99 protein-coding genes, 1 tRNA gene and 2 pseudogenes (2 of these 102 cut by a window edge) are annotated in these 112,963 nt (G+C 71.5%); 54 read left to right on the top strand and 48 right to left on the bottom strand.

Translation table 11 applies throughout. The features are described 5' to 3' along the window. Positions 1-387: the 5' portion of a MarR family winged helix-turn-helix transcriptional regulator gene (locus M4V62_RS33570; RefSeq protein ID WP_249590946.1), read on the bottom strand. 156 nt of this gene lie to the left of the window's left edge; 387 of the gene's 543 nt are visible here — the first part of the coding sequence; it begins with the start codon at positions 385-387; its stop codon lies off the left edge, out of view. Positions 388-554: 167 nt separating this feature from the next. Between M4V62_RS33570 and M4V62_RS33565 the strand changes: the two genes are divergently transcribed. The 4 genes from M4V62_RS33565 to M4V62_RS33550 all read left to right on the top strand — a co-directional run bounded on the left by M4V62_RS33565 (position 555) and on the right by M4V62_RS33550 (position 4,959). After that, positions 555-1,226 carry a FadR/GntR family transcriptional regulator gene (locus tag M4V62_RS33565; RefSeq protein ID WP_249590945.1) on the top strand — a complete coding sequence of 224 codons (672 nt, stop codon included), beginning with the start codon at positions 555-557 and terminating at the stop codon, positions 1,224-1,226. A gap of 140 nt (positions 1,227-1,366) precedes the next feature. Continuing rightward, the gene (locus tag M4V62_RS33560) at positions 1,367-2,440 is read left to right on the top strand and encodes a PAC2 family protein (protein WP_249590944.1); all 1,074 of its coding nucleotides are present in this window, start codon (positions 1,367-1,369) and stop codon (positions 2,438-2,440) included. Between the two features lie 289 nt (positions 2,441-2,729). Continuing rightward, positions 2,730-4,490 (top strand): S8 family peptidase, encoded by a 1,761-nt coding sequence (locus tag M4V62_RS33555; RefSeq protein ID WP_249590943.1) that lies wholly within the window; start codon positions 2,730-2,732, stop codon positions 4,488-4,490. Positions 4,491-4,524: 34 nt separating this feature from the next. Beyond that, a complete protein-coding gene (locus tag M4V62_RS33550; protein ID WP_249590942.1) occupies positions 4,525-4,959 on the top strand; it encodes a hypothetical protein in 435 nt (144 codons plus the stop codon). A gap of 78 nt (positions 4,960-5,037) precedes the next feature. On the opposite strand, the gene M4V62_RS33545 is transcribed toward M4V62_RS33550, so the two are convergent. The 5 genes from M4V62_RS33545 to M4V62_RS33525 all read right to left on the bottom strand — a co-directional run bounded on the left by M4V62_RS33545 (position 5,038) and on the right by M4V62_RS33525 (position 11,784). Then, the gene (locus M4V62_RS33545; protein ID WP_249590941.1) at positions 5,038-8,100 is read right to left on the bottom strand and encodes an NPCBM/NEW2 domain-containing protein; all 3,063 of its coding nucleotides are present in this window, start codon (positions 8,098-8,100) and stop codon (positions 5,038-5,040) included. Positions 8,101-8,202: 102 nt separating this feature from the next. Beyond that, positions 8,203-9,432 (bottom strand): cysteine--1-D-myo-inosityl 2-amino-2-deoxy-alpha-D-glucopyranoside ligase, encoded by a 1,230-nt coding sequence (mshC, locus tag M4V62_RS33540; RefSeq protein WP_249590940.1) that lies wholly within the window; start codon positions 9,430-9,432, stop codon positions 8,203-8,205. Positions 9,433-9,595: 163 nt separating this feature from the next. After that, the gene (locus tag M4V62_RS33535; RefSeq protein WP_249590939.1) at positions 9,596-10,462 is read right to left on the bottom strand and encodes an SCO1664 family protein; all 867 of its coding nucleotides are present in this window, start codon (positions 10,460-10,462) and stop codon (positions 9,596-9,598) included. Further along, complete coding sequence (locus M4V62_RS33530) at positions 10,426-11,016, bottom strand: DUF3090 domain-containing protein (protein WP_249590938.1); 591 nt, start codon at positions 11,014-11,016, stop codon at positions 10,426-10,428. The genes M4V62_RS33535 and M4V62_RS33530 overlap by 37 nt, the downstream gene beginning before the upstream one ends. A gap of 81 nt (positions 11,017-11,097) precedes the next feature. Further along, a complete protein-coding gene (locus M4V62_RS33525; protein WP_249590937.1) occupies positions 11,098-11,784 on the bottom strand; it encodes a histidine phosphatase family protein in 687 nt (228 codons plus the stop codon). Between the two features lie 62 nt (positions 11,785-11,846). Between M4V62_RS33525 and corA the strand changes: the two genes are divergently transcribed. Continuing rightward, positions 11,847-12,845 (top strand): magnesium/cobalt transporter CorA, encoded by a 999-nt coding sequence (corA, locus tag M4V62_RS33520; protein WP_249593119.1) that lies wholly within the window; start codon positions 11,847-11,849, stop codon positions 12,843-12,845. 24 nt (positions 12,846-12,869) lie between these two features. Here the strand turns inward: corA and M4V62_RS33515 are convergent, their stop codons facing one another. Together M4V62_RS33515 and M4V62_RS33510 are read right to left on the bottom strand one after the other, a co-directional pair. Then, complete coding sequence (locus M4V62_RS33515) at positions 12,870-13,658, bottom strand: ferritin-like domain-containing protein (protein WP_249590936.1); 789 nt, start codon at positions 13,656-13,658, stop codon at positions 12,870-12,872. A gap of 223 nt (positions 13,659-13,881) precedes the next feature. Further along, on the bottom strand, positions 13,882-14,931 hold the full coding sequence (locus M4V62_RS33510) for an LLM class F420-dependent oxidoreductase (RefSeq protein ID WP_249590935.1): 1,050 nt from the start codon (positions 14,929-14,931) through the stop codon (positions 13,882-13,884). A gap of 164 nt (positions 14,932-15,095) precedes the next feature. Here M4V62_RS33510 and M4V62_RS33505 point away from each other — a divergent pair, with 164 nt between their 5' ends. Together M4V62_RS33505 and M4V62_RS33500 are read left to right on the top strand one after the other, a co-directional pair. Further along, positions 15,096-16,076, top strand: coding sequence for an aldo/keto reductase (locus M4V62_RS33505; protein WP_249590934.1), 981 nt, complete (start codon positions 15,096-15,098; stop codon positions 16,074-16,076). Then, positions 16,073-18,298 carry a helix-hairpin-helix domain-containing protein gene (locus tag M4V62_RS33500; RefSeq protein WP_249590933.1) on the top strand — a complete coding sequence of 742 codons (2,226 nt, stop codon included), beginning with the start codon at positions 16,073-16,075 and terminating at the stop codon, positions 18,296-18,298. The genes M4V62_RS33505 and M4V62_RS33500 overlap by 4 nt, the downstream gene beginning before the upstream one ends. 71 nt (positions 18,299-18,369) lie before the next feature. On the opposite strand, the gene M4V62_RS33495 is transcribed toward M4V62_RS33500, so the two are convergent. Beyond that, positions 18,370-19,143, bottom strand: coding sequence for a hypothetical protein (locus M4V62_RS33495; protein ID WP_249590932.1), 774 nt, complete (start codon positions 19,141-19,143; stop codon positions 18,370-18,372). A 47-nt stretch (positions 19,144-19,190) separates the two neighbouring features. Here M4V62_RS33495 and M4V62_RS33490 point away from each other — a divergent pair, with 47 nt between their 5' ends. Continuing rightward, positions 19,191-19,379, top strand: coding sequence for a DUF5703 family protein (locus M4V62_RS33490; RefSeq protein ID WP_190082655.1), 189 nt, complete (start codon positions 19,191-19,193; stop codon positions 19,377-19,379). 90 nt (positions 19,380-19,469) lie between these two features. Here M4V62_RS33490 and M4V62_RS33485 read toward each other — a convergent pair whose 3' ends face one another. From M4V62_RS33485 to M4V62_RS33475, 3 genes are all read right to left on the bottom strand, one after another. Further along, on the bottom strand, positions 19,470-20,234 hold the full coding sequence (locus M4V62_RS33485) for a chaplin (protein WP_249590931.1): 765 nt from the start codon (positions 20,232-20,234) through the stop codon (positions 19,470-19,472). Between the two features lie 140 nt (positions 20,235-20,374). Continuing rightward, positions 20,375-20,608, bottom strand: coding sequence for a chaplin ChpH (gene chpH / locus M4V62_RS33480; RefSeq protein ID WP_249590930.1), 234 nt, complete (start codon positions 20,606-20,608; stop codon positions 20,375-20,377). A gap of 183 nt (positions 20,609-20,791) precedes the next feature. Then, positions 20,792-22,144, bottom strand: a complete 1,353-nt coding sequence (locus M4V62_RS33475) for a M20/M25/M40 family metallo-hydrolase (protein WP_249590929.1) — start codon at positions 22,142-22,144, stop codon at positions 20,792-20,794. 181 nt (positions 22,145-22,325) lie between these two features. Between M4V62_RS33475 and M4V62_RS33470 the strand changes: the two genes are divergently transcribed. Further along, positions 22,326-22,410 (top strand) — tRNA-Leu (locus M4V62_RS33470). Between the two features lie 69 nt (positions 22,411-22,479). Here the strand turns inward: M4V62_RS33470 and M4V62_RS33465 are convergent. Genes M4V62_RS33465 through M4V62_RS33455 form a run of 3 tightly spaced genes read right to left on the bottom strand, consistent with a single transcriptional unit; the run spans position 22,480 to position 26,900 of the window. Further along, positions 22,480-22,659: a hypothetical protein gene (locus tag M4V62_RS33465; protein ID WP_425574958.1), complete on the bottom strand. Its 180-nt coding sequence runs from the start codon at positions 22,657-22,659 to the stop codon at positions 22,480-22,482. Then, on the bottom strand, positions 22,640-24,037 hold the full coding sequence (locus M4V62_RS33460; RefSeq protein WP_249590928.1) for a hypothetical protein: 1,398 nt from the start codon (positions 24,035-24,037) through the stop codon (positions 22,640-22,642). Before M4V62_RS33460 ends, M4V62_RS33465 begins: the two co-directional genes overlap by 20 nt. Then, positions 24,024-26,900 carry a peroxidase family protein gene (locus tag M4V62_RS33455; protein ID WP_249590927.1) on the bottom strand — a complete coding sequence of 959 codons (2,877 nt, stop codon included), beginning with the start codon at positions 26,898-26,900 and terminating at the stop codon, positions 24,024-24,026. The genes M4V62_RS33460 and M4V62_RS33455 overlap by 14 nt, the downstream gene beginning before the upstream one ends. Positions 26,901-27,310: 410 nt before the next feature. On the opposite strand from M4V62_RS33455, the gene M4V62_RS33450 reads away from it, so the two are divergent. Both M4V62_RS33450 and M4V62_RS33445 read left to right on the top strand, forming a co-directional pair. After that, positions 27,311-28,588, top strand: a complete 1,278-nt coding sequence (locus M4V62_RS33450; protein ID WP_249590926.1) for a lipase family protein — start codon at positions 27,311-27,313, stop codon at positions 28,586-28,588. Between the two features lie 42 nt (positions 28,589-28,630). Then, positions 28,631-29,152, top strand: coding sequence for a putative immunity protein (locus M4V62_RS33445; protein ID WP_249590925.1), 522 nt, complete (start codon positions 28,631-28,633; stop codon positions 29,150-29,152). A gap of 27 nt (positions 29,153-29,179) precedes the next feature. Here M4V62_RS33445 and M4V62_RS33440 read toward each other — a convergent pair whose 3' ends face one another. Together M4V62_RS33440 and M4V62_RS33435 are read right to left on the bottom strand one after the other, a co-directional pair. Then, positions 29,180-29,584: a YchJ family protein gene (locus tag M4V62_RS33440; protein ID WP_249590924.1), complete on the bottom strand. Its 405-nt coding sequence runs from the start codon at positions 29,582-29,584 to the stop codon at positions 29,180-29,182. Positions 29,585-29,643: 59 nt separating this feature from the next. Continuing rightward, positions 29,644-30,345, bottom strand: a complete 702-nt coding sequence (locus M4V62_RS33435) for a FadR/GntR family transcriptional regulator (protein WP_249590923.1) — start codon at positions 30,343-30,345, stop codon at positions 29,644-29,646. Positions 30,346-30,534: 189 nt separating this feature from the next. Here M4V62_RS33435 and M4V62_RS33430 point away from each other — a divergent pair, with 189 nt between their 5' ends. Both M4V62_RS33430 and M4V62_RS33425 read left to right on the top strand, forming a co-directional pair. Then, complete coding sequence (locus M4V62_RS33430; RefSeq protein ID WP_249590922.1) at positions 30,535-31,044, top strand: gluconokinase; 510 nt, start codon at positions 30,535-30,537, stop codon at positions 31,042-31,044. A gap of 67 nt (positions 31,045-31,111) precedes the next feature. Then, positions 31,112-32,509 (top strand): GntT/GntP/DsdX family permease, encoded by a 1,398-nt coding sequence (locus M4V62_RS33425; RefSeq protein ID WP_249590921.1) that lies wholly within the window; start codon positions 31,112-31,114, stop codon positions 32,507-32,509. A gap of 118 nt (positions 32,510-32,627) precedes the next feature. On the opposite strand, the gene M4V62_RS33420 is transcribed toward M4V62_RS33425, so the two are convergent. The 5 genes from M4V62_RS33420 to M4V62_RS33400 form a co-directional block, all read right to left on the bottom strand. Next, positions 32,628-33,236: a cytochrome b/b6 domain-containing protein gene (locus tag M4V62_RS33420; RefSeq protein WP_249590920.1), complete on the bottom strand. Its 609-nt coding sequence runs from the start codon at positions 33,234-33,236 to the stop codon at positions 32,628-32,630. After that, on the bottom strand, positions 33,208-33,873 hold the full coding sequence (locus M4V62_RS33415) for a molybdopterin-dependent oxidoreductase (protein WP_249593118.1): 666 nt from the start codon (positions 33,871-33,873) through the stop codon (positions 33,208-33,210). Before M4V62_RS33415 ends, M4V62_RS33420 begins: the two co-directional genes overlap by 29 nt. Positions 33,874-34,031: 158 nt before the next feature. Further along, a complete protein-coding gene (locus M4V62_RS33410; protein WP_249590919.1) occupies positions 34,032-35,612 on the bottom strand; it encodes an APC family permease in 1,581 nt (526 codons plus the stop codon). A gap of 41 nt (positions 35,613-35,653) precedes the next feature. Further along, the gene (locus M4V62_RS33405) at positions 35,654-36,613 is read right to left on the bottom strand and encodes a hypothetical protein (protein ID WP_249590918.1); all 960 of its coding nucleotides are present in this window, start codon (positions 36,611-36,613) and stop codon (positions 35,654-35,656) included. Positions 36,614-36,824: 211 nt separating this feature from the next. Next, positions 36,825-38,480 (bottom strand): FAD-binding dehydrogenase, encoded by a 1,656-nt coding sequence (locus M4V62_RS33400; protein ID WP_249590917.1) that lies wholly within the window; start codon positions 38,478-38,480, stop codon positions 36,825-36,827. Between the two features lie 190 nt (positions 38,481-38,670). Here M4V62_RS33400 and M4V62_RS33395 point away from each other — a divergent pair, with 190 nt between their 5' ends. From M4V62_RS33395 to M4V62_RS33370, 6 genes are all read left to right on the top strand, one after another. Then, positions 38,671-39,561, top strand: a complete 891-nt coding sequence (locus tag M4V62_RS33395) for a DMT family transporter (RefSeq protein WP_249590916.1) — start codon at positions 38,671-38,673, stop codon at positions 39,559-39,561. Between the two features lie 254 nt (positions 39,562-39,815). Continuing rightward, positions 39,816-40,451: a TetR/AcrR family transcriptional regulator gene (locus M4V62_RS33390; RefSeq protein ID WP_249590915.1), complete on the top strand. Its 636-nt coding sequence runs from the start codon at positions 39,816-39,818 to the stop codon at positions 40,449-40,451. Then, positions 40,448-41,227 (top strand): glucose 1-dehydrogenase, encoded by a 780-nt coding sequence (locus M4V62_RS33385; protein WP_249590914.1) that lies wholly within the window; start codon positions 40,448-40,450, stop codon positions 41,225-41,227. The genes M4V62_RS33390 and M4V62_RS33385 overlap by 4 nt, the downstream gene beginning before the upstream one ends. A 35-nt stretch (positions 41,228-41,262) precedes the next feature. Beyond that, positions 41,263-41,799 carry an NUDIX hydrolase gene (locus M4V62_RS33380; RefSeq protein ID WP_249590913.1) on the top strand — a complete coding sequence of 179 codons (537 nt, stop codon included), beginning with the start codon at positions 41,263-41,265 and terminating at the stop codon, positions 41,797-41,799. A gap of 20 nt (positions 41,800-41,819) precedes the next feature. Next, a complete protein-coding gene (locus M4V62_RS33375; protein ID WP_190082673.1) occupies positions 41,820-42,212 on the top strand; it encodes a YidH family protein in 393 nt (130 codons plus the stop codon). A gap of 5 nt (positions 42,213-42,217) precedes the next feature. After that, positions 42,218-42,541, top strand: a complete 324-nt coding sequence (locus M4V62_RS33370) for a DUF202 domain-containing protein (protein WP_425574963.1) — start codon at positions 42,218-42,220, stop codon at positions 42,539-42,541. 28 nt (positions 42,542-42,569) lie between these two features. Here M4V62_RS33370 and M4V62_RS33365 read toward each other — a convergent pair whose 3' ends face one another. Next, entirely contained in the window at positions 42,570-43,526 is a 957-nt protein-coding gene (locus tag M4V62_RS33365; protein WP_249590911.1) for an NADP-dependent oxidoreductase, read from the bottom strand. Between the two features lie 118 nt (positions 43,527-43,644). On the opposite strand from M4V62_RS33365, the gene M4V62_RS33360 reads away from it, so the two are divergent. From M4V62_RS33360 to M4V62_RS33350, 3 genes are all read left to right on the top strand, one after another. After that, positions 43,645-43,941 (top strand): hypothetical protein, encoded by a 297-nt coding sequence (locus tag M4V62_RS33360; protein ID WP_249590910.1) that lies wholly within the window; start codon positions 43,645-43,647, stop codon positions 43,939-43,941. A gap of 228 nt (positions 43,942-44,169) precedes the next feature. Next, positions 44,170-45,201, top strand: coding sequence for a phosphotransferase family protein (locus tag M4V62_RS33355; RefSeq protein ID WP_249590909.1), 1,032 nt, complete (start codon positions 44,170-44,172; stop codon positions 45,199-45,201). 7 nt (positions 45,202-45,208) lie between these two features. Beyond that, positions 45,209-46,423 carry an acyl-CoA dehydrogenase family protein gene (locus M4V62_RS33350; protein ID WP_249590908.1) on the top strand — a complete coding sequence of 405 codons (1,215 nt, stop codon included), beginning with the start codon at positions 45,209-45,211 and terminating at the stop codon, positions 46,421-46,423. Between the two features lie 82 nt (positions 46,424-46,505). Here the strand turns inward: M4V62_RS33350 and M4V62_RS33345 are convergent, their stop codons facing one another. Genes M4V62_RS33345 through M4V62_RS33335 form a run of 3 tightly spaced genes read right to left on the bottom strand, consistent with a single transcriptional unit; the run spans position 46,506 to position 49,587 of the window. Continuing rightward, on the bottom strand, positions 46,506-47,099 hold the full coding sequence (locus M4V62_RS33345; protein ID WP_249590907.1) for a TetR/AcrR family transcriptional regulator: 594 nt from the start codon (positions 47,097-47,099) through the stop codon (positions 46,506-46,508). 26 nt (positions 47,100-47,125) lie between these two features. Then, a complete protein-coding gene (locus M4V62_RS33340; protein WP_249590906.1) occupies positions 47,126-48,823 on the bottom strand; it encodes a class I adenylate-forming enzyme family protein in 1,698 nt (565 codons plus the stop codon). Continuing rightward, complete coding sequence (locus M4V62_RS33335) at positions 48,820-49,587, bottom strand: SDR family NAD(P)-dependent oxidoreductase (RefSeq protein ID WP_249593117.1); 768 nt, start codon at positions 49,585-49,587, stop codon at positions 48,820-48,822. Before M4V62_RS33335 ends, M4V62_RS33340 begins: the two co-directional genes overlap by 4 nt. Before the next feature lie 155 nt (positions 49,588-49,742). Between M4V62_RS33335 and M4V62_RS33330 the strand changes: the two genes are divergently transcribed. From M4V62_RS33330 to M4V62_RS33315, 4 genes are all read left to right on the top strand, one after another. Then, positions 49,743-51,011, top strand: a complete 1,269-nt coding sequence (locus M4V62_RS33330; protein WP_249590905.1) for an exo-beta-N-acetylmuramidase NamZ family protein — start codon at positions 49,743-49,745, stop codon at positions 51,009-51,011. Between the two features lie 115 nt (positions 51,012-51,126). Then, positions 51,127-52,464, top strand: a complete 1,338-nt coding sequence (locus M4V62_RS33325) for an erythromycin esterase family protein (protein WP_249590904.1) — start codon at positions 51,127-51,129, stop codon at positions 52,462-52,464. 59 nt (positions 52,465-52,523) lie between these two features. After that, the gene (locus M4V62_RS33320) at positions 52,524-53,852 is read left to right on the top strand and encodes an MFS transporter (protein ID WP_425574959.1); all 1,329 of its coding nucleotides are present in this window, start codon (positions 52,524-52,526) and stop codon (positions 53,850-53,852) included. Positions 53,853-53,959: 107 nt separating this feature from the next. Next, on the top strand, positions 53,960-55,231 hold the full coding sequence (locus M4V62_RS33315; protein WP_249590903.1) for a serine-threonine protein kinase: 1,272 nt from the start codon (positions 53,960-53,962) through the stop codon (positions 55,229-55,231). 28 nt (positions 55,232-55,259) lie between these two features. Here M4V62_RS33315 and M4V62_RS33310 read toward each other — a convergent pair whose 3' ends face one another. Next, the gene (locus M4V62_RS33310; RefSeq protein WP_249590902.1) at positions 55,260-58,076 is read right to left on the bottom strand and encodes a penicillin acylase family protein; all 2,817 of its coding nucleotides are present in this window, start codon (positions 58,074-58,076) and stop codon (positions 55,260-55,262) included. A gap of 249 nt (positions 58,077-58,325) precedes the next feature. Between M4V62_RS33310 and M4V62_RS33305 the strand changes: the two genes are divergently transcribed. Beyond that, the gene (locus M4V62_RS33305; protein WP_249590901.1) at positions 58,326-58,934 is read left to right on the top strand and encodes a hypothetical protein; all 609 of its coding nucleotides are present in this window, start codon (positions 58,326-58,328) and stop codon (positions 58,932-58,934) included. Between the two features lie 34 nt (positions 58,935-58,968). Here the strand turns inward: M4V62_RS33305 and M4V62_RS33300 are convergent, their stop codons facing one another. Next, complete coding sequence (locus tag M4V62_RS33300; protein ID WP_249590900.1) at positions 58,969-59,487, bottom strand: hypothetical protein; 519 nt, start codon at positions 59,485-59,487, stop codon at positions 58,969-58,971. Positions 59,488-59,527: 40 nt separating this feature from the next. Here M4V62_RS33300 and M4V62_RS33295 point away from each other — a divergent pair, with 40 nt between their 5' ends. Both M4V62_RS33295 and M4V62_RS33290 read left to right on the top strand, forming a co-directional pair. Beyond that, the gene (locus tag M4V62_RS33295; protein ID WP_249590899.1) at positions 59,528-60,250 is read left to right on the top strand and encodes a 3-keto-5-aminohexanoate cleavage protein; all 723 of its coding nucleotides are present in this window, start codon (positions 59,528-59,530) and stop codon (positions 60,248-60,250) included. Positions 60,251-60,352: 102 nt separating this feature from the next. Further along, positions 60,353-61,447, top strand: a complete 1,095-nt coding sequence (locus M4V62_RS33290) for an RNA ligase (ATP) (RefSeq protein ID WP_249590898.1) — start codon at positions 60,353-60,355, stop codon at positions 61,445-61,447. Positions 61,448-62,706: 1,259 nt separating this feature from the next. On the opposite strand, the gene M4V62_RS33285 is transcribed toward M4V62_RS33290, so the two are convergent. After that, entirely contained in the window at positions 62,707-63,339 is a 633-nt protein-coding gene (locus M4V62_RS33285; RefSeq protein ID WP_249590897.1) for a helix-turn-helix domain-containing protein, read from the bottom strand. Positions 63,340-63,433: 94 nt separating this feature from the next. Here M4V62_RS33285 and M4V62_RS33280 point away from each other — a divergent pair, with 94 nt between their 5' ends. Next, positions 63,434-64,603: an aryl-sulfate sulfotransferase gene (locus M4V62_RS33280; protein WP_249590896.1), complete on the top strand. Its 1,170-nt coding sequence runs from the start codon at positions 63,434-63,436 to the stop codon at positions 64,601-64,603. Positions 64,604-64,620: 17 nt separating this feature from the next. Next, positions 64,621-66,012, top strand: coding sequence for a uracil-xanthine permease family protein (locus tag M4V62_RS33275; protein ID WP_425575309.1), 1,392 nt, complete (start codon positions 64,621-64,623; stop codon positions 66,010-66,012). Here M4V62_RS33275 and soxR read toward each other — a convergent pair. After that, positions 65,969-66,436 carry a redox-sensitive transcriptional activator SoxR gene (gene soxR, locus M4V62_RS33270; protein ID WP_249590895.1) on the bottom strand — a complete coding sequence of 156 codons (468 nt, stop codon included), beginning with the start codon at positions 66,434-66,436 and terminating at the stop codon, positions 65,969-65,971. The genes M4V62_RS33275 and soxR overlap by 44 nt on opposite strands. 117 nt (positions 66,437-66,553) lie before the next feature. Here soxR and M4V62_RS33265 point away from each other — a divergent pair, with 117 nt between their 5' ends. Continuing rightward, entirely contained in the window at positions 66,554-67,018 is a 465-nt protein-coding gene (locus M4V62_RS33265; RefSeq protein WP_249590894.1) for a MaoC family dehydratase, read from the top strand. A gap of 30 nt (positions 67,019-67,048) precedes the next feature. Here M4V62_RS33265 and M4V62_RS33260 read toward each other — a convergent pair whose 3' ends face one another. From M4V62_RS33260 to M4V62_RS33250, 3 genes are all read right to left on the bottom strand, one after another. Then, on the bottom strand, positions 67,049-67,681 hold the full coding sequence (locus M4V62_RS33260; protein WP_249590893.1) for a TetR/AcrR family transcriptional regulator: 633 nt from the start codon (positions 67,679-67,681) through the stop codon (positions 67,049-67,051). A gap of 69 nt (positions 67,682-67,750) precedes the next feature. Next, a complete protein-coding gene (locus M4V62_RS33255; protein WP_249590892.1) occupies positions 67,751-68,041 on the bottom strand; it encodes a YiaA/YiaB family inner membrane protein in 291 nt (96 codons plus the stop codon). Between the two features lie 86 nt (positions 68,042-68,127). Beyond that, positions 68,128-69,279: an acyl-CoA dehydrogenase family protein gene (locus M4V62_RS33250; protein ID WP_249590891.1), complete on the bottom strand. Its 1,152-nt coding sequence runs from the start codon at positions 69,277-69,279 to the stop codon at positions 68,128-68,130. Positions 69,280-69,375: 96 nt separating this feature from the next. Between M4V62_RS33250 and M4V62_RS33245 the strand changes: the two genes are divergently transcribed. The 3 genes from M4V62_RS33245 (at position 69,376) to M4V62_RS33235 (ending at position 71,902) form a co-directional block, all read left to right on the top strand. Continuing rightward, on the top strand, positions 69,376-70,026 hold the full coding sequence (locus tag M4V62_RS33245) for a TetR/AcrR family transcriptional regulator (RefSeq protein WP_249590890.1): 651 nt from the start codon (positions 69,376-69,378) through the stop codon (positions 70,024-70,026). Between the two features lie 65 nt (positions 70,027-70,091). Then, the gene (locus M4V62_RS33240; protein ID WP_249590889.1) at positions 70,092-70,799 is read left to right on the top strand and encodes an ArsR/SmtB family transcription factor; all 708 of its coding nucleotides are present in this window, start codon (positions 70,092-70,094) and stop codon (positions 70,797-70,799) included. Positions 70,800-70,855: 56 nt separating this feature from the next. Beyond that, positions 70,856-71,902: an urea transporter gene (locus M4V62_RS33235; RefSeq protein ID WP_249590888.1), complete on the top strand. Its 1,047-nt coding sequence runs from the start codon at positions 70,856-70,858 to the stop codon at positions 71,900-71,902. Here M4V62_RS33235 and M4V62_RS33230 read toward each other — a convergent pair. The 3 genes from M4V62_RS33230 to M4V62_RS33220 all read right to left on the bottom strand — a co-directional run bounded on the left by M4V62_RS33230 (position 71,868) and on the right by M4V62_RS33220 (position 76,043). Then, positions 71,868-73,238, bottom strand: a complete 1,371-nt coding sequence (locus M4V62_RS33230) for an MFS transporter (protein WP_249590887.1) — start codon at positions 73,236-73,238, stop codon at positions 71,868-71,870. The two genes, M4V62_RS33235 and M4V62_RS33230, sit on opposite strands and share 35 nt — an antisense overlap. Positions 73,239-73,497: 259 nt before the next feature. After that, a complete protein-coding gene (locus tag M4V62_RS33225; protein ID WP_249590886.1) occupies positions 73,498-74,580 on the bottom strand; it encodes a Zn-dependent alcohol dehydrogenase in 1,083 nt (360 codons plus the stop codon). Between the two features lie 74 nt (positions 74,581-74,654). Continuing rightward, the gene (locus M4V62_RS33220; protein WP_249590885.1) at positions 74,655-76,043 is read right to left on the bottom strand and encodes an aldehyde dehydrogenase family protein; all 1,389 of its coding nucleotides are present in this window, start codon (positions 76,041-76,043) and stop codon (positions 74,655-74,657) included. Positions 76,044-76,394: 351 nt separating this feature from the next. On the opposite strand from M4V62_RS33220, the gene M4V62_RS33215 reads away from it, so the two are divergent. Continuing rightward, positions 76,395-77,609 (top strand): S8 family peptidase, encoded by a 1,215-nt coding sequence (locus tag M4V62_RS33215; RefSeq protein WP_249590884.1) that lies wholly within the window; start codon positions 76,395-76,397, stop codon positions 77,607-77,609. On the opposite strand, the gene M4V62_RS33210 is transcribed toward M4V62_RS33215, so the two are convergent. The 4 genes from M4V62_RS33210 to M4V62_RS33195 all read right to left on the bottom strand — a co-directional run bounded on the left by M4V62_RS33210 (position 77,593) and on the right by M4V62_RS33195 (position 83,498). Then, complete coding sequence (locus M4V62_RS33210; RefSeq protein ID WP_249590883.1) at positions 77,593-78,873, bottom strand: MFS transporter; 1,281 nt, start codon at positions 78,871-78,873, stop codon at positions 77,593-77,595. The two genes, M4V62_RS33215 and M4V62_RS33210, sit on opposite strands and share 17 nt — an antisense overlap. Continuing rightward, positions 78,873-80,309: a CitMHS family transporter gene (locus M4V62_RS33205; protein WP_249590882.1), complete on the bottom strand. Its 1,437-nt coding sequence runs from the start codon at positions 80,307-80,309 to the stop codon at positions 78,873-78,875. Before M4V62_RS33205 ends, M4V62_RS33210 begins: the two co-directional genes overlap by 1 nt. A 121-nt stretch (positions 80,310-80,430) precedes the next feature. Next, a complete protein-coding gene (locus M4V62_RS33200; RefSeq protein ID WP_249590881.1) occupies positions 80,431-82,719 on the bottom strand; it encodes a molybdopterin-dependent oxidoreductase in 2,289 nt (762 codons plus the stop codon). A gap of 146 nt (positions 82,720-82,865) precedes the next feature. Next, the gene (locus tag M4V62_RS33195; protein ID WP_249590880.1) at positions 82,866-83,498 is read right to left on the bottom strand and encodes a TetR/AcrR family transcriptional regulator; all 633 of its coding nucleotides are present in this window, start codon (positions 83,496-83,498) and stop codon (positions 82,866-82,868) included. 102 nt (positions 83,499-83,600) lie between these two features. Here M4V62_RS33195 and hmgA point away from each other — a divergent pair, with 102 nt between their 5' ends. Genes hmgA through M4V62_RS33180 form a run of 3 tightly spaced genes read left to right on the top strand, consistent with a single transcriptional unit; the run spans position 83,601 to position 86,935 of the window. After that, positions 83,601-84,947 (top strand): homogentisate 1,2-dioxygenase, encoded by a 1,347-nt coding sequence (gene hmgA / locus M4V62_RS33190; protein WP_249590879.1) that lies wholly within the window; start codon positions 83,601-83,603, stop codon positions 84,945-84,947. Between the two features lie 23 nt (positions 84,948-84,970). Next, entirely contained in the window at positions 84,971-85,720 is a 750-nt protein-coding gene (locus M4V62_RS33185) for a GntR family transcriptional regulator (RefSeq protein ID WP_249590878.1), read from the top strand. Between the two features lie 15 nt (positions 85,721-85,735). Beyond that, positions 85,736-86,935, top strand: coding sequence for a type ISP restriction/modification enzyme (locus tag M4V62_RS33180; protein ID WP_249590877.1), 1,200 nt, complete (start codon positions 85,736-85,738; stop codon positions 86,933-86,935). Positions 86,936-87,029: 94 nt separating this feature from the next. Here the strand turns inward: M4V62_RS33180 and M4V62_RS33175 are convergent, their stop codons facing one another. Then, the gene (locus M4V62_RS33175; RefSeq protein WP_249590876.1) at positions 87,030-88,418 is read right to left on the bottom strand and encodes an MFS transporter; all 1,389 of its coding nucleotides are present in this window, start codon (positions 88,416-88,418) and stop codon (positions 87,030-87,032) included. A gap of 229 nt (positions 88,419-88,647) precedes the next feature. Between M4V62_RS33175 and M4V62_RS33170 the strand changes: the two are divergent. The 4 genes and pseudogenes from M4V62_RS33170 to M4V62_RS33155 all read left to right on the top strand — a co-directional run bounded on the left by M4V62_RS33170 (position 88,648) and on the right by M4V62_RS33155 (position 92,621). Beyond that, positions 88,648-89,153: pseudogene (locus M4V62_RS33170) on the top strand (NADPH-dependent FMN reductase). A 68-nt stretch (positions 89,154-89,221) separates the two neighbouring features. Then, a complete protein-coding gene (locus M4V62_RS33165) occupies positions 89,222-90,205 on the top strand; it encodes a zinc-binding dehydrogenase (RefSeq protein ID WP_249590875.1) in 984 nt (327 codons plus the stop codon). A gap of 83 nt (positions 90,206-90,288) precedes the next feature. Continuing rightward, positions 90,289-91,227, top strand: a complete 939-nt coding sequence (locus M4V62_RS33160; protein ID WP_249590874.1) for an NADP-dependent oxidoreductase — start codon at positions 90,289-90,291, stop codon at positions 91,225-91,227. Positions 91,228-91,349: 122 nt separating this feature from the next. Next, a complete protein-coding gene (locus M4V62_RS33155) occupies positions 91,350-92,621 on the top strand; it encodes an APC family permease (RefSeq protein WP_249590873.1) in 1,272 nt (423 codons plus the stop codon). Between the two features lie 35 nt (positions 92,622-92,656). Here the strand turns inward: M4V62_RS33155 and M4V62_RS33150 are convergent, their stop codons facing one another. Beyond that, positions 92,657-93,016 carry a DUF6223 family protein gene (locus M4V62_RS33150; RefSeq protein ID WP_249590872.1) on the bottom strand — a complete coding sequence of 120 codons (360 nt, stop codon included), beginning with the start codon at positions 93,014-93,016 and terminating at the stop codon, positions 92,657-92,659. A gap of 223 nt (positions 93,017-93,239) precedes the next feature. On the opposite strand from M4V62_RS33150, the gene M4V62_RS33145 reads away from it, so the two are divergent. The 3 genes from M4V62_RS33145 to M4V62_RS33135 all read left to right on the top strand — a co-directional run bounded on the left by M4V62_RS33145 (position 93,240) and on the right by M4V62_RS33135 (position 97,900). After that, positions 93,240-94,367 (top strand): sensor histidine kinase, encoded by a 1,128-nt coding sequence (locus tag M4V62_RS33145; protein ID WP_249590871.1) that lies wholly within the window; start codon positions 93,240-93,242, stop codon positions 94,365-94,367. Beyond that, positions 94,364-95,026: a response regulator gene (locus tag M4V62_RS33140; RefSeq protein WP_249590870.1), complete on the top strand. Its 663-nt coding sequence runs from the start codon at positions 94,364-94,366 to the stop codon at positions 95,024-95,026. Before M4V62_RS33145 ends, M4V62_RS33140 begins: the two co-directional genes overlap by 4 nt. A gap of 81 nt (positions 95,027-95,107) precedes the next feature. Further along, positions 95,108-97,900 carry a helix-turn-helix transcriptional regulator gene (locus M4V62_RS33135; protein WP_249590869.1) on the top strand — a complete coding sequence of 931 codons (2,793 nt, stop codon included), beginning with the start codon at positions 95,108-95,110 and terminating at the stop codon, positions 97,898-97,900. A gap of 28 nt (positions 97,901-97,928) precedes the next feature. Here M4V62_RS33135 and M4V62_RS33130 read toward each other — a convergent pair whose 3' ends face one another. Next, positions 97,929-98,639 carry a TetR/AcrR family transcriptional regulator C-terminal domain-containing protein gene (locus M4V62_RS33130; RefSeq protein WP_249590868.1) on the bottom strand — a complete coding sequence of 237 codons (711 nt, stop codon included), beginning with the start codon at positions 98,637-98,639 and terminating at the stop codon, positions 97,929-97,931. Positions 98,640-98,702: 63 nt separating this feature from the next. On the opposite strand from M4V62_RS33130, the gene M4V62_RS33125 reads away from it, so the two are divergent. Continuing rightward, entirely contained in the window at positions 98,703-99,641 is a 939-nt protein-coding gene (locus M4V62_RS33125) for an ATP-binding cassette domain-containing protein (protein WP_249590867.1), read from the top strand. Between the two features lie 115 nt (positions 99,642-99,756). Then, on the top strand, positions 99,757-100,539 hold the full coding sequence (locus M4V62_RS33120; protein WP_249590866.1) for an ABC transporter permease: 783 nt from the start codon (positions 99,757-99,759) through the stop codon (positions 100,537-100,539). Positions 100,540-100,577: 38 nt separating this feature from the next. Here M4V62_RS33120 and M4V62_RS33115 read toward each other — a convergent pair whose 3' ends face one another. The 4 genes from M4V62_RS33115 to M4V62_RS33100 all read right to left on the bottom strand — a co-directional run bounded on the left by M4V62_RS33115 (position 100,578) and on the right by M4V62_RS33100 (position 104,296). Next, positions 100,578-102,305 (bottom strand): amidohydrolase, encoded by a 1,728-nt coding sequence (locus M4V62_RS33115; RefSeq protein ID WP_249590865.1) that lies wholly within the window; start codon positions 102,303-102,305, stop codon positions 100,578-100,580. A 199-nt stretch (positions 102,306-102,504) separates the two neighbouring features. Beyond that, the gene (locus tag M4V62_RS33110) at positions 102,505-102,771 is read right to left on the bottom strand and encodes a hypothetical protein (protein ID WP_160504136.1); all 267 of its coding nucleotides are present in this window, start codon (positions 102,769-102,771) and stop codon (positions 102,505-102,507) included. 116 nt (positions 102,772-102,887) lie between these two features. Then, complete coding sequence (locus M4V62_RS33105) at positions 102,888-103,640, bottom strand: anti-sigma factor (protein ID WP_249593114.1); 753 nt, start codon at positions 103,638-103,640, stop codon at positions 102,888-102,890. A gap of 113 nt (positions 103,641-103,753) precedes the next feature. Continuing rightward, positions 103,754-104,296, bottom strand: a complete 543-nt coding sequence (locus M4V62_RS33100; RefSeq protein WP_249590864.1) for a sigma-70 family RNA polymerase sigma factor — start codon at positions 104,294-104,296, stop codon at positions 103,754-103,756. Positions 104,297-104,506: 210 nt separating this feature from the next. On the opposite strand from M4V62_RS33100, the gene M4V62_RS33095 reads away from it, so the two are divergent. From M4V62_RS33095 to M4V62_RS33080, 4 genes and pseudogenes are all read left to right on the top strand, one after another. After that, positions 104,507-106,087, top strand: a complete 1,581-nt coding sequence (locus M4V62_RS33095; protein WP_249590863.1) for a DUF4331 domain-containing protein — start codon at positions 104,507-104,509, stop codon at positions 106,085-106,087. A gap of 104 nt (positions 106,088-106,191) precedes the next feature. Beyond that, complete coding sequence (locus M4V62_RS33090) at positions 106,192-107,511, top strand: tetratricopeptide repeat protein (protein ID WP_249590862.1); 1,320 nt, start codon at positions 106,192-106,194, stop codon at positions 107,509-107,511. A 385-nt stretch (positions 107,512-107,896) separates the two neighbouring features. Further along, positions 107,897-109,293: pseudogene (locus tag M4V62_RS33085) on the top strand (urease accessory protein UreH domain-containing protein). Between the two features lie 110 nt (positions 109,294-109,403). Continuing rightward, positions 109,404-111,038: a serine/threonine-protein kinase gene (locus M4V62_RS33080; RefSeq protein WP_425575303.1), complete on the top strand. Its 1,635-nt coding sequence runs from the start codon at positions 109,404-109,406 to the stop codon at positions 111,036-111,038. On the opposite strand, the gene M4V62_RS33075 is transcribed toward M4V62_RS33080, so the two are convergent. Continuing rightward, positions 111,005-111,829 carry an SGNH/GDSL hydrolase family protein gene (locus M4V62_RS33075; protein ID WP_249590860.1) on the bottom strand — a complete coding sequence of 275 codons (825 nt, stop codon included), beginning with the start codon at positions 111,827-111,829 and terminating at the stop codon, positions 111,005-111,007. The two genes, M4V62_RS33080 and M4V62_RS33075, sit on opposite strands and share 34 nt — an antisense overlap. Positions 111,830-112,063: 234 nt before the next feature. Between M4V62_RS33075 and M4V62_RS33070 the strand changes: the two genes are divergently transcribed. After that, entirely contained in the window at positions 112,064-112,495 is a 432-nt protein-coding gene (locus M4V62_RS33070; RefSeq protein ID WP_249590859.1) for a DUF1616 domain-containing protein, read from the top strand. Position 112,496: 1 nt separating this feature from the next. Beyond that, positions 112,497-112,963, top strand: the 5' portion of a protein-coding gene (locus M4V62_RS33065; protein ID WP_249590858.1) for a GNAT family N-acetyltransferase. 634 nt of this gene lie beyond the right edge of the window; the window shows 467 of its 1,101 coding nt (coding positions 1-467); the start codon lies at positions 112,497-112,499; its stop codon lies off the right edge, out of view.

Here is a 112,963-nt window from a genome sequence, read left to right as displayed (position 1 = left end):
GAGGCCCGTGTCGGTGAGCCGTGAGTAGACGACGCGGCGGTCCTCCGCGTCGCGCTCGCGCACGATCAGGCCGTCCTTCTCCAGGCGGTCGATGCGCAGCGTGACCCCGGCCGACGAGACGAGACCCGAGTCGGCGAGCTGGCCCGCCGTGAGCCGGTAGGGCGCCCCGGCCCTGCGCAGCGCGGTCAGCACGTCGAAGCCGGCGACCGCCAGGCCGTGCCGCTCGATCGCCGTGGTGAGCCTGGTGTTGTAGCGCAGGAAGGTCCGGTGCAGCCGCGCGAGGACCTCCAGGGGCGAGGTGTCGAGCTCCGGCCGTTCTCTCGCCCAGTCCTCGATGATCGATGCGACCGCGTCCCGCTGGGCCCCCGCCGACTTCTTCCCGGCCATGTGCCGTAGCCTCCCTCTCGCCCGTCCCGCGGTCTGTTCGGTCAGTCATGGAAATCTTAGCCCTGAGAGAAGTACGTATTCGCCGGACCCACGTGCGCAACGGCCCAGGGACACGCCATAATCGTCCGATACATCGGATGTCTTCTGTCTTGTGAGGCGAGGTCCCCATGGCTGTCACCGACGAAGCCATCGAAAAGATCAAGGGCATGATCGTCTCCGGTGCGCTGCGCCCCGGCGACCGGCTGCCCAAAGAGAGTGAACTCGCCGCTGACCTGGGCCTTTCGCGCAACTCCCTGCGCGAGGCCGTGCGCGCCCTCTCGCTGATCCGCATCCTCGACGTACGCCAGGGCGACGGCACGTACGTCACGAGCCTTGACCCGCAGCTCCTCCTCGAAGCCCTGAGCTTCGTCGTCGACTTCCACCGTGACGACACGGTCCTGGAGTTCCTCGCCGTGCGCCGCATCCTGGAACCCGCCGCCACCGCGATGGCCAGCGTCCACATCACCGAGGCCGAACTCGACGTACTGACCTCGCAGTTGGATGCCCTGGGGGCGGCTCCTTCGGTGGAGGAGCTGGTCGCCTGCGACCTGGAGTTCCACCGCGGCATCGTGCAGTCGTCCGGCAACTCGGTGCTCTGCTCGCTCCTCGACGGCCTCTCCGGACCCACCACCCGGGCCCGCATCTGGCGCGGCCTCACCCAGGAGGACGCCGTCAGCCGCACCCTGCACGAGCACCGCGCCATCCTCACCGCGCTGCGCGACCGCGACGCCGAGGCGGCCAGGTCGTGGGCGACCGTGCACATCGCGAGCGTGGAGCAGTGGCTGCGCTCGACGCTGTGAAGCACGCGCGCGGCGGGAGTGCGGAGGCCTCCCGCGGGGCAGTGATCCGTTCATCGCGGCCGCCGCAAGGGGGCTGCGGAGGGCCCCGCCGGACGCCGTAAGGTTGGGGCGTACGTAAAGGACGTCGGAAGGAGGCCTGGGTGATCGAGCTCGAGGGGGTTCCCGAGCTGGTCGACCCGGTCATGGTGGCCGCGTTCGAGGGCTGGAACGACGCCGGCGACGCCGCCTCCACCGCGGTCGCGCATCTCGACAAGGAGTGGAAGGGCGAGGTCTTCGCGGCGCTGGACGCCGAGGACTACTACGACTTCCAGGTCAACCGCCCCACGGTCTTCCTGGAAGGCGGCGTCCGCAAGATCACCTGGCCGACGACCCGGCTCTCGGTGATCCGCGTGGGCGGCGACAAGCCCCGTGACCTCGTGCTGGTCCGCGGGATCGAACCGTCGATGCGCTGGCGGTCGTTCTGCAACGAGATCCTGGGCTTCGCCCACGAGCTCGGCGTGGAGCTGGTGGTGATCCTGGGCGCACTGCTCGGCGACACCCCGCACACCCGGCCCGTCCCGGTCAGCGGCGTCACCTCCGACCCGGACCTGGCCCGCACCATGGACCTGGAGGAGACGAAGTACGAAGGCCCGACGGGCATCGTCGGCATCCTCCAGGAGGCGTGCACGCACGCGGGCGTCCCCGCGGTGAGCCTGTGGGCGGCCGTCCCGCACTACGTCTCGCAGCCGCCGAACCCGAAGGCCACGCTGGCCCTCCTGAACCGCCTGGAAGACCTCATCGGCCTGCGGATCCCGCTGGGCGACCTGGCCGAGGACGCGCGCGCCTGGCAGGTGGGCGTGGACCAGCTCGCGGCCGAGGACAGCGAGGTCGCCGAGTACGTCCAGTCCCTCGAAGAGGCCAGGGACACCGCCGAGCTGCCCGAGGCGACCGGCGAGGCGATCGCCCGCGAGTTCGAGCGCTATCTGCGGCGGCGCGACGGCGGCGGCCCGCCGCAGCCCGGCGGCCATGCCACGGAGGGCGGCGACGTCGGCCCGTATCTGCGCGACAGCTCCGGCGAGCGCACACGGCCGCCCAAGCCGCAGCCGCGTCCGGAGCCGGAAACAGGGCCGGGACCGGCTTCGGGTTCAGGCACGGGTTCAGGCACGGGCCCGGGTGCGGGACCGGACGAGGAGAGCAGCGGCGAATCCGGACCCGCTGATTCCTCCGAGGACTGACCAGGGCACAGAAGCGACATGGGGCGGCATCCTTTCGGATGCCGCCCCTTTTCGTTCGGTCCATGGCCGGATTGAGGCGTGACATCGCCTTCCGGACGAATGGCAAGGGATTCCCCGATCCCCTTGATTTCAAACGGAGTTGGGGCAAAGGGGGTGGACGGCCACGCGCGGCGGTAGCAGGGTGTGCCCCGGAATGCGCGGCCACAGCGCACAGCACGGCACCCTTCCCCAAGCTCTCAACTCCGTTCGAGCAGGGGAGACCCCAATGATCGAAGGGAGCGGTGAAGCGATGACCGACCAGGTAGAGCCGGCAGGTGGCCCGGGAGCCAGTGGCCCCGGACCCGACGGGGCGGGATTCACCTACCGCGCGTCCGAGCAGGAGCTGATCGTCGTCGCACGGCCCGAGGCCCGGCTGCGGGCCCAGGCCGAGGGCGTCCGCTCGGCGGCGGGCTCCGACGTGTCGGCCCTGAACATGTTCCTCGGCGATGAACAGCTCACCCTGGAGCCGCTGTTCGGCAACGAGGAGCGCCTCCGCTCGGCGGACCGGCAGCACATCGAATCGGACGACGGCGACGACGTGCCGGACCTGGCGCTCTTCTACCGTGTGCGCGGCGGCGAGAGCAGGGCGCAGGAGCTGCGTTCGCGGATGGCGGCGCTGCCGGGGATCGACACGGCGTACGTCAAGCCGGGCGCCGTACCCGCGGCGATCGGCTCGACGGACCGGGCTCCGAACGTCGGCGAGTCCGGGCGCCGCAAGGAAGGCGCGCCCGTCACCCCCGACTTCACCGGCCGCCAGGGCTATCTGCGCCCGGCGCCCGAAGGCGTCGACGCCCAGTGGGCGTGGCAGCGGCTCGGCGGCTCCGGCGAGGGCGTCACGGTGATCGACATCGAGGGCGCCTGGCAGCTGGGGCACGAGGACCTGACCGGCAAGCTCGCCGGCGTGGTCGTCGGCACCCCCATCCAGGACGTGGCCTGGCGCAACCACGGCACCGCGGTGATCGGCGTGATCGGCGGCGACCGCACCTCCGTGGGCATCACCGGCATCGCACCCGAGGCCATGACCGCGGCGGCGTCCTTCCAGCCGCTTGGTACCGCGGCCACGATCCACGCGGCGGCCGAGCGGCTCGGCGCCGGCGACATCGTGCTGATCGAACTGCACCGGCCAGGACCCCGGTTCGACTTCGAGCCGCGCGACGACCAGCGGGGCTACGTCGCCCTTGAGTGGTGGCCGGACGACTACGCGGCGGTCCGGTACGCCTGCGCCAAGGGCGTCATCGTCGTGGCCGCGGCGGGCAACGGCGCGGAGTCCCTGGACGACGCGGTGTACGAGCGCAGGCCCGACGGGTTCCCCGAGTGGTGGCGCAACCCCTTCAACCCCTCCAACCGTCCTTCGGGCGCCGTCCTGGTCGGCGCGGGCGCACCGCCGCCCGGCACGCACGGCCGCGATCACGGCCCGGACCGCTCGCGCCTGGGCTTCTCGAACTACGGCGCCCGCGTGGACGCGCAGGGCTGGGGCCGCGAGACCACCACGACCGGCGGCTCCTGGAACCAGCCGGGCGACCTTCAGGGCGGCACCGAGGAGATCGCCTGGTACACGGACACGTTCTCCGGCACCTCGTCCGCCTCGCCGGTCGTCGTCGGCGCCCTGGCGTGTCTGCAGGGCATGCTGAAGGCCGCGGGCCAGCAGCTGATGACGCCGGCCCGCGCGCGTGCGGTGCTGCGCTCGACGGGCTCGCCGCAGCAGGACGCTCCGGGGCGCCCGGCCTCGCAGCGGATCGGCAACCGCCCCGACATCAAGGCGGCGGTCACGAACCTGCTGCCCTCTGCGGTGGGCTCGGGCCGTGCCGAGCGCTACTGGGACGAGCTGCTCCCCTATCCCCCCGAACTCCCGCCACGCCTGAGGCTGTTCGTCGCCGGGGAGTGGCGCAACCTGAACGACCCGTCCCCCGACATCCGCCAGGCGGTGCACGCCGCGTTCGCGGGCGGGCACCCCGACGTACGCGTCTGGTTCTCGGACGACGAGGTCGTGGGCCTGGTCGTCGCGGGCTGAAGCATCACATCCATTGACGGAAGGTGGCACCCGCATGAGCACCACCCCGCACATGAGTCCCCCGCAGCAGCAACAGGGCCAGCAGTACGGCATCCAGCAGGGCCAGCAGGGCCCGAGCACCGCGCCGCCGCAGCAGCAGCTGCAACAGCTCGGCCGGCAGCAGCCCTACCAGCAGCTGCTCCAGCAGCTCGGCCAGGACGGCGTCCCGCAGGCGCAGGCCCCGGAGATCTCCACCCAGGCGGTCGCGTCGAACATCGCCACGTCGTTCTGGAACGTCGTCCAGCCCATGCCGGGCCAGTCGCCGGTCCTCTACCTGATGATCGAGAACGGCTGGAAGGCGCTCATCAACCCGAGTCAGCAGACCCACGACGCGGTGCAGGAGGCCTTCGCCTTCGGCCAGCAGGTGATCGGTTACTACGACGCGACCAACCCATCCTATCTCGTGGCCATCGTGATCACGACGAAGTGACACGGGGTCGGTGCCGGACCGCGGCGCCGGGCGGAGTCCTTCCCGCCCGGCGCCGCTCCCTGCCGGTGACCGGCCCGGCTAGGCGCAGCTGAACTTCGCCGCTGCCCAGTCCCCGTGGTCCCCGCTCTTGGAGCCGTTGGTGTCGGTCACCTTCAGCTCCACGTGCCGCGCCCCGCTCACGTCGACGTCCACCGGCACGGTCGCCGAGGCGCCCGTCACCTTGGGCGAGGTCCACAGCACCTTGCCGTCGGCCTCCACGGAGAAGGCCACCTCTCCGTAGCCGTTGATCTCGTCGTCGATGCCCGCGTCAGCGGTGAATCGCGCGCACTTCCCGCCCGTGTAGACCTCGATGGCGGAGTCGGCGTGGGTGCCGAGCCCCTTCTCGTACGTCTTCCCGGCCAGGGTCAGCGTGTGGCCGTCCTCCGCGCCCGACTCCCCGTTGCTGCGGTCGCGTTCGGCGGGGCCGTAGCCGTTGGCGGACTTCAGCCACACCATGTCGCTCGCCCAGGTGTCGGCCGTCGGCGCCGGCGGCATGACGGCGACCGCGATCCGCTGGGTGGCGGTGCGGTCCTGGCCCGCCGAGTGGTGGCGCGCCGTCGCCGTCAGCGGCTGTTCGCCGGGGTCGGCGTCCTTGGGCGGGGTGACGGCGACCTCGACGCGGCGCGTGGTCCCCGCCTCTACGCGGTCGGCATGGGCGGTGCCCGCCGTCCAGCCCTTGGGCACGTCCAGGGTGACGTCGACGCCGGTGGCGTCCCGCGTCCCCGCCGTGACGTCGACGGCGACCTTGCCCGCCGCTCCCGCGCCGAGTTCCTGCCCCGCGGGGGCGCTCAGCGCGGCGCTCGCGCCGGGCACGGCGCCGCCGACCGCACTGGTGTCGTCGAGTTCCAGCTCGAAGGACCGGTCGGTGCGCAGTGCCGCCGTCTTCACCTTGACGACACCGCCCCGGTCGTCCCGGTCGTAGAACCAGCCCCGCTCCGCCTTCTCGTACGCCTCCTTCGACGCGAGCCGCGGCAGCCTGTCGCCGCTCAGCTCGACGCGGCTCGGCGCGTCACCGGTGTGCAGCGTGAACGCGTAGGGCCGCTTGGTCTGCTTGCCGCTGAACTCCCCCTTGCTCGCGCCGATCCGCACCCGCACGTCGCCCGCGCCGGAGCGGGGCGCTTCGACGTCGGCTCGCTGAGTGGCGTACTTGCCGTCGCGGTGCTGCCTGCTCTCGCCGTCGTCCTCGTACAGCTCGAAGGAGGACTTGCCCTGCGGGTAGATGTCCCAGGCGAGCGGTGAGTCGGCCGTACGGTCCTTGTAGGACCTGATGCCGCCGGGCCACATCGGCACGGTGGCACCGCCCTTGACGAAGAGCGGCAGGGTGTCGAGGGGCGCGCTGTAACCGTCAACGGTCGTCGGTCCCTGATAGGTGCGGCCGCTCCAGTAGTCGGTCCACGTCCCCTTGGGCAGATAGATGTCGTCCCGCACGGTCGTGTCCTTGTAGACGGGCGCGACGAGGAAGTCCTCGCCCGTCAGGAACTCGTACTTGGCCGCGTCGGTGGCGGCCTTCGGGTCATCGGGGTATTCGAGGGCCAGCGGGCGCACGGCGCCGACGCCCGTCTCGGTCGCCTCGTGCCCGTACGAGTAGAGGTAGGGCAGCAATGCTTCGTGCAGCTTCAGGTACTTGCGGTTGATGGAGGTGTAGGGCTCTCCGTGGCGGAAGGGCTGCTTGTCCTCGGCGGCCCAGCCGTCCATCGTCATCGTGACCGGCAGGAACGACTTCCACTGCAGATCGCGCGCGTACGTCTTGGCGCTGCCGCCGAAGATGCCGTCCACGTCACCGGTCGTGTAGGCCATGCCGGACATGGTCGCGCCCGCGTACGTGGGGATCTGCCAGCGGATGTACTCCCAGCTGCCGCTCTGGTCGCCGGACCACTGCACTCCGCAGCGCTGGGCGCCCGACCAGCTCTCGGGGGCCCAGGTGAAGCCGCGGGCGTCGCTGTTGTCCTCGATGCCCTTGTACGCGTCCTTGCAGCCGTCGAGCGCCTTCTTGTAGCCGTCGCCGACCCAGGCGACGTCGAGCTTGGCGACGCGCTGGCCCGCCTTGACCTGGTCGGCGATCTGGTCGATGCCGTCCTCGGTCCACAGGCCGAGCTGCATGTCGCGGTCCTGGAGGCCCTTGGCGGTCTCGGCGAGGTCTTCGTAGCCGCAGCCGTAGCCGTCGTTGACCAGCATCCAGCCGTTCGGCATGTCGTGCTTCAGGTACTCGTCGGCGACCTTCAGGGAGTCCAGGGTGTGGCGCTCGCCCTGGTTGGCGTTGTGGAGGTAGCAGTCGGCGTCGCCGATCTCCAACCCGTAGATGGGCGGCAGGAAGGGCTTTCCGGTGAGCTTCGTGTACTGCCCTATGACGTCCTTGGCCGCGTCGCCGCCGCGTCCGGCGAAGTAGTAGGCGTCGAAGCGCTGTTCCTTCGCGGTCGCCGTCACCGGCTCGGCGAAGTCATAGGTGTTGGGCGCGTAGGTGTTCCGGAAGACTCCGTACCCCTCCGAAGACAGGTAGAAGGGAACGGAGTTGGGGTGGCCGCCGTCGTCCCAGTTGTAGTCGACGCTCACCTCGACCTTCTTGCCGCGGTGCGAGGTGTTGCCGCGCCCGTTCTGCATCCCGGCGCCGTAGTACTGCTCCTCGGCGCCGCGGGCCAGGCTCTGCGTGGTGGCGTCCTTGGTCCAGCTCAGGCCCTTGGACTCGGCCCAGACCTGGGTGCCGTCGGCGCGGTACAGGGCGAAGCGCAGCGGTGACTTGTAGGCGCGCAGGGTCACCTGGGAGGTGCTCAGTTCGTAGCGGTCGCCCTTGTCGGACCACTTGGTGCGCGGCGGGTCCCCCTGCGGCAGGACGATGTCCTTGCCCGTCGGGTCGGTGAAGTCGCCCTCGGGGGCGAGTTCCAGCCGGAAGGTCTCCGTCGACACGAAACTGACGCGGGCCACGGCCTTGCCCGCGGTGAGGCGGTAGACGGATCCTTCGGCGGCGAAGTCCGTGACGTCTCCGACCGTGGTCGCGGGGTCGTCGGCGGCCTGCGCTGCGCCGCCACCGGGACCGGCGAACACCGCGAGGAGTCCGAGCAGGGCGGCTGCGACGGCCGCCCGTCTGAAGCGAGTGGGAGATCTCATGGCCGGTGTCTAGCGCCCCGGAGGGTGCAAAGGCCATGGACTTTGCCGAGCCGCTGCTGGACTCCTGGAACGGAGATCCGGCGGCGGCCCGGCAGACGAGTCCTACAGCGCGACCCCGAGCAGCGCGTCGACCGCACGGGACACGACGCCGGGGGCGCCCTCCTCCGTGCCGCCTTCGGCGTCCTGGCGGGCGGCCCACGCGTCGACGGCGGCGAGCGCGGCCGGTGCGTCCAGGTCGTTGGCCAGGGCCTCGCGGATCTCCTCGACGAGGGCGTCGGCGGAGGGTCCGTCGGGGCGCGAGACGGCGGCACGCCACCGGCCGAGCCGCTCCACGGCCTCGGTCAGTACGGAGTCGGTCCACTCCCAGTCGGCGCGGTAGTGGTGGGCGAGCAGCGCCAGGCGGATGGCGGCCGGGTCGGTCCCGTCCCGCCTCAGCTTCGACACGAAGACGAGGTTGCCCTTGGACTTGGACATCTTCGCGCCGTCCAGGGCGACCATGCCGGCGTGCACGTACGCCTTGGCGAACGGGTACTCACCGGTGAGCGCCTGGGCGTGCGACGCGCCCATCTCGTGGTGCGGGAAGGCGAGATCCGAGCCCCCGCCCTGCACGTCGAAGCCCATCCCCAGATGATCGAGGGCGATGGCCACGCACTCGATGTGCCAGCCGGGGCGGCCACGGCCGAGCGAGGCACCGTCCCAGCTGGGCTCGCCCTCGCGGGCGGCCATCCAGAGCATCGGGTCGAGCGGGTCCTTCTTGCCCGGACGGTCCGGGTCGCCGCCGCGCTCGGCGGAGAGCAGCTTCATCGCGGCGGCGTCGAGACCGGACACCTCACCGAAGTGGGGGTCGGACTCCACGGAGAAGTAGACGTCCCCCTCCAGCTCATAGGCGGCGCCCATGTCCCGGAGCCGTTCGACGAGCGGCACGATGCCGGGTATCGCCTCGACGGCTCCGATGTAGTGCTGCGGCGGGAGCAGTCGCAGGGCGGTCATGTCCTCGCGGAACAGCGCGGTCTCGCCCTCGGCGAGCTCCACCCAGTCCTTGCCGTCGCGGATGGCGCGTTCGAGGAGCGGGTCGTCCACGTCGGTCACGTTCTGGACGTAATGAACCTGCCGCTTGTTGTCGAGCCACACGCGCTGCACGAGGTCGAACGCGTTGTAGGTCGCCGCGTGACCCATGTGGGTGGCGTCGTACGGAGTGATGCCGCAGACGTAGATACGGGCGACGGGACCGGGGTCAAGGGTGACAAGACCACCGGTCGCGGTGTCGTGGATCCGGAGGTCGCGGCCCTTGCCAGGCAGGGCGGGGACCTCAGAAGCGGGCCAGGCATGCATGACATGAGCCTAACCGGACGGAGCGTCCGTATACGAGTGGGGGGCCTGGCGTGGGCGCCTCGGACCGGCTTGAATTCGCCTACGGGCAGACGCGTGCCGCCCGCTTCGCGGCGGATCTCTTCCCGCCCACCCACCCGATCACGCCGCAGCCGCAGGGCAACGACTAGACCGGCGGCCACGGAATGGCGGGCCACTCCCCGCTGGGCACGGGATGCTTCCCGGAAGCCAGCAGGGCGTCCACCCGCGCGCGCAGCGCGTCCACCTCAGCCCCGGTGATCAGCTTCCCCAGCCGCAGGCCAAGCGGCGCCTCCCCGCCAAGCCCGTCCCGCAGGGACTCGAGAACCCCCACCGCCTCGGCGGTCAGCGGCTCCCCCGCCCACCCCCACAACAGCGTCCGCAGCTTGTCCTCGGCGTTGAACGTGACCCCGTGGTCGATCCCGTACAGGCGCCCGCCATCGGTCAGCAGATGCCCACCCTTGCGATCCGCGTTGTTGATCACGGCGTCAAGCACCGCGAGCCGCCGCAACCGCTCATCGTCCGCGTGCACGAGAAGCGCCGTCCGCCCCTCCCCCACGTCGGCGAAGCCGATCGCCTTCCAGCCGTCACCGGGCTCCGCGCCCTCGACGAGGGCCAGCAGCTCCCCGCCGTCCTCGGAGGACTCCGGGTCCGTGTCCGAGCCCTCGATCCACAGCTGGCACATGCCCTCGCCGTGCGGCCCGTCCCGCAGCACGGTCGGCGGGACGAGGCCCCACCCGGTCGCCTCGGAGACCTCGTACGCGGCCACCTCCCGCTGCGCGAGCGTCCCGTCGGGGAAATCCCACAGGGGCCGCTCCCCGGCGACGGGCTTGTAGACGCAGGTGGCCTCCTGCCCCTCGTAGGAGACGGAGCAGTAGAGCACCGCGTTCGACGCCTCACGGATCCGCCCGCGCACGGTCAGCTCACCCCAGGTGAGCAGGTCCACGACGCCGTCGGAGGTGTCCACCCCGCAGGAGCTCACGCGCCCCGCCGGTACCCGTTCTGCCGCGGGCATACATGTCCTTCCGGGTCGAGCGGGAGGCTGCACAGCGGACACGGCGGCCGCCCCGCGTTCACGACGTCGAGGGCGCGCTTGGCGAACGCGCGCGCCTGCGCCCCGGTGAGCCGGACGCGCAGCATCGGCGGCCCGTTCTCCTCGTCCTGCAGAAGCCTTTCCTCGGCCTCCGCCAGATCCTCGTCGGACTCGGCGTCCAGCTCGACCAGAGCCTGCGCCTCGACGATCATCCGTTCCTCGTCGCCGTCCCAGGCGAGCGCCATCGTGCCGACGCGGAACTCCTCCTCGACGGGCGAGTCCAGGGGGGCGCTGTCACTGACCTCGTCGGGTGCGACGGCGGGCACGGGGGTATTGCCGCCGCTGCGGCGCACGACCTCGTCGAGGAGCTCTTCCATGCGTTCGGCGAGGGCTGCCACCTGGGTCTTCTCCAGGGCGACACTGGTCACCCGGACTCCGGCGGAGGCCTGGAGGAAGAAGGTACGCCGTCCGGGGAGCCCGACCGTTCCGGCCACGAAGCGTTCCGGCGGGTCGTAGAGGAACACCTGACGCGACACGTCCTGTCTCCATTGGGATCGACTGCGATTGCTCATGTGCGCCTGTTCGGCGCGACGACTGCACCCTACTGCGGGCGACGATCACGGTGCTCCCGTGTCGCCGCCCACCGCCGCGTCGCTGCCCGGCGGCTCCACGCGCGGCGCGAGCGACCCGAAGTCGCCGGTGTCCCCCAGGCGTACGAGGAAGGGCCGCAGGCGCGTGAAGCGGATGGCGGTGACGGAGCAGGGCTCCACGGAGATGCGCTGGAAGAGGTCCAGGTGCAGTCCGATGGCGTCCGCGACAAGGGACTTGATGATGTCGCCGTGCGAGCACATGAGGTACACGGCGTCCGCGCCGTGCTCGCGCTCCACGCGCGCGTTCCACTCGCGTACCGCCTCGGCCGCCCGTGTCTGCATGGCCCGCATCGACTCGCCGCCCGGGAAGGCGGCCGCCGACGGATGCTGCTGTACGACCTCCATCAGCGGTTCGTCGGACAGCTCGGCCAGCTTGCGGCCCGACCAGTCGCCGTAGTCGCACTCCCCGATGCGGTCCTCGGTGTGCGCCCGCAGGCCCGGCCGCGCGGCGAGCAGCGGTGCGACCGTCTCCTGGCAGCGCTGGAGCGGGCTGGTGACGACTTCGGCGAGCGGCAGGTCCGCGAGGCGTCCGGGGAGCGCCGCGGCCTGTGCGGCGCCGCGCTCGTCCAGGGCCACACCGGGGGTCCACCCGGCGAGCAGACCCGCGGTGTTGGCGGTGGATCGTCCGTGCCGGACGAGGATCAGCGTGGGCATGCGGGCCAGCCTAAGCCGCCGACGGGGTGCGCCCCGAGCGGAGGTTCGGAAGAATGCGCTCCGTGATCGTGGACTGCGCGATGTACAGGGACGGGCGCCGGACCGAGTGCGCGTCGGACTTCTCGGACGCCCTCGGCGAGGCACGTACCGCGGGGGACGCCTTCGTCTGGGTGGGCCTCCACGAACCGACGGAGGCGGAGTTCGACGAGGTCAGCAGGGAGTTCGGGCTGCATCCGCTGGCGGTGGAGGACGCCTTGAAGGCGCATCAGCGGCCCAAGCTCGAGGTGTTCGACGACTCGCTCTTCGTGGTCCTCAAGCCGGTCGTGTACGAGGCGGACAGCGACGCCGTCTCGTCGGGCGAGGTCATGGTCTTCATCGGCGACGCCTTCGTGGTGACGGTCCGGCACGGCGAGGGCTCGCCTCTCGGTGTCGTACGCCATCGCATGGAGGCGGAGCCCGAGATGCTCAAGCACGGTCCGACCTCCGTCCTGTACGCGGTCGCGGACGCCACGGTCGACCACTACCTGGACGTCGCGGGCGAGCTGCAGACCGACCTGGAGGAGCTGGAGGCGGAGGTCTTCTCGCCGGACAGCGGGGGCAGCCGCAACACGGCGTCCCGGATCTACCGGTTCAAGCGCCAGATCGTCGAGTTCCGGCGGGCCACGGGACCGTTGGCGATGCCCATGATGCGCCTCTCCGGAGCGGGTCCTTTCGCGCCCGACGTGCCGTTCGTGAAGGACACGGCACAGCCGTTCTTCCGGGACGTCAGCGACCATCTGACGCGCGTGAACGACTGGGTGGACAGCCTCGACCGCCTGGTGTCCGACATCCTCTCCGCGCATCTGGCGCAGATGAGCGTCCGGCAGAACGACGACATGCGGAAGATCTCGGCGTGGGCCGCCATGGCCGCGGTCCCGACGATGATCGCGGGGGTCTACGGAATGAACTTCGACCACATGCCCGAGCTGCGCTGGGTGTGGGCCTATCCGGCCGTGATCCTGCTGATGGTCGCGCTCGAGATCTTCCTCCACCGGCTGTTCAAGCGCCGCGGCTGGCTCTAGGGCCTGCCACGGCGGGCGGCGCGGTCAGGCGAAGCCGGTCGCCGGCAGGGCGGGCCCGCCGAGTGCGTCGCGCCGCTCGGGCATCTCCAGGGACACCATCCGCCGCCAGCCGCCCAGCCGTTCGTACGCGTAGATGGCGTTCACGCCCGAGGCGAGCGCCATGGACTTGGGCTTCGGCCAGCCCAGGACGCGCCCCATGTGGCCCATCACGGCGAGGCTCACGTCCCGGTACACGCGCGTCTCGGCACGGGCGCACTCGTGCAGGGTCTCCAGGATCGTGCGCCCGTGTCCCGCGGCCGCCAGGCGCAGCAACTCCTCGTGGCAGTACGCCAGGTGGTTGTCCTCGTCGTGGCAGATCATCTTGATGGCCTTGCCGACCTCGGGGTGGTCCCCGAAGTACGTGACCAGCATGTCCATCTGGTCGGCGGCCCGCTGTTCGGTCACGCGGCTGTGGGAGAGGTAGACGACGACGTCCCGCTCGGTCAGCGGTTCTTCACGGCGCAGCTTCTCGTGCGTCAGGCCGATCCCCTGCCGCTCCAGGAGCATGGTGTAGTCGGTCTCCGGCGGGACCGGGACGGGCTCCAGGCCACGCTTCTTCAGCAGAGCGTTGAAGATCCGCCCGTGCTTGTCCTCGTCGGCGCCGTGCCGGGCGACCTTGGCGGTGAGGGCGCGCTGGCTCTCCGGGAGGAGCGCCGCGATACGGCCGTTCTCCCAGCCTCCCTGCGACTCCCCGCTGGCAGCGATGGAACAGAAGAGCTGGAATGATTCGTCGTTGTCGAGGATCTCCTCGAAGACACTCCTGGCCGAAAGCATCACTGGCACCTCCATGCCCTCCGCGTGAACTCCGCAAAGAACAAGTCAAATGCCGTGGCGCAGGTGTGGCAACAGCTGTCGGGGCCGGCTCCGCCAAACGAAGGACAGCTGACCCCGGACGGGGCCGTAACCGAGGGGCCGCACGGCGCGTTGTGCTCCGTGACGGCCGTGGCGGGGAAGACCCCCGAGCCCCCACCACGGCCGCAGAACTTCTCCCTCCGGGTTACGCCAGTCCAGCGCGCTCCAGCGCTTGCGTGCCCGCGCGCAGGGCCGTGATCCGCTCCTCCAGCGTGAAGCCGGCGGGCGCCAGCGTGAGCGTGGTGACCCCGGCGGCCGCGTAGGCCTGCATCCGCTCGGCGATGCGGTCCACGGAGCCCAGCAGCGTGGTCGAGTCGATCAGCTCGCGCGGCACGGCCGCCGCGGCGCCCTCCTTGTCGCCGGACAGGTACTTGTCCTGGATCTCGGCGGCTTCCTTCTCGTATCCCATGCGCTGGGCGAGCTGGTTGTAGAAGTTCTGCTTGCGGCTGCCCATGCCGCCCACGTAGAGGGCGGTGTACGGACGGAACATGTCCGCGAGGGCGCTGACGTCGTCGCCCACCGCGAGCGGCACCGTCGGGACGACGTCGAAGCCCTCCATCGTCTGGCCCGCCTTCTCGCGCCCCGCGCGCAGGTGGCGGATCGCGGTGTCCTCCAGGTGCTCGGCGGAGGGGAAGATCAGCAGGGCGCCGTCGGCGATCTCGCCGGTCTGCTCCAGGTTCTTGGGGCCGATCGCGGCGACGTACAGCGGGATGTGCTCGCGCTGCGGGTGGACGGTGAGCTTGATGGGCTTGCCCGGGCCGCCCGGCAGCGGGAGCGTCCAGTGCTCGCCCTCGTAGCTGAGGCGCTCGCGCGTCATCGCCTTGCGGACGATCTCGACGTACTCGCGGGTGCGGGCCAGCGGCTTGTCGAACTTCACGCCGTACCAGCCCTCGGAGACCTGCGGCCCCGAGACGCCGAGGCCCAGGCGGAAGCGGCCGCCGGAGAGCGAGTCGAGCGTGGCGGCCGTCATGGCGGTCATCGCGGGCTGCCGGGCCGGGATCTGGAAGATCGCGGATCCGATGTCGATGCGTTCGGTCTGCGCGGCCACCCAGGACAGCACCGTCGCGGCGTCCGAGCCGTAGGCCTCGGCGGCCCAGCAGACCGCGTAGCCGAGCTTGTCGGCCTCCTTGGCGACGGCGAGGTTGTCCGCGTCCATCCCCGCGCCCCAGTAGCCGAGGTTGATCCCGAGCTGCATGGCCGAATCCCCTTACTGAGCAGTAACGTCCCTGTGCCGGGGACTGTAGCGCGTGGCCCCGCGCGCCGTCAGCGGAGGGCGGGCGGGTGGCCGGGTTCTCCACAGGCACAGGTTTGTCCACAGCCCCTCACGCCGCTGGAGCACGGCCAGTAATCTCAGCGCCCATGGAGCAGAGGCATCTCGGCCGTACCGGCCTTCGCGTGTCCCGGATCGGACTCGGCACCCTCACGTGGGGGCACACCCAGGAGAGCGACGCCGCCGATCTGCTGAAGGTGTTCTGGGAAGCCGGAGGCAGCCTCGTCGACACGGCCGATGTGTACGGCGACGGGGAGGCCGAGTATCTGCTCGGCCGACTCATAGAACGGCTCGTGCCGCGCCGCGATCTGGTCATTGCGACCAAGGCGGGCAGCGTGCCCGACCCCGACCGGCGCTTCGACGGCTCGCGGGGCCACCTCCTCTCCGCACTCGACGCGTCCCTGGCCCGCCTGGGGACGGATTACGTGGACCTGTGGCAGCTGCACGCCTTCGACCCCTGCACACCCCTGGACGAGACGCTCCAGGCCCTGGACATCGCCGTGAGCAGCGGCCGGGCGCGCTATGCGGGCATCTCGAACTTCTCCGGCTGGCAGCTCGCCAAGGCGGCGACATGGCAGCTCGCGGCCCCGGGGACACGCACGCGCCTTGCGAGTACGCAGATGGAGTACTCCCTGCTGCAGCGCGGCGTCGAGCGGGAGCTGCTGCCCGCGGCGAGGGACCTGGGCGTGGGCCTGCTGCCCTCGTCGCCGCTCGGCCGCGGCGTGCTCACCGGGAAGTACCGCCACTCCACCCCGGCCGACTCGCGCGGCGGCTCCGAGCATCTGGCGCCGTTCGTCGCGCCCTACCTCGACGACACCGCGAGCCGCATCGTCGACGCGGTCGCCACGGCGGCGGACGGCCTCGCGGCCACGCCCCTCCACGTCGCCCTCGCCTGGGTGCGCGACCGCCCCGGAGTGACCGCGCCGATCGTCGGCGCGCGCAACGCGCAGCAGCTCACGGCCGCATTGTCAGTGGAGACCCTTAGTCTTCCTGACGAGATCTGCCAGGCGCTCGACGACGTGTCGGCGCCCGTGCACCGCTACCCCGATCAGGACTGGAGCACGCTGTGAGTACGGAGCCGGAAACCGCTGCCGCGGAGGAAGCGGAGGCCGCTGCCGCACAGGAGACCGGGGCGGGGGCTCCGGAAGCCACGGACGCGGACAGCTCCGGCGGCCCTGACGCCGGCGCTGACACGTCTTCCGACGCTGCTTCAGACGCCACCGCCGACACCGCTGACACCGACACCGGCACCGCCACTGCCGAGAGCAAGGAGCTCTCGGAGACCGAGGCGGAGATCGCCGCCCAGCGGGAGCTCCTGGAGCGGATCGCCGAGCGGAAGGCCGCCAAGCAGGGTCCTGTCGACGCGGGGGCCAAGCTCAGCGGCACGGCGGCCGATCTGCTGGCCGCCGTGCGCGCGGTGGAGAGCGGCGAGCAGCCGGCCGCCAGCGCCTTCCGCGAGCCCGAGCCCGCACCGCGCAAGGCCGCGCCCGAACCGGCACGGCGCCCGCAGCCCGTCGCGGCGGCCCCCTCGGGCCCGGGGGACGACGCCGTGGCAGCGGTCCGTGCCGTGCTCGCCGACGGAGGGGCGCCCGCCGACCTCGCCGCGCGGACGGCGGCGGCGCTCGGCGAAGGCGCCGATGCTCAACTCCGTTCGGACCCCTGGCAGTTGCTGCGGGTCAGCGGCGTGCGCACGGAGCAGGCCGACGGATTCGCGCGGGCACTGCTGGGCGCGCAGTGCGGCCCCGACGACGAGCGCAGGGGGCGTGCGATTACCGCCTGGCTCCTGGAGCAGGCGGCCGTCGCCGGGCACACGGCCCTGGACGCGGCGGCGCTCACCGCGGCGCTCGGCCAGCGTGCCGTACCCGATCCGGACGCGGCGGTGCAGGACGCCATCGCGGAGGGCGACATCCTGGTCTTCCAGGACGCCATCGAGACACCCGGGGTCCCGGCCCCCGCGCGGGACGAGGGCGACGACGAGGGCGAGGAGACCGCGCAGCCGGTCCGCGTCCTGGTCGGCCTCGAGCGGTACGCACTCGCGGAGGAGAGCCTCGCCGACGGGCTCGCCCGCGTGATCAACTCCCTGCCGAAGGAAGAGGGTTCGGGCCCGCGGTCCGCCGACTGGGAGTCCGCGGCGGGCGAGGCATCCGGTTCCACCGCCGAGCTGATCCGTGCGGCGGCCGGTCACGGCCTCGTGCTGCACACCGGCGGCGAGGCGGCACGCGCCGAGCCCGCCGCGCTGGTGGCGGCCGCCGCGGCCCTCGGCCTGCGGGCGTGGGCGGCCACGCACAGCTCCGCGGGACGGCGCCACGTCGCCGGGCTCGCGGGCGCGGACGAGGCGGGCACCGCGACCGTGGCGGGGCTGCTCTCGGGCGCCGAGGGCCCCGGACGGGACAGGGACGGAGCGCTCGCCCTCGATCTCCTGGTGGTCCTCGACGCACCGCAGCTGGACGTGGAGAGCGCCGCGATGCTGGTGGAGTCCCTGCCGGACGGCGCCCGTCTGGTGCTGAGCGGCGACCCGGGAGTGCTGTGGTCGGCGGGCCCCGGACGGGTCTTCGCGGATCTCCTCGCGGCGCGCTGCTGCCCGCAGGTCGTCTCGCGCGTCCCGGACCCCGGCCCCATCGGGGAGCTGGTCTCCGGCATCGGCATCGGCGAGCTGAACCAGGTCGAGGCGCCGGGCAAGGAAGTCGTGATCGTCCCCGTGCGCGACGCGGGCGAGGCGGTCCACCGCACGGTGCAGCTCGTGGCGGACTCGGTGCCCCGGGCGATCGGGGTGCCCCCGGAGGACACCCAGGTCATCACTCCCGGGCACGGCGGCGCCGCGGGCACGCGCGCGTTGAACACCGCGCTCAAGGAGCGGCTGAACCCCGGCCCCGGCCGGTTCGGCGGCTTCGACCCCGGCGACCGCGTAGCCCACGTCCCGGCGCCCGGCCGCACGACGCTGGGCCGGGTCCTGCGGGCCGACGCGGAGGGGCTGCATCTGGAGTGTGACGGCGCCCCCGTCGTCGTACCGAAGGAGCAGGTGGAGCAGACCGTGCGGCACGCCTGGGCGCTCACCGCGCACCAGGCCGTGGGCCTGAGCTGGCCCGCGGCGGTCGTGGTGCTGCCCGGCGACGCGACGGCGGCCCTGAGCAGGCCGTGGGTCTACACCGCGTTCAGCCGCGGTGAGCGGCACCTGTCGGTGGTCCAGGGCGCGGAGCAGGCGTTGCCGCGCGCGGTGGCGGAGATCCCCCCGAAGGCCCGCACGACGCGCCTCCAGACCCTCCTGCGCCCCCAGGTCCCCGCCACGTCCTGAGCGGAGGGTCCGTCCCGCGCCTCCGGGCGCCGGTGGCCGTCACGGCCACCGGCGCCCGCGCGCCTGAGGGGTCAGCGGTCCGCGTCGAGGGGGCTTCTGCCGTCGTCGACATCGAGCACGTCCCCTTCGTCCCCTTCGTCGATGTCGTCGAGCTCCTCAAGGACCGCCACGGCGTCGGGATCGACGCGGACATGGACGTCGGCGTCGACGCCGTCGTCGTCCGGGTCGTCGTCGAAGACCGCGCTGACGTCGAACCGGCACACGACCCGGTGCGGGTCCGCCTGGTCGAAGGGGGCGTCGAGCCACTCCCCGGGCTCGGCGGGCTCGTCCGCCGCGGTGACCCAGAGCGTGGAGTCGCCCTCCTCCAGGCCGAACTCCTTGTGCCGGGAGGCGATTTCGTCCGGTTCGAACTCCCCGAAGAGGACTCCGAGCGCGGCGTGCACGCTGCTGCCCGCGGCCGCGGCGGCGGGACTCCCGTCCGCCGTGTCCGCGTCGAGGTCCGCGACCCGCTGGGCCTGTGCGAGGAGCCGCTGCGGCTCCGCGACGGCGTAGTCCCTGCGGATCAGCACGCTCAGTGCGTTCGCCTCCTCCGGGCCCTGGTAGGGCGGCAGCACATCGCTGTCCGAACCGGGGATCTCGAAGGGGGTGACCTCGTCATAGCGGTCGTAGAGAAGCTCGTCGTACTCCTCGGCCGCGGCGGCCAGCTCGTTGAACGCTTCGTAGACGGCCGGGTCGTCCTCACCCGACCTGCGTTCGACCGCGGCAAGGTGACGGTCGAGCGCGGTCTTGACCGCCTCGGCGGCGGCGCGTACCTCGGCAGCGGTGGGCTGCGCAGCATCAGACATAGTGCAGACGCTATCCGTACCGGGCCTGTACTTGCACAATAGATGCGATGCCGGAATACGAATTTGTCGACGTGTATGTGCCGCGCGGGGTCACCCGCAAGGAAGCAACGCGCCTGCTGACGGACCACGCGGAGTACGGACACTGGGAGTTGGACCGCCTGAGCCTGCACGCAGACGGCAGCCGCAGAGTGCGGCTGAAGCGGCGGATCATCCGCCAGCTGCGGGCCACTTGGTGAAGTGAGAGAGCAGGAATGGAGGGTGCCCCGATCAGGCGGGGCACCCTCCAATTCCGTGCACGGGATCGCGCGGCGGCGTGCCGCCCTCGATCAGGCGGCCGACCGCGCCCTGCGGTACAGCACCGTTCCCGCGAGCAGCATGCCCGCGCCCACCGGAAGCACGACGCCGACCGGCAGCTCGCTGCCCGTCGCCGCGAGCGTCTCCGAGCCCTTCGGCTGCGTGATGGTCTGCGTCCCCGGCTGGTTCGGCACGGCCCGGTCGTCCGGCTCCTCACCCGGCGTACCGGGCTTCCCCGGCTGGTCGGGGTTCCCCGGCTGGTCGGGCTGCTGAGGCGTCTGCGGGTCCTGCGGCCCGCCCGGCGGCTGCTCCGGCTTCGTGGGCGGCTTCTCGCTGCCCGGCGGGGTCACCTCACCCGAGTCGTTGGCGCACTCGTTGCCGGTGGTCGCGTTGCCGAGACCGCCGATGGTGACGCTGTTGCCGCAGACGTTGACCGGCACGTCGACCGGCAGCTGCACGTCGTTGCCCGAGCCGACGCCGGGTGAGTCACTGCTGTGCCCCTCGGCCGCGGACCCGCCGCCCGGAGGCTTGCTCGTGCCGCTGCCACCCTCGTCGGAGGTGTTGGCGCAGTTGTTGCCCACCGCGGGGTTGAGCACCCCGACGACGTTGACGCTGTTGCCGCAGACGTTCACCGGCACGTGCACCGGGAGCTGGACCGAGTTGCCGGACAGCACACCCGGGGAATCCGACGCACCCCCACGGGCGCCCGAGTCGGCGTGCGCGTATCCACCGCTGATGGCGAGCACGCCCGTCGCGGCCGCCACCGTGATCAGGCCTTTACGAGTGACCTGTCGCATAGGTTTTCCCTGTCTTATGACCTTCAGGAATGCGCACGCTCCTTGAGGTGCGTACGCGGAATGCCCGAAAGCCCCGGAGTGCATGGCACGCACTCCGGGGCCGACAGACTCAGACCCTCATGGGGTGAGACACGACAACGTCACTTGTTGACGCAGGTGTTGCCGAAGGCGGGGTTCAGCAGCCCGATCACGGAGACCGTGTTGCCACAGACGTTCACCGGCACGTGGATGGGCGCCTGAACGACATTGCCCGAGAGCACACCGGGAGACTTCACGGCGGCACCCTGAGCACCGGCGTCGGCAGCAGCGATACCCGCACCCGCGAGCACGAGACCACCAGTAGCAGCCGCAGCAGCGACGACCTTCTTGATCATTATTCCTCCTTGTTGGCAATGCGATCCCAGCCGCGGACCGCACCACCTGTAACGAGGAGGAAGTGGCGGGGCTACGAGCCTATGGTCCCTTTCACTCTTTTCAGTCAAGTACGTACGTGCTGACGATTATTGGAGTGTCGTTTCAGCACGCAATGCGTCACCGGGGGGCGCGTGCACCGGCGTTCAGGACGCGTCGATGAACCGGTCGAGCACGCGCACACCGAACTTGAGGCCGTCCACGGGCACTCGCTCGTCGACGCCGTGGAACATGCCCGCGAAGTCCAGCTCCGGCGGCAGCTTCAGCGGCGCGAAGCCGAAGCCGCGGATGCCGAGGTCGTCGAAGGACTTGGCGTCGGTGCCCGCGGAGAGCATGTACGGAACGGCGCGGGCGATCGGGTCCTCGGCCTGGAGCGCCGTCTGCATGGCGTCGACGAGCGCGCCGTCGAAGGTGGTCTCCAGGGCCTTGTCCGCGTGCACGTCCGTGCGCTTGACGTTCGGGCCGAGGATCCGGTCCAGGTCGGCGAGGAACTCCTGCTCGAACCCCGGCAGGAAGCGGCCGTCGACGTGCGCCGTCGCCTGTCCCGGGATGACGTTGACCTTGTAGCCCGCGCCCAGCTGGGTCGGGTTGGCGGTGTTCTGCAGGGAGGCGCCGATGAGCTTGGCGATGCCGCCGAGCTTGGCGAGCGTCTCGTCCATGTTCTCGGGGTCGAGCTCGGTGCCCAGCGCGTCGCCGAGCTCGTCCAGGAAGTGCCGCAGTGTCTTGGTCACCCGGACCGGGAACTTGTGCTGCCCGAGCCGGCCCACGGCCGCGGACAGTTCGGTGATGGCGTTGTCCTTGTGGATCATCGAACCGTGCCCGGCGGTGCCGTCCACGGTCAGCTTCATCCAGTGCATGCCCTTCTGGGCCGTCTCGATGAGGTAGAGCCGCAGGTCCTCGTTGACCTGGAAGGAGAAGCCGCCGACCTCGCTGATGGCCTCCGTGACGCCCTCGAAGAGCTCAGGGTGGTTGTCGACGAGGTAGCGCGCGCCGTAGGTGCCGCCGGCCTCCTCGTCGGCCATGAAGGACAGCACGATGTCGCGCGGGGGCTTGCGGCCGGTGCGCATGCGTTCCCGGACGACCGCGAGGGTCATCGCGTCCATGTCCTTCATGTCGACGGCGCCACGGCCCCACACACAGCCGTCCGCGATCTCCCCGGAGAAGGGGTGGTGCGTCCAGTCCTGGGCGTTCGCCGGTACGACGTCGGTGTGGCCGTGGATGAGCAGCGCGGGCCGTGAGCGGTCCTCGCCCTCGATGCGGGCCACCGTGGAGGCGCGGCCGGGGTGCGACTCGAAGATCTGCGGCTCAAGTCCCACCTCGGCGAGCTTCTCCGCGACGTACTCGGCGGCCTTGCGCTCCCCCGGGCCCGAGTGATCGCCGTAGTTGCTGGTGTCGATGCGGATCAGATCGCGGCAGAGATCGACGACCTCGTCCTCACCGGTGACGGGCCGGGACCGGTCCGCCTCGCCCGCCCTGTCGGCCCTGCTCGACTCGCTCACGATGGTTCCTCCCGCTATCGCTGCTGGTGGTCCCCCTCATCCTCCCGCGCCTACCCCCCGACACCCAAGGCCGGGCACCCCTCGTCATGCGCCGTTCACGCACCTGGCCCGTGTGATCGAGGGCCCCCGAATGTTTGCTATGGTTTTCCACGTCGCCGCGGGAAACCGCGACACACCACCAGTCCGGGTGGCGGAATGGCAGACGCGCTAGCTTGAGGTGCTAGTGCCCTTTATCGGGCGTGGGGGTTCAAGTCCCCCCTCGGACACAGAGATACAGAGATACACCGCGAAGAGCGGGCCAGGAATCCTGGCCCGCTCTTCGCTTTGCGGTGGTATCAGCGGGCGGCCTCCAGTGCGGGGGCCGAGCGCTCCTTGAGGTGCCGGATCAGGGCGATGAGCACGTCGCGGCTCGACGTGCGGTCCCTGGCGGCGCAGGCGATGACCGGTATGTGATCGGGGATGTCCGGGGCATGGGTGATCTTCGGACCGGCGGTCTCAGCCGTCCCACAGGCCACGGTGCCGACGGTGCGTCGGCGTCAGGCCCTGGGTGAAGTACTTGTCGTAGTACTCGTCCTCCACGTGGTGGGCCTGGAGCCAGATCCCGGGGACGTGGATCGCGTCCGTGTGCGCCGGGAAGCGGCGGTGCGTCCGCAGGATGTACGTGCAGATGTCGCGGGCGCACTCGATCACCCGTTCCTCGTACTCGCTCGCCTCGGCCAGATAGCGCTGGCCGTAGTCCTCCCGGTAGATGCGGCCGAAGACGTCCTTGTCGCCGTAGACGCCCCCGGGGCCGAACTTCTCGCGGATCACCGCGTCCACCGCGTCGGACATCGACGCGAACGTCGGCGGGCACATCGCGGAGATCAACTGCTCGCCGTCCGGGGCCTTCAGGCCCACCGGGTGCGAGCGGACATTCGCGTACTTGGGGAGCGGGATGTGCCAGCGCCACACGTCGGCCGGGCGCCAGCGCGGGGTGACGAAGGTGAAGCCGAGCATCCTGCCGTAGGCGCGGGAGAACTTCGGGTCGCCCAGGGCGATTTGAGGGTTGATGGAGGCGTGGATCCAGGCGCCAAGGCCCATCGCCTCCGCCACCAGCATCAGGTTCTGGAGCAGCAGGTCCGCCTCGATCTGGGTGCGGAGCGGGCCGAGCGCACCGAGCGGCAGCTTCAGCTTCTCGTTCAGGAAACCGTTCTTGATCCACTTCTGCACGCCCGCGGGGCGGTAGAAGTTCCGGTCGTCCACCAGCGTGGGCCGCGCCCCGTCCGGCTGGGTGAGGAGGTACATCAGGGCGTTGATGTACTGGTGGGACAGGTCGACCACGGGGAACAGGACCGTCGTGCCCGGCAGGTTGGACAGGAAGCGGTTCGAGTCCAGGTACGCCGGGAAGTCCCGCAGGCCCTCCGCCACGTCGAGGCGGTGGTCGAGGACCTTGACCTTGGACTCCCGCGCACGGGCGGTCAGGGTCACGTCGTCGAAGGGCTCCTGCGGCGCCGGGGGCAGCTTCCTCAGGTAGTACGTGCCGGTGTCGTTGATCAGGAAGAAGTGCGTGCCCTGCGCGTTGTCGGGGCTGCCCGCCGTGCGCCCCGCCATGGTCAGGTTCGGCTTCGCCATGATCGGCTTGCCGTCGCGCGGGTCCTCGAAGGGGCGGTCGGGCATGGTGAGCCCGGTGCAGCCGGTGAGGGCGATCAGGACCGCCTCCTCCAGCTCGGTCAGCGGCTGCGGGGCGTTCTTCGAGGCGTAACTCATCGATCCCGCGGGGACGGTGGCGCCGCGGCTCACCCGGTGGGTGCGGCGGCGCCAGACCGTCTCCAGGAGAGGGCGTACGAAGAGGTCGGCGAGCCCGGGGTGGTGTCCGTTCGCCCGGCCGTCGGGCCCGTCCTCACTCGGTGGCATCGCTGCCTCCGCCCCGCATCGGCTGCACCTGCCGCCACGGCGCGAACGCGCTCGCGTCGCGCGGCAGCAGACCCGCGAGGTCCGGGGCGTGCCGCTGGATCACGGACTTCATGCCGCTCTTCTCGACCCATTCGATGCCCAGCGGCGTGTAGATCTCGGGGCGGTAGTCGACGGTCAGGAAGCGGTCGCTCTGCAGGCGGCGCGTGGCCATCAGGATGAAGATGCGGAAGGCCGTGTCGCTGAAGCCGAAGCCGGTCGGCGGGTTCTCGGCGAACAGGCCGACCACGGTGTCGATCTCGTCGACCGAGTCGTAGACGTCCTTGAGGCGCGCGACGGTCTCGGGGTCCTGGCTCAGCTCCTCGAAGCGGGTGATGCGCGGCTTGTGCAGGCCCGCGCGGAAGTCGTTGTAGCGCGGCACGCCCCGCCTGCGGGTGCGGACGAGGTCGACGACCGACAGGTCGATGATCTCGCCGTCGCGCTCGAAGCGCTGGAGCGCGCGCGGGAAGTTGTTCAGGGTGATCGCACCGGGGTGGGCGATGCCGAACGAGTAGAGGGTGTCGGCCAGGCCCGTCTTGCGGATGGCGGCCTCCGCCGCGCCGCCCTGGATGTCCTGGAAGGTCAGGCTCTCCAGGCGCTGCCCGAAGTGGTGCTCGCGCATCACGTAGTCGTCGGGGATCAGCGGGTGCATGCGGTAGACGGTGACGAAGTCCTCGGTGAGGGAGTACGGCGCCGCGTGGTGGTCCGGCAGCGTCTTGGGGATGCCGGTCAGCGAGTGGGACTCCAGGAGCCACAGGCCGAGCTTGTTGAGCCAATTGTTCGGCGGGCCCTCCCAGTTGGTGTGCAGGCCGAGGTCGATGGCCTCGGTGGCGAGGATCGCCGGGGTCCACTCCACCGTGTGGATCTTGGCGATGAGGGCGGAGACGACCAGACGCGCCGCGTGGTAGATGCTGTCCTCGCTCATCGCCGGGTACTCGCGGCGCATGGCCGCGCAGACCGCGTTGTGCTCGCGGGCGAAGAGCGTGTGCATCGCACTGAGGCCGAGCCACCAGCTCTCGTTGAAGCCGGTGAGCGGGATGCCGTTCTGGCCCACGGGCAGGTGGCCGTCCTCAAGGCGCAGGTCGGCGCTGCCGCCGGCCTCGCGCAGGAACTTCGCGGTGTGCTCGTCCGCGCCGTACACCTCGGAGCCGTCCCACCAGTGCGATGCCGTGTTGGCGAAGAGGATCGGGGGCTGGTTGCCGGGCTGCTCGATGCCCTCGTTCTCGGCGAAGCGCATCACGTTCTCGGGCGGTCCGCCGGGGGTGTTGTGCCAGGTGCTGCCGGGCGGCAGCGGTACCTCGACGGCCTTGCCCCCGACGGGGTAGCGGCGGTGGTTGACCCAGTCGTGGACCTGGAACTGGATCCAGGCGGCGGCCAGGATGTTGAGCGAGGTCGCCGGCACGAAGGTGTCGCGCGTCAGGAGTCGGCGGCTGACGGTGACGGGGTTCGGGGTGTCGAAGAGGTCGGGCCGGTAGTCCGGCTCGAGGTTGCGTCCGAAGGCCGCGCCCACGGCTCCCATGGAGGGCGCGGAGAGGTCGTTGTACGACCCGTCGTACGACCGGGCCGTGCGCAGCCGCTCATCGACCCCCGCCGGCACGGGGACGGCCTTCGGCGGCGCCTCGTGGACGTCGGTGTCGATGAGGTTGAGGCGCCTGAGCGCCTTGCGCAGGAAGACCAGGTTCAGCAGGCTCGCCGACACCGGCAGCCTGTGCCACGGCACATAGCGGTTGAGCGCGGCGAAAAACCGTCCGACGGGGATGCCGAGCAGTGTGTTGCGCAGCGGCTCCTCGGTGCTGAAGCGCAGGCCCTTGCGGTGGGCGGCGCTCGCCTCGTACGCGGCCTTGCGGGCGCGGTTGAGATTGCCGAGGGGGCGGAACGCGTCGGTCGTGTACCAGGGGTTGAAGGCGAGCTCCTCGACCCGCCCTGCCGCCGCCATGGCCTCTGTGGTGGCCAGGTCCTGGCGTGGCACGGTGAGGCGTCCGACGGGCACCGCGGGCGTGATGTTGTCCTTCCACTCCACGGAGCCGTCCTCGACGGGCGTGCGTTTCTCGTCCACGTACCGCTGGACGCACAGCTCGAAGGCGACGTCCGACGTGACGAGGCGGTGCGCCAGTTCGCGGTGGAGGAAGCCGGGGTCGCGGCGCTCGGGCCTGGGCTCGGGGGCGCTGCCCACGACGGGGCGCAGGAGGTAGCGGACCGGTCCTGCCTCGCCCCAGAGGATGGCGCCGCGGCTCCAGTACGTCTCCTTGGCGAGGCTGTCGACCTTGTGCCGGGTGGCGGCCTGGATGTTGCGGCGCATCCGGGTAGCGGTGGAGAGGCCTACGGCGAGCGGCAGTTTCACGAACAGGCCGAAGGCCTTCTGCAGCGGGCTGTTCGCGCCCGCCATGGCCTTGGCGAAGGCGACGAACTCGCGGGCGTCCCGGGCGTGCGACACCGGGAAGTTGGTGGCGAGCAGGTCGTGGCTCTCCTCTTCCGACACCGTCACGCGCACGGCCACGCCGCGCAGGTCGGCCGTGGCGTCGGGCTGCCGGGTGCCGCTGGCGTTGGAGAGCCGCACGGTCGCCGGATAGTCGGCGCCCGGCTTGACGAATCCGCCGCGCAGGGCCTCGGGCACGTCGTCGTGGATGGTGAGGCGGGCGTTCTCCACGCCGAGCGCGGGTTTCGCGTGCTGGGTGCGCGCGAGGGAACCGGCGCCGCCGGCCCGCCGGTTCTTCGCCTGGACCTTCATGATCTCTTGGGCCAGGCGCTCGAAGAGGCGGTGCTCCGCCTCGGGGCTGCCGCCCGCGTAGCGCTCGTAGGTCTGCTCGTACTGTCCGGTGTCGGCCATCAGGCGCTTCCTTCGCACGCAGGCGTACGGGACGGGGGGCTCGGCCCTGCTGCCAGACGCCGCGGGGCAGGCGGGAGTCTGCCGACAGGGTCTAGGACGCTACTGGCGACGATGGAGCGCCACAGCGCGGGTTCCCGCCTATGTGCGGGGCGCCGCGCCGAGGTCGAACAGGCAGGCGGGCGGCGGCATTTGGGCCCGTCGGGCGGCCTGGGACGGCCGTGCGGCACGGCGCGGGTGATCGTCCGGCAGTCCCTCTGGGGTCTCCTCTCTCAGCAACCCCAGGAGCCAGGCGCGCCGATGGCCGGTCCACAGCGGGTGAACAAGTGCCCGGAGTACGCGAGTTGACGGCGGATCGGGCCGGTGGTGTGCTCGCAACTCCCTTGCCGCCAGCGCCCGTTCCGGGGGGAACCATGCGGGACCACCACGCCAAGGCACCGCCCTTCACCGATCTGCGCCCGTACAAGGACGTCACGGGAACGGGCCCCGCGGTGGGCTTCCCGGTCTATCCGGACCTGGTGGAGCGGTTGTTGGAGGACAAGGCGCAACCCGATCCGGACGGCGTCGTCCCGCACGCCCTGGCGACCTGTGCGGCGTACGCCTACGCAGGCACCCCGGAGGACCCCGACCCGGCGACGCTCGCCATGATCATGGCCAGGCTAGGCCTGGAGGAGAACCGCTGCCGGGTCTTCGAGCAGCGGGTGGGCGCGCTCTACATCGCGTCGGCGGCGTATCTGCTCCAGGACAAGGACCGGCGGGTGGTGATCCTCTGCTACCGCGGCACCCAGCCCGAGGACATCATCAGCATCCTCACCGACGCCGACGTACGCCCCGAGACGCTCCACGTGGACCTCGGCGGCGAGCTGTACGACGTCCACGCGGGCTTCTACCGCAACATGCGGGCCTCGCGGTACCTGGTCATGCAGGCCCTGGAGCGGGCGCTGCGCGGCGAGTCGGTCGACCCCGACGAGCAGGGCACGGTGGGCGACGGCATGGAGGCGCTGTACATCACCGGGCACAGCCTCGGCGGTGCGATGGCGGCGCTGATGGGCGTCGTGCTGGCCCACGAGCCGCGCTACGCCGCCGTCGCGGAACGTCTGAAGGCCGTCTACACCTTCGGCCAGCCCATGCTCGGCGGACCGGAGCTCGCCCGAGCCTGCCACCGGGCCTGCGATCCGCGGGGCGTCCACGTGCTGCGCGACCGGCTCATCCGCTACATCTACGACCGCGACGTCGTGCCCTCGCTGCCGCCGCGCCCGGTCGGGCCGTACGCGCCCTTCGGCCGCGAGTTCCACTACCGGCGTCAGCGGGGCGCGGTCGACGGCGCCCTGACGCTCGCGGCCGAGGCGGCGATCGAGGCGCTGTCCCTGCCGGGTGATCTGTTCGGGGGGCGGCTGCCTGCCGTGGCGGGGCGCAGGGCGAAGGCGGTGGGGCGGGCCCTGGCGGATGTGGTGCGGGGGCCCGGCCAGGAGCCCGGCTGGGTCGAGGTGCGTGATCCTGCGCCGCGCTACCCGCAGATGGACAGCCTCGCGGGGCTCGCGGTGGTGGCACCCCTCGCGTTCTTCGCGGCCCGGCTCGCGCTGACCCGCAGCGTCCCGTTCACGTACTCCTTCGAGGACCACGGTCCTGGGCACTACGTGAACGCGCTGGCTCCGCCGGGGGTGATGAGCGAGTACGGGGACGTCCGCTGAAACCGCGGCGACAGGGAGCACCCCGGGCGGCATGATGTCCCGGTGGACGAGGTGACGATCAGCGACGAAGACCGCAGGCTTCTCGGGCTCTGGGCGGCCGACTGCGTCGAGCGGGTGCTTCCGCTGTTCGAGGCGCGGGCGCCCGGCGACAGCCGTCCCCGCGCGGCGATCGAGGGCATCCGGGAGTACGTGCGCGAGGGGAAGCGGACCGGGCGGCTGCGCTCCCTCTCCTGGGCGGCGCACGCGGCCGCGCGCGAGGTCGACGACCCGGCCGCCACCGCCGCGGCCCGCGCCGCGTGCTACGCGGCGGCGACCCCCTACATCCACCCCCTGGCCAGCCCGCACCAGTCGAAGCACGCCCTCGCGCCCGCGGTCCACCAGGCGCTCGCCCGTGAACTCGCCGCGGGTGAAGGCCCCCAGGTCGGTGACGCGGAGCTCCGGTGGGCGATCGAGCGCGTATCGCCGGCCGTGCGCGAGCTGGTGAAGCGGATGCCGGACCGCAGCCCTGGGCGCAGCCGCCTCGACACGCTCTACTACGAGCTCGACGTGGCCCTGCGCCGCTGAGGCACCGGGATCTGATCGGCTGAAGGGTCAGTCGATGAAGGCGCCGTCGACATACACCCAGGCCCCGTCGAGCCGCTCGAAACGGCTCCGCTCGCGCAGGGCCTCCTTGCGGCCGCCGTCGGTGTAGCGGGCCCGGAACTCGACCGTGCCGGTGGTGTGGAACGCGGTGCCGTCCGCCGTGTCCAGGATCTCCAGGCCGACCCAGCGCAGACCGGGGTCGAACTCCACGCGTGGCGGCCGGGTGCGCGGGTGCCAGGTGCGCAGGAGGTAGGCCTCGTCCTTGACGGCGAAGGCGCAGTAGCGGGAGCGCATCAGCTCCTCGGGCACGGCGGCCGCGGCCTCGCCCCGGTGCAGCCGTCCGCAGCACTTCTCGTACGGCTCGGGGTGACCGCAGGGGCAGGTGGTCTGGGGGCGGGTGGCGCGTCGGGACATGCGGGCCATTGTCCCTGACGGGGAGACCCGGGAAGGGAGCACCCCGAAGGGGTGATCCGCTACGGGGCGAGGATGTCCAGCTCGTGCAGGGCCCCCACGGCGATCTCCCGCGTCAGCTCCTCGGCCCGCACCGCGTCTCCCTCACGCACCGCCTCCGCGAGCCGGACGTGCAGGGTGACGGCCGCCGGGTCCGGGTCCTCGAACATGACCTGGTGGTGGGTGCGGCCTGCGAGGACCTCCGCGACGACGTCGCCGAGGCGGGCGAACATCTCGTTGCCCGACGCGTTCAGGACGATGCGGTGGAAGTTGATGTCGTGGAAGAGGTAGCCCTCCAGCTGCTGTCCGCGCGAGGTGGCGACCATGCCGAGGGCGCACTCGGTGAGGGCCGCGCACTGCTCGGGGGTGGCGTGCTGGGCCGCGAGCCCCGCGGCGGCCGGTTCGATCGCCGAGCGCAGGACCGTGAGGGAGCGCAGCTGGCGCGGCCGGTCGGCGCCCGCGAGACGCCACCGGATGACCTGCGGGTCGTAGACGTTCCACTCCGCGGTGGGCAGCACCGTCACACCGACCCGGCGCCGGGACTCGACGAGGTGCATCGATTCGAGGACCCGCACCACCTCCCGTACGACGGAGCGTGACACCTCGAACCGCTGGGAGAGCTCGTCCGTGCGCAGCACGCTGCCCGGCGGGTACTCGCCGCCGGTGATGGCGGGCCCGAGGCTTTCCAGTACGCGAGCGTGCAGCCCACGGGCCTGTGCGGTCATGACGTCAGGGTATGTGCGGACCCTCGGGAACAAAAAGTCAGACTTTTGTGTCACAGCCTCTTGAATTTGTCAGACCTAATGGGTTTCAGTGACGTGAACGAGCCACGGGTCTCCCCCGTCCCGTGGCTCGTTCCGGACCGATGGCTCGTTTCGGACCGATGTCGAAGAAGACAGCGAGGCAGGACAGCGATGAGCACCCCCCACGTCGTCGTAGTGATGGGCGTGGCAGGAACCGGCAAGACAACGATCGGCCCCCTGCTCGCGACACAGCTCGGCGTTCCCTACGCCGAGGGCGACGACTTCCACCCCCCGGCGAACATCGCCAAGATGTCGGCCGGGACCCCGCTGACCGACGACGACCGCTGGCCGTGGCTCGATGCCATCGGTACCTGGGCCCACGGCAGGGCCGGGCTCGGCGGCGTGGTCAGCAGCTCGGCGCTGAAGCGCTCCTACCGCGACCGTCTGCGGGCCGAGGCGCCCGGCATCGTCTTCGTCCACCTCACCGGGGACCGGTCCCTCATCGAGGACCGGATGTCGCACCGGCAGGGCCACTTCATGCCGACGGCCCTGCTCGACTCGCAGTTCGCCACGCTTCAGCCGCTCGGCGCGGACGAGGCGGGCGTCGCGGTCGACGTCACCGGCGCCCCCGAAGAGATCAGCGAGCGGGCCTTCCGGGCTCTGGGCGCGCTCGACCAGTAGTCCCCCGCAGTCCCCGTGAACCCCCGTCCCCCCGCACCCCCCTCCCCTGACGTACAAGGAAGACACCGTGACCAGTCTCAGCGTTGAGATGCTGGCAGCGGACGCCGTCGAGCCGATCACCTCCGCTGGCCACGCCCAGCTGGGTATCGCCGTCCTCGCGGGCATCGCCGTCATCGTCCTGCTCATCACGAAGTTCAAGCTGCACGCGTTCCTGGCCCTGACCATCGGATCGCTCGCCCTCGGCGCCTTCGCGGGCGCCCCGCTCGACAAGGCGATCGCCAGCTTCACCGCGGGTCTCGGCTCGACGGTCGCGGGCGTGGGTGTGCTGATCGCGCTCGGCGCGATCCTGGGCAAGCTGCTCGCCGACTCCGGCGGCGCGGACCAGATCGTCGACACGATCCTCGCCAAGGCGGGCGGGCGCTCGATGCCGTGGGCGATGGTCCTGATCGCCTCGGTGATCGGGCTTCCGCTCTTCTTCGAGGTCGGCATCGTGCTGCTGATCCCTGTCGTCCTGATGGTCGCCAAGCGCGGCAACTACTCGCTGATGCGGATCGGCATCCCGGCTCTGGCCGGTCTGTCCGTGATGCACGGACTCATTCCGCCGCACCCCGGTCCGCTGGTCGCGATCGACGCGGTGGACGCGAACCTGGGCATCACGCTGGCCCTCGGCGTGCTCGTCGCCATCCCTACGGTGATCATCGCCGGGCCCGTCTTCTCGAAGTACGCGGCGAAGTGGGTGGACGTCCCGGCTCCCGAGAAGATGATGCCGCAGCGTCCTTCGGAGGACCTGGAGAAGCGTCCCGGGTTCGGCGTGACGGTCGCGACCGTGCTGCTGCCCGTCGTGATGATGCTGGCCAAGGCCCTGGTCGACATCGTCGTCGACAACCCCGAGCACACGGTGCAGCGGGTCTTCGACGTCATCGGCTCGCCGCTGATCGCGCTGCTCGCCGCGGTGATCGTGGGCATGTTCACGCTGGGCCGTGCGGCCGGTTTCACCAAGGACCGGCTCTCGACCACCGTCGAGAAGTCGCTCGCGCCGATCGCCGGTGTGCTGATGATCGTCGGTGCGGGTGGTGGCTTCAAGCAGACCCTCATCGACTCCGGTGTCGGACAGATGGTCCTCGACATCTCCAAGGACTGGTCGATCCCGGCGCTGCTCCTTGCCTGGCTGATCGCCGTGGTGATCCGTCTCGCCACGGGGTCGGCGACGGTGGCCACCATCTCGGCCGCCGGGCTTGTCGCTCCGCTGGCCGCGGACATGTCCGATGCGCACACGGCACTGCTGGTGCTTGCCATCGGGGCCGGGTCGCTCTTCTTCTCGCATGTGAATGATGCGGGGTTCTGGCTGGTGAAGGAGTACTTCGGGTTGAGCGTCGGGCAGACGATCAAGACCTGGTCGGTCATGGAGACGATCATCTCCGTGGTCGCGGGTGGGCTGGTGCTGTTGCTGTCGCTTGTGATTTAGCCGGGCCGGGGGCCTTGGTTGCCCTCATCACCGGCTTCGCCGAGTTCGTCCTCGAACGCCGGACGGGCTGGAAGTATCCGGCCGGGCTGGATACTTCCAGCCCGGCCGGCTTTTTTCCTTACTTCCGCCACAGCGGATGCTCCCGCTCCGCCCACTCCGGGTCCACCGACCCGGTCCGCATCCCTCGCCTCGCCTCCGGATCCGCCCACGCCATCCCCACGTGCCCGGCGATCACCACGCCGAGCGTCAGGGCGAGCCAGTCGTGGACGAACGTGCTTCCCGTGCGCCAGGCCAGGGGGGTGAGGTGCGTGAACCACATCAGCAGGCCCGTGCCCAGCATCACCAGGACCGCCCCCGCGAGCCAGCCCGCGTACAGCTTCTGACCCGCGTTGAACTTGCCCGCCTTCCGGTGCGCGGCGCCCCGCCGCAGCCAGGCCCTGTCGTGCGGGCCGAAGCGGTTCAGGAGGCGCAGGTCGCCGCGGAAGGCGCGGGACGCGAGGCCCGCGAGGAACGGGGCCGGGAGCAGCAGGCCCGACCATTCGTGGACGGTCACCACAAGGGCGCGGCGCCCCACGAGCTCGGCCAGCTGAGGCACGTACAGGCACGCGGCGGTCGCGACGCACACCCCCATCAGAAGCGCCGTCACCCGGTGCACCCAACGCTCCGCGGGGCTGAACCTGCGTACCCGCGCGGCCACTTCAGGTCGTGGGCTCGTCGTCCCTGCCATTCGAATCACCCACCCAGGCGTCGACGTCGTAGCCGCGCTTCTCCCAGTACCCCGGCTCCACCTCGTCCGTGAGCGTGATCCCGGAGAGCCACTTCGCCGACTTGTAGAAGTACATGGGGGCGACATAGAGGCGGGCCGGGCCGCCGTGGGTGTGGCCCAGGTCCTTGTCCTGCATGCGCAGGGCCACAAGGACGTCGGCCCGCCGCGCCTGCTTCAGCGTCAGGCTCTCGCTGTACGTCCCGTCGAAGCACGTGAAGCGCACGGCTCGGGCGGCGGGGCGCACCCCTGCCGCGTCCAGGAGGGCGGAGAGGCGTACGCCCTCGAAGGGGGTGCTCGGCACGCGCCAGCCCGTGACGCACTGGACGTCGCGCACCAGGCGGGTCTGCGGCAGGGCGCGCAGTCTTGGCAGGGAGTACGTCGTGGGGCGGTCCACCAGGCCGTCGATCTTCAGGCGGTAGGTGGACGCGCTCCTGTGCGGGACGGACGCGGCCACCGAGTAGTAGCGGAATCCGCCGCCGTTGGGGAGCAGGTCCGTCAGGCCCGTGGGGTCCTTGTCGGACGCGGCGCCCAGGAAGGACTCCAGGCCCCGCTGGAGCGGTGGCGCGAAGGTCACGCCCGCGACACCCAGACCGAGCATGCCGAGGACCAGTCGGCGGCCGACGGGTGCGCCGGTGCCGGTGTCCTCTTCGGGGCGGTGCGGATGGGGAGTTGTCACCCTCTGATTCGAGCACCCGCGGCCCCGGGGGTACAGGGGCCGCGGGTGTCCGTCAGCGTTCCGTCACATCCGGGCGCGGACTACTCGCCCGGGGTGTTCGCCGCCTTCTCCAGCTGGAACGCCTCGTTGCCGAGGCCGATCCGCGCGTGCGCCTCGGGCTTGGTCGAGCGCAGGATGGCGCCGTAGACCACGCCGATCACGGCGGCGAGCAGGATGATGCCGGGCAGCACCCAGCTGAGCGCCGAGCCGGGGCCCGCGCCGACCAGGACGTCGAAGTCCTTGACGGTGTAGCCCGCGATGACGAGCAGGCCGACCGCGGCGAGGGCGGACGCGGTGATGCGCCAGGCCTGGGCTCGCGCGGCTCCTCGGCGTACGAAGAAGACGATGACCGCGACGGACGCCGTGGCCATCAGGAGGATCACGCCCAGGGCGCCGATGTTGCCGCCCCAGGTGAACAGGTGCAGGACCGGCGCGGTCGGGTCGCCGAACTCGCCGTCGTCGGTGACCGCGAAGGCCACCACGATGACGACGGAGATGACCGTCTGGAGCAGGGAGCCGGTGCCGGGCGCGCCGGTGGAGGTGTTGGTCCTGCCGAACGTGGCGGGCAGCAGACCCTCGCGGCCCATGGCGAAGGCGTACCGCGCGACCACGTTGTGGAAGGAGAGGATCGCCGCGAACATGCCGGTCACGAACAGGACATGGAGTACGTCGGTGAAGGTGCCGCCGAGCCGGGACTCGGTGAGCCCGAAGAGCAGCCCCGCACTCTGTTCCTGTGCGGCCGGGACGATGCCGGAGGGGCCCGCGGCGACCGTGAGCGCCCAGGAGCTGATCGCGAAGAAGATCGCGACGAAGCCGACGGCGAAGAACATCACGCGGGCGACGACGACCTGCGGGCGGTCGGTCTCCTCCGCGTACACGGGGGCCTGCTCGAAGCCGGTGAAGGCGGCGATGCAGAAGCAGAGCGAGGTGGCGACGCCCGCGCCGGTGAGGGTGTCCGGGTTGAACGCGTGCAGGGACAGGCCTTCCTTGGCCGGGTCCGCGATGGCCGCGATGTCGAAGATGACGACGAGCGCCACCTCGATGAGCAGCAGCACGCCGAGCACGCGCGCGTTCAGGTCGATCTTCAGCCAGGCGAGCACGGCGACGACGGCGACGGTGACGAGTGCCGGTATCCACCAGGCGACTTCGACGTCGAAGTAGGTGTTGAGAAGGCCGGAGACCTCGAAGCCGAGGAGGCCGTAGAGGCCCGCCTGCAGGACGCTGTAGGCGACGAGCGCGACCAGCGACGCACCGGCTCCCGCGGTGCCGCCCAGGCCCCTCGATATGTACGCGTAGAACGCGCCCGCGTTGTGGACGTGGCGGCTCATCTCGGCGTAGCCGAAGCTGAACAGGCCGAGGACCACGCCGAGGATCAGGAACAGCAGCGGCTGCCCGACCACGCCCATCACACCGTATGTGGTGGGCATGACACCGGCGACGACCATGAGCGGTCCGGTCGCCGCGAGCACGGACAGGAGGAGACCCGCCGTGCCGAGCCGGCCGGCGCGCAGGGCCGTCTCCTGACCCTTGTACGTGCTGATCCCGCTGCCGTCGGTGGCGCTCCCTGCGGCCTTGCTCGCGGGTCTCGTGTCGCTCGTGCTGCTCGAACTGCCCGTCGCCATGGCGCGGTTGTCCTTTCGAGTGGGCCGGTTGGTGCGGTGGGTCAGGCGGAGCCGAGCGCGGCGCTGCGCGCGGCGGTGAACGCCTTGTACGGGTCCCGGTCCGGGTACGACCAGGGTGCTCGGGTCGCGTGCCGCCCGATGCGGTGGAAGAGGGCGGCCGACTCGGCCGCCCGGCCCTCGCAGAACTTGGCGTGGGCGAGGAAGTTGAGGTCGACACGACCGCGGGGGTGGGCCCTGTTCCCGGGCATCTCCCACTCCAGCCACCAGTCGAAGGCGGCCTTCATGACCTGGCGTGCCCGGCGTCCCGTCCAGTGCTCGGAGGCCGCCGGGTTCACGGGCTCGCTGCCCGCGGCGGCGAGGACGCGGTAGCGCTCGGCGTGCGCGATGACGGGCAGGACCGCCAACGGCGAGTCCGTGGGCGCCTGTTCGGCCGCCCAGGCGGCGAAGTCGTACACCTCGTGCAGCGGGTCCTGGCCCGCGGCGGGGCGCCGCTCGGCGAGCCTGGCCACCATCAGGTGGTGGGCGTGGTGGTGCTCGGGGTGCCGGTGGCGGACCTCGTCGAAGAGCCGCACGACGTCCTCCTCGCGGCCCAGGGAACGCTCCAGGGTGAGCAGCGCGAGCCACGGCGTGGGGTCGGCGGGCAGCAGCGCGGCCGCTTCGCGGCAGGCGTCCCGCGCCTTCTCCGAGCGCCCCTTGCCCCGCAGGGCGAGGTGCACGGAGGCATGGGCGAGCAGCAGCACGGCATCGGTGCTCTCCGGCTCGGCGAGCCGCCAGTCACCGGCCCAGGCGGTGGTGGTGTGCTCCTGCGCGAGTACGTCGAACCGGTGGCCCCTGCGGTCCCAGTCGTCGCCGGTCGCGGCGAGCAGCGCGCGGACCTCGGTCCAGCGCCCCTGGGTCAGAGCGGTGCGGGCATCGGCGAGTTCGGCGTCGTCGAGTGCGGGGTCGAAGGCGTAGGCCGCTCGCTTGCGGGAACGGCCCAAGGGGGGTGGGGGTGGTGACACCGCGGGACTTCCTCCCCGGCGCGGCTCGCGTGCGGATGATCACGCACAGCAAAGCGGTAGGCAGCCCTCCAGTCAAGGTCTGCCCACGCCAGGGCCCTTCACCAACTCGTTTCAGAATCCGCAGACTTCATCCCCGACCTGCGGGGTTGCCCGCAAGGAAACGATTCGGACAAGCGGCGACGATCATGCAGCGATGCGACGAACGCCCCCTTCAGCTCACCGACTTGGCGGCCGCGCGGCCCGCCGCGCGCCCCGAGAAGAGGCAGCCGCCGAGGAACGTGCCTTCGAGCGAGCGGTAGCCGTGCACTCCCCCGCCGCCGAACCCGGCGGCCTCCCCCGCCGCGTACACGCCGGGAAGCGGTTCGCCGCCCTCGGTCAGGACGCGCGAGGACAGGTCGGTCTCCAGGCCGCCGAGGGTCTTGCGGGTGAGGATGTTGAGCCGCACAGCGACGAGCGGGCCCGCCTTGGGGTCGAGGATGCGGTGCGGGGCCGCGGCCCTGATGAGCCGGTCGCCGAGGAACTTGCGGGCACCGTGGATCGCGGTGACCTGGAGGTCCTTGGTGAAGGGATTGGCGATCTCGCGGTCGCGCGCGGTGATCGTGCGGCGCAGCGCGGCCTCGTCGATGAGGGGCTCCTTGGTGAGCGCGTTCATGCCGCGCACGAGGGAGGAGAGGTCCTTCTCCACGACGAAGTCCGCGCCGTTGTCCATGAACGCCTTGACGGGGGCGGCCACGTCGGCGCGCGCCCGGTCGATGACGCCGCGCACGGACTTGCCGGTGAGGTCGGGGTTCTGCTCGGAGCCGCTGAGCGTGAACTCCTTGCCGATGATGCGCTGGTTGAGCACGAACCACGTGTACTCGTACCCGGACTTCATGATGTGTTCGAGCGTGCCGAGGGTGTCGAAGCCGGGGAAGAGCGGCACGGGAAGACGGTCGCCGCGCGCGTCGAGCCAGAGCGAGGAGGGGCCCGGCAGGATGCGGATGCCGTGGTTGTCCCAGATGGGGTTCCAGTTCTGGATGCCCTCGGTGTAGTGCCACATGCGGTCGCGGTTGATGAGGCGCGCCCCGGCCTCCTCGGTGATGCCGAGCATCCGCCCGTCGACGTGCGCGGGCACGCCGGCGACCATCCGCTGCGGCGGGGTGCCGAGCCGCTCGGGCCAGTTGGCGCGCACGAGGTCGTGGTTGCCGCCGATGCCGCCGGAGGTGACGATCACCGCCTGGGCCCGGTACTCGAAGGACCCGGTGACCTCGCGACTGCTGGCCTTGCCGCGCTCGACGTCGGAGGGTTCGAGGACCTCGCCGGTGACGGTGTCGACGCTGCCCGCGCTGCGGGAGAGCCCTGAGACCCGGTGGCGGAACTTGAGCTGGACCAGACCGCGGGCGACGCCTTCGCGGACCCGGCGCTCGAAGGGGGCGACGAGGCCGGGACCCGTGCCCCAGGTGATGTGGAAGCGGGGCACGGAGTTGCCGTGGCCCTGCGCGTCGTAGCCGCCGCGCTCGGCCCAGCCGACCACGGGGAAGAACCGCACGCCCTGCCGGTGCAGCCAAGGCCGCTTCTCGCCCGCGGCGAAGTCGACGTACGCCTCGGCCCACTTGCGCGGCCAGTGGTCCTCGGGGCGGTCGAACGCGGCCGTGCCCATCCAGTCCTGGAGGGCCAGGGCGTGCGAGTCCTTGATGCGGAGCCTGCGCTGCTCCGGGGAGTCGACGAAGAAGAGCCCGCCGAACGACCAGTGCGCCTGGCCGCCGAGCGACTGCTCGGGCTCCTGGTCGAGGAGGATGACCCGGCGGCCCGCGTCGACGAGTTCCGCGGTGGCCGCGAGGCCGGCGAGGCCCGCGCCGATCACGATGACGTCTGCGTCGTAGGCCATCGGGGGGTTCCTCCTAAGCAGGGGCTTACTGGTGAGTCAGATCCTGGGCAGCGAAGTGACCGGCGTCAACCGTCCCGCGCGGGTGACTCGTGGAGCGGAGGGCCCCGGGTCGGGCTATCGTCGGCCGGGTAGCCGCCCAAACCCTGCCTTCTGCCCCGCCTCGAGCCCGTCCCCCGTCTTGAGGTACGACGTGTCGGTCCTGGTTCTCGTCCTCTCCGTCTCGGCCGCCTGCTGCCTGGGCTTCGGTTTCGTGTTCCAGCAGGACGCGGCGCAGCGCGCGCCCCTGAGCGACTTCCTCTCGCCGCGGCTGCTGCTCGACCTGGTGCGGGTGCCGGAGTGGCTCGGCGGGATCGGCCTCATGGTGTGCGGCATGGTCCTCGGCGCGCTCGCGCTCGGCCAGGGCGAGGTGTCGCTGGTGGAGCCGCTCCTGGCCACGAACTTGATCTTCGCCCTCGTGCTCTCCCGCCACCGGACCAAGCAGCCCCTGGGACGACAGGGCTGGGCGGGGCTCGCGCTGCTCGCGGGCGGGGTCACCGCGTTCATCGTGGCGGGCGAGCCGCGGGGCGGGGACTCCGAGTCCGATCCGCTGCGGCAGTGGCTCATCATCGGCGTGGTGGTGGGCACCGCCATGCTCCTCACGGTGTACGCGAAGGGGTCCAGGCACCGGTTCACCGCCGGACCCGTGCTGCTGGGGGTGGCGGCGGGGCTGCTGTACGGCGTGCAGGACGCGCTGACCCGGGTGAGCGGGAAGCGGCTCTCCGAGGAAGGCTGGGTCGCGCTGTTCACGGGGTGGCAGCCGTACGCGGTGATGGTGCTCGGGGTGACCGGACTGCTCCTGGTGCAGAGCGCGTTCGAGACGGCGCCGCTGCGCATGTCGCTGCCGGCGCTGACCGCCGCGCAGCCGTTGGCGGGGATCGTGTGCGGGGTGGGGTTCCTGGGGGATCAGCTGCGGATGGACGCGGGGGCACTGGCCTGGCAGGCGACGGGCCTCGCGGCGATCGTGGGCGGGATCGTGCTCCTTGGGCTGCACCCCGCGATGCCGAGGGCCGGGGGGCGATTACCGGTGCGGGCGGTGGAGTGACGGTGCTTCTCCCCAACCCCGCCCCTTCCCGAAAACCGTGCCTGCGCCCCGGGCCTGCCTGGGGCTCCGCCCCAGACCCCGCTCCTCAAACGCCGGAGGGGCTGAAACCAATCAGCCCGTCCGGCGTTTGAGGACGAACTCGGCGAAGCCGGTGATGACGGCAACCCTGGCCCCCGCGCCGAGCGGGTTCTCGGGAAGGGGCGGGGTTGGGGATCATCTCGCCTTTTATTAATGCTGGGCATTACAGTGGCCTCATGCCGAGGACCTCAGGACCCGAGACCAGGGAGAAGCTCATCCGCGCGGGCGAGGAAGTGTTCGCCGCGCAGGGCGCGCACGGCGCGCAGCTGCGCGACATCGTCCGGCTCGCCGGGCAGAGCAACCCCTCCGCGGTGCAGTACCACTTCGGCAGCCGGGCGGGCCTCCTGGACGCCGTCATGGCCGAGCGCCAGACCCGTACGGAGAAAGTGCTCACCGCGGAGCTCGCGCGGGCCGGCGACCACGGACTCCGCGGGCTCCTGCGCGCCCTCGTGGCCGCCGAGGCCACGGAGCTGCGCACGGAGCGTGGCCGCCGCTGTCTGCGCATCTCCACCCAGCTCAGCCACGAGAGCGGCGTACGCACCCGCACCCCGCACCCCACCATCGACGGCACCGTCTACTGGGATCTGATCGGACGCGTCGAGAGCTGCCTCACCGCGCTCCCGGAGCCGCTGCGGCTCGAACGCCTCGACCTCGCGCTCACTCTCGTCGGCGCCGCCATGGCCGACCGTGCCGGTCAGTACCTGGCCGGCACCACCCCCCTGACCGACGAGGCCCTCTTCGCCGCCGACCTCGTCGAGACCACCACAGCTCTGCTGCAAGCCCCTCGACCCGCCCTTGGAGACATGCCATGACCGAATCGAACCCGCACGACCTCACCGGCAGGACCGTCGTCATCACCGGCGCCGCCCGCGGCCTGGGCGCCGAGGCCGCGCGCCAGGCAATCGCCGCCGGCGCGAACGTCGTCCTCACCGACGTGCTCGACGCCGAGGGCAAGGCCACCGCCGCCGAGCTCGGCGAGCGCGCCCGCTTCGCGCACCACGACGTGACCTCGGAGGAGGACTGGCAGCGCGTCGTGGAGCTCGCGGTCACCGAGTTCGGCGGGATCCACGGCCTGGTCAACAACGCCGGGATATCCACGGGCCAGTTCCTCGAGTCGGAGTCGGTCGAGCACTTCCGCAAGGTCCTCGACATCAACCTCACCGGCGTCTTCATCGGCATGAAGAGCGTCATCCCGGCCATGAAGGAGGCCGGTGGCGGGTCCATCGTCAACATCTCGTCGGCGGCCGGGCTCATGGGCCTCGCGCTCACCGCCGGTTACGGCGCCTCCAAGTGGGGCGTCCGCGGCCTCACGAAGATCGGGGCCGTGGAGCTCGGCACGGCACGCATCCGCGTCAACTCCGTCCACCCCGGCATGACGTACACGCCGATGACCGCGCAGGTGGGCATCGAGAAGGGCGAGGGCAAGTACCCCAACACCCCGATGGGCCGGGTCGGCGAGCCGCACGAGATCGCGGGCGCCATGGTCTTCCTGCTCTCGGACGCCGCTTCGTACGTGACCGGCGCCGAGCTCGCCGTCGACGGCGGCTGGACCGCCGGACCCACCGTGAAGTACGTCATGGGGCAGTGAGGCCGGCCGTTCCGCGGTGAGGTTGGATGGCCGGCATGACGACGAACAGCCTGCCCGTGCCCGACCCCCGTGAAGAGATCCTGGCCATCGTCGACGAGAACGACGAGGTCGTCGGCGAGGCCCCGCGCGGCGAGGCGTACGCGCGGGGCCTGCGTCACCGCTGCGTGTTCATCCAGGCGCGGGACGCCGAGGGCCGCGTCTTCGTGCACCGGCGCACACCGGTCAAGCTGGTCTTCCCCTCGATGTACGACATGTTCGTCGGCGGTGTCGTCGGGGCCGGTGAGTCCTACGACGACGCCGCCCTGCGCGAGGCGGAGGAGGAGCTCGGGGTCCACGGACTCCCGCGCCCCACACCGCTGTTCAAGTTCCTGTACGACGACGGCGCGGGGCACAGCTGGTGGTCGTACCTCTATGAAGTGCGCTGTGACCTGCCCGTGAGCCCGCAGGTCGAGGAGGTCGCGTGGCACGCCTTCCTCACCGACGCGGAGCTGGAGCAGCGGCTCGGCGAGTGGGCGTGGGTGCCGGACGGGCTCGCCGCGTACGAGCGGCTCCGGGAGTTCCGTGCGGGTTAGGGCGGGTTAGGGTGCGGCGAGTGAGCAACTTCGTACAGAGCCTGCGCCTGTGGTTCGCGCCCGAGCGGATCCGCGACGAGGGCGACACCCCCGACTACCGCTTCTCGCTCGCCAACGAACGCACCTTCCTCGCCTGGCTGCGCACCGCGCTGGCCCTCATCGGCGGCGGTTTCGCGGTGGACCAGTTCCTGCCGGACCTGCGCTGGGGCTGGCGCATCGGGCTCGCGCTCGCCCTGCTCGCCGCGGGCGTGCTCAGCTCGCTGCGCGCCGTCAACCACTGGGTGCGCTGCGAGCGGGCCATGCGACGCGGCGAGGATCTGCCCGTCTCGCGCTTCCCGACCGTCCTGAGCCTGGCCGTCGCGGTCGTGGCGCTCGCCATGGTCGTCGTCGTGCTCTTCGGGTGGGAGGGGTGACGGACCTGGGCGAGGTCCGGGTGCCCGAGCGCGATCCGGGGCTCCAGCCGGAGCGTACGAGGCTCGCGTGGCGGCGTACGACGCTGTCCTGCACCGTCGCGGCGGTCCTGGCGGCGCGGGCCGCTCTTCAGGAGGGAACGACCGCGGTGGCCGTCGTCGCCTGCGCCCTGTGCCTGCTCCTGTGGCTGGGCTTCCTGCGCGTGGCGCACCACAGGATGACCGAGCTCGCCGCCACCAGCAGGCCGCGGCGGCTCTCGGCGCGGGCCGCGGCGACGGCCGCGCTGTGCACGATGGCGCTCGCGGCGTGCGCGACGGCCATGGTGTTCTGAGCGGGCACTCCCGCGCGAGGGCCCGTCCTCAGTGCGCGGCGGGCCCGTCCTCCGTCGTCCAGTCCACCGTGACGACGATCTTGCCCCGCGTACGGCCCTCCGCGCTGAGGCGATACGCGTCCGCCGCCCGCTCCAGCGGGAACGTCTCGGAGACGTGGACCGTGACGACGTCCTGCTCCACGAGCTGCGTCAGGCGCTGGAGGTCGTCGGCGTCAGGACGTACGAAGCAGTAGTGGCCGCCGAGGCCGATCACCGCGCCGTCCGCGATCGACGCGAGGCGGCCGCCGGGCGCGAGGACCTCGGCGGACACCTTGAGGGCGTCGCCGCCGACCGTGTCGAAGGCGGCGTCCACCCCCTCCGGCGCCAGGGCGCGCACGCGTTCGGCCAGGCCGTCGCCGTAGGTGACCGGTTCCGCGCCGAGTTCGCGCAGGAAGTCGTGGTTGCGCTCGCTCGCGGTGCCGATGACGCGGGCGCCCGCGTGCCGGGCGAGCTGGACGGCGATCGAGCCGACGCCGCCGGCCGCCGCGTGCACGAGGACGACGTCGCCCTCCGTCACGTCGAGCGTCTTGGTGGTCACCTGGAAGGCGGTGAGCCCGGCGAGCGGCAGTCCTGACGCCTCCTCGAAGGTGAGGTTGCGCGGCTTGCGGGCCAGGGTGCGCACGGGTGCCGCGACGTACTCGGCGAAGGTTCCGCGCGAGAGGAAGTCCTCGCGTACGTAGCCGATGACCTCGTCCCCCACCACGAACTCCGGGACGGCGGCGCCCGGCTGCACGACGACACCCGCGACGTCCCAGCCGGGGATGACCGGGAAGACCGGGTCGAGGATGGCGTCGAGGTGCCCGCCCATGCACTTCCAGTCGACGGGGTTCACCGACGCGGCGCGGACCTTCACCAGGACGGAGTCGGGGCCGACCTTGGGGTCGCGCACATCGCCGTACTCGAGGACTTCGGGGCCGCCGTACTCGCGGTAGCTGATCGCCTTCATGGGGTCTCCGGTGGTCCTCCGGTGGTGGAAACATCAACAAGGCTCCCATATCCCCATCAAAGGGGCATCGAGTACTAGCCTGAGAGAGTCACCCCCTCCCACAGAAGGTGCAGGCGCCATGAGCACGCTCCACCACGAACACCCCGTCCACGAGCACATCCACGGCCCGGCCTGCGGCCACCCGGAGGTGCCGCACGGCGATCACGTCGACTACGCGCACGACGGCCACATGCACCGTCTGCACTCCGGCCACTGGGACGAGTGCGAGCCGGACGAGCACTCCGTGCACGAGGGGCACGACCACCGGCACGGCGAGGGCTGCGGGCACAGCTCGGTGCTGCACGGCGACCACGTCGACTACGTCCACGACGGCCACCGGCACGCGGCGCACGACGGGCACTGGGACGACCACTGAGGGGCGCCGCCCTCCACCGTCTTTGCCGACTTCCCCCGCGCGGGCGCCAACTGGCAGTCTGTGGCGGGGGATCGGTGTGTACGGGCACCCCGCGCGCCGCCGCGATCCCGATCACGTTCCCCCTGCGCTCTGGACTACATACCGACTGGTCGGCATCATGAACGTCAGCGCGACGCCGCGCGTCAGCGGCGCGGCACTTCGACGACGACCGTCCGACCAGGAGCGAAGATGAGCTCAGACCATCCACCAGGCCTCGACCTCGACCAGTTGCGCGGCCATCTGGACCGCGAGCGGCCGGGCCTCGTGGGCGGCCCGCTCACCGCCCGGCTGATCGAGGGCGGCAGGTCGAACCTCACGTACGCCGTGACGGACGGGGCCACCCGCTGGGTCGTGCGGCGGCCACCGCTGGGGCACGTGCTGGCGACCGCGCACGACATGAAGCGCGAGCACCGGGTGATCAGCGCGCTGCACGGGACCGATGTGCCGGTGCCGGAGCCGCTGCTGCTCTGCGAGGACGACGCCGTGCTCGGTGCGCCCTTCTACGTCATGGAATTCGTGGACGGCACCCCCTACCGCACCGCCGAGGAGCTGGCGCCGCTGGGCGCCGAGCGCACCCGCGCCGCGGTGCTCGGCCTCGTCGACACCCTCGTCGACCTGCACTCCGTGGACCCGCAAGCGGTCGGCCTGGGCGACTTCGGGCGGCCCGAGGGCTTCCTCGACCGGCAGCTGCGCCGCTGGGGCAAGCAGCTGGACGCCTCGCGGGGCCGCGACCTGGCGGGGATCGACGAGCTGCACGCCGCCCTGGGGCGACAGCTTCCCGTCTCCCCCGCGGCCACGGTCGTGCACGGCGACTACCGCCTCGACAACGTCCTGATCGGCGACGACGACCGGATCAAGGCGATCCTCGACTGGGAGATGTCCACGCTCGGCGATCCGCTCACCGACCTGGGCCTGCTCGTCATGTACAGCACCAGGCTCCACCTCCCTGACTCCCCCATCAGCACCACCGCGGGCGCGCCCGGACACCCGGACGCCGCCGAGCTGATCGAGCGGTACGCCACGCGCTCGGGGCGCGACGTCTCCGCGGTCTCCTGGTACACGGCGTTCGCGTGGTTCAAGCTCGCCGTGATCCTGGAGGGCATCCACTACCGGTACACGCTCGGCCAGACGGTCGGCGCGGGCTTCGACCGCATCGGGGAGCTGGTCCCCGTCTTCATCGAGCACGGCCTCACCACCCTCCAAGGACGACAGGAAGGCTGAGACAGCCATGGACTTCGCATTCGACGCCCGCACCGAAGAGCTGCGCGACAGGCTCCTCACCTTCATGGACGAGCACGTCTACCCGGCGGAGAAGACCGCCGACGAGCAGCGCGCACTCCTCGCGTCGCCGTGGGACACCCCGGCCGTCGTCGGTGAACTGAAGGCCGAGGCCCGCAAGCAAGGGTTGTGGAACCTCTTCCTGCCGGACGCCGAGCACGGCGCGGGGCTGACGAATCTCCAGTACGCCCCGCTCGCCGAGATCACCGGCCGCTCCCCGCACCTGGCGCCCACCGCGCTGAACTGCGCCGCCCCGGACACCGGCAACATGGAGGTCCTCGCCCAGTTCGGGAACGAGGAGCAGAAGAAGCAGTGGCTGGAGCCCCTGCTGGCCGGTGAGATCCGCTCGGCGTTCGCGATGACCGAGCCGGAGGTGGCCTCGTCCGACGCCACGAACATCACCACCCTCATCGAGCGTGACGGCGACGAGTACGTCATCACGGGGCGCAAGTGGTACATCTCCGGGGCCATGAACCCGGACTGCCAGATCTTCATCCTGATGGGCAAGACGGACCCCGACGGCGCCGACCCGCGCCGCCAGCAGTCCATGGTCCTCGTGCCGCGCGACACCCCGGGTGTCGAGGTACGGCGCGCGATGCAGGTGTACGGCTACGAGGACCACTCCCACGGAGGGCACGCCGAGGTCGTCTTCGACCGGGTCCGCGTCCCCGTGAGCAACCTGATCGGCGAGGAGGGCGGCGGCTTCGCCATCGCCCAGGCGCGCCTGGGCCCTGGCCGCATCCACCACTGCATGCGGCTCATCGGCATGGCCGAGCGTGCCATCGAGCTGATGTGTCAGCGGGCGGTGGCGCGTACGGCCTTCGGCAAGCCGCTGGCCCAGCAGGGCGTCGTACAGGAGTGGATCGCGGACGCGCGGGTCGCGGTGGAGCAGCTGCGGCTGCTCGTCCTGAAGACCGCGTGGCTGATGGACACCGTCGGCAACAAGGGCGCGCACACGGAGATCCAGTCCATCAAGATCGCCACCCCGCGCACGGTCGTCGACATCCTCGACCAGGCCGTCCAGCTGCACGGCGCGGGGGGTGTGAGTCAGGACTTCCCGCTGGCGGAGCTGTGGGCGTCTGCGAGGACTCTGCGTCTGGCGGATGGCCCGGATGAGGTGCACCAGCGGTCGCTGGCCCGCCGGGAGCTGAAGAAGTACCTCTAGCTGTTCCTACCGGGGGCCTGCGCGTCGCTGCGGGCGCGTCGTGGCTGGTCGCGCAGTTCCCCGCGCCCCTTCGGGGCGCTCCTTACGGCCGCAACGCCCTCAGCAGCAGATCCGCCAAGTGGTCCGCGACCTGTTGCGGGGTGAGCGGGCCGCCGGGGCGGTACCAGGTGGACAGGTGGTGGACGGAGCCGAAGTGGTAGTCCACCACCAGGTCCGCCGGGGTCGCCTTGGAGAAGACTCCGGCCTCCTGGCCCTCCTCGATCAGCGCGCGGAACCGCTCGTGGTAGCGGCGGCGCTCGGACCGTACCTGCTTGTTCTTCTCCGGGCTCAGGTGGTGCATGGAGCGGAAGAAGATCGAGGCGTCGTCGAGGTTGTCGATCGTCGTGACGACCACGTCGGCCGCCGCGTCCCGCACCCGCTGCTCGATCGGCGCGTCGGCGTCCGCGAAGGCGTCGAGACGCTCCTGCTGCACGCGCAGGACGCGTGCGTACACCTCGTGCAGGAGGTCGTCCTTCGATCCGAAGTAGTGGTAGAGCGCACCCTTGGTGACGCCTGCCGACTCCACGATCTCCTGCACCGACGTGCGGTCGTAGCCGCGGTCGGCGAAGAGCCGGGTGGCGGCGGCGAGCAGCCGCTGAGGGACGGGCGTGCCGTCACCGTCCGTCGTCCTGGCCACTGCCGCCACCTGCCTTTCGAGTTTGGCTAGCTCTCGTCTTGCCGAGAGCCCGTGTGGGTGTGGGAACGCAGTTCCCGCCGGAGGATCTTCCCACTTGTGGTCTTCGGGAGTTCCGGCAGGATCTCGACCGCTCGCGGGTATTTGTAGGCGGCGAGCCGCTCCTTGCAGTACGCGGCAAGATCGTCCGGTGCCGCATCGGCCCCCGGCCGCAGGCTGACGAAGGCCTTGACCGTCTCGCCTCGGTAGCTGTCCGGGACACCGATCACCGCCGCCTCACGGACGGCCGGGTGACTGTAGAGGACGTCCTCCACCTCGCGCGGCCAGACCTTGAAACCGGACGCGTTGATCATGTCCTTCTTGCGGTCGACCACGTAGAGCCAGCCCTGGGCGTCCATGAAGCCGATGTCGCCGGTGCGCAGCTCCCCGTCGGGGAAGGCCTCGTCCGTGGCGTCGGGGCGCTTCCAGTAGCCGGGCACGACCTGCGGGCCGCGCACGGTGATCTCGCCCTGCTCCCCGAAGGGGACGTCCGCGCCGTGGTCGTCGACGATCCTGACGACCGTCTCCGGGCCGGGGACGCCGACCGCCAGCGTGCCGGACACCGGGTCGACCGGGGCCTCCTGGCCCGGCGGCACGGAGGCGCAAGGAGCGGTGCACTCGGTGAGCCCGTACCCGTTGTGGAGGTAGGGGCCGAAGCCCGCGCGGAACTTCTCCACCAGGGCGGGCGGCAGCGGCGCACCGCCCGAGGAGATCATCGCGAAGGAGTCGAAGTGCTCGCGCGTGGCGGAGGGGTGGGCGGCGAGGGCCATGAAGGCCGTGGACGGGCCCACGGTGTACGCGGGCCGGTGCTCGGCGAAGGCGTCGAGGACGACCCCGGCCTCGAAGCGGTAGGCGAGCGCGAGGGTGCCCGCGTTGGTCAGACACCCCACCACCTGCGCGACCATGCCCGTGATGTGGAAGAGCGGCGCCATCGCGAAGTAGCAGGCGCCTTCGGGGATGCCGGAGCCCGTGCGCTGCCGCTCGGCGTTGTAGGTGATGTTGCCGTGGGTGTTCATGGCGCCCTTGGGGGTGCCGCTCGTCCCCGACGTGTAGCTGATCAGCGCGATGTCGGAGGGGCCGAGCCGGCGGTCGCCGGGGGCCGGGAGCCCCTGCCGCGCGACCGTCACGAGGTCCTCGGCGTCGGCGGCCTGCGGGAGGCGTTCGAAGTCCAGGACGCGGGTGTCACCCCGGGTCTGCAGGTCGAGCTGGCACGCGGTCAGCACGATGCGTACGGAGGAGGCCGCGGACGTCTCGCGCAGATACGTGTCCCAGGCGCGGTCCGAACAGATCAGCGCGGCCACGTCGGCGTCCGCCAGGACGTGCCTGACCTCGGCCGACTTGTACATGGGGTTGACCGGCACGACCGTGGCGCCCGCCTTCCACGCGCCGAGCAGCGCGATCACGAAGTGCGGGGTGTTCTGCAGGAGGATCGCCACCCGGTCGCCGCGCGCGAGCCCGCGCGCGGCCAGGTGCCCGGCGACGGAGTCCGTGAGGGCGTCCACCTCGCGGTAGCTCAGGCGCCCGTCGAAGTAGGCGAGGGCCGTGTGCTCGGGGGCCTTGAGCACCGAGGCACGGAAGGCGTGCACGACGGAGGCCGCGGGCTCGACGGGGCCGCGCTGGGCCTCGGTGAGGCGGGCGAGCCAGGGCTTGGCGGCGTAGATGGACGCGGTCGGGGTCGCGTCGCTCACTGCTCCACCGCCTCCCACTTCTGCTGGAGGTGGTTCATGCCGGTGAGCCACTTGTCGGGTTCGGCGGCGCGGATGCGGTAGTACTCGGCGACCTCGGGGTGCGGCAGGATCAGGAAGCGGTTCTCCTCGATCCCGGCGAAGAGGGCGTCCGCCACGTCCTTTGGCTCGATCGCCGTCGGGGTGAGCACGATGTCGCCCGCGGTGCCGGTGGCGGCGAGCATGTCGGTGCGCACGCCCTGGGGGCAGATCGCGTGGACGTCGATCCCGCGGTGCCGGTAGGTGAGCGAGAGCCACTCGGCGAAGGCGTACGCGCCGTGCTTGGTGACGCTGTAGGGAGCGGCGCCGATCATGGTGAGCAGTCCGGCCGCCGAGACGGTGGAGACGAAGCGGCCGCTGCCGCGCTCCAGCCAGTCGGGGAGCAGCGCGTGGGCCGCGCGGACGTGGGCCATGACGTTGACGTCCCAGGCCGTGGCCCAGACCTCCTCCGGCGCCGCCTCCGAGCCGCCCGAGCCGAGGCCCGCGTTGGCGCAGTACACGTCGATGGTGCCGCTCAGGGCCTCTCTGGCCTCCGGCACGATCGTGGACGCGTCGCCCGGCACGGCCACGGCGCCGATCTCGTCCGCCACCGCCTTCGCCTTGGCCGCATCCAGGTCGTTGACCACGACGCGCGCCCCGGCGGCGGCGAACCGGCGGGCCAGCGCGGCCCCGATTCCGCCTCCGGCACCGGTGACGACAACTCCCTTGTCCTGCAGGGTCTCCACGATCAGTCTCCTTCGACTGCGGCTCCGCTGTGATCGCAGACTAACCAGTCGGTATGTTCGGATGGAAGGGGGCCGGGCAGCCAGGTTCGTTCCCCGCGGGGAGTCCGCGCGCTAGCGTGCGTGGCCATGACAGCCACCGCGCTCACGGAGGTCTCTGCATGAACCTGTCCCGCCGCAGTCTGTCCAGACGGGGCCTGCTGGCCGCCACCACCGCCACCGCCCTCACCTCGGCGGCCCCCGCAGCGGCCGCGGGAGGCGGCGGCGGTTCGGGCGGCGGCCGACGGCTGCGCACCGGCTTCGACCGCCTGGCCGCCGACGGTTACGCACTCCTGGACGGGGAGCGCGTCGGCGTCGTCACCAACCCGACCGGCGTCACCAGGGACGTACGCCACATCGTCGACGTCATGCACGCCGACGAGCGCGTGAACCTGGTCGCGGTGTTCGGCCCCGAGCACGGCTTCCGGGGGACGGCTCAGGCGGGCGGCTCCGAGGGGCGGTACGACGACCCGGCGACCGGGCTCCCCGTCTACGACACGTACCAGAAGAGCGGCAAGGCGCTCGCCGACATCTTCACGGCCTCCGGCGTCGACACGATCGTCTTCGACATCCAGGACGCGGGGGCGCGCTTCTACACGTACATCTGGACGCTCTTCGACTGCATGGAGTCGGCCGAGCTCGCGGGGAAACGGTTCGTCGTCCTCGACCGGCCGAACCCGGTGACGGGGCGCGGCGCGTACGGGCCCGTCCTGCACAAGGAGTTCGCGACGTTCGTCGGCCGGCAGCCGATCTCGCAGGCACACGGCATGACGGTGACGGAGCTCGCACTGCTGTTCAACGGCGAGTTCCTGGAGCGCCCCGCCGAGCTGGAGACCGTGCGGATGACGGGGTGGAAGCGCTCGGACTTCTACGACGCCTCCGGGCTGCCCTGGGTGCCGCCGAGCCCGAACATGCCCACGCCCGAGACCGCCCTGGTCTACAGCGGCACCTGCCTCTTCGAGGGCACGAACCTCTCCGAGGGGCGCGGCACGACCCGCCCCTTCGAGCTGCTCGGCGCGGAGGGCATCGACCGGAAGTGGGCGGCCGCCGCCAACGACGTCGGGCTGCGCGGCGTGGACTTCAGGGAGGCCTACTTCGCGCCGACGTTCTCCAAGTTCCAGGGCAAGACGATCGGCGGCGTCCAGCTCCACGTGCACGACCGGGAGTCGTACGACCCGGTGCGCACCGGCATCGCGCTCCTGGTGACCGCCAAGAAGGTGTGGAGCGGCTTCGCCTGGCGCCCCGACAACTGGATCGACAAGCTGACGGGCACCACACGGGTCCGCACCATGATCGACGCGGGCGCGGACACGGACGAGGTGGTGGCCGGCTGGCAGGACGACCTCGCACGGTTCCGTGCCGTGCGGAAGCGGTATCTGCGCTATCCCTAGCCGGGAGGTGGGGTGCGCCCCACCGGCGAGAGGGGTGCCTCCCGGATGGCAGGCACCCCTTGCGGTCCGGGATCGTGATCTTCAGCTCCGTACACCCGAGTTGAGGAGACCTCGCATGACACGGACGGCACGGACGGCACGCCGCACGGTTCCGCTCGCACTGGCCGGGACGCTCGGCCTGGGGCTGCTCGTCGCGCCCCAGGCCGCCGGGGCCGAACCCGAGGCCACGGATCCCGTCCCGGCGATCGAGCGCTCGGCGCACCCCCTGCTCTCGACCGATCCGGGCGGCTCCACGAAGGACCTGCGGCCGATGGGCCGGATGGTGGGTGACGCTTCGGTGGTGGGCCTGGGTGAGGCCACACATGGCTCGCACGAATTCTTCACGATGAAGGACCGCGTTTTCCGCTATCTCGTGGAGGAGAAGGGGTTCACCACCTTCGCGCAGGAGGTCAGCTGGACCACGGGCCTGCGGTTCGACGCGTACGTGCGCGGGGGCGAGGGAGACGTGCGCGAGCTCGTCCACAAGGAGCTGGCGAAGACGCCCTGGGACACCCAGGAGTACGTCGACCTCCTGACGTGGATGCGCGCGTACAACGACAAGCACCCACAGCGCCAGGTGCGCTTCATGGGCAACGACCTCAACTACCCCGAGATCGGCGGCGAGTTGTTCGACGGGGTCGAGGACTACGTCCGCGCGCACGAGCCCGATCTGCTGCCCAGGATCACCGAGCTGTACGCGCCGATCCGCCGCCTCGCGGACGGGGACACGTACATGGGCAGGCCCCTTGAGGAGCGGAAGAAGCTGGCGGGCAACGCGCGGGAGGCGCTGGATCTGCTGAAGCAACGTCAGCCCTCGTCTGACCACGCCAAGTTCACCTGGGCACTCCAGCACGCCCGCTCGCTCTCGCAGACCGCCACGGTCTACGCCTTCGACCTGGACGCCCCCGAGGGCCAGAAGGACGCCATGCTCTACCGCGACCGCCTCATGGCTCAGAACACCGCGTGGTGGCAGCGCAGGACGGGCGACAAGGTGCTCCTGTCGGCCCACAACGCCCATGTGGGGTACGAGAGTTACGACCCGCGCTACCCCAAGATGCAGGGCGCCTTCCTGCGGGACCGGCTCGGCAAGCGCTACGTCAGCATCGGTTTCACCTTCGACCGGGGCTCGCTCATGGCACAGAGTGCGGAGTCCGAGGCGTGGAAGCCGCGCTCCGTGGGCGCCGCCACGCGCGGGATGAACGAGTACACGCTCGACAAGGTGCGGCACGACGACTACTTCCTGGACATGCGGACCGCTCCCGCGACCGCCCGGAAGTGGCTGGGCAAGAGCCGTCCCACCAAGAGCATCGGCACGGCGTTCCCGGACGGCCCGCACAAGATCCGGCTCGCGCCCTCGCACGACATCCTCATCCATCTGCACCGCGTCACCGCAGCTCACCGCCAGTCTCAATGACCGAGACAAGCCGTCCCGGCTATTGACTGCCCCCTACATCCAACGCGACAGTGCCGGTCGTGCGGAGTGAAACGACAGCAGCAGAGAAACAGCAGGTCCAGGGCGAGGCCGACAAGGACGGCAGCCCCGAGAGCATGCGCCGGGTGGCCGTCGCGTCCTTCATCGGGACGGCCATCGAGTTCTACGACTTCTACATCTACGGCACGGCGGCCGCCCTCGTCCTGAACGAGGCGTTCTTCCCGACCCTCGACCCGGTCAACGCCACCCTCGCCTCCTTCTCCACCTACGCGGTGGCGTTCGCGGCGCGGCCCATCGGGTCGGTGATCTTCGGGCACTTCGGCGACCGGGTCGGCCGCAAGTCGGTGCTCGTGGCCTCGCTGCTGCTCATGGGGCTCTCGACGGCGCTCGTCGGACTCCTGCCCGGATACGGCACGTTGGGCATCTGGGCGCCGATCCTGCTCATCCTGCTCCGCTTCCTCCAGGGCATCGGCCTCGGCGGCGAGTGGGGCGGGGCCGCGCTGCTCGCGGTGGAGCACGCGCCGAAGAAGAAGCGCGGGATGTACGCCGCCTTCCCCCAACTCGGTCCGTCCGTCGGGTTCTTCGCGGCGACCGGCGTCTTCTGGCTGCTGTCCGCTGTCCTGTCCGACGACGCGTTCAGGTCCTGGGGCTGGCGCGTGCCGTTCCTGCTCTCCTTCCTCCTCGTCGGCGTCGGGCTCTTCGTGCGCCTGCGCATCAGCGAGACGCCGGTCTTCGCGAAGGTCATGGACGCGCAGGAGGCGAGCAAGGTCCCCACGCTCGACGTGCTGCGGCGCTATCCGCGCGAACTGCTGCTCGGCGCCGGCGGGATGATCGTCGCGTACGGGCTCTTCTACACGGCGACGACGTACTGCCTCGCCTACTCCACCGGCACCCTGGGCGTCTCCCGCAACACCATGCTGGGCCTCTCGCTGGTCGCCTGCCTCTTCCTCGCGGCCGGCACATGGCTCGCCGCCACCCGCTCCGACGGTGCGGGCCGCCGCAAGCTGGTCCTCGCGGGCGCCGGGCTCGCGGTGGTGTGGGGCCTGGTGCTCTTCCCCCTCCTGGACACCGAGCAGCCGGTGCTCATGGCCCTGGCGCTCGGCGGCGCGCTGTTCTGCATGGGCGTGGTGTACGGGCCGATGGGCGCGTATCTGCCGGAGCTGTTCGGCACGAACGTGCGGTACTCGGGCGCTTCGCTCGCCTACAACCTCGGCGGTGTGCTCGGCGGCGCGGTCTCCCCGCTGGTGGCGACGCGGCTGCAGTCCGCCTTCGGATCCTCGTCGGTGGGCTGGTACGTGAGCGCGATGGCGGTCGTGTCCCTGGTGTGTGTTCTCGCGCTGCCGGAAACCCGCGAGCGTGAACTGGCCTGAAACCGGCGGACCGCGTCGGGGCAGGTGCCGCCAGGAGGGGGCGCCTGCCCCAACCGCGTACTGCGGGACATCTGGTCAGTACACCGGGGCCGCAGGACGATGGCCGCGTGGAGCCCTACTGGGAACTGACCTTCGACGCCGACGGGGACGTCGACACCACGCAGCGCGACCACCTCCTCGCCGAGGTGGCCGCCGAGCGCGTCACCGATCTCCTCGTCCTCGCGCACGGCTGGAACAACGACCAAGACATGGCCACCGACCTCTACCGACGGTTCTACGCTCCGTGCCAGGGGCTCGCGGGACCGCGCGTACGCCTGGGATACGTGGGCGTGCTCTGGCCCGCCATCCGCTTCCCCGACGAGCGGATCCCGGACTTCGAACCCTCGCTCACGGACACCGGGGCGGGCCCGCCGCCCGGCTTGGGTCCCCTCCTCGACGAGCCGACCCGGCTCCTCCTGACGCACACGTTCCCCGAACACGAAGAGCAACTCCGGCGCATCGGAGCCCTGTTGGAGGAGCGCTCCGAGGTGCCTTCGCGCCTCTACGAGTACGGACGCCTCGTACGCGACCTGGTCGCCGTGCACCAGAACAGCGCGGCCCAGCGCTTCGCCAACGACACCTGGGCGGGCGAGCCCGCCATGCTGACCGACGACGCGGTCGAGGTGTGCCAGGTGTTCGCCGCGGCGATGGAGGAGACCGGACAGCAGGAGCTCTTCGGCAGCCTGCGCAAACGTCTGTGGAACGGAGCGCACGAACTCCTGCGCCAGGCCAGCTACTACGCCATGAAACGCCGGGCGGGCTCCGTTGGCCAGCTGGGCCTCGGCCCCGCGATCGGGCTGCTCGCCCGCGAGGCACCGGACGTGCGCGTGCATCTCATCGGGCACAGCTTCGGGGCACGGCTCGTGTCGTACGCGCTGCGCGGGATGCCGGCGCCGGTGCGCAGCGTGAAGTCCACGACGCTGCTCCAAGGGGCCTTCTCCCACTACGCGTTCTCCAAGCGCCTGCCGCACGCTCCCTCGCGCGGCGGTGCACTGGCCGGAGTGCAGCGGCGGATCGACGGCCCGCTGGTGTCCTGCTACTCCCGGCACGACGACGCCTTGGGCAAGATCTATCCCCTGGCGTCGAAGATCGCCGGGGACTCCTCGACCTTCCTCGGCCTCTGGGAGCGCTGGGGCGCCATCGGGTACGACGGCATCCGGGCGGTGGACGGCGCCAAACGCGTCAAGCTGGGCCGGGCGATCCCCGCCAAGGGGTGCGTGAGCGTGGACGCGTCGTCGGTGGTGCGGCGCGGCGGTCCGCCCTCCGGCGCGCACAGCGACATCTGCCATGAGGAGCTGGCGCGTGTCGTGTTCGCCGCAGGGCGGATCGCTCGGGCGTGACTCCTTTTTCCTTAGGAATGCCTCTTCTCTAGCGGTGCCTGGGGAATTCGACGACCTGCTGGTACGTGGGCCGGTTCTGCCACTGGATCGGCCCGTGCGTGATGCCGCCGAGCGCCCGGTGGATGATCGAGTCCGCGCACCACTGCTCGCCGGGCTTGCAGCTGTCGTCGCCGGGATAGACCTCGGTCGCGGGCTTGGCCACGGCCTGTGTCAGGGTGGCAAGGAGCGCGTCACGGCAGGCGTCCAGCTTCCCCTCGCCGCAGTACGCGTCGCCCAGCTCGCCCTCGACGGGCTGCCCGAGCACGGACCGCAGGTCCTTGTCCGCAAAGCCCCACCAGCCGTACTGGAAGGCCGATCCGGCGTGCGCCCCGGTCGGGCCGTGCCCGGCGGACGGTGACTCGTCGGTGCCGAGCTGCGCCGTCAGCGCGTCGTACAGCTCCTTGCCCATGCCCGGCTTGAACTCGGCCTCGATCAGGAGGGGCCACCAGGCGTCCATGATGCGTACGGCGTCGGGATGGGCGTACGTCTTGGAGCCGGCCGCCGTCTGGTTGCGCTGCGCCCCGGCCTTGCGCCAGGCCTCCAACTGCTGCACCGCCTTGGCCTGTTGGGGGTCGGTGATCGGCTTGCTCCGCACCACCTTGAGGAGTTCGGGAAGCACCTGTTCGCCGCGCAGGTCGGTCACGGCCGCCTCGGACATGGCCTGGGTCAGCGAGGCCCGCGTGACACCGCCCTCCTCGGTGAGCTTCTTCACCCGTCCGTCGAGCAGGTCACCGCGGTGCACGGCGCTGATGCCGAAGCCCGCCGTGCTGAAGTCCTTGGCCTGCTTGTTGTTCCAGGAGATGTAGTAGTCCTGGTTGACGGACTGCGGGTGCTCGGCCGGTGGCGTCTGTGCCGAGGTGTTGTTCTCCGGGTCGAAGTGCTGCCATTCGTAGGCCTGTTGGGCCTTGACGGGCAGGGCGGGGTCGATGTCCTTGGCGCGCTGCGGGTTGGCGCCGCTGTTGTAGTACGCCGTGTCGCGCGAGTCGGCGTAGAACCAGTTGAAGGCGTAGCTGATGTTCTGGGCGGCCTTCTTGAAGGTCGACGCGTCCTTGACGTACGTCGGGTCGTTGAGCATCTGGAAGCCGATGATCGAGTCGGCCTCGTGGCGGTAGGTGGAGCGCAGCGAGACGTACGCGACGGGCTTGCCCTCGACGTTCGCGCGGTGCGTCACGACGCCGTACTTCGTGCGGAAGACCTGCATGCGGTAGGAGCCCGCGGCCGTGGAGTCGGCGAGGGTCGGCTTCCAGGCGTTCTTGCGCTCCAGCTTCTCCATGGGGGTGCAGGTGCCGTGGTGGAGATAGTGGGTGGACTGCTTCGTGGGGGCGCCGCCGCCCGGTTCGCAGAGCTCGACGGCGTACGTGTCCGTGATGTCCTGCCCGGCGGACGTGGCCGACCAGGCGTAGTCCTGACCGCGCCCCAGCTGGACGTACATGCCGACGCCCGCGAAGGAGACGCCGCGCGCGCTGATGCCGGGGCCCTGAAGCTCCTGCTGCATGAGGAGTTGAGGCGCGAAGTAGCCGGTCTGCGGCCCGAAGACGGCGACCGGGTTGCCGCTCGCGGTGTGCTTCCCGGAGACGAGGAGGGCGTTCGACATGCCCTTCTTGTGGCCGTCCTGCTGGAACAGGTCGCCGGGCAGCACGCCGTCGTCGTACATCCCCTGGAGCGGTTTGAGCTTCTTGGGCGCCTTGACCGGGTCCTTGGCCGCCGTCTTGGCGCCGCCTTCCCGGTCGTAGACGAGTTGTTCGCGCTCGACCGAGCCCGCGTCGGGCATCGCGGTGCCGCGCGCGTCCTTGGGCTTGCCCGCGTAGGGGAAGCTCGTGCCGTCGTGGATGGTCTGGACGGCCTCGGGGTCGTTGCGGGCGCGGAAGGACTCCCAGACCTTCGTGCCCTTCTCCACGCCGTACTTCTCCTGGGACTTCAGGAGGGAGAGAGCCGATTCGACCTCTCCGCCGCCGCCGTTGCCGAAGAGGCCGCCGACGACGGACGCGAGGGCGATCATGTCGGTGATCTTGAAGGGCTCGATCTCGCCGATGTTGGTGATCGCGTCGATCTTGCCGGTCAGGACGTACTCACCGGGGAAGTAGCGGCCGTTCTTGGACTTCACCCGGTAGGAGTTGAGGCCGTCGATGTAAGCCTGGGCGTCCTCCATGGCCTGCTTGCCGCGCTCGCCCTGGGTCGACCTGATGTACTCGACCTGCTTCTCCAGATCCTTCTCCGTGTACGGCGCCTGTGGCCAGAACTGCTGTTCCAGGCCCTGGTTGGCGAGCGCGCCGCCCGCGAACGAGGTCAGCTCGCCGCGGCCGATGTGCCGGAACAGATCGATGAGCCAGAGCCGGTCCTGCCCGGCCGCGAAGCCCGCGCCGAACTCGGTGCCATAGCGCGTGCTGCCCTTGATGTGCGGGATGCCGTACTTCTTGTCCCGGGTGATCGTCACGTCGTCGCGCGGCTTGGTGACGGAGGCGATCTGGCCGTCGCGGACGCCGAACGAGGCGTCGTTGAAGAACTCCGTCAGCTTGTCGTCGGTGAGGGACTGATAGCCGGAGGAGAGCGCGTCGTACGGGCCCAACTGGTCGTTCGCGTGCGCGGGTTGGGTGCCGAACACCCGGTGGCTGAGGATCTCGGCGAGTGTGGCGTTGCCGTTCGCGCCGGGCGGCAGGACGTCCGCGCACTGCGCCCCGCAGTAGTCGGTCGCCGGTGGCGGCTCGTCGGCGGCGGCCGTCCCCGGCTGCGGCGCGAGGAGACCCGCGGCGAGCGCGAGCGCCGCCGTGGCGGTGAGGGTTCTGAGCCGGACGATGCGCTGTCGCATGTGTGCTCCTCTGGGCTCCGCTTGTGCTCCTGTGGGAGGGAGTTGGGGCGGAGGTTACTGGCGGGTTGCCGAACCCGGAAGATGAACATGCGTCGCCTTTCCAGAATCGCCACATCAGCACTGCTCAGAGCTCCACATCGCGGGTCTGATGACAGCCATCTGAAATCGGATGGGCCACAAGGGAGCCGAATCGCGTGTCGATACGTCTACTCGGCAACGTCCGAGAACGTGCGACGGAGGTGCAGGGCGATGGCCGGATTCCGGAGTCTCGCGAGACAGGTGCGTGATCCGCTGAGCGATTTGGCACTGCGACGGTACTCGCTGCGCAAGTGCCTGGAGAGGTTCGCCCCTTACGGCCACCGGGCGACCTGGGACCATTTGTGCTCCCGGGCGGGCTTCGGGCCCGAGGACCGGTCGCCCGACCCGGCGCGGCTCGTGGCCGCGCTGGATGAACTGGAAGCGGCGCGGGCGGTCTGGCTCGCCTACGAGGAGGGCTTCGCCGAGCGCCGCCGCAAGGAGAAGCACGACGGGCTCCGCAGCCCCGGCAGCGTGGACGACTGGCACCGCTGCACCTGGGGAGGGTGCGGGGTCGCCTGGTGCGACGACCCCGGCGTCCACCCCGCCGCATCACTCGCCGAGGTACTGCGTCGGCTCATAGCGGCGCTCGAGCGTGAGCCGGGCACGGTCTGCCCGGTGTGCGCGCAGTCCGATCTCGTCTGGACACACGGCCTGGCGCACGAGCCTTCCTCGGGCGCCGTCTGCACGGGCTGCGGCATCGTGGTGCCGGCCCCGGTGCTCACGCCCGCCGCGATGGCACGGGCGCGGGCACGGCGGGAACGGCCGCTGGTCTCGGCGTGACGTCCGGCCGCCGTGGCGGCCAGGGCGAGAGGACCTAAGGTGTCGCGACGTCCCACTGGATGGCCAGCTTGAACTCGGCGAACATGAGCGGCGCGGCGATCTTCACGTCACCCGCGCCGCGTGCCGATATCTTCAGGCCGACCGGTGTCTGCGGGTGCACGAACATCTGCCAGGTGTGCGTCCGGTACTGCCCGCCCTTGGTGGGCACCCAGTCGGTGGTGGCCGTCGAGTCGTACCCCGTGGAGCCGCCGAGGGGGTCGCGCACGTAGCGGGCGCGGTACTCGGTGGGCCGGCTGTCCGGCTCCCAGAAGATCATCGCCGACAGGGTGCCCCAGCCGTCGTGGCTCGGCCAGATGAGCCCGGACCGGGCGTCGGGGAACTGCGAGGGGTTCGTGCTGCCCTTGCTCGGGTCGTGCATGTGCCACGGGTCGTACGACTCCTCGGTGTCCGCGTACGGAAACCGTACGAGGTGGTAGCCGTCGCTGTCGTACGTGATCTTCTGTCGGCCCGTGCGCGCGGAGTCCCACTTCAACGAACAGATGGCGATTCCCATCGGCGCTCCCCCTGCGTGTCGTCGTCTGTGCTGTCCTGTGGTGATGCAGGTATGTCTGAACGGCGCCCGCGGCGCGGGCGATGGTGCGTTGATCCCGTTGTCCCCCGGGGCGATGGCCGAGTCCGCGGCAGAGGCTGTCGCGGTCGGCGCCCGGGATGTCCATGTACACCCCAAGACCCCTTGTGGACAAGACACGTTGGCGCCACGCGCGGTTGCGGCCGCGCTGGAAGCCGTCCGGTCCGTGACCTCCGTCCCGGTCGGGGTGACCACGGGAGCCTGGGCCGAACCGGACCCGGCCGAGCGGGTCGCCCACATCCGCGCGTGGACGGTGCTGCCCGACCACGCGTCGGTCAACTGGCACGAGCCGGGCGCGGAAGCGGTGGCCGGGGCGCTCCTGGACCGGGGCGTGGGCGTGGAGGCGGGCATCTGGTCCGGCACGGACAGCGCGGAACGGTTCACGGCGTCCGCGCTCGGACCGCGGGTCCTGCGGGTCCTCGCGGAGGTGACGGACCCCGACCCCGCGACGGCCCGCGACTCGGCCCGCGCTCTCCTCGCCGCCATCGGACGGGCGCACGGCCGCCCCGTCCTGCTGCACGGCGAGGAGGGCGGCACCTGGCCGGTACTGCGGCTCGCGGGACGGCTGGGGCTCGCGACGCGCATCGGCCTTGAGGACACGCTGGTCCTGCCGGACGGGGAACGGGCCGCGTCCAACGCCGAGTTGGTGGCGGCGGCGTTCTCCCTGCTGAGCAGGCCGCTCTCCTGAGGGGGCGGCGAGACGCTACCAGTCGCATATTGGATCGCTCCAGCGCTTTGTCGTCGGCACAGTGGACGTCGATGACCGTCGTAGAACCCAGGAGCCCGTCCCATGTCGACGCTGCGCGTGACCGCAGAAGTACTGACCATCCATGAGCATCCCAACGCCGACGCCCTCGAACTGGCCCAGGTGGGCCTGTACCGCGCGGTCGTCGCGAAGGGCGCGTACCGCACCGGGGACGTGGCGCTCTACATCCCCGAGCAGTCCGTGCTTCCCGCGCCCCTGATCGAGGAGTTGGGGCTCACGGGCCGGCTCGCGGGCGGCAAGTCGGACCGGGTGAAGGCGGTACGGCTGCGGGGCGAGCTGTCACAGGGCATCGTGTGCCGGCCGCGTGCGCTCGCGGAGGTCGACCTGGCGCGGGCGGCGGCGCGGGGCACGGACTTCGCGGAGCGGTTGGGCGTGGCCAAGTGGGTGCCCCCGATCCCGCCCACCATGAACGGTGACGTGGAGTCCGCACCGGATCTGCTGCCGTGGGTCGACATCGAGAACATCCAGCGCTACCCGGACATCTTCGCGCCCGGCGAACCGGTGGTCGTCACGGAGAAGCTGCACGGCTCCGCCTGCCTGCTGACGTACGTCGCGGACGGGGGCGGGGGCGGGGGCGGGGGCGGGGGCGGCCGGGTGCACGTCTCGTCGAAGGGCTTCGGTTCCAAGTCCCTCGCGCTGAAGGAGGATCCGCGCAATCTCTACTGGCGCGCGGTCCACGGCCACGGGGTCGCGGCGGTGGCGGCGGCGCTGGCCGAGCGGCTCGGGGCGCGCCGGGTGGGCGTCTTCGGCGAGGTGTACGGGGCGGGGGTGCAGGATCTCGCCTACGGCGCGGACGGTCGTCGGGAGACGCTGGGGTACGCGGTCTTCGACGTGAGCGCGGAGATCGACGGTGAGGTGCGCTGGCTGGACCCGGCGGCCGTGCTCGCCGGTGAACTCCCCCTGGTCCCGCGCCTGTACGAGGGCCCGTACGACGCCTCCCGCGTCCTGGAGACCGCCACGGGCCGCGAGACGGTGTCGGGCTGCGCCCTGCATCTGCGCGAGGGGGTCGTGATCCGCCCTGCGGCCGAGCGGTACTCGCCCGTGACGGGGGGTCGCGCCATCGCGAAGGCGGTCAGTCCCGCGTACCTGACGCGGAAGGGTGGCACGGAGTACGAGTAGCGGTGTACCCCGCTGCCGGGGTGGGCGCCTGGTCTCACCCGCCCCGGCGGGCGTTCCGCCGAACGGGCCTCTCCCACCCACCCGCCCATTACCCCGCATCCGCCCCTGAACGAACAAGCTTTCCCGCCCACCCACCCGATTGCCCCGCAGCGACAAGGGGTGAGTGGGGTGGGGTGTTCCGCATCGCAGGGGGTGGGTGGGGAGCGGAACCGACACAGGGCGGGTGGGGGGACGCAACCGACACGGGGTGGGTGGGGAGTCGTACAAGAGTGGGGTGGGTGGGGAGCGGAACCGACACAAGGCCCGCGGGAGGGGGCGGAACCGACACGGGGTGAGTGGGGAGTCGTACAAGAGTGGGGTGGGTGGGGAGCGGAACCGACACAAGGCCGGTGGGGGGGGACGCAACCGACACGGGGTGGGTGGGGAGTCGTACAAGAGTGGGGTGGGTGGGGAGCGGAACCGACACAGGGCGGGTGGGGGACGCAACCGACACGGGGTGGGTGGGGAGTCGTACGCGAATGGGGTGGGTGGGGAGCGGAACCGACACAGGGCCGGTGGGGGGACGCAACCGACACGGGGTGAGTGGGGAGTCGTACAAGAGTGGGGTGGGTGGGGAGCGGAACCGACACAAGGCCGGTGGGGGGGGACGCAACCGACACGGGGTGGGTGGGGAGTCGTACAAGAGTGGGGTGGGTGGGGAGCGGAACCGACACAAGGCCGGTGGGAGGGACGCAACCGACACGGGGTGGGTGGGGAGTCGTACAAGAGTGGGGTGGGTGGGGAGCGGAACCGACACAAGGCCCGCGGGAGGGGGCGGAACCGACACGGGGTGAGTGGGGAGTCGTACAAGAGTGGGGTGGGTGGGGAGCGGAACCGACACAAGGCCGGTGGGGGGGGGACGCAACCGACACGGGGTGGGTGGGGAGTCGTACAAGAGTGGGGTGGGTGGGGAGCGGAACCGACACAAGGCCGGTGGGAGGGACGCAACCAACACGGGGTGGGTGGGGAGTCGTACGCGAATGGGGTGGGTGGGGGACGTACCCGCGGGGTGGGCCCGTAGCCGTGGGACCCCGTGCCCCACGGACTCGCAGTCGGCAGCGCTCGTGAGGGGACGTGCCGGTATGTCTGCCCGGAGCACGGTTCGCGGCGCTCCAGCAGCGAAGTAGCTCTGCGGCCACCGGACGATAGCGAGGACGGACATACCGGCGCGGCCCCGCCCCCAAGACAGCCCCGCACCGCCCCGGGCACCGGCCCGCACCTCAGCACCCCCTGTCGTCCACCACCCTCACCCCGTCCGCGATCCCGACGACCAACACCCGCGTCCCCTCCTCCAACGGGCGCCAGCGGTGCGGCAGTTCGGCCGCGCAGTACAGCGTGTCGCCCCGTTCCAGGCGGTACACGGAGCCGTCCGCCTCCACCTCGGCCGAGCCATCGGCCACGTACAGGATCTCGTCGTTGCGGTGGCGGTACTCGCGACCCCAGTCGTGGTCCCCGGTGAACTCCAGCGCGTGCAGCCGCTGATGACCCCGGACCAGCGGCCGCATCCGGGCCTCGCGCGCCCCCTCCCCCTCCCCCTCCCTCACGGAAGCCGATCCGCCGCGCACCACATCCACCGGCCGCGGCGGATCCGCCGCGGCCAGGAGCTGGACGGCCGTCGTGTCCAGGGCGTCGGCGATGCGCTGCAGGGATCCCATGCTGGGCCGGGAGCGGCCGTTCTCCACCTGGCTGAGGAACGGCGCCGACACCCCCGCCCGCGCCGCCACATCGGCCAGCGTCAGATCCAGGGCGCGGCGAAGCCTGCGAATCCCGGGACCGATCCGCGGAGTGCCCGCCTCGCTCGCGCCACTCGGCTCGCCCGCCTCACTCGACTCGCTCGATTCAGTCGTACCCATATCGCTGAGCCTATCCCTTGAGTTAACTTCTTTCGCGCTGCTTAAGAAACTTAAGCAGCCGACAGCGAGTATCGGACAGCGAAAGGACTCACCCATGCCCCCCGTGGACCAGAATCAGCGCCGCCGCCGCGGCACCGGCCTGATGGCCCTGGACGAGGACGCCAGTTACGGCGGCTACACCCTCTTCGCGCCGCTCACCGGCAACGGCGAGGTCTACCTCATCGACGCCCACGGCGACATCGCCCACCAGTGGAACCTCCCGCACCGCCCAGGACGCCACGCACGGATCCTGCCGAACGGGAACCTCGCCTACAGCGGCGTACTGCCCGACGAGCCCGCGCTCTTCCCCATGTGGCACAAGTACCGCGGCGGGATCATGCAGGAGATCGCCCCGGACGGCACGGTCCTGCGCGAGCACCGCGACCGCTACCAGCACCACGACGCGCACCACTACGGCGACGGGCGGCTCCTCTACACCGCCCTCGAACCCCTCACCGGCGCGGACGCGGCAGCCGTACAAGGCGGCGTGCCCGGATCCGAGGCCGGATCCGACGCCGGCCGCGGCACCGTATGGGCGGACACCATCGTCGAAGTCGACGCCGAGGGGAACACCACCTGGGAGTGGAAGGTCTCCGAGCACCTCGGCCGCGCGGACTTCCCCCTCCACCCGGACTACGCCCGCGAGCACTACCCCCTGATCAACAGCGTCCTGCCGACGAGCGACGGCAACATCCTCGCCAGCTTCCGCTCGGTCTCCGCCGTCGTCGTCATATCCCGCGAGACGGGCGACATCATCTGGCGCTCCGAGCCCGGCGTCGTCTCCCAGCAGCACTGCCCCACCGAACTGCCGAACGGCAACTTCCTCGTCTTCGACAACGGCGTCTTCCGTCCGCACTGGGACGTGCCGTTCAGCCGGGTCATCGAGATCGAGCGGTCGAGCGGAAAGGTCGTCTGGGAGTACCACGACCCGGCACGCGAAGCGTTCTTCGCGCCCTTCATGGGCAGCGCCCAGCGCCTGCCGAACGGCAACACCCTGATCACCGACTCCCCCGCGGGCCGCCTCTTCGAGGTCACCGCGGACGGCTATCTGTGCTGGGAGTACGTCGTGCCGTTCTTCGGCGGCTATGAAGAGGAGGAAGTCCGCAAGCTCTTCCCCTCCGAACCCAACGCCGTCTTCCGCGCCTACCGCTACGCCGCGTCCGAACTCCCCTGGCTCACGCCCACCCCGACGCCCGCACCGACGCCCGCACCAGCAAAGGGCTGACCCCCATGGTCGCCCCCGTGACCCCCGTGGCCCCCGCGGTCGCCCCCGTCGACGAGCGCCTCCCGCTGCCCCGTCTCGCGCCGCTCGCCCTCCAGCACCTGCTCGCCGGGATCGCGGCCCCGGTCTCCTCGGTGATCCTGATCGGCACGACGCTGCGCCTGACCGCCGCCCAGACGGCATCGCTGCTCAGCGCCACGCTGGTGCTGTGCGGCATCGGGGCGCTTCTCCAGTCACTCGGCGTGCGGGCGCTGCGTGTCGGCGCCCGGCTGCCGTTCCTGATGCTGCCGGGCGGGGCCGCGGTGGCGATCTTCCTGCAGATCGGGAAGGAGTACGGGCCCGCGACGGCATCGGGGTCCGTGCTCGTCGCCGCCGCCTTCCTGATCTGCGTACTGCCCTTCTACGGCCGCATCGTGCGGCTGTTCCCGCCCCTGGTGATGGGGACGACCGTCGTCCTGATCGGCATCAACATGGTCAAGGTGACCGCGCCGATGGTGGCGTCGGGCCCCGGCCCCGGCTTCGCGACGCTCGGCGTCATCGCGGTCCTCTTCCTCGTCCTGCGGGGCGTATGGCGGCAGATGGCGGTCCTCCTGGGCCTCGTGGGCGGCACCGCCATCGCGCTCCTCCTCGGCACGGACATCCATCTCGCGTCCGGCGCCGCGTTCGCGCTGCCGGACCCGTTCCCCTACGGCGCCCCGCACTTCGACCTGCTCGCCGCGATCCCGCTGCTCGTCTTCGCGCTCGCCTCGCTCGCCGAGGCGACCGGGCAGACGGTGCTCAACAGCGAGGCGGTCGGCCGCACCCCGGACGCGGGCAGGGACGTACCGCGCATCGCCCGCGCCGACGCCCTCGTCTCGCTGGGCGCCGGTGTCTTCGGTACGTCGCTGATGGTGACCAGCGCCGAGAACATCGGCATCGTCCAACTGACGGGCGTACGCAGCCGGTTCGTCACGGCAGGCGCAGGCGTGCTGCTCGTCGTCTGCGGTCTCCTCACCCCGCTGACACGACTGCTCGCCGCCATCCCGGAGCCGGTGGTCGGCGCCGCGGGCCTGGTCATCTACGCGGTGATCGCCGTGCTCGGCTTCAGCATGCTCTCCCGGGTCGACCTCACGCACGGCACCGACAGCATCGTCGTCGCCCTCGCCCTGGTCGTGGGGTTGCTGCCGGTGATGACCCCCGGCCTGTACGCACCGCTGCCGCCCTGGGCGCACACGATCTTCGGCAGCGGGGTGGCGGCGGGGGCGCTCGCCGCGGTGATCCTGAGCGCGGCCTTCCGCCACCTGGGGCCACGCGAACGGCCCGAGGTCACGGCACCAGAGACCACGGCACCCAAGACCACGGCACCCGAGGCCGCAGCGCCCGAGACCACTAAGTCCGAGGCCGCCGCTCCACCAACAGACGGGAGCCGGTGAGGCGATCGCCGAAGACGTCGTCCGGGTTGGACAGCACGCACGTCTCCAGGGAGAGACAGCCGCAGCCGATGCAGTCCGTGAGGTGATCGCGCAGACGGCCCAACTGATTGATGCGCTCGTCCAGTTCCGAGCGCCAGGTCTCCGACAGGCGCGCCCAGTCCTCGCGGGTGGGGGTGCGCTCCTCGGGGAGCGAGTCGAGTGCCTCGCGGATCGTGGCGAGGGGGATGCCGACGCGCTGGGCGGCGCGCACGAAGGCCACGCGGCGCAGCGCGTCACGGTGGTAGCGGCGCTGGTTGCCCGACGTGCGGCGGCTGGAGATCAGGCCCTTGGACTCGTAGAAGTGCAGGGCGGACACGGCCGCGCCGCTGCGGGCCGACAACTGGCCGACCGTGAGCTCGTGGATCTTCTCTGGGATCTGGGGCACCCCTCACACCCTAATGGCTGCTCCGTCGGCCATGGATGACTGGTCCGTTGACACACGTCGGCGCACACAGCATGCTGAGCAAGCGCTTAGTTCGAATACTTTGAGGAGGCCAGGGACATGGCAGAGCCGAGGATCTTCGCGTCGCCGGACGACCTGCGTGCCGGGGTCGGCGAGCAGCTGGGACACAGCGACTGGCTGGAGGTCGACCAGAAGCGGATCGACCTGTTCGCCGACGCAACGGGCGACCACCAGTGGATCCACGTGGACGCGGAGAAGGCGGCGCAGGGCCCCTTCAAGACGACCATCGCGCACGGCTATCTGACGCTGTCGCTGCTGCCGAGCCTGGTGCCGCAGGTCATGCGGGTCGAGGGCATGAAGATGGGTGTCAACTACGGCACCAACAAGGTCCGTTTCCCCTCCCCCGTCCCCTCGGGCTCCCGGGTGCGGGCGACCGCCGTGCTCAAGGAGGTCGAGCAGACCAAGGACGGCGGCGTGCAGGTGACCGCCGTGGTCACCGTCGAGCGCGAGGGCAGCGAGAAGCCCGCCTGCGTCGCGGAGTCGGTCTCCCGCTACTACTTCTGAGGGCGCCCGGGAGCTTCGGAGCTCCGGGGCTCAGGAGACCCGCTCCTGAGCACCCACCATCCGCAGCACGAGGTCGGCGTAGAGCGCGCCGACCTCGTCGGGCGTCCGGTGGCCCGCGACGTTGAACCAGCGGGCCACGTCGATGCAGAGCGAGAGCACGGCCAGCGTGGTGCCCGGCACGTCGGGGACGTCGAACTCCCCGTCCCGCACCCCGTCGTTGATCATGTCCCGCACGGCGGCGTCCGACTGACGGCGCAGCGCGACGATCTCCGTGCGGTGCTCCTCGCCGAGCGCGTCCAGCTCATACTGGACCACGCGCGCGGTGGTGTGGTGGTCGGCGTGCCAGCGGACGAAGGAGCGCACGGCCTCCGCGAGGCGCTCCGCCGCGCTGCCCGGACCGTCGGCCGCGGTGCGCAGGACCAGCAGGGCCTTGTCGTGGCCGATCCTGCTGATGCGGTGGAGCAGCTCTTCCTTGGTCTTGTAGTGGATGTAGAGCGCCGCCGGGCTCATGCCGGCGCGGCCCGCGATGTCCCGGGTCGTCGTCGCGTGGTACCCACGCTCGGCGAAGGCCTCGACGGCGGCGATCAGCAGCCGCCGCGCCGCATCAGGCGTGACCTCGCCCCATGGCAGGTCATCGCCCTCGGTCTTCTCCGCCGTGCTCATCGCCCACTCCTTCCGCCGGTCGGGAGGGACACCATACCCCTGACGGTGAGCAAGCGCTTAGGACGCCGGTCAGGCCACCGGCTTGAACGGGTCGTGTTCGGCGAGAATCTTCTCCAGACGGGCCTGGTCCACGCGGCTGACGAGCTGGTCCGCCTCCTGTCTGTCCCTGATCACCTTGGCGAGGGTGAACGCGGACGTCGTCAGGTACAGGACGGAAATGGCGAGGAAGGCGCGGATCCAGCCGCTGACGTCGAGGCTGTAGATGCCGACCGCCGTCGCGCCGAGCGCCACGGCGAACGACGCGACCGCCTGACCGTAGTAGGCGGTGGTGCTCTGCTGCTTGACCGGTGTCTCACTCATGATCAGAGCCTCGCCCGGGAGCGGCGGCGCCACATCCGCTCCCGTACTCAGCTCCCGTACTCAGGTCACCTGCGCAACCGGCGCGCTCAGAAGGCCGAAACCCCTGTCAGCGCCCGCCCGATGACCAGCTTCTGGATCTGGCTCGTGCCTTCATAGAGGGTCATCACGCGGGCGTCGCGCAGCAGTTTGCCCGCGGGGTACTCGTCGATGTAGCCGTAACCGCCGAAGACCTGAAGCGCGTTGTTGGCGGCGCGCACCGCGGCCTCCGATGCGAACAGCTTGGCCTTGGAGGACTCCGTGGTGAAGGGCTGCCCGCGGTCGATGAGGTCGGCGACCCGCCAGGTCAGCAGGCGCGCGGCGTCCACGTCCACCGCGATGTCGCTGATCAGCTCCTGCACCAGCTGGTGCCCCGCGATGGCCTTGCCGAACTGCTCGCGCTCGGTCGCGTACGTCACCGCCGCGTCGAGGGCGGCCTGGGCGATGCCCACGCACCCGGCGGCGACCGACATCCGCCCCTTGGCCAGCGCCGACATGGCGACCGAGAAGCCCTTGCCCTCGGGCGCCATCATGGCCGACGCCGGGACACGGACGTCTTCGAGGGCCAGCTCGGCGGTGGCCTGGCCGCGCAGGCCGAGCTTGCCGTGGATCGTGCGGCGGCTCAGGCCCGGGGTGTCGGTGGGCACGAGGAAGGCGGAGACGCCCTTGTGCCCGGGGGCGTCGTTCGTGCGCGCGAAGAGGAGCACGACATCGGCCCAGGTGCCGTTCGTGATGAACATCTTGGAGCCGTTGATGACGTAGTCGCCGCCGTCGCGCACGGCCTTCGTCGAGAGGTTCCCCGCGTCGGATCCGGTGCCCGGCTCGGTGAGCCCGAAGCAGCCGACGAGCTCCCCGGAGGTGAGCCCCGGCAGCCACTGCCGCTTCTGCTCCTCGCTCCCCCAGTACGCGATGGTCTTGGCCACGAGCCCAAGGGAGACCGACACGATGCCGCGCACGGACGAGTCGCCGCGCCCCAGCTCCTCGGTCACCAGGCAGTAGGCGAGGTGGTCGCCGCCCGAGCCGCCGTACTCCTCGTCGACGGTGAGCCCGAGGAAACCGACCTCGCCGAGCTTCTTCACGATGGACCGGTCGACGCTCTCGGCGCGGTCCCACTCGATGACGTGCGGGGCGATCTCGCGGGCCACGAAGTCCTTGGCCAGCTGCCGGACGGCGGACTGCTCCTCGCTGAGCTCCAGATTCATCGGGGGCACCTCTTCGGATCGACGCTGGGGACCGGTCTTCGGGCCGGATTTAAATTAGCACTGCTAGTTTCTTACGGCAGCCCTACTATGTGCCGCATGGCCCGACCGCGCAAGCCCCTCCTCAGCAGAGATCGCATCGTCGAGACGGCGCGCGCGCTCGTGGACTCCGAGGGCCTCGCCGCCGTCTCGACACGACGCCTCGCCGCCGAGCTCGGGGTCAGCGGACCCTCGCTCTACAACCACTTCCGCACGAAGGACGAGATCCTGGAGGCGGTCGCGGACTCGGTGAGCGCGCAGGTCGACCTGTCGATGTTCGAGGCCGCCGACGAGCGCGACTGGCGTACGGCGCTGCACGACTGGGCCGTCTCCTACCGCGCGGCGCTCACCCTGCACCCCAACATCGTTCCGGTGCTCGCGAGCGGCCCTGGCCGCCGCCCGGCCGGACTGCGGCTCGCGGACGCGGTGTTCGGCGCGATGGTCGACGCGGGCTGGCCCGCCGCGCAGGCCACGTCGATCGGCGCGCTGATGCGGTACTTCATCATGGGCTCGGCCCTCGGCTCCTTCGCCGGCGGCTTCGTGGACGACGAGACCGCCTACGACCCGGCCGACTATCCGCACCTGGGCCAGGCCCACCTCCTGGCCGAGCGCCAGCAGGAGATCGACGAGCGGGCCTTCGAGACGGGCCTGCGGGCACTGCTCGACGGGCTCGCGCTCCAGTACGCGCAGGTGACGGCGCCCATCGGATGACGGTCCTGCGGCCGCCGGAGGACTCTTCGGTGTGCACCGAACCGTTCCCGTCGCATCCTTGAGCCATGACGGATCCCGCCACCCCACGCCTCGCCGCGCTCGCCGGGCTCATCGCCGACGAGACGCGCGCCGCCTGCCTGCTCGCGCTGCTCGACGGCCGGGCCTGGACCGCGGGCGAGCTGGCGCGGCACGCGGGGGTCGCCGCCTCCACGCTGAGCGAGCACCTGGGGAAGCTGGTCGCGGGAGGGCTGCTCACCGAGGAACGGCAGGGGCGGCACCGCTATGTCCGCCTGGCCGACGCGCGGGTGGCACAGCTGGTCGAGGATCTGACCGCGTACGTGCGGCCGGGCGGGGCCGCGGCCAGGCCGCCGCGCACGCTGCGGGAGTCCAGTGCGAGCGGGGCGATGGCGCGCGGGCGCACCTGTTACGACCACCTGGCGGGCCACTTGGGGATCACGATCACCCGGGCGATGACGGAGCGCGGGCTGCTGCGGCAGGACACGGGGTTCGCCCTGACCGACCAAGGGGTCGGCTGGTTCGGGCAGTTGGGCATCGCCCTGGAGCGCACCGGCAGGCGCCCGCTGGCCCGCGCCTGCCTCGACTGGACGGAGCGCAGGCCGCATCTGGCGGGGGTCGCGGGCGCGGCGCTGTGCCGCCACGCTCTTGACGCCGGGTGGTGCGTGCGGATCGGTTCGGAGCGGGCGGTCAAGGTGACACCGGCGGGGGCCCTGGCCCTGGAGACGCACCTCGGTATCGCCGCACCCGATAAGTAGATGTAAGGTGCATCTGTCTTGTCGGGTGAAACATGGACGTAACACGGGAGTGAGCCGTGCGGCACTCAACGGATGGCAGGCGCGAGCCACTTGGGGCCCTGCCCTTCGCCGCTCACGTCCTGCGCGGCCAGGCGCAGGTCACCTTCCTGCCCAGCGCGGCGGCAGGGGCCATCTTCTGCGTGGCGCTCTTCGCCGCGGGCTGGCAGTACGGCCTCTACGGCCTGGCGGGAACGGCCGTCGGCACGGCCACGGCGCGACTCCTCGGTGCGGCGCACGACCGCGTGTCGACCGGCCTCGAAGGCTTCAACGCCTGCCTCACCGCGCTGTGTTTCGCCGTGTTCCTCGGCGCCGGACACCTCTCCACGGCCGCGCTCGCCCTCGCGGGCTGCGTGGTGGTCACGGTCGTCACGGCGGCGGCCGTCAACCTCCTCGCCGTCTGGGACCTGCCCTCGCTCACGCTGCCGTACTGCCTGCTCGCGAGCGCGACGACGATCGCGGCACCCGGCTTCGAGCGGGTCTGGCACCACGGGGACGCCCTGGCCGCACTGACGCGCGCGGCGACGGGTCCCACATCCCTCCAACTCGACGACCTGGCACGGGCGTTCTTCGCGGACTTCGCCCAGATCTTCTTCATGCCGCAGTGGTACGTCGGCGCGGTGCTGCTCGTGGGCCTCTTCGTGGCGAGCCGTCGCGCGGGGGCCGTGGCGTGCCTCGGCAGCGCGGTCGGGATCGGTTCGGCGTGGGCACTCGGGGCGCCGGCCGCGCAGATCGCGGACGGCACGATGGGATACAACTCGGTGCTCGTCGCGCTCGCGCTGTGCGGCGTTTTCCTCCCGGCGCGGGGCGCGACGCTCGCGTACGCGACGGTGGGCGCGGCCACCGCGACCGCCGTCAGCGCGGCGATGTCGGCGCTCCTCGCGCCGTCCGGCGGCCACACGTTCACCTGGCCGTTCGTCCTGACGACGCTCGCGTTCCTGGCGGCGGCCAGGTCCTTCTCGCGGCTGCGTACGACGCATCCGGCGCCGTCGGACGTGACGGCGCCGGACGTGTCGCCGACGGCCGGTGCCGTCAGCGGGAACTCGCCCGCCCCGCAAGCACCTTGATGGAGATCAGGGCGATCACCGCGAGGCCGATGATGTACACGGCGACGGCCATCGACGTGCCCGTCGCCTCCAGGAGCAGCACCATCACGAACGGCGCGAGCCCGCCGCCGAACACGGCCGCGATCTGGTAGCCGAGCGAGGCTCCGGTGTAGCGCATCTCCGCCGTGAACAGCTCCGCGAAGAGCGCGGCCTGCGGCCCGTACATGATGCTGAGGAAACAGCTGGTCACGAAGGTGCCGACGGACAGCCACAGCAGCGAACCGGTGTCGATGAGCAGGAACATCGGCACGGCCCAGACCGCGAGCCCCGCGGCACCAAGGGCGTAGATCCTCAGCCGCCCGATGCGGTCGGAGAGCGCCGCGGACGCCGGGATCAGGGCGAGCTGGGTGAGGCTGACGCAGAGCGAGACGGTGAGGACCGCGCTGCGTTTCATGTCGAGTTCGCGGGTGGTGTAGTCGAGGACGCCGGTGATGATGATGTAGAAGGTCGCGGTGTTCACCGCGAAGGAGCCGCCCGCCAGGAAGACCGTGCCGAGGTGGTGGCGCAGGATGGTGCGCAGGGGCGAGTTGCCGCCTTCGCCGCCCGCGCCCTTCTGGCTCTTCTCCTTCTCGGCGAGTGTGCGCTCCGCCTCGCGGAACTCCGGTGTCTCCTCCACGCGCGTGTGGATGTACCAGGCGAGCACGAGGACGAGGAGGCCGACCATGAAGGGCACCCTCCACCCCCATGCCTCGAAGGTGCTCTCGCTGGTGACGGCCCCGGCGACCAGGAAGACCGTGTTGGCGGTCACCACGCCGATGGGAACGCCCAGTTGGACCAGGCTGCCGTAGAGGCCGCGCTTGCCCTCGGGGGCGTACTCGGTGGCCATCAGCATCGCGCCGCCCCACTGCGCGCCGACCGCGATGCCCTGGAACACGCGGAGGGTGACGAGGAGGATCGGCGCGGCGATGCCGACCGTCTCATAGGTGGGGAGCAGGCCGATGCCCGTGGTGGAGAGGCCCATCAGGGTCAGCGCGAGGACCAGCATGGGCTTGCGGCCGCGCTGGTCGCCGAGATGACCCGCGATGATGCCGCCGATGGGGCGGGCCAGGAAACCGACGGCGAAGGTGGCGAACGCGGCGAGCACTCCGGCGGACGAGCTGCCGGAGGGGAAGTAGAGGTCGCCGAGGACGAGGGCGGCGGCGATGCCGAAGACGAAGTAGTCGTACCACTCGACGGCCGAGGCGAGGGCGGCCGCGGTGGCCACCTTGCGGCGGTGGGGATCCGCCGGGCTCTGCTTCTCGGACTGGGCGGAGTCGGGGTGGGGAGCCGCTGAGGGAGCGGACGGTGCGGGGTCCATGCGGGTGCACACTCCGGTGGGTCCGGGGACGGGACAGGGGGTGGGCGTGTGATTGCAGGGACCGTACCGACCAGTGGGTATGTGGTCAACGGTTCACGCAGAGGGTTCTCTCGCGATGGCCGAACGCCGGCCGGGCTGGAGATATCCAGCCCGGCCGGAATCTTTCAGCCCGTCCGGCGTTTGAGGACGAACTCGGCGAAGCCGGTGATAACGGCAACCAAGGCGCCCGCGTCCAGCAGCACGCGAGGGCCCGGCGCGGCTAGAACACCACCAGCGCCCGCCCGCCCTTGCCCGCCACCATGTTCTCGAAGGCCGCGGGGATCCCGTCCAGCGCGATCCGGTCGGTCACCAGGCCGCTCAGGTCGAGGCGCCCCGCCCGGACGTGCCCGGCGAGGACCGGCAGGTCCACCGCCGGGTCCGAGTTCCCGTACACGCACCCCGAGAGCGTCCGGCCCCAGTGGAAGATCTCCAGGGCGTTGAAGGTGACCTGCTGGTCCTTGCCGCCGATGCCGACCACCGTCGTACGCCCGCCGCGGCGCGTGGACTCCCAGGCCGTACGGATCGTCACCGCGCGCCCCACGCACTCCACCGCCACGTCGACGCCCTGGCCGCCGGTCAGCTTGCGGATGTCCTTCGCCGTCTTCTCGGAGGCGACCACGTACTCCGTCGCCCCCGCCGACCGCGCCAACTCCTCCTTCTCCGGGGAGACATCGACCGCGATGATCTGCGAGGCACCGGCGATCCGTGCCGCCTGGAGTGTCGCGAGGCCCACGCCCCCGACCCCGTAGACCGCCACCGTCTCGCCCTCGCGGACCTTCGCCGAGTGGTGCACGGCGCCGTACCCGGTGAGCACGGCGCAACCGAGCAGCGCCGCATCGGTCAGCGGGACGCCGTCGGGGGCAGGCAGCACGCAGTTGCCCGCGACCACCGTCTCCTCGGCGAAGGCGGCGACGTTCAGGCCCGGGTGGAGGTCGGTGCCGTCGGACGCGCGCTTGGCGTACACGTCGGCGGCGCCGGCCAGCGCGTTCACGCACAGCCACACCTCGCCGAGCGAGCAGGGGTGACAACTTCCGCAGGAAGGCGCCCAGTTGAGGATCACTTCGTCGCCCGGCGCGACATGCGTGACCCCTTCGCCCACGGACACGACCGTCCCCGCACCCTCGTGCCCGAGCACGGCGGGCACGGGCACCCGCATCGTGCCGTTGGTCAGGGACAGGTCGGAGTGGCAGACCCCGGCGGCGGCGAGGCGCACCCGCACCTGGCCCGGGCCCGGCTCGGGCAGGTCGATCTCGGTGATCTCCAGGGGAGAGCCGACGGCGGGCAGAACAGCGGCGCGGACCACGGTGACGTACTCCTTGGATGCGGACTGGGCGCGGACGGAGAGAGGATCAGTTGGGTGCGGACGGAAAAGGGGGATCAGAACTGGAGGGACTTCGTCTGGAGGTACTCCGCGAGCCCGTGCGGACCCAGTTCACGGCCCACCCCCGACTGCTTGTAACCCCCGAACGGGGCAAGGGGGTTGAAGCTGCCGCCGTTGATGTCGACCTGTCCGGTGTCCATGCGGCGGGCGAACGCGATCGCCTCCGCGTCGTCGGCCGCCCAGACCGCGCCCGCGAGGCCGTACACGGTGCCGTTCGCGATCCGCAGGGCCTCGTCCTCGTCCTCGTACCTGATGATCGAGACGACCGGGCCGAAGATCTCCTCCTGGGCGATCGTCATCTCGGGGGTGACGTCGGCGAAGACCGTCGGCTGGACGAAGTAGCCCTGCTCGCGCGGGGATTCGGAGCCGCCGGCGACCACCCGGGCGCCCTCCTCGACCCCCTTGTCGATGTAACCCCGCACGCGCGCCTGCTGCTTGGCGTTGACGACGGGGCCGATGCGGGCGCCGTACTTGGCCGCGGCGTCCGCCGCGAGCGAGACCGCCTCGTCGTACCGCGCGGAGTCCACCAGCATGCGGGTCCACGCGCTGCACGTCTGGCCGGAGTTGGACATGACGTTGGCGACGCCCGCCTTGACCGCCTTGGTCAGGTCGGCGCTGGGCAGGATGACGTTGGCGGACTTGCCGCCGAGCTCCAGGGCCACGCGCTTGACGGCGGCGCCCGCCGTCGCACCGATCTGCTTGCCGACCGCCGTCGACCCCGTGAAGGAGACCAGGTCGACGTCCTCGTGCTCGGCGAGCGCCTGGCCGGCGACCGGGCCGAGCCCGGTGACCAGGTTGAAGACACCGGCGGGGATGCCCGCCTCGTGCGCGGCCTCGGCGAAGAGCTGGGCGGTGAGCGGGGTGTCCTCGGCGGGCTTCAGGACCACCGTGCAGCCCGCGGCGAGCGCGGGGGCCACCTTGTTGACGATCTGGTGGAGGGGGTAGTTCCAGGGCGTGATCGCCCCGACCACGCCGACCGGCTCCAGGTAGACGGTGGAGTTGCCGATCTTCTCCTCGAAGGCGTACGTCGCCGCGAGGTCGGCGTACGAACCGGAGACCAGGATCGGCACGCCCGCGTGCACCATCTGCGAGAACGGGAGCGGGGAGCCGAGCTCCGCCGTCACCGTCTCGGCGATCTCGTCCTTGCGGGCGACCAACTGGTCACGCAGCGCCCCGATGAGCGCGCCGCGCTCGGCGGGCGGGGTGGCGGCCCAGGAGGGGAAGGCCTCGCGGGCGGCTCGCACCGCCGCGTCGACGTCCTGTGCCGTTCCCGCGGGGACCTGGCCGATCGGCTGCTCGTCGGCCGGGTTCAGGACCGTGATCGTGTCCGTGCCGACGGCGGGCCGCCAGGCGCCGCCGATGTACATGCCGTCGTGGGCCTTCATCGCACTCCTCAGGTACTCGTCCGCTAGTCGTCCGCACCCCAAACTAGCGCTGATAGTTTTTCGGCACCAGGGGCATCGGGGGCGAGGCCGGAAGCAGCGCCGCAACCGGGGACATTCACCCCGGCTCGGCACCTACCCCCACGAGCTCCCCCGGCATTCGATTTCGTGCATGTGACAGACACATGTCAAGGTGCCAACTCCCTTGATCTACGCCCGTAGAGCCGCCAGTCTGCTGTTCGCGCCGAGAGCGGAACGCACCGCTCCCGGCTGTGTGTGCGATCACGCACACGCCCCCACAGTTGCGCCGCCCGACCCAGGGCGCGCGCCGCCTATGAGGAGGACTCCCTCGTAATGGCAATGCTGCGCAGCAAGAAGACTGTGATCGCCGCGGCGATCTCGACCGCCACCGCCGCCACTCTGTTCGGTGCGGTCACCGCCCTTCCGGCCCAGGCCGCTCCCGCCGAAGGCACCGTGATCGGGGCCGGCTCGGCCGACGCCGTCAAGGGCAGCTACATCGTCACCCTGAAGAAGAACTCGGACTTCAGCGCCGCCTCGACCCAGGGCAAGGGCCTGATATCGGAGTACGGCGGCTCGGTGAAGAAGACCTTCAAGTCGGCCCTCGACGGATACACCGTGGAGCTGAGCGCGGCCGAGGCGAGACGTCTCGCCGCCGACCCCGCGGTCGCCACGGTCGAGCAGAACCAGCGGGTCAAGGCCGACGCGACCCAGACCAACGCTCCCTGGGGTCTGGACCGCATCGACCAGACGAGCCTGCCGCTGTCCGGCACCTACACCTACCCGGACACCGCGGGCTCGGGCGTCACCGCGTACGTGATCGACACCGGCGTGCGCATCACGCACTCCGAGATCAGCGGGCGCGCGGTGAACGGCTACGACGCCGTGGACGGCGACACCACCGCCCAGGACGGCAACGGCCACGGCACGCACGTGGCCACCACCATCGCGGGCAAGACGTACGGCGTCGCCAAGAAGGCCAAGATCGTGGCCGTCCGCGTGCTCGACAACAACGGCTCCGGCACGACCGCCGGTGTCATCGCGGGCATCGACTGGGTGACGAGCAACCACGCGGCGGGCGCACCCGCCGTGGCCAACATGTCGCTCGGCGGCGGGGCATCCACCTCGCTGGACAACGCGGTGAAGAACTCCATCGCCGACGGCGTCAGCTACGCGGTCGCCGCGGGCAACGAGGGCGTCAACGCCTCCTCGTCGTCCCCGGCACGGGTCCCCGCGGCCATCACGGTCGGCGCCACCAGCAACACGGACGCCAAGGCCAGCTGGTCCAACTACGGCTCGGTCCTGGACATCTTCGCGCCGGGCGTCTCGATCAAGGCGGGCTGGAACACGAGCGACACCGCCACGAACACCATCTCCGGTACGTCGATGGCCACTCCGCATGTCGCGGGTGCGGCGGCGGTGTACTTGGCGGGCCACTCCTCGGCCACGCCTGCCCAGGTCTCCTCGGCCCTGGTGAACGGAGCGACCTCGGGCAAGGTCACGAGCCCGGGCAGCGGCTCGCCGAACAGGCTGCTCAAGCTCGTCCCGTAGTAGCCCGCGACCCGGGGTCGGTACACCGTCCATCACCGGCTCCGCCGCGTTCGTCCTCAGTCGCCGGACGGGCTTTTCCCAGCCCGTCCGGCGGTTGAGGCCCCGCAGGGCTCCGCCTGAGCCCCAGCCCGGCCGCCACCAGCAACAGCCCACCCAGCATCACGAAGGGAGCCGCGACCCCCGCCGCCCCGGCGATGAGCCCCGCCCCGGCAGGCGCGGCGACCTGCCCCAGCCGATTCCCGGTCAACCGCAGCGCAAGCGCGGTAGAACGCGCCCCCTCCGGAGCCGCCTGCACCACCGTCGTCATCGACAGCGGCTGCCCGACCCCCAGACAGAACCCGAGCAGCACCAGCATCACCCCGAGCCCCCACACCGGCACGGGCAGCGCCACCCCCGCGCACAGCACGGCGGCCAGCAGACACGTGACCACGATCAGGACCGTACGGCCGAGCAGGTTGATCAGCGGTGTCATCACCAGGCGGCAGGCGATCGTCGCGGCGGCCCGCAGCGAGAGCAGTATCCCGACCGTCGCGGGCGCGATGCCCCGGTGCTCACCGACCACCGGCAGGTAGGCCGTGAGGATGTCCGTGGCGGAGAGCACCGCGAGGCTGATGAAGATCCCCGCGGGCACGCCACGGGTACGCAGGATGCCGAGCACCGGCACCTTGTCGCCCCGCTCGGACGAGGCTCCGGCGGGACGCACGTGCTCGATGCGCCACAGCGAGGTGAGCGAGACCGCGGCGACCGCTCCCGAGACGAGCAGGGCGAGGGAACTCGTGCGCCCCATGTCCCCGCCGATCAGGGAGCCCGCGGCGATGGGACCGATCAGCTGCCCGAGCGAGGCGCCGATCGTGAAGTGGCCGAAGTTGCGGTCCTGTTCGTCGGGGGCGGACTGCCGCGCGACGATCGACTGGGCGCCGATCACGAAGCAGAGGTGGCCGAGGCCCATCACGCCGCTCCAGGCGGCGAGCGCGCCGAGCGAGCCGGCCGTGCCGCTGAGCGCGCACCCGCCCGCGATCAGGACGACACCGACCGGGAGGAGCGGCGCGCACCGCCCGTGGTCGGTCCTGCGCCCGAGCGGCACGGCGGCGAAGAGCGGGAGCAGGGCGTACACACCGGCGATGACACCGATCGCCCGCTCGTCGGCGCCCAGCGAGAGGGCCCGGTAGGAGACGGCCGGACGCGCCATCGACACCGCCCCCTGCGCGAAGCTGAAGGCGATGACGAGGCGCAGCAACCAGGCGCGGCCCGGTGTCGATGGCATCAGATGATGCCGAAGAGGATTCCGGAGCCGAGCACCACGAGCGAGGTGAGGACGGCCCATTTGACGGTGAACTTGGTGTGGTCGCCGAACTCGACCTTGGCCATGCCGACGAGGACGTACACGGCGGGCACCAGCGGGCTCGACATGTGCAGGGCCTGGCCCGCGATCGAGGCGCGGGCGATCTCCAGGGTGCTGACGCCGTGCGCCTGGCCCGCCTCGGCGAGGACCGGAAGGACGCCGAAGTAGAAGCCGTCGTTCGACATGAAGTACGTGAGCGGCAGCGACAGGAGGCCGGTCACCAGGCCCATCTGCGGGCCCATGCCCTCGGGGATCGCGTCGACGAGCCAGGTGGCCATGCTGTCGACCATGCCGGTGCCCTGGAGGACACCGGTGAAGACGGCGGCCGCGAAGACCATGCCGGTGACGTTGAGGACGTTCTCCGCGTGGGCGGCGATGCGGGCCTTCTGGTCGGGCATGTGCGGGAAGTTGACCGTCAGGGCGAGCGCGGCGCCGAGCAGGAAGAGGACCGGGATCGGCAGCCACTCCATGATCATGGCGGTGAGCAGGACCACGGTGAGACCGGCGTTGAACCAGTACAGCTTGGGGCGCAGGGTGGAGCGGTTGGGGTCGAGCCCCTGGAAGCCGTCGTCGTCATCGGCGTCGTCGGAGGCTTCGGAGACCTCGGAAGCGTCCGTTCCGGATCCCGCTCCCCCGGTGGTCTTCTTCGTGAGCGACATACGCCCGTCGCCGGCGCCGCCACCCGCACCCACCAGAACCGTCTCGGTCGCCGTCTCCTTCTCCAGGACCTCGTCGAGGGAGAGCGTGCCGAGCCGCTTGCGCTCCCGCAGGCCCAGTGCGTACGAGAGCAGGAAGACGGCCACGAGGCCCATGGCGAGCGCCGGGATCATGGGGACGAAGATGTCGGCCGCGTCGACCTTGAGCGCGGTCGCGGCGCGGGCCGTCGGTCCACCCCAGGGCAGGGTGTTCATGACGCCGTTGGCGGTGGCCGCGACGCCCGTCATGACGACGAGGCTCATCTTGAGGCGTTTGTAGAGCGGATACATCGCCGAGACCGTGATCATGAAGGTCGTCGAGCCGTCGCCGTCGAGCGAGACGATGGCGGCGAGCAGCGCGGTGCCCACCACGATGCGCACCGGGTCCGCCTTGCAGAAGCGCAGGATGCCCCGGACGATCGGGTCGAAGAGGCCGACGTCGATCATGACGCCGAAGTACACGATGGCGAACATGAGCATGGCCGCCGTGGGCGCCAGATTCCCGACGCCTTCGAGGACGTAGTCCCCGAGATGGGCTCCCTTTCCTACGAACACGCAGAAGAGCGCGGGGATCAGCACCAGTGCCGCGATCGGCGACATCTTCTTCATCATGATCAGCACCAGGAAGGTGGCGATCATGACGAATCCGAGGATTGTCAGCATGGGGGCTACCTAACGTTCACCATCGAACTCCCACCAGGTCTGGCGGTCCGGTTGACGTTAGGACCCGCGTCGATCCGTTAACAAGATGTTGACGTGCGAGCAATAAGCGCAAAACTCCAGGTCAACGACTTGCTGCCGGTGCTGTCTGAGCTGCCGCCGGAACAAGGGGTGTGAGGGTCACCGGGAAGCCGTTGAGCACGGACGTCCCGGAGAGCGGGTCCAGGAGGGTCCCGTCCAGGAGCTGGTTCACATTGGCCCCGGGGTTCTCGGCCGCGACGGCGAGGCGCGTGCCGGGGCGGTCATGACCCCAGCCGTGCGGGAGGCTGACCACTCCGGGGCGCACGGCGTCGGTCACCTCCACGGGGACGGTGAGCTGCCCGCCCGCGGCGGCCACGCGCGCGTGGCCGCCGTTCTCGATGCCGATGCGGGCCGCGTCCTCGGGGTGGACGTGCAGGGTGCAGCGGTTGGTGCCGCCGGTGAGGGTGCGGACGTTGTGCATCCAGCTGTTGTTGGAGCGCAGATGGCGGCGCCCTACGAGGACGAGCTCGTCCGGGGTGGCTCGCAGCGCGGCCGTGAGGCGGGGCAGGTCGTCCGCGATGGGTCCCGGGAGGAGTTCCACCCGTCCGCTGCGCGTCCTGAGGACCTGCGGGAGGCGGGATTCCAGCGGGCCGAGGTCGATGCCGTGCGGGTGGGCGAGGAGCCGCTCCAGGGTCAGGCCGTCCTCGCGTACGCCGAATCCGTCGCCGTAGGGGCCGAGCCGCAGCATGAGGTCGAGCCGCCGCTCGGGGCCGCTCTCGCCGGTGAGGAGGGCGGCGAGTTCCTTGGGGTCACGGCCGTGGACGGCGGAGTGCGGGTCGGCAACAGCCTTGCCGAGGGCCTTGTCGACGACCATCGCGTCGACGGCGGCCGGGTCGCCGCCGTGCATTCCGCCGGCGGCCAGGACGAGCCGGGCGAGGATCTCCGTCTCGGGGATCCTGCCGTCGTTAAGGGGCAGCGCGGCGGGGGTGTGGCGGACCTGGTTGTGCACGGCGAATCCGTTGAAGGCGAAGTCGAAGTGGGCGCTCTGGGAGGGCGGGGGCGGCGGCAGGACCACGTGGGCGTGGCACGAGGTCTCGTTCAGGTACGGGTCGACGCTCACCATGAAGTCGAGCGAGGCCAGCGCCTTGTCGAGGCGGTCGCCGTCGGGCGCCGAGAGGACGGGGTTGGCCGCGATGGCCACGACCGCGCGGATCGCACCGTCGCCGGGAGTGTCGATCTCCTCGGCGAGCGCGGCGATCGGCAGTTCGCCCTTGGCCTCCGGGTGCCCGCTCACGCGGCTGTGCCAGCGGCCGAGCGCGAATCCCTTGCCGGGGCCCGCCGGGCGGGGCGCGCGGTCGGTGGCGGAGAGCGGGAACAGGGCGCCGCCGGGCCGGTCGAGGTTGCCGGTCAGGACGTTCAGGACGTCGACGAGCCAGTTGGTGAGGGTGCCGTAGGCGACGGTGCTCGCGCCCACGCGGGCGTAGACGGCGGCGGTGGGCGCCGCGGCCAGCTCGCGGGCGAGGGCGCGGATGGTGTCGGCGGGCACGTCGCACGCGGCGGTGACGGCGTCGGGGGTGAAGTGGCGTACGGCCTCGCGCACGGCGTCGACCCCTTCCACCTGCTCCTCAAGCGCGCCGAGGTCGGTGAGTTTCTCCTCGAAGAGGACCTGGACCATCGCCGCGAGCAGCAGGGCGTCCGCGCCGGGCCGGATCGCGAGGTGCCGGTCGGCGAGCTTCGCGGTGCGGGTGCGGCGCGGGTCGACGACGGTGAGGGTGCCGCCCCGCGCGCGCAGCGCCTTCAGCTTGCCGGGGAAGTCCGGGGCGGTGCAGAGGCTGCCGTTCGAGTCCAGGGGGTTGGCGCCGAGCAGCAGGAGATGGTCGGTGCGGTCCAGGTCGGGCACGGGGATGGCGAACGGGTCGCCGAAGAGGAGCCCGCTGGAGACGTGCTTGGGCATCTGGTCGACGGTGCTCGCGGTGAAGACGTTGCGGGTGCCGATGGAGCTCAGGAGCACGGGCGGGTAGAGGCCGCCCGCCATGGTGTGCACGTTCGGGTTGCCGAGCACCACGCCGACCGCCTGCGGCCCGTACTGCTCGATCAAGGGGCGCAGCCCGGCGGCGACGGCGTCGAACGCCTCGTCCCAGCTTGCCTCTTGGAGTACGCCGTCCTTGCGGACGAGCGGGCCCTTCAGGCGGTCGGGGTCGGAGTCGGCCTCTCCGAAGGAGGCGCCCTTGGGGCAGATGAAGCCGTGGCTGAACACATCGTCCCGGTCCCCGCGCGCACCGGTCACGCGCGCGTCGGCGCCGTCAGAGGGCCCTTCGATGGTGAGCGTGAGCCCGCAGGTGGCTTCGCAGAGGGGGCAGATACGCAGGGCGGTGCGGGCGGTGCTGAGCATGGAGGACCCTCCAGGGCGGCGGCGACGACGCACGTGCGCTCTCACCATACCGACCGGTATGCATGCCGTCAGGCCCCCTGAGGGGTCAGGTCGCGAAACCGCGAGCCCCTGATCCCTGACCCTTGCCCCCGCCCCGTGGCCCCGGTTCAGTCCAGCGACCCCGCGAAATACGAGTGCAGCAGGGTCCGCGTCTCGTCGATCAGGTCGGGATCGCCCGACGGATGCGCGCGGAAGGCGAGTTGGAGGACCGCGTCCACCGCTTCGACACCGACGAGCACCGTGCGGCGCAGCTTCTTGTCCAGCGGACGGTCGAGGTGGGCGGCGAGCAGTCCCGCCACCCGCTCGGCGACGTCCGAGTTGGCGTCGGGCATCGCGTCGGGGGCCGAGGGGATGCCGAAGTCGACCAGGCCGAAGCCGGGGACGCTGCGCTTCATGGCGAGGTACTCGTCGAAGGCCGCGTCGACGGCGCCGCGCCAGTCGCCGCGCTCCACCCCGGTCATGCGCGCCGCCACGCGCTCTCCGTAGGCGTCGAGATTGCGGTGGGCCAGCGCGTCGGCCATGGCCCGCTTGTTGCCGAAGAAGCGGTAGACCGAGCCGATCGGGACGCCCGCGCGCTGGGCCACGGCGCGGGTGCTCAGGCCTTCGTAGCCGACCTCGTCCAGGAGGTCGGCGCAGGCGTCGAGGATCCGGGTCAGACGCTCGGCACTGCGCTCCTGCACGGGCACGCGGCGCAGGGTTTTCGGGGGTGGCGGAGGCTTCTGCTGATCACGGTGGGACATCCCCGGGAGAGTAGAGCATTGTTCACATCCATGGATCCCCCTTGCGGAAGGAAAACGTGAATCCTACGGTGACCCATAGGAATCGTTGACGAGGGAGCGATGATGAGCCGGGAACACACCAGCGACGCGAGCCGTGCGGACGCCAGCGGCGCGCGCAAGACGGCGGAGGCACTGACGTACCTCTCCGGCTTCGGCAACGAACACAGCTCCGAAGCGGTGCCCGGCGCCCTGCCGCACGGCCGCAACTCACCCCAGCGCGCACCACTCGGGCTGTACGCGGAGCAGCTGAGCGGCACCGCCTTCACCGAGCCCCGCGCGCACAACCGCCGCTCGTGGCTCTACCGCATCCGCCCCTCCGCCGCGCACCCCGCGTTCACGCGGGTGGACAACGGCGCCCTCAGGACGGCTCCGTTCACGCAGGTCCCCGACCCCAACCGGCTGCGCTGGAACCCCCTCCCCGAGCCCGCCCCCGGCACGGACTTCCTCGCGGGCCTGTGGACCCTGGGCGGCAATGGCGACGCCACCCAGCGCACCGGCATGGCCGTGCACCTTTACCACGCCAACTCCTCCATGACGGACCGGGTGTTCAGCGACGCGGACGGCGAACTCCTCGTCGTCCCCGAGCGGGGCGGCCTGCTGCTGCGCACGGAGTTCGGGCTGCTGCGCGCCGAGCCGGGCGAGGTGGCGCTGATCCCGCGCGGGGTGCGCTTCCGTGTGGAGCTGCTCGACGAGAGCGCCCGCGGGTACGTGTGCGAGAACTACGGCGCGGCCTTCCAGCTCCCCGACCTCGGGCCGATCGGCGCGAACGGCCTTGCCAACGCACGGGACTTCAGGGCTCCGGTCGCCGCGTACGAGGACGAGGACCGCCCCGTAGAGGTGGTGAACAAGTTCTGCGGGAACCTGTGGCGGGCGACGTACGACCACTCGCCGCTCGATGTCGTCGCCTGGCACGGCAACCACGTCCCGTACGTCTACGACCTGCGCCGCTTCAACGTCCTTGGCACCATCAGCTACGACCACCCCGACCCGTCGATCTTCACGGTTCTCACCTCGCCGTCCGACACCCCGGGCCTGGCGGGCGTGGACTTCGTGGTCTTCGCGCCGCGCTGGCTGGTCGGCGAGGACACCTTCCGGCCGCCGTACTTCCACCGGAACGTGATGAGCGAGTACATGGGCCTGATCGAGGGCGCGTACGACGCGAAGGCGGAGGGCTTCGTGCCCGGTGGCGGCTCGCTGCACAACATGATGTCGGCGCACGGCCCCGACCGGGACACCTTCGACAAGGCATCGGCCGCGGAGCTGAAGCCGCAGAAGATCGACGACGGGCTTGCCTTCATGTTCGAGACACGGTGGCCGGTGACGGCGACCGAACAAGCAGCTCAGGCCTCCCATCTGCAGCGCGGATACGACGATGTGTGGGAAGGTCTGGAACGCCATTTTCGAGACTGATTCATGACTGATTCGGAGAGACCGTGACCGCTTTTGCCCCGGACTCGATCGTCCTGAATCGCAAGCTGCCGCTCTGGTATCAGGTGTCGCAGTCCCTGCGCGCCTCGATACTCGGCCGCGTGCCCGACGCCCCGCTCCGGCTGCCCACCGAGGAGCAGCTGGCGGGGCACTACGGCGTGAGCGTCCTGACCATGCGCCAGGCGCTCAAGGAGCTCGAGGACGAGGGTCTGATCACCCGGCACCGGCGGCGCGGCACGTTCATCGAGCCCAGCGCCCAGCGCGGCTCCCCGGTCCGGCTGCTCGGCTCGGTCGACGCGATCGTGGCCCAGCAGTCGGGCATGAGCACCCAGCTGCTCGCGCACGGCACGGCTCCGGTCTCCGGCGAACTCGCCGAGCACTTCCCGGATCTGACCGAGGTGGCGACCTACCACCGGCTGCGCAGCGACGAGAAGACGGGCGAACCGACCAATCACGCCCACAACTTCATCCGCCCCGAGCTCGCCGAGCGCATCGACCTGGACGATCTGGCGCGCTGGCCCATGACGAAGGTCCTGCGCGACGTCGTGGGCGTCCGCATCAGCCGCATCACCGACACCGTCGAGGCCACGCTCGCCGACCCGGAGACGGCCCGCCTGCTCGAAGTGCCGCTGCTCAGCCCGATCCTGCACTACACGGGCATCACGTACGACGCGGAGGGGCGCGCCCTGGACGTGGCGCGCATCCACTACCGCGGCGACCGCTTCTCCTTCACGGTCACCCTCGACGCGACGTAAGGGTCTCGACGTACGATGCCGGGCGTGACGCACGACGAAGCGGCGCTGCTCGCCGACCTGATGCCGTGGTCCGTCGCACCGCTCCGGCCGGGCCGCGGGTGGCCGATGGGACCGGACGCCGCATCCCTCAGAGCCCGTTGGGCCGCGTTCCTGCGGGCGGACACCGCGGAGCGCGAGCAGCTCCTCTCCCCCTCGCGCTCGCGCACCCTGCACACCGCGGTCTCCCAACTCCCCGGCCACCGGGGCGCGACGCTCCCGCTGGCCGCCGAGTCGGGCCCCTGCCCCGATCCGGTGCGCGTCCTGCACGGCCCCTTCGACGAGCAGTGGCTGATCCCGGACCACCGGCTCATCGACGCCGCCCGCCCGGAGCTGTGGCGGGTCGCGGGCGAGGGGCAGCTGTTCCTCGTCGAGCAGGGGTACGTCACCGGCTCCGCCGGACCCGCGGTTCTTGCCTCCGCCGTGCTGCCGGACGGCCGCTCCCCCGCCGGGCGGCCCGGACGCATCCGTCCGCTGTTCCGCCGCCCCGGCGGGCTCGAACCCAATGTGACGCCGGGGCTGCTCGCCCATCTCTCCGGCGCGCTCGGCCAGGGCGTCGCCGCCGGGGATCTGCTGGCCTGGACGCTGGCCGTGGCGGGTGCGTCGCCGGCCGGGTGCCGGGTGCCGCTGACGTCCGACGCCGCGATCTGGGCGCGGGGCACGGAGCTCGGGCGCCGGGTGCTCGCGCTCCAGGCACGCGGTGACGGGGCGCGGCCGAAGCTTCCGGGCGGACGGCGGCCCTACGTACGGGCTCCGCTGCCCGCCCGCCCCGCGGAGCTCTCGTACGACGTCGAAGAGCAAGCGCTCCGCGTGGACGAGGGGCGCATCTCGCCCGTACCGCAGGAGGCGTGGGACTTCGAGGTGAGCGGGGTGCGCGTCCTTGAGCTGTGGTTCGAGCGGCGCATGGCCGCCGGTGAGGCGGGCTCTCTGGAGGCGATCCGTCCCGCGGAGTGGCCGCAGGCGTGGACGTCCGAGCTGCTCGAACTCATCACGGTGCTGGCGCTTCTCGCGGAACTCCGGCCACTGCAGGCCGAGTTGACCACGAACCTCGGCGTCCGCATCACGGCGGAAGCGCTGCGTCGTGCGGGCGTGCTTCCCGCGCCCGAGACCGCGCGGCGCCCCGCGTCGGTACTTGACCACCACGAGGAGGGGCCCGGCGGCCAGTTCGCCCTGCTATGAGCGACGTGACACCTCTGCCGAGGTGGCCGGTTGCCTTGCTGCGGCTCGGTCGTGGCTGAGCGCGCCGTTCCCCGCGCCCCTTCGGGGCTCTCCTCTAACCCTGTCCGACCTTTCGAACCCCGCCCGAGCCCAACAGCGCCACCAGACCGGCGACCTGCAACAGGGCCAGTGCGACGGCCCCGGTGCGGAAGCCGCTCGTTCCCCCGCCGCCCACGCCATACGCGAGCGCCGCGATCGCGGGGCCGACCGTGAAGCCGAGGGTGCGGAAGGTGTTGCCGATGCCGCCGATGGTGCCCACCAGGTCGGGCGGTGCGGCGGACAGGAGCGAGGCGTTGACCGGCGTGCCGAACAGCGCCTGCCCCACGCCGATCAGGGCGAGCCGCCAAGCGATGTCGAAGAGCCCGGCGCCCGAACCGAGGGTCAGCATGCTCAGCAGGCCGCCGATCACCAGGATCAGTCCCGCCGACCCCAGGAGCCTGCCGGGCAGCCGGTCGGCGAGCCGGCCGCTGACCGGCGAGCAGAGGGCCACGGCGCCGATGAAGAAGACCATCGCGAGGCCGGTCGTCGAGGCGCTCCCGTGCAGGACGTCGGCGACGTAGAACGGCAGCAGGAAGTAGGAGAGCCCCACGAACGTGCCGGTCAACAGGAGGGAGAGGACGGGAAGGCCGATGGCCCTGCGCCGCAGGAGCCCGGTCACCGGGCGCGCCGAGCGCAGCCGTGTCCACCACACCGCGAGCGCGGCGGCGGCCACCGAGAACACCGCGGCGACGACGGGCTGTTCCGCCTCGATCCGGTCGAAGGCCACCAGGAGCGCGGTCACCGAGCCGCCCAGGACGAGGCCGTCGCCCACCAGGGACCGGTCGGGCCGGGTGAGCCCGCCGCCCGTGGACGGGATGAAGCGCGCCCCGAGCCAGATCACCACGATCAGCACCGGCACCTTCATCAGCATCACGGGCCGCCAGCCGTACGCGTCCGCGACGAACCCGCCGAGGGACGAGCCGCCCATCGAGCCGATCGGCATGATCGTGGCGATGTAGCCCATCGCGCGGCCCCGCTGCTCGGGCCGTACGACCGCGGCGACCACCGGCAGGTAGACCGCGACGGCCACGGCTCCCGCGACGCCTTGCAGGACGCGGGCGGCGAGGAGCACGGGGAGGTTGGGCGCGAGGGCCGCGAGGATGCTGGTGAGCCCGATCGCAGGGACGGAGAAGAGGAACACGGCACGGAGGTCGACCCGGTCCGTCCACCGCCCCGCGGGGATCGCGAGAGCGGCGGTGGGCAGGGCGTAGGCGAGGAGCACCCACTGGGTCGCCGAGGTCCCGACGCCGAGGTCGGTGCCGATCGCGGGCAGCGTCACGGAGGAGAGGCTCAGCTCCAGGGTGACCATCAGCATGGCGAGGGCCATGACGGCGACCGGCGTCCAGCGGGTCTTCGTGAGGGCGGTCTCGGCGGGGGGCGTGGTGTCACAGGTCGCGTGCGTCATGGGGTCGACGCTAGGAACAGGGGCCTGTGCGCCGCCTCTGTCGTACGACTGGGAATGACCGGGCGGCCGGAACCCGGTCGGACCCCGGTCGGACCCCGGTCACCGCCCCGTCATGATCCCGGTCGTCCGACAGAGGCCGCGGACCTGGGTCGTTGCCTAGCTTTCCAGGTGTCAGCACGACACCGAGCACGGACACCGGCACACCGGCCGCGGAACCAGCGAGGACCCCATGACCACGACCAGGACTACAGCCACAACCACAACCACGACCACGCGGCGCCTTCGGGTGGCGGTCATCGTCGGCAGCGCACCCGCGAGGGCCGCTTCGCGCCGACCGTCCGCGACTGGTTCGTCTCGGTCGCCGGGCTCGCGGCGGCGGACGCGTTCGTCGTCATCACGCCGGAGTACAACCACAGCTTCCCCGCCGACCTGAAGCACGCGATCGACTGGCACCTGGACGAGTGGCGGGCGAAGCCGGTGGGCTTCGTCTCCTACGGCGGTGTCGCGGGCGGGCTGCGCGCGGTGGAGCAACTGCGCCTGGTCTTCGCCGAACTGCACGCGCCGACCATGCGCGACACGGTCAGCTTCCACGGCGCGTGGCACCGGTTCGGCCCGGACGGGCAGCCGCACGACGCGGAGGGCCCGGCCGGTGCGGCGAAGGTCATGCTCGACCAGCTCGCCTGGTGGGCCGTGACGCTGCGCGACGGCAAGGCGGCCCGTGCCTACACGGCGTAGCCCTCGCACACCTCTCATCTTCTCCATACGACTTACGACTTACGACTTACGACGAAAGCGAGTTGACCATGCGAGCGATCCGACTGCACGCCTTCGGCGGGCCCGAGAACCTGCGGTACGAGGAGGTCGCCGACCCCGTGCCGGGCCCCGGCCAGGTACGTATCGCCGTCGAGGCCTCGGGAGTGCACCTCCTCGACACCGCGCTCCAGAGGGGCGCGGCCGCTGAACTCCCCTTTGCAATGCCCGAGTTGCCGATGACGCCGGGCCGGGAGGTGGCGGGCGTCGTCGACGGTCTCGGTGCGGGAGTGGACGAGGAGTGGCTCGGCCGACGCGTGGTGACGCACCTGGGCCTGGTCAACGCGGGCTACGCGGAGCTGGCCGTGCGCGAGACGGACGCGCTGTTCCGGCTGCCCGACTCGCTCTCGTACGAAGCCGCGATCGCCATGGTCGGCACCGGCCGGATGGCGCTGGGCATCCTGCACGTCGCCGCGCTCGAACCGGACGACGTGGCGCTGGTGACGGCCGCGGCGGGCGGCATCGGCACGCTCCTGGTGCAGGCCGCGCGGAACGCGGGCGTGACCGTGGTGGGCGCGGCGGGCGGCCCCGAGAAGACCGCACGGGTGCGGGACCTGGGCGCTGACGTGGCCGTCGACTACAACGAGCCCGACTGGCCGGAGAAGGTGCGGGCCGCGCTCGGGGGCCGCGAGGTGAGCGTCGCCTTCGACAGCGTGGGCGGTCAAGCAGGGCGTGCCGCGCTCGAACTCCTGGGCTTCGGCGGCCGGTTCGTGATGTACGGCTGGTCGTCGGGCACACCCACGGAACTGGGCACCAAGGACCTCCACGGTCGTCTCCTGACGGCGACGTACGCCTTGGGCCCGCGGATCGCGCGCGTCCCCGGGGGTCTGCGCGGCCTCCAGGAGCGGGCGCTCGATGAGGCGGCGCGCGGCACGCTCGTACCGGCGGTGACGACGTTCCCGCTGCGGGACGCGGGGGCGGCGCACGCGGCGCTGCTGGGGCGGGGCACGGTCGGCAAGGTGGTCCTGAAACCGTGACCGGACGACAACTCCGATGACTCAGCCAGCTCGATGACTCCGCCAACTCACTCGACGACTCAGCCAACTCAAGGGAGAACCTCATGACTGCCACTGCTCCGACGACGATGCGCGCCGTCGCGTTCACGGCCCACGGCCCGGCGGAGGTGCTGCGCCCGGTGGACCTTCCCGTCCCCGAGCCCGGTCCTGGCGAGGTCCGTGTGCGGGTACGGGCGGCGGGTGTGATGCCCTTCGACATCGGGCTGCGGGAAGGGGTGATCAGACCGCCGGGGGCGGTGTTCCCCGTCGTGCCGGGCAACGAGTTCGCGGGGACGGTCGACGCGCTCGGCTCCGGGGTCACGGGGTTCGGGCCGGGCGATCCGGTGCTTGGCTTCTCGTTGCTCGGTTCGTACGCGGAGTACGTCGTGGTCCCGGAGGAGAATCTGGTCGCCAAGCCGGACGTGATGGGGTGGGCGGAGGCGGGCGGCTTCTCCGGGAACGCGCAGGGCGCGCACCTGGCGCTCGGCGCGATGCGCGTGGGCCCCGGTGACACGGTCCTGATCAACGCAGCGGCGGGCGGACTCGGCACGCTGGCGGTGCAGTTGGCGAGGGCGTGGGGCGCGACGACGGTCATCGGCACGGCGAGCGAACCCAACCACGACCATCTGCGGGCGCTGGGCGCGATCCCCGTGACGTACGGCGAGGGCCTGGAGGAGCGGGTGCGTGCGATCGCCCCGGAGGGTGTGGACGCGGCGCTCGACGGGGCGGGGGCGGAAGCGCTGCGCGCGTCGGCGGCGGTGGCCAAGTACCCCGACCGGGTCATCACGATGGTCGCGACGGAGGAGGCCCGCCGCCTGGGCCTGCCCGAACTCGCCGGTGCGAGGACGGCGTCCCGCCTGGCGGAGATGACCGAGCTGTACGCGAAGGGAGCGCTGCGGCTGCACATCCGCGCGCAGTACGCGCTGGAGCGGGCGGCGGACGCGCAGCGGGACGTGGAGCGGGGGCATGGCCGCGGCAAGGTGGTCCTGACGGGTCGCCTCTGACCCACGGGCCCGCGTCGGTTGACCAAGACGGGGGACGGCGGACGGGGGTGGCGTGCAGGTCACGTACCGTCTGTCGATGTCGTCGGCCAGAAGCCGTCCGCGTGCCGCAGGAGGAGTGGGCCATGAGCAAGCCGTCGGGAGCGGCGGGAGGGCCGGCCGGGTTGCGGCGGCGGCTGGGGGTGTCGGACGCCGTGGTGATCGGCCTGGGATCGATGATCGGCGCGGGGATCTTCGCCGCCCTGGCCCCGGCGGCGCACGCGGCCGGCTCGGGACTGCTGCTCGGTCTGGCGCTCGCCGCGGTGGTGGCGTACTGCAATGCGACCTCCTCGGCCCGGCTGGCCGCCCGCTATCCGGCCTCCGGCGGTACCTACGTGTACGGACGCGAGCGGCTCGGCCCCTTCTGGGGATACCTCGCGGGGTGGGCGTTCGTCGTCGGCAAGACCGCGTCCTGCGCCGCGATGGCGCTCACCGTCGGCTCGTACGTCTGGCCCGAGCAGGCACACGCGGTGGCGGTGGCCGCCGTGGTGGTGCTGACCGCGGTGAACTACGCGGGGGTGCAGAGGTCCGCGCTCCTGACCCGGGTGCTCGTCGCCGTGGTCCTGGCCGTGCTCGCCGCGGTGGTGGTCGTCTCCCTCTCCTCGACGGCCTCGGACGCAGCCCGGCTGGACCTGGGCCCGGACGCCGGCATCGGCGGGGTGCTCCAGGCGGCGGGTCTGCTGTTCTTCGCCTTCGCCGGATACGCGCGCATCGCCACGCTCGGCGAGGAGGTCCGCGATCCGGCGCGCACCATCCCCCGGGCCGTCCCGATCGCGCTGGGCATCACCCTGGTCGTGTACGCGTTGGTCGCCGTGTCCGTCCTGACGGTGCTGGGGCCGACCTCGCTGGGGGACGCCACGGCGCCGCTGTCGGACGCCGTCCGGGCCGCCGGGGCCGACTGGATGGTGCCGGTGGTCCGCGTCGGCGGGGCGGTGGCCGCGCTCGGCTCCCTGCTGGCCCTGATCCTCGGCGTCTCCCGCACCACACTGGCGATGGCCCGCGACCGGCACCTGCCGCACGCCCTGGCCGCCGTCCATCCCAGGTTCGAGGTGCCCCACCGAGCCGAACTCGTCGTCGGCGGCGTGGTGGCGGTGCTCGCCGCGACGGCGGACGTGCGCGGGGCGATCGGCTTCTCCTCCTTCGGGGTGCTCGTGTACTACGCCGTCGCCAACGCCTCCGCCTGGACCCTGACACCGGAGGAAGGCCGCCCCGCGCGCGTCGTTCCCGCCCTCGGGCTGGCCGGCTGCCTGGTCCTTGCCTTCGCCCTGCCCGTTTCCTCGGTGGTCTCCGGGGCCGTGGTGCTGTCACTCGGCGCCCTCGTCCACGGCATCAGGCGCGCCATCGCGACCCGCGGCTGACTGCGGCTGACCGCGTCCGGCGGTGCTCGCCGCGGTCAGCCGGGCCGCGCGTCACGGCGGGAGCGCGTCAGCGCCCGGCGGCCGAGGACCAGGGCGATCAGCCCCGACGGGACGGCCACGACGGCTCCGACGAGTCCGTTGCCGGTGCCGGGGCCCCCATCGGATGTGGCCAGGTGCAGCACCGCGAGGAACGTACCGACCAGGCCGAGCACCATGGCCGCCATGGCGCCCGTGCGTGCGTCGCCGGTACTGACGCGGCCGGCAGCGCGGCGCAGGGCCAGCCAGCCGACGGCCACGCCGACCAGCCCTGCTCCGAGGGCCAGATTGGCGCCGGTCCGGCCGTCGCCGATGACTCCGCCCTCGGCAGCCGCCACCATGGCTTCCGTTGCCTTCATGCCACTCCCCTCCGTCATGTCCCGCTGTTGCGAGGCGACTTGAGCATCTCCGGCGACCGCGGCGCCGGTCGTCCCGCAGGCGCAGGCACTTCGCGCTGCCGCCGATGCCGTAGACCGCTACTGCGGCTGCGGCAGCGCCGTGCGCAGTACTGCGGGCGTCGCAGGTGGCCGTTCATCCCCGAGCGGGACTCGTCCACGGCGGGCATCCGGCTAGGGTGCGCGCATGGACAGAGGACGGTTCCACGTCCCGGCCGGTGTCAGGGACTGGGCGGTCGCCCTCGGGGTGACGGCGCTGCTCCTTGCCACCGGCCTGTCCGGGGAACGCCCCGGCACGGATGCCGAGTTGCTCGGCTCCGCCCTGCTGGCGGTCGGCGGCCTCGCGCTGGCAGCGCGCCGCCGGGCTCCGCTGACCGTCCTGACCGGCACCGCGCTGTCGGCGGTGGGCTACGCGGCCGCGGGTTTCGACGTGCTCGCCGTCCCGTACCTGGTCGCGGTGTACGGCGCGGTGCGGGCGGGGCACCGCTCCCGCACGGTGGCGGCATCCGTGACCCTGCTGGCCGTCCTGCACATCACCGCCCTGATCTTCCACGAAGGCCCCACGGGCGAGGCGTTGGCACAGGCCCGGCACGTCCTCGAGATCGCCTGGCTGATCGCCGCGTTCGCCGCAGGGGAGGCGCTGCACCAGGCCGAGCGGCGGGCGGACGAGGCCGAGCGCACCCGGGAGGAGGCCGCGCGGCGGCGCGCGGACGAGGAACGGCTGCACATCGCCCGGGAGTTGCACGATTCGCTCACGCATCAGATATCGATCATCAAGGTGCAGTCCGAGGTCGCCGTCCATGTGACCCGCAAGCGGGGCGAGCCGGTACCGCACACCCTGCTGGCGATCCAGGAGGCCGGGCGCGAGGCGACCCGGGAACTGCGCGCCACCCTGGAGGCGCTGCGCGACGACGACACCGCGCCGCCCCGCGGACTCGATCACATCGCGGAGCTGGTGGAGCGGACCGGCCGCGCCGGCCTGGAGGTGACCCTGACGATGGAGGGACCGCGGCCCGACGTGCCGGCCGCGGTGGGCCGCACCGCCTACCGGATCGTTCAGGAAGCCCTCACCAACGTCGTCCGGCACGCCGCCGCCGCGACCGCGTCGGTCCGCATCGACTGCCGGCCGGACTCACTGGCCGTCCAGGTCGACGACGACGGCAGCGCCACCCCGGACACCGTGCCGATGCCCGGCCTCGGACTGCTCGGCATGCGCGAACGCGTCACCGCGCTCGGCGGCCGGCTGAGCGCCGAACCGCGCGGCGAGCACGGCTTCACCGTCCGGGCGGAACTCCCGGTGGAGCGAGCGTCGTGATCCGCGTCCTGCTGGTCGACGACCAGCCGCTCATTCGCAGCGGATTCCGCGCCCTCCTCGACCTCGAGGACGACATCGAGGTGGTGGCCGAGGCGGGTGACGGCGAGCAGGGTCTCGTACTCGTCGAGCAGCATCTGCCCGACGTCGTGCTGGTCGACATCCAGATGCCCCACGTCGACGGCATCGAGGCCACCCGGCGGATCGCCGCGGACCCGGCCCTGTCCGGGGTACATGTGGTCATCCTGACGAACTACGGGATGGACGAGTACGTCCTCGACGCGCTGCGCGCCGGTGCCGCCGGATTCCTGGTCAAGGACATCCTGCCGGAGGACCTGCTGCACTCCGTGCGGGTGGCCGCGCGCGGTGACGCCCTGCTCGCGCCGTCCATCACCCGCAAGCTGATCAACCGGTACGTCACCCAGCCGCGCCCGGCCCTGGCCGGCGCCGGACTTGAGCACCTGACGAGCCGCGAACGCGAGGCCGTCGCCCTGGTCGCCCAGGGCCACTCCAACGAGCAGATCGCCCACCACATGGTGATCAGCTCGCTGACCGCGAAGACCCACATCAACCGGGCCATGACCAAACTGCACGCCCGCGACCGCGCCCAACTCGTGGTCCTGGCCTACGAGTCCGGTCTGGTCGTCCCGGGCACGTCCTGACGTCCAAGGACAGGGCGGGCGGACGAGGAAGATCCGCCGCAAGGCACCGTGGACGGACGGACCGCCCGTTAGGGTCGGTTCATGCTCTACGGACGCGTCGGCGAAACCGCTCAGCTGGAAGAACTGCTGGCCAAGGCCCGGCAGGGACACAGCGCCGCCTTCGTCGTACGAGGAGAGGCCGGCATCGGCAAGTCGGGGCTCCTCGAACATGCCGCCCTCCAGGCCACCACCCACGGCATGCGCCTGCTGCGGGCGACCGGCATCGAGGCCGAGAGCGAACTTCCCTTCGCCGGGCTCCACTTGCTCCTGCACCGCGTCACCGACCGGATCGACGACCTGCCGCAGCCGCAGGCCAAGGCCCTGCGCACCGCGCTCGGCCTGGCGACCGGCGACGCGCGGGCCGACCGCTTCCTCATCGGCCTCGCCGTGCTGACCCTCCTGGCGGACCTGGCCGACCCCGCCGAAGAGGGCTCTCTCCTCTGCCTCGTCGACGACGCCCAGTGGCTCGACCAGGCCTCCGCCGACGCCCTCCTGTTCGCCGCCCGGCGCCTCGCCGCCGAAGGTGTCGTGATGGTGTTCGCGGCCCGCGACGCGCACGCACCGCCCTTCCCCGCCCAGGGCCTGCCCGAGCTGCGGCTCACCGGACTCGACGACGAGGCCGCGGGCGAACTCCTCGCCGAGCACGCGGGGGATCTGCCCGCCTACGTACGCGAGCAGATCCGCAGCGAGTCCGGCGGCAACCCGCTCGCCCTGCGCGAGCTGCCCGCCGCCCAGCGCGAGGGCCACATACCCGCCTACGGCCATCACTTGAGCTCCCTGCCGAGCCACTCCCGCCTCCTGCGGACCTTCGCGGACCGGATGTCCGCGCTGCCGCGGGCCACCCGCTCCCTGCTGGTGGTCGCGGCGGCGGAAGGCACCGGCGATCTGACCGTGACGGCGGCCGCCGCGAGCAAGCTCGGCGCCACCGTCACCGATCTGGAGCCCGCCGAGCGCAAGGAGCTGCTCAGTCTCGACGGCGGGCGGCTCACCTTCCGGCACCCCCTGATCCGCGCCGCCGCCTACCAGAGCGCCCCGGTCGGCGAGCGCATCGCCGCGCACCGCGCGCTCGCCGACGCGCTGCCCTGCGTGGGCAACATCGACCGCAGGGCCTGGCATCTGGCGGCCGCCACCACGGAGCCCGACGAGTACGTCGCCGGGATCCTGGAACAGACCGCCGAACACGCCAGGGCCCGCGGCGGCTACGCGGCCGTCGCCGCGGCCTGCGAGCGCGCGGCCCAGCTCAGCCCGGACGGCACGCACCGCGCCCGGCGTCTCGCGCTCGCCGCGTCGGCCGCCGCGGACGCGGGCCAGAACGAACGCGCCGCCGAACTCGCCCTGCGCGCCGCCCCGCACCTGACCGACCCGGCCGTCCTCGCGCAGCTCGCGCAGGTGCGCGCCGCCGTCGCCCGCGAGCAGGGGCGCCTCGACGCCTCGTACTCGGTGCTTCTCGACACGGCCGCCGAGATCGCCCCGCACACGCCCGAGACGGCGGCGTTCATGGCGTACGAGGCGATGACCGCGGCCTGGCTCTCCGGGCACCGGCAGTCGATCGACGAGATCAGCGCCCGGCTTGCCGGACTCGACCTCAAGACTCCCCCGCACGCCCTGCCCTATCTGCCCGCCGCACAGGGCCTCGCCCGGCTCGCGGCGGGCGACCCGGGCAGCGGACTCCCGCCGCTGCGCGCGCTGTTCGACAGCCTGCGGGCCGAGCGCCACGACCGCGGGCACACCCTGCGCGAGCGCGTCTCGATCGCGTCCTGGTTCGCGCCGCTCGGCGATCTCGAGACCGGCAACGACCTCGCCGCCGAGCTTGACCGGGAGTGCCGCGAGCAGGGCGCGCTCGGCCCGCTGCCGCTCGTGCTCCTCATGCGTACCCGCGCACGGATCTTCCTGGGCCGCCACAGCTGCGCCCTGACGGGCGCCGCCGAGGGGCTGCGGATCGCGCAGGACACCGGACAGCCGCACTACGTAGGGCAGTTGTCGGGTGTCCTCGCCTATCTCGCGGCGCTCGAAGGCGACGAGGAGCGCTGCCGTGAGCTCGCCGCCAAGGGCGAGCTGCGGCAGGTCATGCCGGGTCAGGTGTGGGGCGGGATCGCGATCGCCATGCTGGAGCTGGGACTCGGCCGCCATGCGGCAGCCCTGCGTGCGTACGAGGACGTCGCGGCGAGCCCGTCCGGCCACACGATCGTCGTCCTGTACTGCGTGCCGGACCGGGTCGAGGCCGCCGTGCGGACCGGACGGGCCGATTCCGTGCGGGAGCCGGCGAGGGTCTTCGCCGCGTGGGCCGACCACACGGGGGCGGCCTGGGCGCGGGCCCTCGCCGCCCGCTGCCGCGCGCTGCTCGCCCCGGAGGCCGAGGCAGGAGCGGCGTACGAGGAAGCCATCGCGCTGCACACGGACGATGGCCGCCCCTTCGAACGGGCCCGCACGGAGCTGCTCTTCGGGGAGTGGCTGCGCCGCGCGGGCCGCAGGAGCGAGGCGCGTACGCCGCTGCGCTCGGCCCTCGACACCTTCGAGCTGCTCGCGGCGCCGCCGTGGGCCGAGCGGGCCCGCGCCGAACTGCGGGCCACCGGCGAGAGCCGGGCGCGGCACACCGGCGACGCGGCGCCCCTGGAACGGCTCACCCCGCAGGAGCGGCAGGTCGTGCGGCTCGCGGCGACCGGCATGACCAACCGGGACATCGGCGCCCAGCTCTTCCTGTCGCCGCGCACGGTGGGCTACCACCTCTACAACGCCTATCCCAAGCTGGGCGTGGCATCGCGCGGCGAGCTCGGCCGGCTCGCATTCCGGGACCAGGAGGACCAGGAGGACCAGGAGGAGGGGACCCCGGCGTGAGCGGCGGCGCCGGGCCCGAAGGCGCCGCTCAGGCGAACGAGTCCAGGAGCCGGTTCAGCATCCGCTCGAACAGCTCGTCGGCGTCCCCCGGCTCAGGCCCTTCCGTGAGCGCCGCCGCGAGCCGCGGATAGGACCCGTCGGCGACCTGCCCGGCGAGATACGCGAACCGCACCTGCTGCTCCTGCTCCTCCGTCCAGGGCAGGGCCCGCGCGCGCTCCGCCATGGCGAACTCGTTGACGACGTACGTCATGACCGAGCCGTTGACCATCCCGATGAGTTCCATCTTGGTGCCGTAGGGCGCGTCGAGCCCTTCCAGGGCGCCGAGGCAGTGCTCCAGGTAGCGCAGGGCGTTCGGGCTGAAGCCGTAGAGCGCGGACATGATCCGCGGCAGCCACGGGTGGCGCCGCATGAGGGCGCGCGTCTGGCGGCCGAGCGCCAGCATCTCCGCACGCCAGTCGCCGTCCCCCGGTCCGGCAGGCAGCTCGTACTCGCCGCTCACCGCGTCGACCATCAGCTCGTACAGGTCTTCTTTGCGCGGTACGTAGTTGTAGAGCGACATCGTTCCGCAGCCGAGTTCGCCCGCGACTCTCCGCATGGAGACCGCCTCGATGCCGTCCGCGTCGGCGATGCGGACGGCCGCCGCCGCGATGTCCGCCCTGCTGTACGCGGGCTTCGGGCCACGGCCCGCACGCTCGGGGCGCGCCCAGATCACTCCCGGTTCGGCCGCTCGGCCCGCCATTGATCATCACCTCGCCCTCCATGTTAGTTACGTACAGCGTACGTAGTGAGGTACCGTGCGGGCATGACTTCTACGTACGCTGTACTTAGTGAAGGTCTGGAGAAGCGCTTCGGGGACGTCCACGCCCTGCGAGGGCTCGACCTCGCCGTTCCCGAGGGCACCGTCTGCGGGCTGCTCGGCCCCAACGGGGCGGGCAAGACGACGGCGGTGCGGCTGCTCACCACGCTCCAGACACCGGATGCCGGGACCGCGCGCGTCGCGGGGCACGACGTGGTGCGGGAAGCCGCGACGGTGCGGCGGCTCATCGGGGTGACCGGGCAGTACGCCTCCGTCGACGGGGATCTGACCGGGCGGCAGAATCTACGGCTCTTCGCCCGGCTGCTGCGGGCGCCGCGGGCGCGGGGCGATGAGCTGCTGGAGCGGTTCGGCCTGGTGGACGCCGCCGACCGTCCCGCTCGCACCTACTCCGGCGGCATGCGACGGCGGCTCGACCTCGCGGCGAGTCTTCTGGTGCGGCCCCGCGTCCTCTTCCTCGACGAGCCCACCACCGGGCTCGACCCGCACAGCCGGGGCGGCATCTGGGACGCCGTACGGGAACTGGCCGCCGAGGGGACGACGGTGGTGCTGACCACGCAGTATCTGGAGGAGGCGGATCAGCTCGCCGATGACGTCGTCCTGATCGACGGGGGGCGGGTGGCGCATCGCGGTACGCCCACCGCGCTGAAGGCGCAGATCGGTAGTTACGTCGAGGTCGTCCTGCCGCAGGACGCGGCGACGCAGGCGCTGGCCGCTGCCGCGGTCGTCCTTGACCAGTTGACCGGCTCCGAGCCCGTCCTCGACGCCGGGCGCCGGACCGCGGGGGCGGTTGCCCTCGACCCTTCGCTGACGCTGCCCCGGATCGTGCGTGAGCTGGACTCGGCCGGGGTTCCTGTCGTCGACGCGACACTTCGGGCCCCGACTCTCGACGAGGTCTTCCTGCGGCTCGTCGCCCGCGTCTCCTGAACCGCCGCTTCGCGGCGGATGTTTCCCGCCCACCCACCCGATCACCCCGCAGCTCCGAACGCGATCGCCCGCGTTCAGGCGCGGGCGGGTGTTCCCGGACCCCTGGAGGTTCCCCTTGAGCGCCATCCTCTACGACGGCACCGCCGTCCTCGGCCGGCATCTTCAGCGCATCAAGCACGCGCCCGCCATCCTCCTCATGACGCAGACGATGCCCATCGTCTTCCTGCTCTTCTTCGGCTACGTCTTCGGCAGCGCCCTGGCCATGCCCGGCGCCGACTACCGCGCCTTCCTCGTCCCGGGCATGCTCGTCGCGACCGCCGCGAACGGCATCATGACCGGCATGTTCACCGCCGCCCAGGACTCCCACCGGGGCGTCATGGACCGGTTCCGCACGCTGCCCATGAGCCGCTCGGCCGTCCCGCTCGGGCAGGCCGCCGCCGATCTGCTGACCACCGCCGTGGGGCTCGTGCCGCTGATGCTCGTCGGGGTCGCCATGGGCTGGCGGATCGAGGGCGGCCCGCTCCAAGCCCTGGGCGCCTTCTTCCTGTTGCTGCTCTTCCGGTTCGCGACGACCTGGGTCGGCATCCTGCTCGGGCTCGCGTCGCAGAGCGAGGAGGCGGCGGGGCAGCTGGGCGGCGCGACGTTCATGCTCCCGCTGCTCTCGAACGCGTACATCCCCGCCGACGGACTCCCCGGGTGGCTGCGCACCATCGCCGAGTGGAACCCGATCAGCGCGGTGGCCACGGCGGTGCGTGACCTGTGCGGCAACGCTCCCGTGCCTCAGGGCGCCGCCTGGCCGGTGGCGCACCCCGTGGCCGGGTCGGTCCTCTGGTCGCTCGCGCTGCTCGCCGTGTGCGTGCCGCTCGCCGTCCGCCGGTACACGCGCGGGGGACGGTGAGCGGACTTCCGCGCTCTCCTTCAGGGCTTCGGGACGCACTACTTCTGGGGTTCGAGCTCCGGCCCCAGCGAGGAGAACTTCTCCTGGGAGACGACCCGCTTCGGCGGCCACGTGATGTTCGCGGGCGGCCACTTCTGGCCCGTCTTCTTCAAGAACCACGCCGGGGGTTCGTACATCGGCGGCTCATAGCCGTCCGGCAGCGCGGTCTTCCAACTGACGCCCTTCGTACGGTCCTTGAACTCGTCCTTGACCGCCTTGAGGCGCTCGGGCTGTGTGATCAGGTCGACCGCGGTCGCCGCCAGATACTTCGCCGCGGCGATCACCGCGGCCTGGCCGGGTGCCGCCGCCGCGCAGGCGGCGGTGGACCAGGTGTGCATCTTGGTGCCGATGGGGGCGAGCGCGGCGCCCATCGAGACCGTGGGGACGTTCCAGCTGATGTCGGCGACGTCCGTCGAGCCGCCGCCCATGAACACCGGGTTGGGCGGGGTCAGTTCACCGACCTTGTCGTGCATGCCCTTCTGGGGAAGACCGAGGGACTCCTGGAGCTCCTTGGCCAACTCGTGTGCCTCGTCGGAGAATTGGGGCGGGCCTATCTCCCGCATGTTCGCGTGCAGGAGTTCGGCGAAGGCCTTGGCCGGGAGCTGGTTCCAGCAGGCCGATGTGACGCGGTGGCGGACGGTCGTCTGCGACGCCTTCGCGGCCGCCTCGGAGACCGCGATCACCTTGTCCAGGAGGACCTGGACGCGGGCGGGGCTGCCTTCGCGTACGTAGTACGAAATCTCGGAGATCTCCGCGGTGACGTTCGGGATGTCACCGCCGTTGTTGATCACCCAGTGCAGCCGGCCGCTCGGCGCCAGGTTCTCCTCGCGCAGGAACTCCGACATCGTCGCCATCATCACGGCCGCGTCGAGGGCGGACTTGTTGCCGAGCGGGGTGCCGCCGTGCCCGGCCACACCCAGGAAGGTGAAGGTGACGGCGGTCATCGCGGTGGTGCTGCCCCAGCCCGTCGCGTTGGCCGTGGAGGGGTGCCAGTCCAGGAACGCGTCGAGGCCGTCGTACACACCCTTGCTGACGGCGTACGTCTTGCCGATCAGCATCTCCTCGGCCGTGGAGCCGAAGAACTTCACGGTGACGGGCAGCCGGTGCTTCTTGGCGGCCTGCGCGACGGCCGCCGCCGCTGCCGCCGCCGCGGTGCCGAGCGCGCTGTGGCCGCAGCCGTGGCCGGGGCCGTAGCTGGGCGCGAAGGGGTCGTGGATGTACTCGCGCGGATCGTGGTGGCCCACGCCCTTGTTCTGCGAGAGGCCGGGCAGCGCGTCGTACTCGCCGCTGAAGCCGAGGACGGGGCCGCCCTTGCCGTGCGTGAAGGTCGCGGTGAACGCCGTCGGGAAGCCGGCGGTGCCGAACTTCACGTCGAATCCGGCCTGTTCGAGGAAATCGGCCTCGGCGATGGAGGATTTCCACTCGCGCAGGGACAGCTCGGCGTTGTCCCAGATCTCGGCGTTCAGGCCGGTGATCCGGTCGTCGTGGGAGGTGATCCAGTCGAGCGCCGCGCGCTTGGCGGGGGTGTCGGCCGCGAGGCCGTCGGGGGCTTCGTAGGCAGCGGGGCTGTCGTCGGCACCGGCGGCCATCGCCGGGTCCGCTTCGGCGGTCATGACACCGGCGGTGACACCGGCCGCGCCGAGGAGCTGCATGATGCGGCGGCGACTCAGGGTCGGACCGCTCGCGGGGAGTGCCTCATGCTCATGCTGATCGTGCAGGTCACACACGCGCACCTCCGGGGGTGAGGTTGGGTGTATCGGCCAAACAATCAGCCACATTGGGGCCGGAAAGTTGCGGCGTCAACAGGTGCGCATGACACGGGTGTTACGCGTGGGGCGAGATGAGTGACGTGTGGTGTGCGGGAAGGGGCGGGTGGATGGGAGCAATCCGCCGCTGAGCGGCGGCCGAACCCCCGACCACCCGCGGTCAGCGACCCCCAAAGAGCGACCGCCGCAGCCTGCGCAAGGGAGCGAAGAGGGAGACCCTCCGCACACGTGCACCTCGGCCACTGTGGTCATGCGCGCCCCGTGAGGTCAGCTCACGCATCAGCAGCGTCGCCTCCGCCGTCTCACGCTGCGGAACGGCGGGGCCGCCCAGCACTGCGAGATGGCGGTCGAGACGCGAGCTGGTCGCGCTGCTCCCGCAGGTGATCGCAGGGACACGCGCCCTGCTGCGCACCGTTATCTGTTCCATGTCACTCCCCACCCGTACGAGGGCACCCGGCCCAGGGCAGGTTAACCCTATCGCCCCGTCCCGACACCCGTGTATCCCGGTCACAGGATTCACCTACCCAGTAAGGAGGTTGACGATTACTCTCCGAATCCAACTGATTCCAGGGCGAGTTGGACAAGAGGGGCGGAAGTGGGCCTCTCTGAGCCCCCATCGGGTTCGATGGTCACGGCCAGTGACGCCCCGGACGCACTCAGGCCTGCGGCGATCACGGGCGTTTCGCCGTCGAGCAGGCCCAGCGAACGGGGCGCCGAGGCGGGCCGCATCACCCACAGTTGGTGCACCCGGCCCCGGGGCGGCGCCCCGAGCCCTGTGACGGTCACCACGGCGCGCCGCCTGGACTCGGACGCGACGACGTTGATGCCGCGCCCCCACGCGTCCCTCTCCGCGCTCGCGCGGGCGTCCGGCGCGGCCAGGACGTGGGCGATCTCACGTGCATCGGCGCGCTCGCGGTCGATCCGGCCGTCGGAACGGACCAGCTGGACGGCGAGGATCACGGACGCGGCCAGCGCGAGCACGAGCGCGAGCGCCGCCAGGGAGGTGAAGGCTCCGACGGGAACACCTGAGGGAACAAGGAGCGCGCGGGCGCGCGGGGGCGCGCTCGGAGTGACGGGCGCCCGCGGGGGCGGCTCCTGCTCCGTCGTACGTACGGCGGCAAGGACCCGCTCGCGCAGGGCGGGCGGCGCGGGTGCCGCCGCCGCGCCCGCCAGGCGTACGGCACCCTCCCCCATCTCCCTGGCCTCCGTCCGGCAGGGCGCGCAGCGGGTCAGATGCCGTTCGAAGCGGCGCAGTTCGCGGGGGTCGAGGGCGTCCAGGGCGTAGGGGACGGCCAGGGAGTGGACGGCCCGGCGAAGGCGCGGGCTCCGGGCGAAGGGCGCGGGCTCGCTGGTGTGCCGCCGTACGTCCCGACCCGCGTCGCGCTTCACGCCCCGTCTCATGCCGCGCCTCACGTGGCGGCGCCGAGGCAGTCGCGCAGGCGCAGCAGCCCGTCCCGCATCCGCGTCTTGACGGTGCCGAGCGGGACGGACAGACGTCCGGCAACTTCGCGATACGTATAGCCGTCGTAGTAGGCGAGGGTGACGGCCTGGCGCTGGAGGTCGGTGAGCCGTCGGAGGCAGCGGCGCACCCATTCGCGCTCCAGCCTGCCCTCGACCGCCTCGGCGACCTGGTCGAAGGCGGGCACTTCGCCGCGCTCGGCCACGCGCCGTTCGCGGTCGCTCGCCGCGCGGGCGCTGCGGACCCGGTCCACCGCCCTGCGATGGGCGAGCGTGAGGATCCAGGAGAGTGCGCTGCCGCGCGCCGGATCGAAGCGGCCCGCCGTCCGCCAGAGTTCCAGCAGCACCTCCTGGACCACTTCCTCGGACTGCGCCGGGTCGCGCAGGACGCGGCGGACCAGTCCGTAGACCGGCCCCGAGACCAGGCCGTACAGCTTCTCGAACGCCGACTGGTCACCCTCCGCGACCCGTGGCAGCAGCTCGTCGGGCTCCATGCGGGTCCCCTCCCCCTCGTCCCGGCCCGGTGGCGCGTCGCCCCGCGGGCCGGGTGGCTTCGTGCCTCTCGCCCCGGGATTCGGGGCGAGCGAAGGCACCGGATTGGCAACAGGGGCAATCCGTCCGGCCGTTGGCCGCGAATGGGATGCGTCAGGCGGCTTGCGCGCGCTGTGCGCGGGGTCGCGCGAGGAACAGTAAGGACGGACGCGATGACAGCTATCGCCAAGAGCCGAGCGGGGCGACGCAGCAGGCGTGGCCTCGCCGCGCTCGTGTGTGGCGCGCTGGCCGCCGGGGGGCTCGCAGCCGCCGGCGTGACGGCACTGGAACCGGAGGCGGCCGACGCCTCCAGTCACCGGGAGGCTCCGCTGATCTCGGGGCAGCCTCAGTACGACAACACGGACGTGTACGCGTTCGTGAGCCCGGACAAGCCCGACTCCACGACGATCGTGGCGAACTGGCTGCCCTTCGAGGAGCCCGCGGGCGGACCCAACTTCTATCCGTGGGCCGACGACGCCCAGTACGACGTCCACATCGACAGCGACGGCGACGCGCAGGGCGATCTGCTCTACCGGTGGACGTTCGACACGAAGACCAGGAACGGCGACACGTTCCTCTACAACACCGGGCCCGTGACGAGCCTCGACGATCCCGACCTGAACGTGACGCAGACGTACGACCTGGAGCTGATCAAGCTCAAGGGCCAGAAGGCCGTCTCGACCACGAAGGTCGCCGACGACGTGCCCGCGGCGCCGTCGCACGTCGGCAAGGCGTCCATGCCGAACTACAAGAAGCTGCGCGATCAGGCCGTGCGCCCGGTCAAGGGCGGTGGCTCGGCGTTCGCGGGACAGGCCGACGATCCGTTCTTCCTGGATCTGCGGGTGTTCGACCTGCTGTACGGCGGCGATCTGTCGGAGGTCGGGAACGACACCCTCAAGGGCTACAACGTGAACTCGCTCGCCCTTCAGGTGCCGACCGAGCAGATACGGCAGTCGGAGAAGCAGCCCACCGTCGGCATCTGGTCGACGACGCAGCGCAAGAACGCGAGCGGCAAGTGGACCCAGGTCTCGCGCCTGGGCAATCCGCTGGTCAACGAGGTCGTCGTGCCGCAGAAGGACAAGGACAAGTTCAACGCGTCCTCGCCCTGGAACGACGCGGACTTCCTGAAGTACGTGACCAAGCCCGAGCTGCCGAAGCTCCTGGAGAAGATCTACAAGCTGAAGGCGCCCGCCGAGCCGCGCAACGATCTCGTGTCGGTGTTCCTGACCGGCGTGAAGGGTCTCAACCAGCCGCCGGGGGTCAGGCCCGCCGAGGCGCTGCGGCTCAACACGTCCGTCAAGCCCGCGGATTCGCCGAAGCGGCTCGGGGTTCTCGACGGTGACAACGCCGGGTTCCCGAACGGGAGGCGGCTCGCCGATGACGTCGTCGACATCGAGTTGCAGGCCGTCGAGGGCGAACTCACCGGCAACAAGAACGACTTGGGCGACGCGGTGGACGTCAACGACCAGAAGTTCGGCGGGACCTTCCCGTACGTGGCGTTGCCCACGTCCGGGTCCCGTGGGCCGCTGGCCAAGGACGGCGGCTCCGACAGCTCGGCGCGCGACGCGCTGAACGGCGGGGCCGTGCCTGGACGTCCGGCGGCCGGGGGTGGCGACGACACCGATGCGGTGCTGGTCGCTTCCGGGGCCGCGGGGGCTGCGGGGGTGCTCCTTGTCGGGCTCGGGCTTGCGTGGTGGCGCAGGCGGGCTGCGGGGGCCGCGGGTGGCGCAGGGGGTGGCGGGCTGACCGGCTGACGGCTCCCCCTTTGTGACCGGCGCGGCTCGCATTCATCCCCCTGCGGGCCGCGCCCTCTCCTCTCTCTTTCTCTCTTCGTCGACTTGTCAAGGAAGGTCCAGTGATGGCATTACCTCGTCCTGCCGGTCGGTCCGTGGTGGCCGCGGTCGCTCTCGCGCTCGCGATCACCGGGGGCGCCGTCGTGGCCGGCGGTGAGGGCGGGCCGGACCGGAGGCCCCCGTCGTCCGCCGCCGCCGTGGCGCCCGGCGCACTGCGGGGTGCCGATCTCGATCGTGGTATCGAGGCACTGCAATCCCATCTGCGGGACCAGTCAAGGGACTTCGGAGCGTGGGCGTCGCTGGGGACCGCCTACGTCGAACAGGCCCGTACGCAGGGTGACCCGTCGCGGTACCGCGAGGCGGAACGCGCACTCGACCGGTCCCTGGAGCTTCGGCCCCGCAATGACGCGGGGCTCGCGGGGCGGGCGGCGCTGGCCGCGGCCCGGCACGACTTCGCGGGGGCGTTGCGCCACGCGGAGGCCGCGCTTGAAGTGAACCCCTACAGCGAGGGGGCGTTGGCGTCCCGGATCGATGCGCTGGTCGAGCTCGGGCGGTACGGGGCTGCGGCGCGGGCCGCTGACGAGGCGGATGCGCGGCGGCCCGGGGTGCCGGTGTTCACGCGGTACGCGTATGTGCGGGAGCTCCGGGGCGATGTGGCGGGGGCGCGGCGGGCCCTGTCGCAGGCGATCGGCTCGGGCGCGGGCTCGGGGTCCGGTGGTGGGGATGTCGCGTACGTGGCCACCGCACTGGGGCAACTCGCCTGGCGGCAGGGCGAGTACGGGGAGGCGCTGAAGCAGTGCGGGCGGGCTCTGCGAGTCGACGCCTCGTATCTTCCGGCGCTGGAGTGCCGGGCCCGTGCGTGGGCCGGGCAGGGCAGGACGGGGCAGGCGATACGGACGCTGCGGGAGGTGGTGGCGCGGGCGCCGCTGCCGGGGCCGTTGGTCGCGCTGGGCGAGTTGTACGAGGCGCGGGGCGAGCGGGGTGACGCGGCGAAGGCCCGGGAGCAGTACGCGCTGGTGTCCGCGTGGGTGTCGCTGGCTCGGGCGAACGGGGTGAACGCGGATCTGGACGCGGCGATCGCGTTGACGGATCACGGGACGCAGGAGGAACGGAAAGCGGCGTTGCAGGCGGCGCGGGCGGAGTGGGGCAGGCGGCACACGGTCCACACGGCGGACGCGCTGGCCTGGGCCCTGCATGTGGCCGGCCGCTCGGAGGAGGCCCTGCCGTACGCACGCCGGGCCACGGCCACGGGGTTCCGCGAGGCGTCGTTCATGTACCACCGGGGTGTGATCGAGGGGGCGGCGGGTGACGCGGATGCGGCTCGGCGGTGGAAGTCGGCGGCGCGGGATCTGCGGGGTCTGCGGGGCCTGGGGGCGGCGTCGTGAGGTCGCCTCACGCCGCCTTGGGGGCGGGGCCGCGCCGGTATGTCCGTCCTCGCTATCGTCCGGTGGCCGCGGGGCTGCTTCGCTGCCGGAGCGCAGGAAACCGTGCTCCGGGCAGACATACCGGCACGTCCCCTCACGTCTCGATGGCGTCTGCGGGCGCGTGGGCCCCGGGCTCCTATGGCGATGGATCCCTCCCCGCCTGTTACGTCCCCCGGGAAAGCTTGTTCGTCCAGGGTCGGATGCGGGGTTACGGGCGGGTGGGCGGGAAAGGCCTGTTCGTCCAGAGGCGGATGCGGGGCAATCGGGCGGGTGGGCGGGAAGGCTCGTTCGCCCAGGGGCGGATGCGGGGGCGGACCGCTCGGGCGGCAAGCATCGCGAGGCAGCGGTGAAGCGGCGGGCCCTCGCCCTAGGGGGCGCCGTGGCCGCGGGGCTGGTCCTCGCCCTCCTCCCGGCCGGACAGGCCACCGCGCACCCCCTGGGCAACTTCACCGTCAATGGGTACGACGGGCTCGTGGTGAGCCCCGGACACCTTCGGGTCGACCACGTCGAGGACCTCGCCGAGATACCGGCCACTCAGGCCATGCCCCGCATCAAGCGCGTAGGCATGGAGAGTTGGGCCGGCGAGCGGTGCGCGGACGCCGCCCGCGGCAGCTGGCTGCGGGTGGACGGGCGGGCGGCAGAGCTCCGCGTGGAGCAGGCTCGGGCGGTCACCCGGGACGGGCAGGCCGGGCTGCCCACCCTCCGCGTGGAGTGCGAGCTCGGCACCCCGCTCCCCGGGACGCCGAGCTCGCCGCCCGCTTCGAAGCCGCCGGACAGCCGGGACCCGGGTGGCGCGAAGTCACCGCCCAGGGGGATCGGATGACCCTGAGCTCCTCCGACGTACCGGCGGCTTCCCTCTCCAAGCGCCTCACCCGCTACCCGGAGCGCCTGCTCGACTCGCCGCCCGGCGAGGACTCCGCCGCCCTGCGCATCACCCCCGGCGGCCCCGCCCTGAGCCAGGAGAAGCCAGAAGCACCGGCCTCCGTACTGCCGCGCGGCGCGGACCGGTGGACCCAGGCACTTACCGGCCTCGTCGCCCGCCACGACCTCACCCCCGGCTTCGCCGGACTCGCCCTGGCCATCGCCCTGTCGCTGGGGGCCCTGCACGCCCTCGCGCCGGGGCACGGCAAGACGCTGATGGCCGCGAGCGCCGCCGCGAGGGGGCGCGCCTCCCTGCGGGACGTCCTCCCCCTCGCCGCCTCCGTGACCGTCACGCACACCCTCGGTGTGACCGCCCTCGGCCTGCTCGTGGCGGGAGGCTCCGCCGCCGCCCCGTCCGTCATCGCCTGGCTGGGAGTGGTCAGCGGCGTCCTCGTCACCGGAGCGGGAGCCCTGCTCCTGCGCAGGGCCTGGCGCCGGCAGCACAGGCATGCCCGTCATCAACATCAGCATTCCCATCACCACCATGCGCCTCCCTCCCTCCGCGGCGCCCTCTTCCTCGGCTTCGCCGGCGGCCTCGTGCCCAGCCCGTCCGCCGTCGTCGTGCTCGTCGGCGCCGCCGCCCTGGGCGAGGCCTGGTTCGGCCTTCTGCTCGTCCTCGCGTACGGCGTGGGGCTCGCCGTCACGCTGACGGCCGCCGGGTTCCTCGTGGTGCGGGTCGGGTCCCTCGGCGGGCGGCGGGTCCACGGGCCCCGGTGGCTGCACCGGGCCACGCACCGTTTCCTGCCGCTCGGCTCCGCCTGTGTCGTACTCGCCCTCGGGTGTGGATTGGTGTTCAAAGGGGCTGCAACAGCGCTCGGTTGAGATAGTTTTGTGGAGAATCGCACGGCTGCGGATGGGGGACCCCCGTGAGCGACGACGAGCGTGTGATCGCGGGGCGCTACCGCCTCCTTTCCCCTCTGGGCGAGGGCGGCATGGGCACGGTCTGGCGGGCCCGCGACGAAGTCCTCGGCCGCGAGGTCGCGGTCAAGGAAGTGCGCGCCCCCGCCGGGCTCCCGGCCAGTGAGGTCGACCGGCTGTACGCCCGCCTGGAGCGCGAGGCGTGGGCCGCCGCCCGTATCCCGCACCGCAACGTGGTGACGGTCTATGACGTGGCGAGCGAGGACGGGCGGCCGTGGATCGTCATGGAGATCGTGCGGGGGCTCTCACTGTCCGACGTCCTGGACGCGGAGGGCCCGATGCCTCCGCAGCGCGCCGCCCGCATCGGCGCCGAGGTCCTCGCCGCCCTGCGCGCCGCCCACGACGCCGGGGTCCTGCACCGCGACGTCAAGCCCGGCAACGTACTCATCGCGAACGACGGGCGGGTCGTCCTCACCGACTTCGGGATCGCCATGGTGGAGGGGAGTTCGGCCCTCACCATGACCGGTGAGGTGGTGGGCTCGCCCGAATTCCTCGCCCCGGAGCGGGCGTTGGGGCGCAGGCCAGGACCCGAGTCCGATCTGTGGTCGCTGGGCGTGCTGCTCTACGCGGCCGTCGAGGGCAGTTCGCCGTTCCGGCAGGACACCCCGCTCAGTACGTTGCGTGCGGTCGTCGACGAGGAGTTGCCGCCGCCCCGGAACGCGGGTCCGCTGGTCCCCGTCATCGAAGGGCTGCTGCGCAAGGACCCCGCCGCCCGGATCTCCGCCGCCGAGGCCGAGCACCAGCTGCGGCTCGTCGCGGCGGGTGGCACCCCGCGGGTGGAGACTCCCCTGCCGTACATGCCCACCGTCACGTCGCAGCAGCAACAGCAGCAGCAGCAGCCCTGGGCGCCGACTCCGCCGGGCGGGCAGGAACCCCTGGTCGCCACGACCACCACCACGGCTCCGACGCGTTCGCGCCGCGCGGTGTTCGTCTTCGCCGCGGGCCTGGTCGCCCTCGCGCTCGCCCTGGCCGGACTGACGTACGCCCTGGTCAATCGTGACGACGGCGGCGGGGGCGGCAGCGGCGGCGGCTCGTCCGAGGGCTCGGGAGGCGGGGACAGCGGCGGGAGCGGCGGCGGCTCCGACGGGGGCAAGAGCGGCGGCACCAGCACGTCGGGCGGGAGTGACGGCGGAGGGTCGGGCGACGGCGGTGGCAGTGACGGCGGTTCCACCGACGGTGGCTCCACGGACGGCGGCGGAAACGGCGGAGGGTCGACCACCCACCCGCAACAATCCGTGAAGGTCTCGGTCGTCGGCGCGAACACGCAGTACAGCGGCGCCTGTCCGCCCGCCGCCGGTCAGGCCCCTTCGTTCACCGCGACGTTCACCGTGGGGCGGGTCCCGGTGACCGTCGACTACCGCTGGGTGACCAAGTCGGGCGAGCCGAGCGACCCCGGCTGGAAGACGCTCAGCTTCGCCTCCGGCGGAGGCAAGACCAAGCAGGTGCACCACACGGAGTCCGTCGCGGGCGAGCCGGGCTCGACGTATCAGAACTCGATCAGCGTGGAGGTGCGCAGCCCGGTCGAGGCCACGTCGAACTCCGTCGCGTACTCGGTGACATGCGAGAAGGAGACCCCGACGGACGGGGCCTCCTCCTATGCGCCGGACTCAGGGGGTCAGGACGCCGCCGCGCTGAACACAGGGAGGTAGCCGCCGGACTGGCCCGCGGCCTTGGGGTGGTAGGACTCGCCGATGTTGGTCCAGTTCACGCTGTGCAGCCACGCGTCGCCCGAGCAGATCTCGTGCCCGGTGAAGGCGGAGGACACGTCGCCGAAGGCGAAGCCGTGGTCGGCGGCGCGCTTGGCCGTGGTGGAGTTGAGGAGGTCGGCTGCGCCGTTGATGGCGCTGCGCTCCTTCTCGGAGAGGCCGGCGAGGCAGCCGCCGCCGAGCTTGTAGAAGCGGGGGTAGCCGAGCACGACGACCTGGGCGGCCGGTGCCTTCGCGCTGATCGCCGTGTAGACCTTGTCGAGGTTGCCGGGCAGCGTCGTCTCGACGTAACTGCGCGCCGTCGCGATCCGCGCCAGACAGTTGCTCTCGGACTGCAGGACGCAGGTCGTCATGACGTCGGCGAAGCCGGCGTCGTTGCCTCCCACAGAGACGCTGACCAGACCCGTTCCGGAGCCGAGCGGGCCGAGCTGGTTGGCCACGACGTCACCCGTACGAGCGCCCGAGCAGGCCGTGAAGTTGAAGCTGGAGGGTGAGTTGGCGGCTGCCCAGAGCGCGGGGTACGCGCGCGGGGTGCGCTTGCAGTCGCCGCTTCCGCTGTCGTATCCGCCGGCTCCGACACCGGACGAGTAGGAGTCGCCGAGTGCCACATACCCGGTGGCCGCGGCCTGTTGGCCGGATTGCTGGTCCGCTTGAGCCGCTGTGGCCCCGGTGAGGGCGAAGGCGGTGGCGAGGAGGAGTGAGGAAACGTATGCCGTGATTCGGGACAATCTCATGGAACCTCCCTTAGCAGGATTTCTGCCACGACTGTGGTACCACTCCCCTCAGGTCGCCGGTAGTGTGCATGTCAATGAGTTCGCCTGCAATTCCCTTGCCCGCGCAGTGAGTTCCCTTCCGGTTCAAGGGCCCGACGGCGAACATCTCCACACTCCCTCCGCATCTTGACGCGCTGCCGTCGACTGCGCGACATTGAAGCCCGGCATCCGGCGCGTCGGGGGGCAAAGTCGCCAATGCAGACCATCGGGATCAAGGCACCGTCATCAGACACCGGGCAAGGGCCCGAGGACCCGTCGAGCCGTCGCGAAGACGCGCTGTTGCTGCTCGCGGGCATGGCTGTGGCGGTGGGCGCGGTCGGCGCGATGCTCGCGCTCACGGACATCGAATCCCCGCTGCGCGCCCCCTTCACCCTGTTCTTCCTGCTGGCCGCCCCCGGCAGCGCGATCGGCGCCGCCCTCAAGGGACTTGAGCCATGGGGCCGGATCATTGCTTCCGTTTCCGGGGCGGTCGCGGTCAACCTGTTGGTGGCCCAGGCGATGCTGGCGCTGCACATGTGGTCGGTACGCGGCGGGGTCGCCGCCCTCACCGTGATCGGCTCGCTCATCTACCTGCTGGTACTGGTACGGCGGCTGCGAAGCCGTACCCCGACGAGGCGGACCTCCTGACGTGGACATCACTGTGCACCGCCCCGGAGAACTCACCGCTGCGGACCGGGTGGCCTGGACAGCGCTGCAGTCCAAGGCCCACCTGAACGGCTCACCCGAGCTGGGCAATCCTTTCCTCTCCCCCGAGTTCACCCTTTCGGTGGGCCAGTGGCGGCGCGGGGTGCGGATCGCGGTCGTACGCGAGGCCGGTGAACCCGCGGCGTTCTTCCCGTTCGAGAGATCCATCACCGGCATCGGCCGGGCCATCGGCCTGGGCGTCTCCGACTGCCAGGGCCTGGTGCACCGGCCCGGCTTCACCTGGGACGCACGGGAGCTGTTGCGGGCCTGCGGGCTCGCGATGTACGAGTTCGACCATCTGGCCGGCGGCCAGCGGCCGTTCGAGGCAGGCGCCTCCGGCTCCTTCGCCTCCCCCGTCATGGACATCGACCAGGGGTACGAGGCATATCTGCGCCAGCTCAAGGTGAAGTC

Source organism: Streptomyces durmitorensis, assembly GCF_023498005.1.
In the GTDB taxonomy this organism is placed as follows: domain Bacteria; phylum Actinomycetota; class Actinomycetes; order Streptomycetales; family Streptomycetaceae; genus Streptomyces; species Streptomyces durmitorensis.
The sequence above is the reverse complement of the archived record's forward strand: the minus strand, read 5'-3'. Positions and strand labels throughout refer to the sequence as shown.

Coding starts and splice junctions, on each gene's coding strand:
- M4V62_RS33565 (WP_249590945.1), top strand. CDS start 555: ATGGCTGTCACCGACGAAGCCATCGAAAAGATCAAGGGCATGATCGTC.
- M4V62_RS33555 (WP_249590943.1), top strand. CDS start 2,730: ATGACCGACCAGGTAGAGCCGGCAGGTGGCCCGGGAGCCAGTGGCCCC.
- M4V62_RS33550 (WP_249590942.1), top strand. CDS start 4,525: ATGAGCACCACCCCGCACATGAGTCCCCCGCAGCAGCAACAGGGCCAG.
- M4V62_RS33545 (WP_249590941.1), bottom strand. CDS start 8,100: ATGAGATCTCCCACTCGCTTCAGACGGGCGGCCGTCGCAGCCGCCCTG.
- mshC (WP_249590940.1), bottom strand. CDS start 9,432: ATGCATGCCTGGCCCGCTTCTGAGGTCCCCGCCCTGCCTGGCAAGGGC.
- M4V62_RS33535 (WP_249590939.1), bottom strand. CDS start 10,462: ATGCCCGCGGCAGAACGGGTACCGGCGGGGCGCGTGAGCTCCTGCGGG.
- M4V62_RS33525 (WP_249590937.1), bottom strand. CDS start 11,784: ATGCCCACGCTGATCCTCGTCCGGCACGGACGATCCACCGCCAACACC.
- M4V62_RS33515 (WP_249590936.1), bottom strand. CDS start 13,658: ATGCTTTCGGCCAGGAGTGTCTTCGAGGAGATCCTCGACAACGACGAA.
- M4V62_RS33510 (WP_249590935.1), bottom strand. CDS start 14,931: ATGCAGCTCGGGATCAACCTCGGCTACTGGGGCGCGGGGATGGACGCG.
- M4V62_RS33505 (WP_249590934.1), top strand. CDS start 15,096: ATGGAGCAGAGGCATCTCGGCCGTACCGGCCTTCGCGTGTCCCGGATC.
- M4V62_RS33495 (WP_249590932.1), bottom strand. CDS start 19,143: ATGTCTGATGCTGCGCAGCCCACCGCTGCCGAGGTACGCGCCGCCGCC.
- M4V62_RS33490 (WP_190082655.1), top strand. CDS start 19,191: ATGCCGGAATACGAATTTGTCGACGTGTATGTGCCGCGCGGGGTCACC.
- M4V62_RS33485 (WP_249590931.1), bottom strand. CDS start 20,234: ATGCGACAGGTCACTCGTAAAGGCCTGATCACGGTGGCGGCCGCGACG.
- chpH (WP_249590930.1), bottom strand. CDS start 20,608: ATGATCAAGAAGGTCGTCGCTGCTGCGGCTGCTACTGGTGGTCTCGTG.
- M4V62_RS33460 (WP_249590928.1), bottom strand. CDS start 24,037: ATGCCACCGAGTGAGGACGGGCCCGACGGCCGGGCGAACGGACACCAC.
- M4V62_RS33455 (WP_249590927.1), bottom strand. CDS start 26,900: ATGGCCGACACCGGACAGTACGAGCAGACCTACGAGCGCTACGCGGGC.
- M4V62_RS33450 (WP_249590926.1), top strand. CDS start 27,311: ATGCGGGACCACCACGCCAAGGCACCGCCCTTCACCGATCTGCGCCCG.
- M4V62_RS33440 (WP_249590924.1), bottom strand. CDS start 29,584: ATGTCCCGACGCGCCACCCGCCCCCAGACCACCTGCCCCTGCGGTCAC.
- M4V62_RS33435 (WP_249590923.1), bottom strand. CDS start 30,345: ATGACCGCACAGGCCCGTGGGCTGCACGCTCGCGTACTGGAAAGCCTC.
- M4V62_RS33430 (WP_249590922.1), top strand. CDS start 30,535: ATGAGCACCCCCCACGTCGTCGTAGTGATGGGCGTGGCAGGAACCGGC.
- M4V62_RS33420 (WP_249590920.1), bottom strand. CDS start 33,236: ATGGCAGGGACGACGAGCCCACGACCTGAAGTGGCCGCGCGGGTACGC.
- M4V62_RS33415 (WP_249593118.1), bottom strand. CDS start 33,873: ATGCTCGGTCTGGGTGTCGCGGGCGTGACCTTCGCGCCACCGCTCCAG.
- M4V62_RS33410 (WP_249590919.1), bottom strand. CDS start 35,612: ATGGCGACGGGCAGTTCGAGCAGCACGAGCGACACGAGACCCGCGAGC.
- M4V62_RS33400 (WP_249590917.1), bottom strand. CDS start 38,480: ATGGCCTACGACGCAGACGTCATCGTGATCGGCGCGGGCCTCGCCGGC.
- M4V62_RS33390 (WP_249590915.1), top strand. CDS start 39,816: ATGCCGAGGACCTCAGGACCCGAGACCAGGGAGAAGCTCATCCGCGCG.
- M4V62_RS33385 (WP_249590914.1), top strand. CDS start 40,448: ATGACCGAATCGAACCCGCACGACCTCACCGGCAGGACCGTCGTCATC.
- M4V62_RS33380 (WP_249590913.1), top strand. CDS start 41,263: ATGACGACGAACAGCCTGCCCGTGCCCGACCCCCGTGAAGAGATCCTG.
- M4V62_RS33365 (WP_249590911.1), bottom strand. CDS start 43,526: ATGAAGGCGATCAGCTACCGCGAGTACGGCGGCCCCGAAGTCCTCGAG.
- M4V62_RS33360 (WP_249590910.1), top strand. CDS start 43,645: ATGAGCACGCTCCACCACGAACACCCCGTCCACGAGCACATCCACGGC.
- M4V62_RS33355 (WP_249590909.1), top strand. CDS start 44,170: ATGAGCTCAGACCATCCACCAGGCCTCGACCTCGACCAGTTGCGCGGC.
- M4V62_RS33350 (WP_249590908.1), top strand. CDS start 45,209: ATGGACTTCGCATTCGACGCCCGCACCGAAGAGCTGCGCGACAGGCTC.
- M4V62_RS33330 (WP_249590905.1), top strand. CDS start 49,743: ATGAACCTGTCCCGCCGCAGTCTGTCCAGACGGGGCCTGCTGGCCGCC.
- M4V62_RS33325 (WP_249590904.1), top strand. CDS start 51,127: ATGACACGGACGGCACGGACGGCACGCCGCACGGTTCCGCTCGCACTG.
- M4V62_RS33310 (WP_249590902.1), bottom strand. CDS start 58,076: ATGCGACAGCGCATCGTCCGGCTCAGAACCCTCACCGCCACGGCGGCG.
- M4V62_RS33305 (WP_249590901.1), top strand. CDS start 58,326: ATGGCCGGATTCCGGAGTCTCGCGAGACAGGTGCGTGATCCGCTGAGC.
- M4V62_RS33300 (WP_249590900.1), bottom strand. CDS start 59,487: ATGGGAATCGCCATCTGTTCGTTGAAGTGGGACTCCGCGCGCACGGGC.
- M4V62_RS33290 (WP_249590898.1), top strand. CDS start 60,353: ATGTCGACGCTGCGCGTGACCGCAGAAGTACTGACCATCCATGAGCAT.
- M4V62_RS33285 (WP_249590897.1), bottom strand. CDS start 63,339: ATGGGTACGACTGAATCGAGCGAGTCGAGTGAGGCGGGCGAGCCGAGT.
- M4V62_RS33280 (WP_249590896.1), top strand. CDS start 63,434: ATGCCCCCCGTGGACCAGAATCAGCGCCGCCGCCGCGGCACCGGCCTG.
- M4V62_RS33265 (WP_249590894.1), top strand. CDS start 66,554: ATGGCAGAGCCGAGGATCTTCGCGTCGCCGGACGACCTGCGTGCCGGG.
- M4V62_RS33260 (WP_249590893.1), bottom strand. CDS start 67,681: ATGAGCACGGCGGAGAAGACCGAGGGCGATGACCTGCCATGGGGCGAG.
- M4V62_RS33255 (WP_249590892.1), bottom strand. CDS start 68,041: ATGAGTGAGACACCGGTCAAGCAGCAGAGCACCACCGCCTACTACGGT.
- M4V62_RS33250 (WP_249590891.1), bottom strand. CDS start 69,279: ATGAATCTGGAGCTCAGCGAGGAGCAGTCCGCCGTCCGGCAGCTGGCC.
- M4V62_RS33245 (WP_249590890.1), top strand. CDS start 69,376: ATGGCCCGACCGCGCAAGCCCCTCCTCAGCAGAGATCGCATCGTCGAG.
- M4V62_RS33240 (WP_249590889.1), top strand. CDS start 70,092: ATGACGGATCCCGCCACCCCACGCCTCGCCGCGCTCGCCGGGCTCATC.
- M4V62_RS33230 (WP_249590887.1), bottom strand. CDS start 73,238: ATGGACCCCGCACCGTCCGCTCCCTCAGCGGCTCCCCACCCCGACTCC.
- M4V62_RS33220 (WP_249590885.1), bottom strand. CDS start 76,043: ATGAAGGCCCACGACGGCATGTACATCGGCGGCGCCTGGCGGCCCGCC.
- M4V62_RS33215 (WP_249590884.1), top strand. CDS start 76,395: ATGGCAATGCTGCGCAGCAAGAAGACTGTGATCGCCGCGGCGATCTCG.
- M4V62_RS33210 (WP_249590883.1), bottom strand. CDS start 78,873: ATGCCATCGACACCGGGCCGCGCCTGGTTGCTGCGCCTCGTCATCGCC.
- M4V62_RS33205 (WP_249590882.1), bottom strand. CDS start 80,309: ATGCTGACAATCCTCGGATTCGTCATGATCGCCACCTTCCTGGTGCTG.
- M4V62_RS33200 (WP_249590881.1), bottom strand. CDS start 82,719: ATGCTCAGCACCGCCCGCACCGCCCTGCGTATCTGCCCCCTCTGCGAA.
- M4V62_RS33195 (WP_249590880.1), bottom strand. CDS start 83,498: ATGTCCCACCGTGATCAGCAGAAGCCTCCGCCACCCCCGAAAACCCTG.
- hmgA (WP_249590879.1), top strand. CDS start 83,601: ATGAGCCGGGAACACACCAGCGACGCGAGCCGTGCGGACGCCAGCGGC.
- M4V62_RS33180 (WP_249590877.1), top strand. CDS start 85,736: ATGCCGGGCGTGACGCACGACGAAGCGGCGCTGCTCGCCGACCTGATG.
- M4V62_RS33175 (WP_249590876.1), bottom strand. CDS start 88,418: ATGACGCACGCGACCTGTGACACCACGCCCCCCGCCGAGACCGCCCTC.
- M4V62_RS33165 (WP_249590875.1), top strand. CDS start 89,222: ATGCGAGCGATCCGACTGCACGCCTTCGGCGGGCCCGAGAACCTGCGG.
- M4V62_RS33160 (WP_249590874.1), top strand. CDS start 90,289: ATGACTGCCACTGCTCCGACGACGATGCGCGCCGTCGCGTTCACGGCC.
- M4V62_RS33155 (WP_249590873.1), top strand. CDS start 91,350: ATGAGCAAGCCGTCGGGAGCGGCGGGAGGGCCGGCCGGGTTGCGGCGG.
- M4V62_RS33150 (WP_249590872.1), bottom strand. CDS start 93,016: ATGAAGGCAACGGAAGCCATGGTGGCGGCTGCCGAGGGCGGAGTCATC.
- M4V62_RS33145 (WP_249590871.1), top strand. CDS start 93,240: ATGGACAGAGGACGGTTCCACGTCCCGGCCGGTGTCAGGGACTGGGCG.
- M4V62_RS33135 (WP_249590869.1), top strand. CDS start 95,108: ATGCTCTACGGACGCGTCGGCGAAACCGCTCAGCTGGAAGAACTGCTG.
- M4V62_RS33130 (WP_249590868.1), bottom strand. CDS start 98,639: ATGGCGGGCCGAGCGGCCGAACCGGGAGTGATCTGGGCGCGCCCCGAG.
- M4V62_RS33125 (WP_249590867.1), top strand. CDS start 98,703: ATGACTTCTACGTACGCTGTACTTAGTGAAGGTCTGGAGAAGCGCTTC.
- M4V62_RS33110 (WP_160504136.1), bottom strand. CDS start 102,771: ATGGAACAGATAACGGTGCGCAGCAGGGCGCGTGTCCCTGCGATCACC.
- M4V62_RS33100 (WP_249590864.1), bottom strand. CDS start 104,296: ATGGAGCCCGACGAGCTGCTGCCACGGGTCGCGGAGGGTGACCAGTCG.
- M4V62_RS33095 (WP_249590863.1), top strand. CDS start 104,507: ATGACAGCTATCGCCAAGAGCCGAGCGGGGCGACGCAGCAGGCGTGGC.
- M4V62_RS33090 (WP_249590862.1), top strand. CDS start 106,192: ATGGCATTACCTCGTCCTGCCGGTCGGTCCGTGGTGGCCGCGGTCGCT.
- M4V62_RS33080 (WP_425575303.1), top strand. CDS start 109,404: ATGGGCACGGTCTGGCGGGCCCGCGACGAAGTCCTCGGCCGCGAGGTC.
- M4V62_RS33075 (WP_249590860.1), bottom strand. CDS start 111,829: ATGAGATTGTCCCGAATCACGGCATACGTTTCCTCACTCCTCCTCGCC.
- M4V62_RS33070 (WP_249590859.1), top strand. CDS start 112,064: ATGCAGACCATCGGGATCAAGGCACCGTCATCAGACACCGGGCAAGGG.